Annotated in this window: 92 protein-coding genes, 1 tRNA gene and 1 pseudogene (1 of these 94 only partly in view); 32 read left to right on the forward strand and 62 right to left on the reverse strand. The window is 73.0% G+C overall.

Annotated features, from left to right (window positions below; translation table 11 throughout):
* The 4 genes from AC069R_RS02565 to AC069R_RS02580 form a co-directional block, all read right to left on the reverse strand.
* On the reverse strand, positions 1 to 149 hold the 5' end (the start) of the coding sequence (locus AC069R_RS02565) for a cobalt-precorrin-6A reductase (RefSeq protein ID WP_478764212.1). 652 nt of this gene lie to the left of the window's left edge; 149 of the gene's 801 nt are visible here — the first part of the coding sequence; it begins with the start codon at positions 147 to 149; the stop codon falls past the left edge of the window.
* Positions 150 to 297: 148 nt separating this feature from the next.
* A complete protein-coding gene (locus AC069R_RS02570) occupies positions 298 to 1080 on the reverse strand; it encodes a sulfite exporter TauE/SafE family protein (RefSeq protein ID WP_478763863.1) in 783 nt (260 codons plus the stop codon).
* A gap of 55 nt (positions 1081 to 1135) precedes the next feature.
* On the reverse strand, positions 1136 to 2644 hold the full coding sequence (locus tag AC069R_RS02575; protein WP_478763865.1) for a long-chain-fatty-acid--CoA ligase: 1509 nt from the start codon (positions 2642 to 2644) through the stop codon (positions 1136 to 1138).
* Positions 2645 to 2773: 129 nt separating this feature from the next.
* Positions 2774 to 3961 (reverse strand): thiolase family protein, encoded by a 1188-nt coding sequence (locus tag AC069R_RS02580; RefSeq protein ID WP_478763867.1) that lies wholly within the window; start codon positions 3959 to 3961, stop codon positions 2774 to 2776.
* 141 nt (positions 3962 to 4102) lie between these two features.
* Here AC069R_RS02580 and AC069R_RS02585 point away from each other — a divergent pair, with 141 nt between their 5' ends.
* The 4 genes from AC069R_RS02585 to AC069R_RS02600 all read left to right on the forward strand — a co-directional run bounded on the left by AC069R_RS02585 (position 4103) and on the right by AC069R_RS02600 (position 6590).
* The gene (locus tag AC069R_RS02585; RefSeq protein ID WP_478763868.1) at positions 4103 to 4912 is read left to right on the forward strand and encodes a lysophospholipase; all 810 of its coding nucleotides are present in this window, start codon (positions 4103 to 4105) and stop codon (positions 4910 to 4912) included.
* A gap of 119 nt (positions 4913 to 5031) precedes the next feature.
* Positions 5032 to 5508, forward strand: coding sequence for a Dps family protein (locus AC069R_RS02590; RefSeq protein WP_478763869.1), 477 nt, complete (start codon positions 5032 to 5034; stop codon positions 5506 to 5508).
* A gap of 62 nt (positions 5509 to 5570) precedes the next feature.
* On the forward strand, positions 5571 to 5915 hold the full coding sequence (locus AC069R_RS02595; protein WP_478763871.1) for a DUF3140 domain-containing protein: 345 nt from the start codon (positions 5571 to 5573) through the stop codon (positions 5913 to 5915).
* A gap of 27 nt (positions 5916 to 5942) precedes the next feature.
* On the forward strand, positions 5943 to 6590 hold the full coding sequence (locus tag AC069R_RS02600; RefSeq protein ID WP_478763873.1) for an endonuclease: 648 nt from the start codon (positions 5943 to 5945) through the stop codon (positions 6588 to 6590).
* A gap of 78 nt (positions 6591 to 6668) precedes the next feature.
* On the opposite strand, the gene AC069R_RS02605 is transcribed toward AC069R_RS02600, so the two are convergent.
* On the reverse strand, positions 6669 to 7523 hold the full coding sequence (locus AC069R_RS02605) for a Cof-type HAD-IIB family hydrolase (RefSeq protein ID WP_478763874.1): 855 nt from the start codon (positions 7521 to 7523) through the stop codon (positions 6669 to 6671).
* Between the two features lie 180 nt (positions 7524 to 7703).
* Between AC069R_RS02605 and AC069R_RS02610 the strand changes: the two genes are divergently transcribed.
* The 5 genes from AC069R_RS02610 to AC069R_RS02630 all read left to right on the forward strand — a co-directional run bounded on the left by AC069R_RS02610 (position 7704) and on the right by AC069R_RS02630 (position 12639).
* Positions 7704 to 8501 (forward strand): SAM-dependent methyltransferase, encoded by a 798-nt coding sequence (locus tag AC069R_RS02610; RefSeq protein WP_478763875.1) that lies wholly within the window; start codon positions 7704 to 7706, stop codon positions 8499 to 8501.
* Positions 8502 to 8612: 111 nt separating this feature from the next.
* Positions 8613 to 10016 (forward strand): type I glutamate--ammonia ligase, encoded by a 1404-nt coding sequence (locus tag AC069R_RS02615; protein ID WP_478763876.1) that lies wholly within the window; start codon positions 8613 to 8615, stop codon positions 10014 to 10016.
* 2 nt (positions 10017 to 10018) lie between these two features.
* Complete coding sequence (locus tag AC069R_RS02620; protein ID WP_478763878.1) at positions 10019 to 11194, forward strand: amidohydrolase family protein; 1176 nt, start codon at positions 10019 to 10021, stop codon at positions 11192 to 11194.
* 16 nt (positions 11195 to 11210) lie between these two features.
* Complete coding sequence (locus AC069R_RS02625) at positions 11211 to 11738, forward strand: NUDIX hydrolase family protein (RefSeq protein ID WP_397987117.1); 528 nt, start codon at positions 11211 to 11213, stop codon at positions 11736 to 11738.
* 103 nt (positions 11739 to 11841) lie between these two features.
* Entirely contained in the window at positions 11842 to 12639 is a 798-nt protein-coding gene (locus AC069R_RS02630; protein WP_478763880.1) for a COG4705 family protein, read from the forward strand.
* 123 nt (positions 12640 to 12762) lie between these two features.
* On the opposite strand, the gene AC069R_RS02635 is transcribed toward AC069R_RS02630, so the two are convergent.
* A complete protein-coding gene (locus AC069R_RS02635) occupies positions 12763 to 13425 on the reverse strand; it encodes a chaplin (RefSeq protein WP_478763882.1) in 663 nt (220 codons plus the stop codon).
* 194 nt (positions 13426 to 13619) lie between these two features.
* Between AC069R_RS02635 and AC069R_RS02640 the strand changes: the two genes are divergently transcribed.
* The 3 genes from AC069R_RS02640 (at position 13620) to fxsT (ending at position 19784) form a co-directional block, all read left to right on the forward strand.
* Complete coding sequence (locus tag AC069R_RS02640; RefSeq protein ID WP_478763884.1) at positions 13620 to 13928, forward strand: trypco2 family protein; 309 nt, start codon at positions 13620 to 13622, stop codon at positions 13926 to 13928.
* A 169-nt stretch (positions 13929 to 14097) separates the two neighbouring features.
* A complete protein-coding gene (locus AC069R_RS02645) occupies positions 14098 to 15543 on the forward strand; it encodes a VMAP-C domain-containing protein (protein WP_478763885.1) in 1446 nt (481 codons plus the stop codon).
* Positions 15544 to 15815: 272 nt separating this feature from the next.
* A complete protein-coding gene (gene fxsT / locus AC069R_RS02650; protein WP_478763887.1) occupies positions 15816 to 19784 on the forward strand; it encodes an FxSxx-COOH system tetratricopeptide repeat protein in 3969 nt (1322 codons plus the stop codon).
* A gap of 63 nt (positions 19785 to 19847) precedes the next feature.
* Here fxsT and AC069R_RS02655 read toward each other — a convergent pair whose 3' ends face one another.
* From AC069R_RS02655 to AC069R_RS02670, 4 genes and pseudogenes are all read right to left on the reverse strand, one after another.
* The gene (locus AC069R_RS02655) at positions 19848 to 21746 is read right to left on the reverse strand and encodes an HEXXH motif domain-containing protein (protein ID WP_478763888.1); all 1899 of its coding nucleotides are present in this window, start codon (positions 21744 to 21746) and stop codon (positions 19848 to 19850) included.
* Positions 21747 to 21782: 36 nt separating this feature from the next.
* Entirely contained in the window at positions 21783 to 21947 is a 165-nt protein-coding gene (locus tag AC069R_RS02660) for a hypothetical protein (RefSeq protein ID WP_397982923.1), read from the reverse strand.
* 126 nt (positions 21948 to 22073) lie between these two features.
* Positions 22074 to 23117, reverse strand: a complete 1044-nt coding sequence (locus AC069R_RS02665) for an effector-associated domain 2-containing protein (protein WP_478763891.1) — start codon at positions 23115 to 23117, stop codon at positions 22074 to 22076.
* A 124-nt stretch (positions 23118 to 23241) separates the two neighbouring features.
* A pseudogene (locus AC069R_RS02670) lies at positions 23242 to 23489 on the reverse strand (transcriptional regulator); the annotation flags it as partial.
* A gap of 298 nt (positions 23490 to 23787) precedes the next feature.
* Here AC069R_RS02670 and AC069R_RS02675 point away from each other — a divergent pair.
* A complete protein-coding gene (locus AC069R_RS02675; RefSeq protein ID WP_478763893.1) occupies positions 23788 to 25053 on the forward strand; it encodes a cytochrome P450 family protein in 1266 nt (421 codons plus the stop codon).
* Here the strand turns inward: AC069R_RS02675 and AC069R_RS02680 are convergent.
* Together AC069R_RS02680 and AC069R_RS02685 are read right to left on the reverse strand one after the other, a co-directional pair.
* Positions 25038 to 25802, reverse strand: coding sequence for an SDR family oxidoreductase (locus AC069R_RS02680; RefSeq protein WP_478763894.1), 765 nt, complete (start codon positions 25800 to 25802; stop codon positions 25038 to 25040). The two genes, AC069R_RS02675 and AC069R_RS02680, sit on opposite strands and share 16 nt — an antisense overlap.
* A gap of 539 nt (positions 25803 to 26341) precedes the next feature.
* On the reverse strand, positions 26342 to 26584 hold the full coding sequence (locus tag AC069R_RS02685) for a DUF5302 domain-containing protein (RefSeq protein ID WP_478763896.1): 243 nt from the start codon (positions 26582 to 26584) through the stop codon (positions 26342 to 26344).
* Positions 26585 to 27064: 480 nt separating this feature from the next.
* On the opposite strand from AC069R_RS02685, the gene AC069R_RS02690 reads away from it, so the two are divergent.
* Positions 27065 to 28285, forward strand: a complete 1221-nt coding sequence (locus tag AC069R_RS02690) for a metallophosphoesterase (RefSeq protein ID WP_478763898.1) — start codon at positions 27065 to 27067, stop codon at positions 28283 to 28285.
* Between the two features lie 139 nt (positions 28286 to 28424).
* Here AC069R_RS02690 and AC069R_RS02695 read toward each other — a convergent pair.
* Positions 28425 to 28498 (reverse strand) — tRNA-Pro (locus tag AC069R_RS02695).
* A gap of 125 nt (positions 28499 to 28623) precedes the next feature.
* On the opposite strand from AC069R_RS02695, the gene AC069R_RS02700 reads away from it, so the two are divergent.
* Together AC069R_RS02700 and AC069R_RS02705 are read left to right on the forward strand one after the other, a co-directional pair.
* Positions 28624 to 29331, forward strand: a complete 708-nt coding sequence (locus AC069R_RS02700) for a transketolase (RefSeq protein WP_478763899.1) — start codon at positions 28624 to 28626, stop codon at positions 29329 to 29331.
* Positions 29332 to 29389: 58 nt separating this feature from the next.
* The gene (locus AC069R_RS02705) at positions 29390 to 30301 is read left to right on the forward strand and encodes a transketolase family protein (RefSeq protein WP_478763901.1); all 912 of its coding nucleotides are present in this window, start codon (positions 29390 to 29392) and stop codon (positions 30299 to 30301) included.
* 110 nt (positions 30302 to 30411) lie between these two features.
* On the opposite strand, the gene AC069R_RS02710 is transcribed toward AC069R_RS02705, so the two are convergent.
* The 10 genes from AC069R_RS02710 to AC069R_RS02755 all read right to left on the reverse strand — a co-directional run bounded on the left by AC069R_RS02710 (position 30412) and on the right by AC069R_RS02755 (position 39058).
* The gene (locus tag AC069R_RS02710) at positions 30412 to 30771 is read right to left on the reverse strand and encodes an MmcQ/YjbR family DNA-binding protein (protein ID WP_478763902.1); all 360 of its coding nucleotides are present in this window, start codon (positions 30769 to 30771) and stop codon (positions 30412 to 30414) included.
* A gap of 40 nt (positions 30772 to 30811) precedes the next feature.
* Entirely contained in the window at positions 30812 to 31714 is a 903-nt protein-coding gene (locus AC069R_RS02715; RefSeq protein ID WP_478763904.1) for a LysR family transcriptional regulator, read from the reverse strand.
* A 31-nt stretch (positions 31715 to 31745) separates the two neighbouring features.
* Positions 31746 to 32939 (reverse strand): glycine C-acetyltransferase, encoded by a 1194-nt coding sequence (locus AC069R_RS02720; RefSeq protein WP_478763906.1) that lies wholly within the window; start codon positions 32937 to 32939, stop codon positions 31746 to 31748.
* Between the two features lie 47 nt (positions 32940 to 32986).
* Entirely contained in the window at positions 32987 to 34015 is a 1029-nt protein-coding gene (gene tdh / locus AC069R_RS02725) for an L-threonine 3-dehydrogenase (RefSeq protein ID WP_478763907.1), read from the reverse strand.
* Positions 34016 to 34261: 246 nt separating this feature from the next.
* On the reverse strand, positions 34262 to 34837 hold the full coding sequence (locus tag AC069R_RS02730) for a GAF domain-containing protein (protein ID WP_478763909.1): 576 nt from the start codon (positions 34835 to 34837) through the stop codon (positions 34262 to 34264).
* Positions 34838 to 34899: 62 nt separating this feature from the next.
* Positions 34900 to 35502, reverse strand: coding sequence for a GTP-binding protein (locus AC069R_RS02735; RefSeq protein WP_471057503.1), 603 nt, complete (start codon positions 35500 to 35502; stop codon positions 34900 to 34902).
* Positions 35480 to 35851 (reverse strand): DUF742 domain-containing protein, encoded by a 372-nt coding sequence (locus AC069R_RS02740; protein ID WP_397982936.1) that lies wholly within the window; start codon positions 35849 to 35851, stop codon positions 35480 to 35482. The genes AC069R_RS02735 and AC069R_RS02740 overlap by 23 nt, the downstream gene beginning before the upstream one ends.
* Positions 35852 to 35853: 2 nt before the next feature.
* Entirely contained in the window at positions 35854 to 36288 is a 435-nt protein-coding gene (locus tag AC069R_RS02745; protein ID WP_478763912.1) for a roadblock/LC7 domain-containing protein, read from the reverse strand.
* A 169-nt stretch (positions 36289 to 36457) separates the two neighbouring features.
* Positions 36458 to 38320, reverse strand: a complete 1863-nt coding sequence (locus tag AC069R_RS02750) for a sensor histidine kinase (RefSeq protein WP_478763914.1) — start codon at positions 38318 to 38320, stop codon at positions 36458 to 36460.
* Positions 38321 to 38641: 321 nt separating this feature from the next.
* The gene (locus AC069R_RS02755; RefSeq protein ID WP_478763916.1) at positions 38642 to 39058 is read right to left on the reverse strand and encodes a cupin domain-containing protein; all 417 of its coding nucleotides are present in this window, start codon (positions 39056 to 39058) and stop codon (positions 38642 to 38644) included.
* Between the two features lie 98 nt (positions 39059 to 39156).
* Here AC069R_RS02755 and AC069R_RS02760 point away from each other — a divergent pair, with 98 nt between their 5' ends.
* A complete protein-coding gene (locus tag AC069R_RS02760; RefSeq protein ID WP_478763917.1) occupies positions 39157 to 39825 on the forward strand; it encodes a TetR/AcrR family transcriptional regulator in 669 nt (222 codons plus the stop codon).
* 6 nt (positions 39826 to 39831) lie between these two features.
* Here AC069R_RS02760 and AC069R_RS02765 read toward each other — a convergent pair whose 3' ends face one another.
* Complete coding sequence (locus tag AC069R_RS02765; RefSeq protein WP_478763919.1) at positions 39832 to 40998, reverse strand: MBL fold metallo-hydrolase; 1167 nt, start codon at positions 40996 to 40998, stop codon at positions 39832 to 39834.
* Positions 40999 to 41189: 191 nt separating this feature from the next.
* Here AC069R_RS02765 and AC069R_RS02770 point away from each other — a divergent pair, with 191 nt between their 5' ends.
* Entirely contained in the window at positions 41190 to 41819 is a 630-nt protein-coding gene (locus AC069R_RS02770) for a TetR/AcrR family transcriptional regulator (RefSeq protein ID WP_478763921.1), read from the forward strand.
* Between the two features lie 44 nt (positions 41820 to 41863).
* Here the strand turns inward: AC069R_RS02770 and AC069R_RS02775 are convergent, their stop codons facing one another.
* On the reverse strand, positions 41864 to 43174 hold the full coding sequence (locus tag AC069R_RS02775) for an amidohydrolase (RefSeq protein WP_478763923.1): 1311 nt from the start codon (positions 43172 to 43174) through the stop codon (positions 41864 to 41866).
* A 179-nt stretch (positions 43175 to 43353) separates the two neighbouring features.
* On the opposite strand from AC069R_RS02775, the gene AC069R_RS02780 reads away from it, so the two are divergent.
* Positions 43354 to 43527 (forward strand): thiazolylpeptide-type bacteriocin, encoded by a 174-nt coding sequence (locus AC069R_RS02780; protein WP_037657426.1) that lies wholly within the window; start codon positions 43354 to 43356, stop codon positions 43525 to 43527.
* An 80-nt stretch (positions 43528 to 43607) separates the two neighbouring features.
* On the opposite strand, the gene AC069R_RS02785 is transcribed toward AC069R_RS02780, so the two are convergent.
* The 9 genes from AC069R_RS02785 to AC069R_RS02825 all read right to left on the reverse strand — a co-directional run bounded on the left by AC069R_RS02785 (position 43608) and on the right by AC069R_RS02825 (position 60226).
* On the reverse strand, positions 43608 to 45578 hold the full coding sequence (locus AC069R_RS02785) for a TOMM precursor leader peptide-binding protein (protein WP_478763926.1): 1971 nt from the start codon (positions 45576 to 45578) through the stop codon (positions 43608 to 43610).
* Complete coding sequence (locus tag AC069R_RS02790) at positions 45575 to 46327, reverse strand: ABC transporter permease (RefSeq protein WP_478763928.1); 753 nt, start codon at positions 46325 to 46327, stop codon at positions 45575 to 45577. The genes AC069R_RS02785 and AC069R_RS02790 overlap by 4 nt, the downstream gene beginning before the upstream one ends.
* A complete protein-coding gene (locus tag AC069R_RS02795; RefSeq protein ID WP_478764214.1) occupies positions 46324 to 47283 on the reverse strand; it encodes an ABC transporter ATP-binding protein in 960 nt (319 codons plus the stop codon). The genes AC069R_RS02790 and AC069R_RS02795 overlap by 4 nt, the downstream gene beginning before the upstream one ends.
* A 1439-nt stretch (positions 47284 to 48722) precedes the next feature.
* On the reverse strand, positions 48723 to 49802 hold the full coding sequence (locus AC069R_RS02800; RefSeq protein ID WP_478763930.1) for a lantibiotic dehydratase C-terminal domain-containing protein: 1080 nt from the start codon (positions 49800 to 49802) through the stop codon (positions 48723 to 48725).
* Positions 49799 to 52483: a lantibiotic dehydratase gene (locus AC069R_RS02805; protein WP_478764216.1), complete on the reverse strand. Its 2685-nt coding sequence runs from the start codon at positions 52481 to 52483 to the stop codon at positions 49799 to 49801. The genes AC069R_RS02800 and AC069R_RS02805 overlap by 4 nt, the downstream gene beginning before the upstream one ends.
* A 476-nt stretch (positions 52484 to 52959) precedes the next feature.
* Positions 52960 to 54549 carry a nitroreductase family protein gene (locus tag AC069R_RS02810; protein ID WP_478763932.1) on the reverse strand — a complete coding sequence of 530 codons (1590 nt, stop codon included), beginning with the start codon at positions 54547 to 54549 and terminating at the stop codon, positions 52960 to 52962.
* 84 nt (positions 54550 to 54633) lie between these two features.
* On the reverse strand, positions 54634 to 56565 hold the full coding sequence (locus AC069R_RS02815; RefSeq protein WP_478763933.1) for a TOMM precursor leader peptide-binding protein: 1932 nt from the start codon (positions 56563 to 56565) through the stop codon (positions 54634 to 54636).
* Positions 56555 to 58825 carry a TOMM precursor leader peptide-binding protein gene (locus AC069R_RS02820; RefSeq protein WP_478763935.1) on the reverse strand — a complete coding sequence of 757 codons (2271 nt, stop codon included), beginning with the start codon at positions 58823 to 58825 and terminating at the stop codon, positions 56555 to 56557. Before AC069R_RS02820 ends, AC069R_RS02815 begins: the two co-directional genes overlap by 11 nt.
* A gap of 45 nt (positions 58826 to 58870) precedes the next feature.
* Positions 58871 to 60226, reverse strand: coding sequence for an AfsR/SARP family transcriptional regulator (locus AC069R_RS02825; protein WP_478763937.1), 1356 nt, complete (start codon positions 60224 to 60226; stop codon positions 58871 to 58873).
* Positions 60227 to 60504: 278 nt separating this feature from the next.
* Between AC069R_RS02825 and AC069R_RS02830 the strand changes: the two genes are divergently transcribed.
* The gene (locus tag AC069R_RS02830) at positions 60505 to 60699 is read left to right on the forward strand and encodes a hypothetical protein (RefSeq protein ID WP_478763939.1); all 195 of its coding nucleotides are present in this window, start codon (positions 60505 to 60507) and stop codon (positions 60697 to 60699) included.
* Between the two features lie 462 nt (positions 60700 to 61161).
* Here the strand turns inward: AC069R_RS02830 and AC069R_RS02835 are convergent, their stop codons facing one another.
* The gene (locus tag AC069R_RS02835) at positions 61162 to 61947 is read right to left on the reverse strand and encodes an SGNH/GDSL hydrolase family protein (RefSeq protein WP_478764218.1); all 786 of its coding nucleotides are present in this window, start codon (positions 61945 to 61947) and stop codon (positions 61162 to 61164) included.
* 462 nt (positions 61948 to 62409) lie between these two features.
* Between AC069R_RS02835 and AC069R_RS02840 the strand changes: the two genes are divergently transcribed.
* Positions 62410 to 63207 (forward strand): tyrosine-protein phosphatase, encoded by a 798-nt coding sequence (locus AC069R_RS02840; protein WP_478763941.1) that lies wholly within the window; start codon positions 62410 to 62412, stop codon positions 63205 to 63207.
* 42 nt (positions 63208 to 63249) lie between these two features.
* Here the strand turns inward: AC069R_RS02840 and AC069R_RS02845 are convergent, their stop codons facing one another.
* Positions 63250 to 63372 carry a DUF6126 family protein gene (locus AC069R_RS02845; protein WP_478763943.1) on the reverse strand — a complete coding sequence of 41 codons (123 nt, stop codon included), beginning with the start codon at positions 63370 to 63372 and terminating at the stop codon, positions 63250 to 63252.
* The gene (locus AC069R_RS02850) at positions 63369 to 63995 is read right to left on the reverse strand and encodes a helix-turn-helix domain-containing protein (protein ID WP_478763945.1); all 627 of its coding nucleotides are present in this window, start codon (positions 63993 to 63995) and stop codon (positions 63369 to 63371) included. Before AC069R_RS02850 ends, AC069R_RS02845 begins: the two co-directional genes overlap by 4 nt.
* 116 nt (positions 63996 to 64111) lie before the next feature.
* On the opposite strand from AC069R_RS02850, the gene AC069R_RS02855 reads away from it, so the two are divergent.
* Positions 64112 to 64393, forward strand: a complete 282-nt coding sequence (locus AC069R_RS02855; RefSeq protein ID WP_478763947.1) for a hypothetical protein — start codon at positions 64112 to 64114, stop codon at positions 64391 to 64393.
* A 4-nt stretch (positions 64394 to 64397) separates the two neighbouring features.
* On the opposite strand, the gene AC069R_RS02860 is transcribed toward AC069R_RS02855, so the two are convergent.
* The 18 genes from AC069R_RS02860 to AC069R_RS02945 form a co-directional block, all read right to left on the reverse strand.
* Positions 64398 to 65783: an aspartate aminotransferase family protein gene (locus tag AC069R_RS02860; RefSeq protein ID WP_478763949.1), complete on the reverse strand. Its 1386-nt coding sequence runs from the start codon at positions 65781 to 65783 to the stop codon at positions 64398 to 64400.
* 52 nt (positions 65784 to 65835) lie between these two features.
* Positions 65836 to 67788: a 1-deoxy-D-xylulose-5-phosphate synthase gene (gene dxs / locus AC069R_RS02865; protein WP_478763950.1), complete on the reverse strand. Its 1953-nt coding sequence runs from the start codon at positions 67786 to 67788 to the stop codon at positions 65836 to 65838.
* Between the two features lie 38 nt (positions 67789 to 67826).
* Positions 67827 to 68942: a flavodoxin-dependent (E)-4-hydroxy-3-methylbut-2-enyl-diphosphate synthase gene (gene ispG / locus AC069R_RS02870; RefSeq protein WP_478763952.1), complete on the reverse strand. Its 1116-nt coding sequence runs from the start codon at positions 68940 to 68942 to the stop codon at positions 67827 to 67829.
* Between the two features lie 4 nt (positions 68943 to 68946).
* Entirely contained in the window at positions 68947 to 69969 is a 1023-nt protein-coding gene (hpnH, locus tag AC069R_RS02875; RefSeq protein ID WP_397982958.1) for an adenosyl-hopene transferase HpnH, read from the reverse strand.
* Positions 69970 to 69975: 6 nt separating this feature from the next.
* A complete protein-coding gene (locus tag AC069R_RS02880; protein WP_478763955.1) occupies positions 69976 to 70617 on the reverse strand; it encodes a phosphorylase family protein in 642 nt (213 codons plus the stop codon).
* A 1-nt stretch (position 70618) separates the two neighbouring features.
* Positions 70619 to 72682 (reverse strand): squalene--hopene cyclase, encoded by a 2064-nt coding sequence (gene shc, locus AC069R_RS02885; RefSeq protein ID WP_478763957.1) that lies wholly within the window; start codon positions 72680 to 72682, stop codon positions 70619 to 70621.
* A 116-nt stretch (positions 72683 to 72798) separates the two neighbouring features.
* Positions 72799 to 73926 carry a polyprenyl synthetase family protein gene (locus AC069R_RS02890; protein WP_397982961.1) on the reverse strand — a complete coding sequence of 376 codons (1128 nt, stop codon included), beginning with the start codon at positions 73924 to 73926 and terminating at the stop codon, positions 72799 to 72801.
* Positions 73926 to 75350: a hydroxysqualene dehydroxylase HpnE gene (gene hpnE, locus AC069R_RS02895; protein ID WP_478763959.1), complete on the reverse strand. Its 1425-nt coding sequence runs from the start codon at positions 75348 to 75350 to the stop codon at positions 73926 to 73928. The genes AC069R_RS02890 and hpnE overlap by 1 nt, the downstream gene beginning before the upstream one ends.
* The gene (locus AC069R_RS02900; protein WP_478763960.1) at positions 75347 to 75475 is read right to left on the reverse strand and encodes a DUF6380 family protein; all 129 of its coding nucleotides are present in this window, start codon (positions 75473 to 75475) and stop codon (positions 75347 to 75349) included. The genes hpnE and AC069R_RS02900 overlap by 4 nt, the downstream gene beginning before the upstream one ends.
* On the reverse strand, positions 75475 to 76437 hold the full coding sequence (gene hpnD, locus AC069R_RS02905; RefSeq protein ID WP_478763961.1) for a presqualene diphosphate synthase HpnD: 963 nt from the start codon (positions 76435 to 76437) through the stop codon (positions 75475 to 75477). The genes AC069R_RS02900 and hpnD overlap by 1 nt, the downstream gene beginning before the upstream one ends.
* A complete protein-coding gene (hpnC, locus tag AC069R_RS02910) occupies positions 76434 to 77330 on the reverse strand; it encodes a squalene synthase HpnC (RefSeq protein ID WP_478763963.1) in 897 nt (298 codons plus the stop codon). The genes hpnD and hpnC overlap by 4 nt, the downstream gene beginning before the upstream one ends.
* A gap of 361 nt (positions 77331 to 77691) precedes the next feature.
* Positions 77692 to 78504: an ABC transporter ATP-binding protein gene (locus AC069R_RS02915; RefSeq protein WP_397982966.1), complete on the reverse strand. Its 813-nt coding sequence runs from the start codon at positions 78502 to 78504 to the stop codon at positions 77692 to 77694.
* Entirely contained in the window at positions 78497 to 79426 is a 930-nt protein-coding gene (locus AC069R_RS02920; RefSeq protein ID WP_478763965.1) for an ABC transporter permease, read from the reverse strand. The genes AC069R_RS02915 and AC069R_RS02920 overlap by 8 nt, the downstream gene beginning before the upstream one ends.
* Positions 79427 to 79481: 55 nt before the next feature.
* Entirely contained in the window at positions 79482 to 80354 is an 873-nt protein-coding gene (locus AC069R_RS02925) for a glycosyltransferase family 2 protein (protein ID WP_478764220.1), read from the reverse strand.
* Between the two features lie 8 nt (positions 80355 to 80362).
* Positions 80363 to 81142: a CDP-alcohol phosphatidyltransferase family protein gene (locus AC069R_RS02930; RefSeq protein ID WP_397982969.1), complete on the reverse strand. Its 780-nt coding sequence runs from the start codon at positions 81140 to 81142 to the stop codon at positions 80363 to 80365.
* Positions 81120 to 82181 (reverse strand): iron-containing alcohol dehydrogenase family protein, encoded by a 1062-nt coding sequence (locus tag AC069R_RS02935; RefSeq protein ID WP_397982970.1) that lies wholly within the window; start codon positions 82179 to 82181, stop codon positions 81120 to 81122. Before AC069R_RS02935 ends, AC069R_RS02930 begins: the two co-directional genes overlap by 23 nt.
* Complete coding sequence (locus AC069R_RS02940) at positions 82169 to 82921, reverse strand: phosphocholine cytidylyltransferase family protein (protein WP_478763968.1); 753 nt, start codon at positions 82919 to 82921, stop codon at positions 82169 to 82171. The genes AC069R_RS02935 and AC069R_RS02940 overlap by 13 nt, the downstream gene beginning before the upstream one ends.
* Positions 82918 to 84723 carry a DUF5941 domain-containing protein gene (locus AC069R_RS02945; RefSeq protein WP_478763970.1) on the reverse strand — a complete coding sequence of 602 codons (1806 nt, stop codon included), beginning with the start codon at positions 84721 to 84723 and terminating at the stop codon, positions 82918 to 82920. The genes AC069R_RS02940 and AC069R_RS02945 overlap by 4 nt, the downstream gene beginning before the upstream one ends.
* 346 nt (positions 84724 to 85069) lie before the next feature.
* Between AC069R_RS02945 and galE the strand changes: the two genes are divergently transcribed.
* The 3 genes from galE to idi all read left to right on the forward strand — a co-directional run bounded on the left by galE (position 85070) and on the right by idi (position 88021).
* Positions 85070 to 86041: a UDP-glucose 4-epimerase GalE gene (gene galE / locus AC069R_RS02950; RefSeq protein WP_478763972.1), complete on the forward strand. Its 972-nt coding sequence runs from the start codon at positions 85070 to 85072 to the stop codon at positions 86039 to 86041.
* 157 nt (positions 86042 to 86198) lie between these two features.
* Entirely contained in the window at positions 86199 to 87140 is a 942-nt protein-coding gene (locus AC069R_RS02955) for a cation diffusion facilitator family transporter (protein WP_478763973.1), read from the forward strand.
* Between the two features lie 287 nt (positions 87141 to 87427).
* On the forward strand, positions 87428 to 88021 hold the full coding sequence (gene idi / locus AC069R_RS02960; protein ID WP_397982975.1) for an isopentenyl-diphosphate Delta-isomerase: 594 nt from the start codon (positions 87428 to 87430) through the stop codon (positions 88019 to 88021).
* Between the two features lie 74 nt (positions 88022 to 88095).
* Here idi and AC069R_RS02965 read toward each other — a convergent pair whose 3' ends face one another.
* Both AC069R_RS02965 and AC069R_RS02970 read right to left on the reverse strand, forming a co-directional pair.
* The gene (locus AC069R_RS02965; protein WP_478764222.1) at positions 88096 to 88587 is read right to left on the reverse strand and encodes an ATP-binding protein; all 492 of its coding nucleotides are present in this window, start codon (positions 88585 to 88587) and stop codon (positions 88096 to 88098) included.
* A 172-nt stretch (positions 88588 to 88759) separates the two neighbouring features.
* Positions 88760 to 89341 (reverse strand): HdeD family acid-resistance protein, encoded by a 582-nt coding sequence (locus AC069R_RS02970; protein ID WP_478763975.1) that lies wholly within the window; start codon positions 89339 to 89341, stop codon positions 88760 to 88762.
* A gap of 108 nt (positions 89342 to 89449) precedes the next feature.
* On the opposite strand from AC069R_RS02970, the gene AC069R_RS02975 reads away from it, so the two are divergent.
* Positions 89450 to 90199, forward strand: coding sequence for an enoyl-CoA hydratase/isomerase family protein (locus tag AC069R_RS02975; RefSeq protein ID WP_478763977.1), 750 nt, complete (start codon positions 89450 to 89452; stop codon positions 90197 to 90199).
* A 373-nt stretch (positions 90200 to 90572) separates the two neighbouring features.
* Positions 90573 to 90863, forward strand: coding sequence for a hypothetical protein (locus AC069R_RS02980; RefSeq protein ID WP_478763979.1), 291 nt, complete (start codon positions 90573 to 90575; stop codon positions 90861 to 90863).
* A 28-nt stretch (positions 90864 to 90891) separates the two neighbouring features.
* On the opposite strand, the gene AC069R_RS02985 is transcribed toward AC069R_RS02980, so the two are convergent.
* Together AC069R_RS02985 and AC069R_RS02990 are read right to left on the reverse strand one after the other, a co-directional pair.
* Entirely contained in the window at positions 90892 to 91527 is a 636-nt protein-coding gene (locus AC069R_RS02985) for a DJ-1/PfpI family protein (protein WP_478763980.1), read from the reverse strand.
* Between the two features lie 371 nt (positions 91528 to 91898).
* Positions 91899 to 92858, reverse strand: coding sequence for a GlxA family transcriptional regulator (locus tag AC069R_RS02990; RefSeq protein WP_478763982.1), 960 nt, complete (start codon positions 92856 to 92858; stop codon positions 91899 to 91901).
* A gap of 194 nt (positions 92859 to 93052) precedes the next feature.
* Here AC069R_RS02990 and AC069R_RS02995 point away from each other — a divergent pair, with 194 nt between their 5' ends.
* Both AC069R_RS02995 and AC069R_RS03000 read left to right on the forward strand, forming a co-directional pair.
* Positions 93053 to 95509, forward strand: coding sequence for a Tex family protein (locus AC069R_RS02995; RefSeq protein ID WP_478763984.1), 2457 nt, complete (start codon positions 93053 to 93055; stop codon positions 95507 to 95509).
* A gap of 222 nt (positions 95510 to 95731) precedes the next feature.
* Positions 95732 to 96403 carry a hypothetical protein gene (locus tag AC069R_RS03000; protein ID WP_478763985.1) on the forward strand — a complete coding sequence of 224 codons (672 nt, stop codon included), beginning with the start codon at positions 95732 to 95734 and terminating at the stop codon, positions 96401 to 96403.
* A 55-nt stretch (positions 96404 to 96458) separates the two neighbouring features.
* Here AC069R_RS03000 and AC069R_RS03005 read toward each other — a convergent pair whose 3' ends face one another.
* Entirely contained in the window at positions 96459 to 98099 is a 1641-nt protein-coding gene (locus tag AC069R_RS03005; RefSeq protein WP_478763987.1) for an ABC-F family ATP-binding cassette domain-containing protein, read from the reverse strand.
* A 185-nt stretch (positions 98100 to 98284) separates the two neighbouring features.
* Between AC069R_RS03005 and AC069R_RS03010 the strand changes: the two genes are divergently transcribed.
* A complete protein-coding gene (locus tag AC069R_RS03010; protein WP_478764224.1) occupies positions 98285 to 99202 on the forward strand; it encodes an FAD-dependent oxidoreductase in 918 nt (305 codons plus the stop codon).
* A gap of 114 nt (positions 99203 to 99316) precedes the next feature.
* On the opposite strand, the gene AC069R_RS03015 is transcribed toward AC069R_RS03010, so the two are convergent.
* Positions 99317 to 101293, reverse strand: a complete 1977-nt coding sequence (locus AC069R_RS03015) for a Xaa-Pro dipeptidyl-peptidase (protein WP_478763989.1) — start codon at positions 101291 to 101293, stop codon at positions 99317 to 99319.
* A 241-nt stretch (positions 101294 to 101534) separates the two neighbouring features.
* Here AC069R_RS03015 and AC069R_RS03020 point away from each other — a divergent pair, with 241 nt between their 5' ends.
* A complete protein-coding gene (locus tag AC069R_RS03020; RefSeq protein ID WP_478763991.1) occupies positions 101535 to 103040 on the forward strand; it encodes a M1 family metallopeptidase in 1506 nt (501 codons plus the stop codon).
* A gap of 121 nt (positions 103041 to 103161) precedes the next feature.
* On the opposite strand, the gene AC069R_RS03025 is transcribed toward AC069R_RS03020, so the two are convergent.
* The gene (locus AC069R_RS03025; protein WP_478763992.1) at positions 103162 to 104628 is read right to left on the reverse strand and encodes an amino acid permease; all 1467 of its coding nucleotides are present in this window, start codon (positions 104626 to 104628) and stop codon (positions 103162 to 103164) included.
* 256 nt (positions 104629 to 104884) lie between these two features.
* Here AC069R_RS03025 and AC069R_RS03030 point away from each other — a divergent pair.
* Positions 104885 to 105531: MerR family transcriptional regulator (locus AC069R_RS03030; protein ID WP_478763993.1), on the forward strand; the 647-nt coding region annotated here is incomplete at its 3' end.

Below are 105531 nucleotides of genomic sequence, written 5' to 3' on the forward strand. Positions count from 1 at the left end.
ACCGCTTCCGGCCGAGCCGTGCGCCCGGCCAGGGAGGTGGTCACCCGGAACCCGGCGGAGTGCGCGGGGTGCGCGGGGTGCGCGACCAGCGCGGCGGCGAGACGGCGGGCCTCGGCGGTACCACCGAGGACGAGGACGTGCCGGGGCACCGGCGGGCGCGGGGACGGCTCAGGCTGCGACGACGGCGAGGACCGCGGGGGCCGGGCGGGCTGCGGGGGCATGAGGCGAGCGTACGAGGCGGCGGGGGCCCGCCACCGGGCGGGGCGTACCCGGAGGAAGCGGGAGGTGCAAGCGGCGCTAGCCGACGAGGAGTTGGACGCCGCCGACCACCGTCGCCGCGATCACCAGCCGTTCGAAGAGGCGCTGGTTGATCCGGTGTACGGCCCAGCGGCCGAGCAGCGCGCCGGGGACGACGAACAGGACGAGAGCGGAGTCGAGGAGCAGGGAGCGGGTGTCGATCAGGCCGAGGGCGGCGCTGAAGGGGACCTTGGAGACGTTGACGATGAGGAAGAAGAAGGCCGAGGTGCCGAGGAAGCCCAGTTTCCGGAAGCCGGCGGAGAGGAGGCACATGGACATCACGGGCCCGCCCGCGTTGGCGACCATCGTGGTGAACCCGCCGAGCACGCCGTAGGAGCGGGCCTTCAGGCGGCCCGCGGGGGTCGTCACCGCGTCCGGCGCGTCGTCGTCCGCGCCCGTGCTCTCGCGGCGCCGGCGCCACAGGGTGACGCCGGTCATCAGCAGCAGGATCGCGCCGATCGAGGTCCGTACGACCCCGTCGCCGGCCCACATCAGGAACAGCGTGCCGATCACCACGCCGACCGCGACGGCCGGGAACAGCTGCCACAGGGTGGGCCAGTGGGCGTGCCGCCGGTAGGTGAGGACGGCCAGCACATCACCGGCGATCAGGAGGGGCAGCAGGATGCCGGTGGAGGCGCGGGCGGGCAGGATCGCCGCGAACACGGCGAGGCTGATGGTGTTGGCGCCGCTCACCGCGGTCTTGGAGAAGCCCACCAGGAGGGCGGCGAGGGCGAGGGCGGCGAACTCCCAGCCGGATAGGTGCCAGTGCGTCAACATGTTCATGCGGAGGCCGCATGCTATGCACGAGCACCGGCCCCGCACAAAGGCGCCGGGGCCGTCAGCCCGCGTACCGCGTCCGCAGTTCCCGCTTGAGCACCTTCATGCTCGGGCCGAGCGGCAGCTCCTCGGTGAACTCCAGGCGCCGCGGGTACTTGTGGCGGCCCAGGTGCTCCTTGGACCACTCGATGACGGCGGCCGGGTCGGGGGCGCCGCCGGGTGCCGGGACGGCGATCGCGCAGATCTCCTCGCCGTGCAGCTCGTCGGGCAGGCCGATGACGGCGACCTGGGCGATGCCGGGGTGCCGTACCAGGACCTCCTCGACCTCGCGCGGATAGACGTTGTAGCCGCCGCGGATGATGACGTCCTTCTTGCGGTCGACGATGGTGAGGAAGCCCTGCTCGTCCTTGGTGCCGAGGTCGCCGGTGCGGAACCAGCCGTCGATCAGGACCTCGGCGGTGGCCTCCGGGCGGCCGAGGTAGCCGGAGAAGACGTTGTGGCCGCGGATGACGACCTCGCCCAGCTCGCCGGGCGGCAGCAGTTCGATCCGGCCCTCCACCTCGGCGCGCGCGATCTCCGCGTCGACGCCCCACAGCGGGTGGCCGATGGTGCCGGCCCTGGTGCCGAAGACCGGTTGGTTGACGGTGGCGGTCGGCGAGGTCTCCGACAGGCCGTACCCCTCGTAGATCCGCGCGCCGAACGCGGCCTCGAACCGTTCCAGGACGGCGACGGGCAGCGAGGCGCCGCCGGAGATGCACACCCGCAGCTCGGGCAGCGCCTCGGCGTCCGCGGCGGCCGCCGCGAGCGCGACGAACATGGTGGGCACGCCGTGGAAGGTGTTGACGTTCTCCTTCGCCATCAGCGCGATCGCGCGGGCCGCGTCGAAGCGGGGCAGCAGTACGAGCGTGGCGCCCGCCCGCCAGGTGGCGTTGAGCGAGACGGTCTGCCCGAAGGCGTGGAAGAGGGGCAGCGCGCCCAGCGCGATGTCGTCGGGGCGGACGTCGTTGGCGTCGAAGGCGCTGACGGTCGCGTTCATCACCAGGTTGAAGTGGCTGAGCACGGCGCCCTTGGGGATGCCGGTGGTGCCGCTGGTGTAGAGGATCACGGCCGGGTCGTCGGCGGCCCGTGTGACGTACGCCGGCAGCGGCTCGGCCGCGGCGGCGAGGGCGTCGAACTCCGCGCCCAGGGTGACCGCCCGGACGCCGAGGGCGTCGGCGGCGGCCCGGCCGGCCGCTTCCTGCGCCGGGTGGACGAGGAGCAGCGCCGCGCCGCTGTCCTTGAGCACGTGCTCGATCTCGCCCGGCGAGAGCAGCAGATGGACGGGGACGACGACACCGCCGGCCGCGGCGATGGCGTAGTAGGCGAGCGGGAACTCCGTGGTGTTCGGGGCCATGAGGGCGACCCGGTCGCCGGAGCGTATGCCGAGGTCGGTGAGCGCGCCCGCACGGGCCAGCGCCGCCTGCCATGCCGCGCCGAAGCTCAGCCGCCGCTCCCCTTCCACGAGTGCGGTGTGGGCCGGGCGGCGCCTGGCGTTCTCGGCCAGGATGGCGGCGACGGACAGAGTTGCCATGGAGTGCGGCTCCGTTTCCTTGCTGCGGCCCGGCGCGCCGGGCCGCTCGTACGATCGTCCCTCGGCGGGAATCCCCCGAGGCAAGAGGGACTTCCGCGTCGGATGGTTGTCAGGGCCGTCGGAAGGGCGTCAGTCCCTCTCGACCAGCACCGCGCTGCCCTGGCCCACGCCCACGCACATGGTGGCGAGCCCGCGTTCGGCGCCGGTGCGGCGCATGCGGTGCAGCAGGGTGGTCAGGATGCGGGCGCCCGAGGAGCCGAGGGGGTGGCCGAGGGCGAGGGCGCCGCCGGTGGGGTTGATCAGCTCGGGGTCGATGCCGAGCTGGTCGACGCAGGCGAGGACCTGGGCGGCGAACGCCTCGTTCAGCTCGGCCTCCTGGAGGTCGCCGACGAGCCAGCCGGCCCGCGCGAGCACCTTGCGGGTGGCGGGCACCGGCCCGATGCCCATGACGTCGGGGTGGACGCCCGCGGAGGCACCGGCGACATACCGGCCGAGGGATTCCAGGCCCAGTTCGCCGAGTGCTTCCTCGCTGACCAGGAGCAGGCCGGCGGCGCCGTCGTTCATCGGCGAGGTGTTGCCCGCGGTGACCGTGCCGCCCGCGCGGTAGACCGGCTTGAGGCGGGCCAGCTTCTCCAGGGAGGTGTCCTCGCGGATGCACTCGTCCTGCTCGACCACGATGCCGTCGGGGCGTTCGACCGGCAGGATCTCGTCGGCGAAGAGGCCGTTCTTGCGGCCGGCGGCGGCGAGTTGGTGGCTGCGCAGGGCGAAGGCGTCCTGCCGCTCACGGGAGATGCCGTGCCGGGTGGCGACCTCCTCGGCGGTCTCGCCCATCGCGAGCACCCCGTGCAGGTCCTTCATGGCGGGGTTGGTCAGGCGCCAGCCGAGCCGGGTGTCGGCGGTCTCCATGCGGTGCGGCAGGGCCTCGTCGGGGCGGGGCAGCACGAAGGGGGCGCGGCTCATGGACTCGGAGCCGCCGGCGATCACGATGTCGGCCTCGCCCGCGGCGATGGTGCGGGCGGCCGCGGTGACGGCTTCGAGGCCGGAGGCGCACAGCCGGTTGACGGTGGCGCCGGGCACGGACTCGGGCAGGCCCGCGAGCAGGACGGCCATCCGGGCGACGTTGCGGTTGTCCTCGCCGGCCTGGTTGGCGGCGCCCCAGTAGACGTCGTCGATCCGGGCGGGGTCGAGCGTGGGCACGTCGGCGACCAGCCGGCGGATCACGGCCGCCGCGAGGTCGTCGGGCCGGACGGACGAGAGGGCGCCGCGCAGCTTGCCGATGGGGGTACGGCGGGCTGCCGCGAAGTGGACGGGACGCACGGCTTCGACTCCTGACCTACGACGGTGTGGATCAGCGGACCGGAACAGCGCTTAATTAGCACTGCTAGTTTTTGACTATAGACCTGGGGACGGCCCGCTGGGAAGATCCTCCCCGACCGTACCGAGGCAGTTGGAGGAGAGATGCCCCACGTTCGCGCGCACGTCGTCGACGGCACCCGCGGTGAACTCGCCGTCCGCGCCTGGCCGCATCCCGCCCCCCGCTTCCTCGCCCTGCTGGTGCACGGTTACGGCGAGCACGCGGGCCGGTACGACGGACTCGCCGCCGTCCTCACCGGGCACGGCGCCGCCGTGTACGCACCCGACCATATGGGGCACGGCCGGTCGGCCGGGGAGCGGGTGCTGATCGAGGACTTCGAGGACGTGGTCGCCGATGTGCACCGCGTGGCGCGGCTCGCCCGCGCGGCGCATCCGGGGCTGCCGCTGGCCCTGGTGGGCCATTCGATGGGCGGGCTGATCGCGGCCCGCTACGCGCAGCTGCACCGCACCGAGCCGGCCGCGCTGATCCTTTCCGGTCCGGTGATCGGCGACTGGGAGCTGCCGGGGCGGCTGCTGGCGCTGCCGGAGATCCCGGACACCCCGATCAGTCCGGGCGCGCTGTCCCGCGATCCGGCGGTGGGCGCCGCGTACGCCGCCGATCCGCTGGTCTGGCACGGGCCGATGAAGCGGCCCACCCTCCGGGCCTTCGTCCGGGCCCTGGACGCCGTGGCCGGGGGCGGTGACGCGGGCGGGCTGCCGGTGCTGTGGCTGCACGGCGACGACGACCGGCTGGTGCCGCTGTCCGGCAGCCGGCCCGGCGTCGAACGGCTCGCCGGCGGCGCGCTCACCGAGCGGATCTTCCCCGGCGCGCGGCACGAGGTGTTCCACGAGACGGTGAAGGACGAGGCGTTCGCGGAGGTGACGCGCTTCCTGGACCGGGTGCTGGAGCGCTGAGGCCGGACGCTCGTCACGACCCGGCGCCGCCCCGCTGAGCAGGGCTGTTTGCGTCCCCCGACGCGGGGCACCCGCCCTTTCGGACGAGATCAAGCTCCATGGAAGGGGACGCACGCACCATGACCGTGGTGAAGAGCACGCTGCCCGAGAAGGCGCTCAAGGTCACGGCGACCGCGCTCCAGGACACCCTGGTGGACCTGCTGGGCCTGTCGCTGATCGGCAAGCAGGCGCACTGGAACATCGTCGGCCCCCGGTTCCGTTCGATCCACCTCCAGCTGGACGAGGTGGTGGCGACGGCCCGTGCCCACTCCGACACGGTCGCCGAGCGTGCCGCCGCGCTGGGCGTGTCGCCGGACGGCCGGCCCGAGACGATCGCCGCGACCTTCGCGCTGCCCGGCGCCAAGGACGGCTGGCTGAAGGACACCGACGTGGTCGAGCTGATGGTCTCCGCCCTGGAGGCGGCCATCGGACGGCTGCGCGAGCGGATCGCGGCCACGGACGAGCCCGACCCGGTGACGCAGGACCTGCTGATCGCGATCACCGCCGATCTGGAGAAGGAGCGGTGGATGTTCGCGGCGGAGAACCAGCCGCACTGACACCCGTAGCAGAGGGATCCGAGGGAAACTCCGAGGAAAACTCCGAGGGAAAGGGGAGCCCCATGGCCGACGCCCTGGAGACCGAGGCGCTGTGGGAGGACTTCCACCGCGTGGTGAACATGACCTCGGCGGAGCTGGCGGCCTGGCTCAGGGTCCGCGACGCCGAGGAGAGCACGGAGCCGCTGCCCGACGAGGCGGGCACCGCCACCGGGCGGCATGTTCTCGCCATCCTCCAGAAGCGCCGCACCGATCTCACCGACGACGACGTCCGTGTGATGTACAAGGTCGTGGACACCGTCGGTGACCTGGTGGACATGGAGAACGAGCCGGAGCCGGAGGTGGCGCCGGAGGACACCCGGCGGCGGCACCGGCTGATGACGCTGGGCCACGATCCGCTCAAGCCCTGACGGCGACCGCGGCGAGGAGTGGCGGCCATGAACCGGGACGAACGCGTCGTACGGGAGCTGGTGTCCGCGCACGGGCGGACGTACGCCGAGGAGGCGGGCATCAAGCTGGCGGACACGCCGCAGCCGCTGTACCGGCTGCTGGTGCTGTCGTTGCTGCTCAGCGCCCGGATCCGGGCCTCGGTGGCGGTGGCCGCCGCCCGCGCCCTGCACGAGGACCGGCTGGACAGTCCGCGCCGGATGGCCGACGCGGACTGGCAGCGGCGGGTCGACGCGCTGGGCCGGGGCGGCTACCGGCGCTACGACGAGCGGACTGCTAGCCAACTCGGCGACGGCGCCGAGCTGTTGACCGAGCGCTGGGGCGGTGATCTGCGCCGGTTGCGCGAGGAGGCGCACGGCGACACGGGTGCGTTGAAGCGGCTGCTCCAGGAGGAGCCGGGGATCGGGCCGGCCGGCGCCGACATCTTCCTGCGCGAGGCGCAGCGCGTGTGGCCGGAGGTCGGCCCCTATCTGGGCGGCAAGGCGCTGGACGGCGCGGAGCGGCTCGGGCTGCAGAAGGACCCGGAGAAGCTGACGAAGCTGGCCGGCGACACCGAACCGGCCGTGCTGGCCGCCGCGTTGGTGCGGGCGGCGCTCGACAAGGACGTGGCCGAGGACTGCCTCCAGCGCGCCGCGTGACCGTGCCACACGGCTGTCCGGTCCCGCTACGGCGCGGTGGGCCGCAAGCCGGGCGAACCGACCCCGCCCGTCCGGGACTTACAGACCGAGCACCCGGCTGATCGTCCGCAGCACTCCGTTCTCGTTGTTGGACGGGGCCAGATGGCGGGCGCGCGCCACCACGGCCGGGTGGGCGTTGGCCATGGCGAAGGACCAGTCGGCCGCGTCCAGCATCTCCAGGTCGTTGAGGTAGTCGCCGAAGACCATGGTCTGGGCGGGGGTGATGCCCAGGGTCCGCTGGAGGGCGCGCAGCGCGGTGCCCTTGTTGGCGGTGGGGGCCATGACGTCGACCCAGTGTTCGCCGGATACCACGACCTGGTGGGTGGCGGCGAAGGGGGCGAGCGCGGGGGCGGCGGACCGTTCGGCGGAGTGGAAGTCGTAGACGGCGACCTTGATGAAGTCGTCGTCCACTGCGGTGACGTCGTCGACGACGCGGTGCTCGACGTAGTAGCGGCGCACCTCGGCGAGGAACGCCTCGTCGCTCCGCTCCACGTAGGCCGCGCGCTTGCCGCAGACCACGGCGCCCGCGTCGCCGCCGGCCGCGTCGAGCCGTCGTACCGCCTCCGCGACCCCCGTCGCGGCCGAGCGTTCCAGCGGGACGGAGCCGAGTTCGGCGCCGTCGCGGACCACGTAGGTGCCGTTCTCGGCGATGAAGACCATGCCCTCGGCGACGTCCGCGAACTGCCGGGCCAGCGTGGCGTACTGGCGGCCGCTCGCGGGGCTGAACAGCACGCCGCGCCCGCGCAGTTCGGCGAGCATCGGCCACAGTCCCGGCGGGATCCGCTTGTCGTCGTCCAGCAGGGTGCCGTCCATGTCGGTGACGATCAGCCGGATGTCCGCGGGGCCGTCCGGGAGGCCGGGTACGTCGAGGAGGGGCGTGGGTATGGCGGACATGTCCTGCTTCCGGCCGGGGTCAGGGTACCCGCCCAGTGTCCCTCATGGGGCGGAACGTCCCCGAACCGCCCCGAACCGCCGACCGCGCGCGGTTCGCGGGACAGCGCGATCGGCCGGCGGCACAATGTCGGCGGGCACCCGCACGGGAGAGGGGCAGACGACGTGACCGACGGTGACGCTGTGACCACCGGAGCGCGGCTGGACACGTCCGTGGCGCACAACGCGCGGGTGTGGAACTACTGGATCGGCGGCCGCGACAACTACGAGGTCGACCAGCGGGTCGGCGAGCGGGTCGCCGGGATGTTCCCGGTGATCCGGGAGGTGGCCCGCGCGGACCGGGAATTCCTCGCGCGCGCGGTGCGCCACCTCGCGGCCGGGCAGGGTATCCGGCAGTTCCTGGACGTGGGCACCGGCCTGCCGACCGTGGAGAACACCCACGAGATCGCCCAGCGCATCGCCCCCGAGTCACGGGTCGTGTACGTGGACAACGACCCGATCGTGCTGGTGCACGCCCGCGCGCTGCTGACCAGTTCCCCCGAGGGCGTCACGGACTACGTGGACGCCGATGTGCACGACCCGGACGCCATCCTGCGGCGCGCCGCCGACACGCTCGACCTGGAGCGGCCGGTCGCCCTGATGATGCTGGGCATCCTCAACTTCGTGCTGGACACCGGGGAGGCCCTCGGCATCGTGCGGCGGCTGATGGGCGCGCTGCCCGCCGGCAGCCATCTGGTGCTGACCCACCCCACCACCGACCCCGAGGTGGGCGGCGCCGGCAACGCCGCCGCGATGGAGTTCTGGAACGCCCACGCCACCCCGCCGATCACCGCCCGCAGCCGCGCCGAGATCGCCGCCTTCCTCGACGGCGTCGACGGCCTGGAGGTGGTGGAGCCGGGCCTGGTGCCCTGCTCCCAGTGGCGCGCCGGGCCGGGCGCCGCCCCGGTGCCGCAGCTCGGCGCGGTCGCGGTGAAGCGCTGACCCCGCCGAAGGCAGCACCCCCACCTGAACCACCGGCCCCCACCTGAACCACTCGCCCCACCCCCCACCTGAACCACCCGCCCCACCGGGCCCCGCCCGCAAAGGACACGTATGACCACTCTCGCCGACCCCGTGCCCGGCGGCCGTCCGGCCGATCTGCGCCGGGTCGCCGCTCTGACCGCCACGCTGGCCGCGCAGGACGTGCGCGGCATCGTGCTGGCGTATGTGGACACCGCGGGCGTCACCCGTGTGAAGACCGTCCCCACGGCCCGGCTGGAGGCCGCCGTCTCGTGGGGTGTCGGGATGTCCCCGGTGTTCGACACCTTCCTGGCCGACGACTCGATCGTCAGCACGGACGTCCTCGGCTCCCCCGACGGGGACTTGAGGCTCTATCCCGATCTGGACCAGCTGGTGGCGCTGGCCGGGCAGCCCGGCTGGGCGTGGGCGCCGGTGGACCGGATCACGCAGGAGGGCGAGCGGCACCCCGGCTGCGCCCGCACCTTCCTGCGCCGCATGGTCACCGAGGCGGCCGAGCGGCACGGGCTGGCCTTCAAGGCGGCGTTCGAGATCGAGTGGGCGCTCGGGCTCGGCTCGGCGCCCGCCGGGGAGTTCGTACCGGCGGTGTCCGGACCGGCGTACGGCGCGATCCGCCAGGTGGAGCTGGGCGACTACCTCGCCGATCTGCTGGCCGCGCTGGACGCCCAGGACGTGGACGTCGACCAGGTCCATCCCGAGTACGCGGCCGGGCAGTTCGAGCTGTCGGCGGGTGCCCTGGACCCGGTGGCGGCGGCCGACCGCAGCGTGCTGGTGCGCCAGACGATCCGGGCGGTGGCCCAGCGGCACGGGCTGCGGGTGTCGTTCTCCCCCGCGGTCCTCGCCGGGAGCGTCGGCAACGGCGGCCATGTGCACCTGTCCTGCTGGCGCGACGGCGTCAACCTGCACGCGGGCGGCGCCGGCCGGTACGGCCTGACGCCCGGCGCGGAGTCCTTCGCGGCCGGGATCCTGGCCCGGCTGCCCGCGCTGACCGCGATCAACGCGCCCAGTCCGGCCAGCTATCTGCGGCTGCGGCCCTCCCAGTGGGCGGGCGTCTTCACCGCGTGGGGCCGCGAGACCCGTGAGGCGGCGCTGCGGCTGGTCACCGGCAGCACGGGCCGGCAGCGGCAGGAGGCCAACCTGGAGGTGAAACCCGTCGACCTGGCCGCCAACCCGTACCTGGTGCTCGGCTGCCTGATCGCCGCGGGACTCGACGGGCTCGCGGCCGGGCGCCGACTGCCCGAGGAGATCACCGGCGACCCGGCACGCTTCGGCGCAAACGAGGCGGCGAAGCTCGGCGTACGACGGCTGCCGGCCACGCTGCCGGAGGCGGTGGCGGAGTTCCGCGCGGACGAGGTGCTGCGGGCCGCGCTCGGCCCGGTCCTCGCGGACGCGGTGAGCGCCGTACGGCTCGGGGAGGCGGCCGCCGTCGAGGGGCTGGACGACGAGCGGGTGGCGGCGGCCTACCGCTGGGCGTACTGACCATGGCGTCCGCCGGTCCCCTCCACGAGGCGCTGGACGCACTGGAGTTGGTGGACCACCACTGCCATGGCGCGACGGTGGCCGACCTGTCCTTCGAGGGGTTCGAGTCGCTGCTCACCGAGGGCGAGGCGTGGCCCGGCGTCTCGCCCTTCGACAGCCCGGTGGGCATCGCCGTACGACGGCACTGCGCGCCCCTGCTGGACCTGCCCCGGCACGCGCCACCGGACGCGTACGTGGCCCGGCGCGCGGAGCTGGGGTGGCGGGAGGTGAACCGGCGGTTCCTGACGGCGGCCGGTGCCGGGGTGTTCTGCGTGGACGCCGGATACTCCCCCCAACCGCTCACCTCCCCCGCCGAGTTGGCCGCGGCGTCCGGTGCCGCCGCCTGCGAGGTCGTACGCCTGGAGCGGATCGCCGAGGAGGTGGCCGCGCGCGGTGTGGAGGCGGACGAGTACGCGGGCGTCCTGCGCGCGGCCGCCGAGGAGACGGTGCGGCGGCCGGGGGTGGTGGCGGTGAAGTCGGTGGCCGCCTACCGCACCGGGTTCGCCCTCGACCCGCGGCGGCCCCCGGACGCCGAGGTGACCGTGGCCGCACAGCGCTGGCTCGCCGCCGGCGGCCGACTGGCGGACCCGGTCCTGGTACGGCAACTGCTGTGGCTGGCCGTCGACTTGAGGCTGCCGCTCCAGTTGCACACCGGTTTCGGGGACGCGGACGTACGGCTGCACCGAGCGGATCCCGCGCTGCTCACCGACTGGCTGCACCGCGTCGCCGGCACCATCCCCGTGCTGCTGCTGCACTGCTGGCCCTATCACCGCCAGGCCGCCTATCTGGCCGCGGTGTTCGAGCGGGTGTACCTGGACGTGGGGCTCGCGCTGCACCACACCGGTCCCACGCGGGCGCGGGCGGTGCTGGCGGAGGCCCTGGAGATCACCCCGTTCCGCAAACTGCTGTACAGCTCCGACGCCTACGGTGTGGCGGAGTTCCACCACCTGGGCGCCCTGTGCTTCCGCCGGGGCCTCGCCGAGCTGCTGCACGAGCGCGTGGAGGCCGATGAGCTGTCCCTGTCCGACGCCCTGCGGATCGCCTCCTGGACGGGCCGCGACAACGCCCGCCGGCTCTATGGGCCGCCCGTATCCGAACCGGCCCGCGATCCCCGCGGCCGCCCCACCCGGAAAGTATGATCAAGCAATGTCTGACATGACCGAGACCACGCCCGGCTGGCTGACCACGGACGAGCTGGAGATGGCCAGGGCCCGGATGCCGATCCTGTACGTCGAGGCCGTGCCCGTGCGGGTCGACGACAGCGGCGAAGTCACCAGCATCGGACTGCTGTTGCGCATCGGCCCGGACGGCACGGTCAGCCGGACCCTGGTCTCCGGGCGGGTGCTGCACCACGAGCGGGTCCGCGACGCGCTGCTGCGCCATCTGGAGAAGGACCTCGGCCCGGTGGCGCTGCCCCGGATCCCGGCCTCGCTCCAGCCCTTCACCGTGGCCGAGTACTTCCCGACGGCGGGCATCACCCCGTACCACGACCCGCGCCAGCACGCGGTGTCCCTCGCCTACGTCGTCCCGGTCACCGGCGACTGCCGGCCCCGCCAGGACGCCCTGGACCTGGTGTGGTTCAGCCCCCAGGAGGCGGCGTCGGAGGTGCTCCAGAGCGAGATGCCGGGCGGCCACGGCGCGCTGCTGAAGCAGGCGCTGGCCCATGTGGGCCTCGTGTACTGAGCCCGGATTCGGTAAGACGCGGACAACAACCGCACGAGAAGCCGCAAAAACAATCGCAAAGGAGGCTGGGGACGGGTCTGTCGCGCATGCGAGGGTGCGGGGCATGAGCACAGAGCACGTCCTCGATCACCGGCCCGACGGCCGCATTCACGCGCGCCTGCGGGAGAGCGCGAGCAAGGTGCCGGAGGTCACCGTCTACTTCTGGATCGTCAAGGTCCTCACCACCGGCATGGGCGAGACCGCCTCCGACCTGCTGGCCAAGGTGCTGGGCCCGATCCCCGCGGTCGGCCTCGGCGGCCTCGCGTTCGCCGCAGCGCTCGCGCTCCAGTTCGCCGTCCGCCGGTACGTGGCGTGGATCTACTGGACGGCCATCGTCATGGTCAGCGTGTTCGGCACCATGGCCGCGGACGTGCTCCATGTGGGCCTCGGTGTGCCCTACACCCTGTCCACCCCGCTCTTTCTCGTCGCCCTCGCGGCCGTGTTCGCGCTCTGGTACGCCAGTGAGCGCACCCTGTCGATCCACACCGTGCGCACCCGCCGCCGCGAGGTGTTCTACTGGGCGGCCGTGCTCGCCACCTTCGCCCTGGGCACCGCGGCGGGCGACCTCAGCGCGAGCATCGGCCTCGGCTACCTGGGCTCGGTCGTCCTGTTCGCGGTGGCCATCGCGGTCCCGGCCCTCGCCCACCGCGGCGACGTCCTCGGCGCGGTGACCGCCTTCTGGGCGGCGTACGTCATCACGCGCCCGCTCGGCGCCTCCCTCGCGGACTGGATGGCCGATCCGACCGGGCGCGGGGGCCTCGGCTGGGGACTGGGCCCGGTCACGCTGTCGTGGACCGTGGCGATCGTCGCGTTCGTGGCGTTCCTGGCGGTGTCGCGCCGGGACAGCCGGGCCGCCGTCTGACAGCCACCGCCTGACGCCGCCGGGAAGGCCATCGGCGGCAGGGCCACTGCGAGGAGGCCACTCATGAGGAGGGCCCCGCGGACACGTTCCGCGGGGCCCTCCGGTCATCTCATCCGATCCGGGTCAGCTCATCGCGCCCGGACGGAAGCGCCGGTACAGGGCCGCGCCGCCGACCAGCGAGGCGGCGCCCGCGAAGGCGGCCGTGAGCGTGCCGTCGGCACCGGTGTGGGCGAGGGTGCCGGCCGGCTGGTGCACCGCCGCGGACGGCTCCGGGGCCGGGTGCGCGGGCGGTACGTGCGGGTGGGCCGGGGGCGCGGTGTGCGCCGGCGGGGTGACCCGCGGGGGCGTCACCGGCCGCGAGGCATGGGTGCTCGACGTGTTCTCGGCGTGGTTGCCGAAGACGGGGTTGAGGAGCCCCACCACGTTGACGCTGTCGCCGCTGATGTTCACCGGCAGGTCGACCGGCAACTGGATGCCGTTGCCGGACACGGCGCCCGGCGACCCCTTCTCCGCCGAGGCGGCCGTGGCCCCGCCCCCGTTGGCGGCGCCGCCCTTGGTGGTGCTGCCGCCGCCCGTGTTGGCGCAGCTGTTGCCCATCGCGGGGTTGAGGAGCCCTACCACGTTCACCGTGTCCCCGCACACGTTCACCGGGACGTGCACCGGCAGCTGGATCCCGTTGCCGGAGATCAGCCCCGGTGAGCCGACCGCGGCGCCGTCCGCCGCGGAGTCGGCGTACACCGGCCCCGCCACAGCGATCGCGCCCGAGGCGGCCGCGAGGGCGATCACACCGTTTCGGGTAACCCGTTTCATAGGTTCCCTGCCTTCCAGACTTGATCGCGGGCACTCGCCCGCGCGGAGGTAAACGCCGGGAAATACAGGTGAGTTATGGCTTGTCAATCATTCGGCCGGTATATGCCACCATCGCCACCCTCCGGGGTGTTCGGCTGTTGATATCACCAGGGCGCCGATAGGATCGCCATGTGATCGAACTGGCGGAAATGATCAGGGAGTTGGGCCAGGAGCTGAACACCGCCCTGACCGAAGGACCGGCCGGGGCCGTGCGGTTGGAGCTCGGGACCGTCGAGATCGAGGCGGACGTCGTGGTGAGCCGCAGGGGCGGGGCGGGCGGCAAGGTGCGGTTCTGGGTGGTGGAGGCCGGTACCGAAGGGCAATTGGAGTCCTCGCGCACCCAGCGGATCCGCCTCACGCTGCACCCGAAACTCGTCGCCCCGGACGGCACACACGTGAAGGTGCTGATCTCGGGGGAGGAAGAAGAGGGAGAGCGCTGACGCGAAGCGCCGAGGCGGGGCGGCCCCCGCGCGGTCCGACACCCTGACGGGGCGGGACGGGTGGCCGTACGCTGGTCGGCACCGCCGGTGGGAGACAACCGGCGGCAGGTGACGATCGGAGGTCACGGGGGTGGAAGGGCGGAACCCCGCGCGGGTTCGCAACGAATTGGTGGCCGGCGTCGTCGACGTGCTCCAGGCATCGGCCACCCTGCGGCACCCGGCCAGTGCCGACCTGCTGGTGACCATGCTGAGCCAGGAACTGGGCACACCCGTCGAGCCGTTGCAGAACAGGACGCTGCGCCCGTATCTGCTCCAGCTCGTGGAGGCGTGCGCGCGGGTCCCCGACGGGCTGCCCTGCCTGGTGCGCTGCCTCGGCTATGTGGAGGAGCAGTCCGTCACCGTGCTGGCGCTGCGCCGCCTGGTGGACGAGTGGGAGGCGGTCGACTTCTTCGACGGCACCGATCTGCACCCGCTCCGCGCGGACCTGACGGAACTGCGCTCCGCGGCCACGCTCGCGGCGATGGCGCGCCGCGCGAGCCGCTCCCGCACCCAGGAGCTGCCGCCCTGGTGCGACACGGGCTGGGCGGTGTTCTTACGCCTGGCCGGCGGCAACTCGGCGGCGCGTGAGCTGCCCGTCAGCATGGCGTTCCTGTCGCTGGCCGCGGACCAACTGGCCGAGGACGGGCTGCGGGAGGCCGCCGAGCGGCTGCGCCGCTGGAACCGCCGGCAGGCCCGCGTCTGGGGCTTCGAGGACCAGATGGCCGAGTGGCAGCGCGACAGCATCACCGATCAGCCGGCCTCCCTCATGCCCGCTTATCTGATGATCCAGTTCGAGCCGGACGGGGTCGATCCCGACCGGTACTACCTTTCGCACTGGCGCCAGTCGGACGCGGAGAGCTGGCACCCGGTGCCGGGCGAGACGCTGCATCTGCACCGCGACGACCTGCCGGCCGAGGTGGACTCGCTCATCGAGCAGACCGAGGAACGCTGGTCGGACCTGCGGCAACCCGTCGTACTCGAATTCATCCTTCCGTGGGAACTGCTGGGGGAACCTGTCGAGTGGTGGCACAAAGAGGCGGCCTCCGACTCGCCCACTCCCCTGGTGATGGACTACACGGTCCTCATCCGCAGTTTCGAACGGCTGCGCAAGGCGGCCTGGCACCGGACCTGGCACAACAAGTGGCGCCAGTTCAAGGAGCGTCCGGCGGAGACGCACTCGTACTGGAACCGCCCCGGCCACTCGCACTTCCATCTGGAGCGGGAGCTCAAGGAGGACGAGCAGGCCGTCTGCCTGGTGCTCAGCGAGCCGCCCGGCACGGACTCCGCCACCAGCCGCCAGGAGTACCTGGCGGGGCTGAGGGCGGGTGTTCCGGCCATGATCTGGCACCGCGGCGACTGCTCGGATCCCGCCTTCAAGGAGGCGGTGGCCGAGATCGTGCAGGACCGGGGGCTGGCCGGGCTGCTGGAGCGGACCGGACGTTGGCGCAAGGAGGCACTGGCCATGGGGCCGGAGGGGTGGGACAACCATGTGGGGCGCCATCTGGCGATCCTGCTCGACGATCCGGAGCGCAAGCCCGAGCCGCCGGGGCCGGCGCACGTGCCGGTGAAGCCGTGAGGCGGCCGGCCGGGTCCCCGTGTCCACCGACCGTCCGCGCGTTGTGAGTGGGGTGCCCGACATGCACCAGCGTGATTCCACCGGCCCGCGTCCGTTCCGGGTCCGCCGCCCTGCCTCCGGCGTGCTGCGGCGTACCCCGTCCGCGTGCTTCCGTGCGTCCTTGCTTCGGGGGTGCCCACGCTGCGAGGCTTGGTGCGTGGATGTCACGCATGCCTGGAGTCTGCGGGACTCCACCGCACTCTCACCGTCACTACGGCGCCTTGAGAGCACCCATGCACGATGACGACGAACAGCGAGGGGCCAGGGCCGCGCGAGCCCGCCGGGAGGCCGCCGGTGTGCTGAGCCGGCTCGGCCGCGAGGACGGGACCCGCCCGGTGGAGGCCGTGCTCGTCGTCGACGCGCATCCCACGATGCGGGTGTGGGACGAGGCCGTCGAGGGCGACCTGGCCGGGGAGCTGGAGCGGTCCGGGCGGTTCGTGCGGGTGCGGCTGGTACGGCTGCTGGGGACCGACGAGACGGACCCCGCGCAGGCGCGCACCGAGGAGCCGCTGGGCGCGCCGGACGCGGGCGTGCGCCGGGTGGTGCTGGTGCTGACCGACGGCATCGCCACCGGCTGGCGCCTGGGCACCGTGCATCCGCTGCTGCGGGCGTGGGGGCGCGCGCAGCCGGTCGCCGTGGTGCAGCTGCTCCCCCCGCACCTGTGGTTCCGCACCGGGCTCGACGTGTACCGGGTGCGCGTGCGCGCCCCGCGCCCGTGGGCCGCCAACAGCACCTGGAGCTGGGCCGAGTGCGAGGCTCCGGCCGGTGCGCGGACGGACGGCGGGCCGGACGGGGAGGCGGCGGCCGTCCCCGTCGTCGTACCCGTGCTGGCGCTGTCCGGGCGGTGGGCGGCCGTGCTGCTCCGGCTGGTGTCCGGTGCCGAGTCCGAGTGGCTGGATCTCGCCGCCGTGCAGGCGCGGGAGTGGAAAAGCAGGCCCGACGCGGCGCGTGCCCTGCCGTGGGCGCAGGACGTGCCCGACCCGCACAGCCCGGTGCCGGCCGCCGAACGGGTCTCCGACTTCCGGGCCGCGGCCAGCCCCACGGCGTTCACGCTGGCCACCCGGCTGGCCGCCGCGCCGCTGAGCCTGCCCGTCATCCGGGCGCTGGTCGCCGCCACCCCGCAGGCGGGCCCGGTGCACGTCTCCGAGCTGCTGATGAGCGGTCTGGTACGGCCCGTACCGGCGCACGGCGACGGCCCGACGGACGTGGTGTTCGACTTCGCGCCCGACGTCCGCGAGGAACTGCTGGCGCTGGGCCGCCGCAGCGCGACCGCGCGGGTGCTGTACGACGTCCGGGGGTTATTGGCCGGGGACGAGTCGACCCGTTCCCCGCTGCCCGCTCCCGACGAACCGCTGGACACGCTGGCGATGCCCAGCGTCAACAGCCGCAACATCACCTTCTTCCGGGTGGAGCTGACCGCGCTGCGCGCCCTGTCGGGGCGTTACGACCAGCGTGCCGCGATGCTGGCCAAGGTGCTGAGCTGGCACGATCGGCGCTACGCGGTCAGCCTGGAGAAGTTCACCCTGGAAAAGACGCGCCGCACATCCACGGGATCCGCGCCGACCGCCCCGGCCTCCGGTGCGGACGCATCCGCCGCCGGACCGGAATCCCGGACCGTTTCCGAAGGAGCCTCATCGATGCCGACACCGCCTCAGGAAGCCGTGGAGGGAGAGCGCACCGCACAGCCGCGCGTCTGGGGGAACCTGCCGCCGCGCAACCCCAACTTCACCGGGCGCGACGAGTTGCTGGAACTGCTCGACCAGCGGCTGCGGGAGGGCACCACCACGGTGCTGCCGGAGGCGATCCACGGGATGGGCGGCGTCGGCAAGACCCAGCTCGCGATCGAGTACGCCTACCGGCACCAGTCCGAGTACGACATCGTGTGGTGGATCCCCTCCGAGCGGCCCGGACAGATCGGCCAGGCCCTGGTGGAACTGGCCCAGCGGCTGGGCCTGGTGACCACCACCGAGGCCAACATCGCGGGCCCGGCCGTGCGGGAGGCGCTGCGCGAGGGCCGGCCGTACTCGCGCTGGCTGCTCATCTTCGACAACGCCGACAACCCCGAACAGGTGCGCCACTACTTCCCGCAGGGCGGCCACGGCACCATCCTCGTCACCTCCCGCAACCGGCGCTGGGGGCAGGTGGGCGGCGCCCTCGAAGTGGACGTGTTCACCCGTGAGGAGAGCAAGGAGCTGCTGCGCCGTTCGGGGCCGCCGCTGCGGGACGAGGAGGCCGACGCGCTGGCCGAGGCGCTCGGCGATCTGCCGCTGGCCCTGGAACAGGCCGCGGCCTGGCGGGCCGAGACCGGGATGCCGGCGTCGGAGTACCTGCGGCTGTTCGAGAACAAGCGCATGGAGCTGCTGGAGGTGGCCCCGCCGCCGGACTACCAGCTCCCCGTCGCCGCCGCCTGGAACGTGTCCCTGGACCACCTGGAGACCCGCAGCCCCGCGGCCCTGCGCCTGCTCCAGCTGTGCTCCTACTTCGCGCCCGACCCGATCTCCCGCTCGATCTTCTCCGGCCTCGGCAACAGCAGCATCTTCCCGGAGCTGGACGCCGCGCTGAACGATCCGATGCGGCTGGCCCGCGCCATAAGGGAGGTCAACCGGTACTCGCTGGCGCGGATCGACCACCGGACGAACTCCATCGAGATGCACCGCCTGGTGCAGCTGGTCCTCAACAACCGCATGTCGCCCGAGGAACAGGTCCGGATGCGGCACGGCGCGCACACGCTGCTGGCCGCCGCCGACCCCAAGGCGCCGATGGAAGCGTCGAGTTGGCCCCGGTACGCGGAGCTGTACAGCCATGTCATCGCCGCCGGCGCGATCAAGTCCGACCAGCCCTGGGTCCGGCAGCTGGTGCGCAACATCGCCGAGTACCTGTACTGGTGGGGCGACCACGAGGTGTCGCTCGACTTCTCCGAGCAGGCGTGGACGTCCTGGCTGGAGATCTTCGGCGAGGAGGACCAGCAGACCCTGCTGATGGGGCAGTGGCTCTGCTTCATGTACTGGGTGGTGGGCCGGTTCGACGACTCGGCCCGGCTGGTGAGCCACCTTCGGGAGGTGTACGAGCGCACCGCGCCGGCGGACGGCGAGGACAACCGGGAGGACGCGCTCGACGCGCTCCAGCTGGAGGCGGCGGTACGGCGCGTGGAGGGCAGGTTCGCCACCGGCGCCGAGCTGGACCGGATCGCGTACGACCGGGCGCACCGGGCCTTCGGCGAGGACGACCCGACCACCCTGAACATCGCGCACAACCTCTGCGTGAGCCTGCGTCTGGTCGGTGACTTCCAGGGGGCCATGGAACTCGACCGGCGCACCCTGAGCCTGAAGATGCGGCTGTACGGCCGTGAGGACCGGCGGACCCTGCACTCCGAGAACCACGTCGCCATCGACACCCGCGAGACGGGCGACTACATCGGGGCGCGCGCCCTCCAGGAGTCCGTGCTCAGCGCCTGCGAGGACGTGTTCGGCCGCGGCAACCCGACCACGGTCGAGGCCAAGCGCCAGCTCAGCGAGGCGTACCGCAAGGCGGGCGACCACGCGCGGTCGCTGGAGCTGGCCACCGAGGCGCACGCCCAGTTCACCCGCCGCTACGGCGAGACGCACCCGCAGTCGCTGGCCTCCGCGCTGGCCCTGTCGATCGCGCTGCGGCAGAACGGCGACCTCCAGGCGGCCCGGACGCGGGGCGTGAAGGCCTGCGAGGGGTACCGGCAGATCTACGACCCGCACCACCCGCACGTCCTGTCCGCGGACATCGACCTCGCCGTCACCCTGCGGCTGCTGGGCCGGCCCGAGGAGGCGCGGCGGCTGGACGAGGCGGCGCTCGCCTCGCTCACCGACCGGCTCGGCGCGGGGCACCCGCTGGCCCTCGTCTGCGCCATCAACCTGGCCAGCGACCTGGCCGCCGTGGGCCGGCACGAGGAGGCGCGGCGGCGCGGCGAGGACACGCTGGCGCTGTGCCGGGAGTCCTTCGGCGAGGACCACCCGACCACGCTGGCCTGTGCGGCCAACCTGTCCCTGGACCTGCTCGCGACCGGTGCCGACGCCGAGTGCAGGGCGCTGCGCGAGGACACCCTGGCCCGCATGGAACGGGTCCTGGACGCCCCGCGTCTCCAGTCGGACTCGGGGACGCGGCACCCGGCGACGGTGCAGTTCAGGGAGCGCGGGCGGGCCAACTGCGACATCGACCCCCTGCCGTTGTGACATGGGGCGGGGGCCCGCCGGCCGGCGCGGTCCCCGCATTGCCGTCCGCCGGGCCGTACCGGGTCACGCCCCCAGCCAGGCCGCCAGGCGTACCGGGTCCGCGCGGCGGCCGGTCCTGGCCTTCAGCGCGTCCTGTACGGCGCGGGCGCGCTCGGGGTGGTGGCACAGGAGAGCGGCGGCGGCCCGGTGACCGGGGTCGGCCGCGAGGGCGCGGCCGAGGCCGGGCCAGGCGGACGCCGGTGCCCCCTTGGCCGACAGCCGGCCGGTGAACGCGGCACGGGCCGCGGTGTGTTCACCGTGGAGCAGCAGCAACTCGGCCGGGTCGGCGCCGTCGATCCCGCCGGGGCGCCGCCAGGCTCCGCCGGGGTCGCCGAGGTGATGCCGGGCCAGGACCGCCGTGCTGTCCAGGAAGCGGACCTCCGGGTCGGGAACCAGCAGGGGCTGGGCGGCCAGCGCCGGCGGCGGTTCCGGGGCGCCCCGCTGCCAGGCGCGGACCGCTTCCTCGACGGCCCCCGCCGGCGGGCGCAGGTGGTGGGCGCGCCAGCGGGCGCGGTGGTCGGCGGCGGCCTCCCCGGCCAGGCGCAGCGGCGCTTCGGGAACCTCGTCGGCCATCCAGGCGGCGCAGCGCTCAGTGAGGCGCTCGACCACGTACCGGCCGAGCGGGGTGAGCCGTTCGTGTCCGCCCACCGCGTTCAGCGCGGCCCACACCTGGGTGCGCCACAGCGCGAACTCGAAGTGCGCGAGGGGGGCGTAGGCCGGGTCGGCGGTGTGCCGGTGGGCGCGCCAGAAGCGGGTCACGCCGAAGAAGGCGTAGATGCCCTGGAGCAGTCCGCCGAGCGGGCGCGGGTCGTCGCGCCAGGGGGCGTAGAGCAGGGCTTCGGGCGGCTCGGGGTCCGCCGGTGCCTCGGTCAGCGGCTCCAGGTGCATCAGCCCGCCGAGCTTGGTGTGCTGGAACTCGTGTACGAGGGTCGCGGCGAGCTGGGGGACGTCGTCCGGGCGGGACGCGGTGACGCCGCCGAAGGCGTCCCCGGCCGTGCTGCTATGCGGCCGAAACCTTTCTCTCCGGGGGGTCGGCGCCACCGACAGCAGGCCCTGCCGCATGGCGTCGGCGCTCCCCGGATCGTCGCGCAGCAGCACTTCCCAGGCCGCGGCGAGCGAGGACTCCCAGTACGCCGCCTCCGCCGGGGGCAGCAGGCTGGGCTCGCTGGGGTGCGGGAAGGTGCGGTACGGGTCCAGTTCCTCCAGCACCAGGTGCTTCGTCCGTCCCCCGGCTCCCAGCGTCATCCGGCGCACCGGTATCCAGTCCCGTGTGCGCCGGTCCGGGTCGGCGGGTACCTCCACGGCGCCTTCCGTACCGGTGACGCGTACCCGGCCGGCGCGCCCCGTGACCTGTGCGGTGCCCCACGGTCCGGGGGCGGCGAGGACCGCGCAGCCCAGCGTGGGCAGCGGGACCAGGCCGCGGCGCACGGGCACGGTGATGTCGAAGTCCAGCCCGGCCCGCACCGCGGCGGCGGCCGCGAGGGCGGCGAGATGGCCCATGACCACCCAGTGCGGCGCGTCCTCGTAGACCCGGCCCCTGATCCGGCGCACGGCGAGCGAGACCCACATGCCGGTGTTCGGGGACATCAGCAGGTCCTCGCACACCTCGGGGGCGTGTCGCTGGGCGCGTTCCAGCAGGTCCCAGCCCTGCGCGAAGGCGTCCGTGCCGTCCTGGCCGGTGTCGTCCGGACAGGTGCCGTCCGGACCGGTGTCTCCGGGGCGGGTGCCGTCCGGGCCGGTGTCGCCGGGGCGGGCCGCGTTGCGCAGCGCGCGCAGCAGCAGGAGCCGGCGGCTGCGTTCCGCGCGCAGCAGTTCCGCGATGACGGTGCCGTCGCCCTCGCCGGCCGCGAGCGCCCGCAGACCGGTTGCCGAGAGCCGGTGGTACGGCAGTTGTCCCCCCGTCGGCGTGGCGTCAGCGGCCACGTGTCCCCCACAGCACCCTGCTGATCACCTCGTCGGTCAGTCGAAGCGGGACGGGCTGTACGACAGCGTGATGGCCTGCGGCCCGTCGATGTGGTGCAGCAGCTGCTCCAGGGACTCGGTGAACGTCCCGCCGTCCATGGAGCGCAGTGCTTCGAGGGAGATGCCCGAGAGATCGACGAGACCGGACTCGACGGCAGGCATCGGATGCTCCACGGCTGCCAAGTCCCCTCCCGTACCTACCAGTTGTGCACTATCAGTGCCTTGACCAGCATGACCCAGCACCGCACCGCCCGCAACCCTGCGGCCTTTCGGCGCCGCGAGATCGAGTCAGCCGCGAAACCGGGCGAGCCGGGCCGCCGCGCCGTCCACCCGGTCCACTTCGGGCGAGGGGCCCTCCAGCAGTCGTACCGCTTCGAGGAGTTGATCGAGGGTGCCCGGATAGCGCAGACAGGTGCGCACGATGCCGTAGACATCCATGCGCAGCCGGGGGTCGCGGGGGCTGTTGGCCGCCACCCGGTCGCTGATGCTGTCCAGCACGAGGCCCATGCCGTTGCCGCCGCGCAGCGCCGGTACGGCGGTCAACGCGTCGACCAGTTCCGCGAGTTCGCGCAGCGGCAGATCGGCGGGGAGTCCGGCGAGACCGACGGCCGGGCGGCGCCCCTCGACGCCGTCGGCGAGGCCGAGCGCGGGGCGCGGGGGAAGACCGGCGTACCGCTGGAGGCGGTCCGACTCGGCGGCGGTGAGCGACTCGTACCACCGCTCCACCCGCCTTGCCGCGAGCCTGCCGAGCCCGTCGGCCCGGTGGTGGGCGCTCACCACGCCGATCACCGCGCCGCCGCACCATACGGGCGCGCCGGACATGCCCTCCCAGGGGGACCGGTGCGGCTCGGGGTCGGCGGGCGGGGCGGCGACGGCCAGTTCCAGGGTGCCCTCGCGGAGGTTGGACAGGACCGAGACGGTGCCGGTGACATGGCAGGAGTCCCGGTACCGGCCGGGCACGCCCCCGCCCTCCCGGAGTTTGAAGCGCGGGAAGCCCATCGCGCTGAAGGGCAGCACCACGTCCGCGCCGGGTACGGCGGCATAGCGCGGCGGGGCGACACCGCCGCGGTCCGCCGGTACGTCCTCGATCTCCAGCAGCGCGACATCGGCGGCCCCGGCCGAGAGCACGACGCGGGCGGGGGCGCTCCACTCCCCGGGCCGGTCGGCGTCGAACCGTACCCGTACGGCTGTCGTCCCCGCGACGACATGGGCGGCCGTCAGCACATGCCCGTCCCCGACCCGGTACCCGGACCCCCGCCGCCCCGGCGTCCCCGCCACCAGCACCTCGGCGACCCGCGCCGCGTCCAGCCCCTCTTCCCCCGGTCCCCTCACGTCCGTCCTCTACCCCTCGGACACCGGGGGTACGCGAGGCCCGGCGTCCGGGGAACCGGCCGACGACGGGGTGGTGGACGGTGGGGGCGCGCGCGGGACGGTGACGAAGCCGGCGGTGGCCTTCGGCCATGGGGTCGGGGGCCGGCAGGTCGAAGGCGGGGCGCCCCTCGGAGGCGGGAATCGGGGCCGGGCGAGCAGCTCGTGCACCCGCGCGGGGACATGTTCGGGCCGCTTGCGGCGCGGCGCCCTGGGGCGGGCCGCCGCGAGGCCGAGCGGATACGTCCGCTCGATATCGTCGAGCCGCAGGACGCGGGCGCGCGAGGCGAGGACCTGCGGTGAGGGGTTCTCGTCCCGGCCGCGCAACGGGCGCAGCGCCGGCGGTGCGGCGGCGGTACTCGCCGTAGGGGATGCCGGGAAGTCATCCCGGCGTATCTTGCCCGGTCGCGGCCCCTCGACCGGGCGCGCGGGCTCTACGCTGCTCCCACGGCCGGCTGCCGGGGGAAGCCGGGCTCCGCCTCCCCTGCGGCACGCGGTTCGTGACCCGCACGACGAACTCGCCCACCCACTCATGGCGTTGCAGGCCGGTTCGGGGTGCCGCCTCGTGCCGGCCCCCCTCTCCCCGCCGCCCGGCCCGTCGTCTTCCCCGCCGCCCGCCGAAGGAGCCCCGGCCGTGTCCGAAGACCAGCCGCTCGTCCTCGACCCCACCGGTTGCGACCACCACGCCGAGCACCGGACGCTGCACGCCCGCGGGGCGGCCACCCCCGTGGACCTCCTCGGGGTGACCGCGTGGTCCGTCTCCGAGCCCGGCCTCCTCAAGCAGCTCCTGACCAGCGCGGCCGTCTCCAAGGACGGGCGAGCGCACTGGCCGGCCTTCGCCGCCACCGTCCCCACCTGGCCGCTCGCTCTCCGGGTGGCGGTCGACAACATGTTCACCGCGTACGGCAGCGACCACCGCCGGCTGCGCCGGCTGGTCGCCCCGGCGTTCTCGGCCCGCCGCATCGCCGCCCTGACGCCCGTCGTCGAGGACCTCGTCACCGGCATCCTCGACGACCTGGAAGCCCTCCCTCCCGGCGAAGTGGTCGATCTGCGCGAGCGGTTGGCGTATCCCCTGCCGATCGCGGTCATCGGCCGCATGCTGGGCCTTTCCCCCGCCCGGTCGAGCGGGCTGCGTACGGTGGTGGACCGGGTGTTCGCCACCACCCTGTCCGCCGAGGAGGCCACGGCGAACACGGCCGTCCTCTACCGGCAGCTCGACGAGCTGATCGCGGCGAAGCGTGCCGCGCCCGGCGGCGACATGACCTCACTGCTCATCGCCGCGCGCGACGAGGAGGGCGACGGCGGCTCCCTCACGGATGCCGAACTGCGCGGCACCCTGGTGCTGATGATCAGTGCCGGATACGAGACGACCGCCAACGTCATCGACCACGCCGTCACCTCCCTGCTGGCCGACCCCGCGCAGCTGGAACACGTCCGGGCCGGGCGGTGCGGCTGGGACGACGTCGTGGAGGAGACCCTGCGCCACGAGTCGGCCGTCAAGCACTTGCCGCTGCGCTTCGCGGTCGAGGACATCCCGCTGCCCGACGGGAGGACGATCCGGGCCGGGGAGGCCATCCTCGCCTCCTACGCCGCCGCCAACCGCCACCCGGACTGGCACGGCGGGGACGCCGACCGCTTCGACGCCACCCGGACCAGCGAGGACCACCTGGCGTTCGGGTACGGCGTCCACTTCTGCCTCGGCGCCCCGCTCGCCCGCCTCGAAGTCGCCACCGCCCTGCGGCAGTTGTTCGCGCGCTTCCCCGAGGCCCGGCTCGCGGTGCCCGCGGGGGAACTGCGGCCCCTGCCGACCTTGATCAGCAACGGGCACGTGGCCCTGCCCGTCCGTCTGCGCCCGGCCGGGGGGCCGGTCCCGGTCCGAGGGGGTCAGCGGGTGGTGTAGCCGCCGTTGAGGAAGATCGTCTGGCCGTTGGCCCACCATCCCTCGGTCAGCAGGTGGCGGATCCACGGCACGATGTCGTCGATCTTGGTCAGCTCGCCGTTCATCGCGGACGACTTGTGATAGGCGACGGAATCGTCGTCCTCGGCGGGGTAGAAGAACGACGTGTCCATCGGGCCCGGAGCGACGTTGTTGACCGAGATGTTCCGGCCGAACAGCTCCTTCGACAGGGCGCGGGTGAAGTGCTCGACCGGCGCCTTGCTGCCCGCGTACACGGAGTACAGGCCGGTGTACGCGGCGAGCAGCGAGGTGACGATCGTGATGATCTTCCCGCCGTCCTCGATCCGGCGCGCCGCCTCGCGCATCACGAAGAACGCGGCCTTGGAGTTGACCGCGAACATACGGTCGTACTCTTCCTCGGTGATCTCGGTGAGCGGCTTCTTCAGTACCATGCCGGCGGTGTTGATGCTGTAGTCGAGCTTGCCAAACCGGTTCAGCACCTCGTCGAAGACCCGCTCCACCTCGGCGACCTTCGTCAGGTCGGCCTGGATGGCGAACGCCTCGCCCGGACCCTTGTTGATCTGCGCGACGACGTCCTCGGCCTTGGCACGGGAGGATTCGCTGTTGTAGTGCACCGCGACCAGGGCGCCGTCGGCGCCGAGGGTCGTGCTGATCAGCCCGCCCAGATTGCGGGACGCGCCGCCGACGAAGGCGACCTTGCCGTTGAGAGTCTTGTCCGGGGTGCCGGCCATGACAGCCCTCCTGCGATCTTCCGAACGGGCACGGCGTAGCTCCGGCGAACGCCTGGACCCACGTCACGACCATGAACTCACCTGGAGCGGGAGCGCGCATCTCGAACGATCCGGTCACCATGCCGATCTCCGCGCACCCCCGTCCGCGCACACACCAGGACTGCGTGCCGAGGGCCCCGGCATCGCCGACCTGCGCGAAGGGGAGATCGATCGGAGGGTGACGGCAGCCCGACGCGAATACCATGAGCGTCAGGAGGACGCGCGACCTCGCCTCCAGCGCCAGGTGCATGACGCGTTCACCGAGGCCGACGACCGGCCCTGGAGTTCACGGGGCTGCCGAGAGGTCGTCTCGACCGGCTTCGTCACCAGGCTGGGGGCCGTGATGGCGACGGTGGAGCGGTTGGTGCCGGACGGGTCGTGGAAGCTGTTCCAGCCAGTGGCCCGGCGGTGCCGCGCAGGGCACTCCCTGAAGGAGGGTCGGCCCCGGACGACCCTGTGATGATCAAGGGAGCCGCGCCGACCGCAGCTGGGCCATCGCCTCAGCCGCCGCTCTTGCGCCGGAACGACCGCTGGCTCGCAGCCGGGCCGCGCGTCGCACGCACCTTCGGCCCATCGGGACTGGCGGCAACGTCAGCGGCGTCCGCCTGCGCACCGCGCTTGCGCGCCAGCGCTTCGCGGAACTTGCGCTTGAGGTCGTAGTTGCCCTCGCTGTCCGGCGCCAGAGGGTACGTCTCGAGGTCAGCCGGCTTTGAACCTTCCGTGGACACGGGCTCTGCGGTCATGGTGACTCCCTGGGTTCGGGGCGGGGCGGGTAAGCACACCTTGTCACGCCGGGCCCGGTCCGGGGCGCCGGCAACATCATCCTGCTCCGTTTCGGCTGGTATACCTCTGCCTGCCGAGGCCGCTCGCTTGGCAATGGCTCTCAGCCGTGCGACGCACGAGGGCGGCCTTGCGGGCCTTGGCGAGCGTGCGGGGCCACCCGGTCGGACATACGTCTTTCGACCGGCTTCAGTGAGGCCAGTACTCGCCGTCATCAGCTCAGCCATCGCCCCGCCGACCGCGCGCTCCGCCGGCGGCAGCACCGAGCCGGGGCGATAGCACCCGGTCACGCCTCGTGCCAAGGCAGGTGTCCGCGGCGGCGTCTTGCGCCACCTCCCGGAGCGCCCTTCGCCCCAAGGGGCCGTGCCCGTGAACACCGGTCCGGACCGCCCGAGGCGACGGGATACAGTGCGCGAGACGGCCACCCGGTCAGGAGGGGAAGCGTGACCGACACCAGTGACACCCGGCCCGCCGAGGGTGAAGCGCAAACGCCGCGGCAGAGCCGACTGCATCGCCTGATGCGCTACATCCCCCTGGTCGGCCCTGTCCTGCTGTGGGCCGTGCCCTGCTGGGTGCTCCTGTACACCGGCCAGCACTGGCCGCTGCCCGGCACGCTGGCCGGCACCGTCCTGTGCGCCCTCGGCCTCGTAGGTATGCCGCTCGCCATGGTGCGCGGCCACGGCCGGCGCCAGCAGGACCGGGCGGCGATCATCGGTGACACCCTGCTGGGCATCAGCTGGATCCTGTTCACCTGGTCCGTCCTGCTCGGCGTCCTCTTGCGGCTCGCGCTGACCGTGGCCGGCGTCGGTGAGGGTCAGGAGCGGGCCAGGTTCGTCACCTGGGCCGTCCTCGCCGTCAGCGCCGTATTGCTCGGCTGGGGGTACGCCGAGGCTCGCCGCGTGCCACGCGTGCGCCGGCTCGACGTGCGACTCCCACGGCTGGGTGCGGGGTTGGACGGCTTCCGGGTCGTCCTCATCACCGACACCCACTACGGCCCGCTCGATCGCGCTCGCTGGTCGGCGCGGGTGTGCGAGACGGTGAACACCCTGGAAGCCGACCTGGTCTGCCACACCGGCGACATCGCGGACGGCACGGCGGAACGCCGCCGCGCCCAGGCCACCCCACTCGGAACCGTGCGGGCCACCCGAGCCCGTGTGTACGTCACCGGCAACCACGAGTACTACAGCGAGGCCCAGGGCTGGGTCGACCTGATGGACGAACTGGGCTGGGAGCCGCTGCGCAACCGCCATCTGCTCCTCGAACGCGGCGGCGACACCCTCGTGGTCGCCGGCGTGGACGACGTCACCGCCGAGTCCTCCGGCCTGGCAGGCCACCGCGCCCACCTCGCGGGAGCCCTGAGCGGCGCCGACCCCGACCTACCCGTCCTGCTCCTGGCACACCAGCCCAAGTTCATCGAGCGGGCGGCAGCCGACGGCGTCGACCTCCAGCTCTCGGGCCACACCCACGGCGGCCAGATCTGGCCCTTCCACCATCTGGTCCGCATCGACCAGCCCGCCGTCGCCGGCCTCAGCCGCCACGGCCGCCGCACGCTCCTCTACACCAGCCGCGGCACCGGCTTCTGGGGCCCGCCGTTCCGCGTCTTCGCCCCGAGCGAGATCACCCTGCTCGTGCTCCGCTCCCCACACCCGCTCACCTCGCCGTAGCACTCGGCGGGCCCGGACGATCGCGCCTACCTCTCTTCCCAAGGGACGCTGATCCCCGCCTGTTCCCGGTCCCCGGAAATGATCAGGGGCGGGTTTCGGATTGCTCCGAAACCCGCCCCTGATCTGCGACTCTCCCGAGTCGGGACGACAGGATTTGAACCTGCGACCCCTTGACCCCCAGTCAAGTGCGCTACCAAGCTGCGCCACGTCCCGTTGCCGTTTGACCTGCGGTTTCGCCGGTCGCAACGTGCAGGGAAACAATACCGCACTCGGCTCGGTGATCGCGCACCGCGTCGGGGGTTGACCTCAAGTTTGGTCGAGGTTGCACGCTGTCGTACATGACGATCACAACGGACGACCACCGCACCCACGGATACGCCGACCTGCCCCGGCTGATGAGCCTGATGACCGGGGACGAGAAGCACGGCCCGGCGGCCACCTCCACGCTCGATGTGCTGTGGGTGCTCTACGACCGGGTCCTGCGCGTCACGCCGGAGCGGGCGCAGGATCCGGGCCGGGACCGGTTCCTGCTGAGCAAGGGGCACGGCCCGATGGCGTACTACGCGGTGCTGGCCGCCAAGGGGTTCCTGCCGGTCGACTGGCTGCCCGGCTTCGGCGGGTACGACTCCCCGCTCGGGCACCACCCGGACCGGGTGCTGGTGCCGGGGGCCGAGATCGGCAGCGGTTCGCTCGGGCACGGGCTGCCCATCGGCGTGGGCACCGCGCTCGGGCTGCGGGCCCAGGGCCTCGGCGATCCCGCTGTCTGGGTGCTGATCGGGGACGCCGAGCTGGACGAGGGCAGCAACCACGAGGCGATCGCCTTCGCGGGGCCCGCCGGTCTGGACCGGCTGCACACCGTCGTGGTGGACAACTCCTCCGCCAGCCACGCCCGGCCCGGCGGGATCGCCGCCCGGTTCGAGGCCGCGGGCTGGTCGGCGGCGACCGTCGACGGGCGGGACCACGCGGCCCTGTACGAGGCGTTCACCGCGCCGCATCCGGGGCGGCCGCACGTCGTCGTGGCCCGCGTCGAGCCGAAGAACGCCTGAGCACGCCCTTCCCATCTCCCGAAAGACTTCCCTCACGCTCCGAAAGGGCGGCATCTCCATGGACACCATGCGCGACCGTTTCGCTCCCGTCGTCTCCCGGCTCCTGGACGAGGACCCGCGCGTCGCGGTCGTCCTCGCCGAGATCGGCAAGGACGCCTTCACCGAGGCCATCGCCCGGCACCCAGACCGGGTGGTCAACGTCGGCATCCGCGAGCAGCTGCTGGTGGGGGCGGCGGCCGGGATGGCGCTGACCGGGCTGCGGCCCGTCGTCCACACCTTCGCCAGTTTCCTGGTCGAGCGGCCGTTCGAGCAGGTCAAGCTGGACTTCGGGCATCAGGGCACGGGGGCGGTGCTGGTGAGCGCCGCCGCCTCCTTCGACTGGCCGGCCGGCGGGTTCACCCATATGGCGCCGGGCGACGTGGCCCTGCTGGACACCCTGGACGGCTGGACCGTGCATGTGCCGGGCCACCCCGACGAGGCCGAGACCCTGCTGCGGCACGCGGTCGCCGCCGGTGACGAGCGGGTGTACGTACGGCTGTCCGTGCAGTCCAACCAGCGGGCGCACCCGGTGGACGGCGAGCGGTTCGCGACCCTGCGGGAGGGGCGGGCCGGTGTGGTGGTCGCGGTGGGCCCGCTGCTGGACGCGGCGCTCGACGCGACGCAGGGCATGGATGTGACCGTGCTGTACGCGACGACCGTACGGCCGTTCGACTCGGCGGGGCTGCGCCGGGCGGCCGGTGCGGCGGGGACGGACGTGGTGGTGGTCGAGCCGTATCTCGCGGGCACGTCGACCGCCGCGGTGAACGACGCCCTCGCGGACCTCCCGCACCGGGTCCTCGGCCTCGGGGTCGGCCGCCGGGAGCTGCGCCGGTACGGCACGGTCGAGGAGCACACCGCCGCGCACGGCCTGGACGCGCGGAGTCTGCGGGAGCGGATCGGGGGGTTCCTGGGGGCGCGCGCCGGAGTGTGAGAGGGGGCGGCGGGCGACGACCGGGGGCACTGCCCGCCCCACCCATCCCGGCTCCCTCCCTCGCGACCGGGCGGGATCATGCCACTGGCCTTCGCCGGGCCGCGGGAATTTCACCGGGTGGGCGGGGTGCCCAACTCCGGGTGGGACTCCTGGAGTCGGGGCGGAGCGGCCTGGCGCCAGGAGTCGGCGAGGATGTCCCGGAGTTCGGCCTCGTCCTCCAGGGCCGCGAGCCGCGCCCTGATCCAGGCGAACTGCGCCTCGTGCCCGGCGATCCAGAACTTCTCCGGCTCGGCCAGCACCAGTTCGTCCCGCTCCTCCTTCGGGCAGCGCACGGCGACGGACGTCTCGTCCTCGGGCAGCGTCGCGAACATCTTCCCGGCCACCCGGAAGGTGGGCATGTTCCAGGCGGTCTTCTCCGCGGTGTCGGGGAAGGACAGCGCGATACGTCGTACAGCTTCGGCATCCGGCATGCCACGCACCGTAGCGCCGGCCACTGACAATGCCCGGTGGTCAGCCCTGCGCCGCCCCGCCCAGCGCCGTCAGCACCGGTCTGATCAGCGGATGCCCCTCCGCGCCCCGGCGCACCGCGGCGAAGACGCGGCGGGTGGGGGCCACCCCGTCGACCGGTCGTACGACCACGTCGCTGAGGTCCATGCCGCGCAGCGCGGAGCGGGGCACGAGCGCGACGCCCGCATCGGCGGAGGCGAGGGCGACCACGGCGCGGAAGTCGTCGGAGGAGTGTTCGAGGCGAGGCTGGAAGCCGGCGCTCTCGCAGGCCAGTACGACGACGTCGTGGCAGGGGTTGCCGGGGTACGGCCCGATCCAGAGGTCCTTGGCCAGCTCGGCGAGCGGGACCTCCGCCGAGTCGGCGAGGCGGTGGCCGACGGGGACCACGGCGTCGAACGGCTCGGCGTAGAGCGGGACATGGGTGAGCCGGGGGTCGTCCGCGGACGGCGCGCCCCGGTACTCGACGGCCACCGCCACGTCCACCTGCCGGTCGAGGACCATCGGCAGGCTGGCGTCGCCCTCCGCGTCCCGCACCCGGATGCGGATGCCGGGCGCGGTGCCGGCGAGGCGGGCCACCGCGGGGGCCACGACCTGGGCGATGCCGGTCGCGAAGGCCGCCACGGTGACCGTGCCGGCCTCGCCGGAGCCGTATGCCGCGAGTTCCGCCTCGGCGCGCTCCAGCTGGGCGAGGACCACGTTGGTGTGCCCGAGCAGGATCTCGCCGGCGGGGGTGAGCCGTACGCCCTTGGCGCCCCGCTCGACCAGCCGGTGGCCGGTCTCCTGCTCCAGGGCGGTCAGCTGCTGGGAGACGGCGGAGGGGGTGAGATAGAGGGCGGCGGCCGCCGCGGTGACCGTGCGGTGGTCGGCCACCGCACGGAGGATGTGGAGCCGCCGTGCCTCGATCATGCCCCCGATTATCCCAGGTGGAATCCCCTGGTCAGGCCCCCAGCTCCGCACGCGCCGCGATGAAGGCGTCCACCGCGCGGTCGACGTCCGCGGTGGAGTGCGCGGCGGACAGCTGGACGCGGATGCGGGCCTGGCCCTGCGGGACGACCGGGTAGGAGAACCCGATCACGTACACGCCGCGCTCCAGGAGCAGTTCGGCCATGCGGCCCGCCCGCGCCGCGTCGCCGATCATCACCGGGGCGATGGCGTGGTCGCCGGGGAGGACGTCGAAGCCCTCCGCGGTCATCCGGGTGCGGAACAGCTTGGTGTTCTCGGCCAGCCGCACCCGCAGGTCGTCGGCGGACTCCAGCAGGTCGAGGACCTTGAGGGAGGCAGCGGCGATCACCGGGGCGAGGGTGTTGGAGAACAGGTACGGGCGCGAGCGCTGGCGCAGCAGGGCGACGATCTCGGCGCGGGCGGCGACATAGCCGCCGGAGGCGCCGCCGAGGGCCTTGCCGAGGGTGCCGGTGATGATGTCCACGCGGTCCATCACGCCGTGCAGCTCGGGGGTGCCGCGGCCGGAGGGGCCGACGAAGCCGACGGCGTGCGAGTCGTCGACCATGACCATCGCGTCGTACCGGTCGGCGAGGTCGCAGATCTCGCGCAGCGGGGCGACGTAGCCGTCCATGGAGAACACGCCGTCGGTGACGATCAGCCGCCGCCGGGCGCCGGACGCCTCCTTGAGCTTCGCCTCCAGGTCGGCGAGGTCGCGGTTGGCGTAGCGGTAGCGGCGGGCCTTGGAGAGCCGGATGCCGTCGATGATGGAGGCGTGGTTGAGGGCGTCGGAGATGACGGCGTCCTCCTCGCCGAGCAGGGTCTCGAAGACACCGCCGTTGGCGTCGAAGCAGGAGGAGTAGAGGATCGTGTCCTCCTGGCCGAGGAAGGCGGAGAGCCGTGCCTCCAGTTCCTTGTGCACTTCCTGGGTGCCGCAGATGAAGCGGACGGAGGCCATGCCGTAGCCCCAGCGGTCCAGGGCCTCGTGGGCGGCGGCGATGACCTCGGGGTGGTCGGCGAGGCCGAGGTAGTTGTTGGCGCAGAAGTTGAGGACCTCGCCGGGGCGGCCGCCGGCGGTGACGCTGACGGTGGCGGACTGCGGGGTGCCGATCACCCGTTCGGGCTTGTGCAGACCGGCGGCGCGGATCTCGTCGAGGGTGGCGCGCAGGTCGTCGCGGACGGTGTCGAACATGCCAGAAGCTCCTAAGTAATGCGGGTGGCTTACGCCAGGCGGGTGACTTACGCGGTCCAGTCGAGGATGACCTTGCCGCCCTTGCCGCTCGCGGCGTCCGCGAAGGCCGCCTCGAAGTCGCGGTAGCCGTACCGGCCGGTGATCACGGGGGCGAGGTCGAGGCCGCCCTCCAGCAGCACCGACATCGCGTACCAGGTCTCGAACATCTCCCGGCCGTAGATGCCCTTGATGGTGATCATCGAGGTGACGATCCGGGCCCAGTCGACGGGGAACTCCTCGGCGGGCAGGCCGAGCATGGCGATCCGGCCGCCGTGGGTCATGTTGGCGATCATGTCGCGCATGGCCTCGGCCCGGCCGGACATCTCCAGGCCGATGTCGAAGCCCTCCCGCAGCCCGAGCTGCCGCTGTCCGTCGGCGATGGTGGTCTCGGCGACGTTCAGCGCGAGGGTCGCGCCGATCTTGCGGGCCAGCTCCAGGCGCTCCTCGCTGACGTCGGTGACGACGACGTTGCGGGCGCCCGCGTGCCGGGCGACGGCGGCGGCCATCAGGCCGATCGGGCCGGCGCCGGTGATCAGGACGTCCTCGCCGACCAGCGGGAAGGACAGCGCGGTGTGCACGGCGTTGCCGAACGGGTCGAAGATCGCGGCGACGTCCAGGTCGACCGGGACGCGGTGCACCCAGACATTGGTCGCAGGCAGGGACACGTACTCGGCGAACGCGCCGTCGCGGCCGACGCCGAGGCCGACGGTGGCCCGGCACAGATGGCGGCGCCCGGCCAGGCAGTTGCGGCACTTGCCGCACACCAGGTGGCCCTCGCCGCTGACCCGGTCGCCGACCTGGACGTCGGTGACGTCCCGGCCGATCGAGACGACCTCGCCGACGAACTCGTGCCCGAGCACCAGCGGGGTGCTGATCGCCTGCTGCGCCCAGCCGTCCCAGGCCCGGATGTGCAGGTCGGTGCCGCAGATACCGGTCCGCAGGACCTTGATCAGTACGTCGCCGGCCCCCATCGCGGGCTCCGGGACGTCCGTCAGCCAGAGTCCGGGCTCCGCCTTGTCCTTGACCAGCGCCTTCACGCGTGCGGCTCCTGTGGGTGAGGTCCCGTGCGCGGGCATGCCGGAGGGCCGCGCCGCACAGGGTCAGAGAAGTGGAATCACCGTGCAATCTGCCGTATCGACGCGCCGTAATCCATCGAGCTTTTCTTAACCGCCGCCACAGCTTTCCTTCACGCCTCCCCTACCGCTTTCCTTCACGCCTCCCCTGTCACCCCCCTCACGCCCCCTTGCCACCCCCTGACGCTCCTTCGTCATATGAGCCGGTGGTCAGATGGGCAGCCCGTCGCGGGCGCTGCGTTCGATCCGGGCGACGAGATCGGCGGCGAGCGCCTTGATGGTCTCCAGTCCCTCCCTGCCCCAGGCGCGCGGCCCGGTGTCGGCGGCGCACACGGTGCCGAGCGGCATTCCGGTGCCGTCGAGGAGCGGGGCGCCGAGGTAGGAGCGGATGCCGTACTCGTCCACGACCGGGTTGCCCGCGAACCGGGGGTAGTCGCGGACGTCCTCCAGGACCAGGGCCTTGCGGCGGACCACCACATGGGGGCAGAACCCGTGGTCGCGGGGGAGCGTCCGGCCCCACCGCGCCGGGCTGCCGTCCGCCCGCAGGACGGGGGCGACGGCCGGGACGCGCAGCCCGGCGAAGAACTGCCGTTCCTCGCCGATGAAGTTGACCATGGCGTAGGGCGCGCCGGTGAGGTGGGCGAGATGGTCCGCGAAGGCGTCGAGCGCGGGGTCCGACCGTTCCCCGAGGCCGAGCGCCCGCAGCCGCCGGACGCGGGCGGGGGCCTCCTTGTCCTCGGGGGTGAGCAGCAGACCGCGGACCGGCCGGGGCGGCTCGTAGCTCATGGCCGGGCTCCGTCGCTGTGCGGGTGCCTCATCTGGGGAACTCCGTGGGCGGTCGGTCGGGTTCACCGGTGCGCGGCGCCGTGGCTCGGCGCGGGCTCCGGGGTGTGGGCGAGCAGATGGCGGACGAGGACCAGCAGGGTCGCCACGCCGGAGCTGGAGATCCGGGCGTCGCAGCGCACCACCGGCACCTCGGGGTCGAGGTCGATGGCGGCGCGCACCTCCTCGGTGTCGTAGCGGTGGCCGCCGTCGAACTCGTTGACGGCGACGATGAACCCGAGTCCGCGTTCCTCGAAGAAGTCCACGGCGGCGAAGCAGTCCTGGAGCCGGCGGGTGTCGGCGAGGATCACCGCGCCGAGCGCACCCTCGGACAGCTCGTCCCACATGAACCAGAACCGCTCCTGGCCGGGGGTGCCGAACAGGTAGAGCACATGGTCCGGGTCGAGGGAGATCCGGCCGAAGTCCATGGCGACCGTGGTCTCCATCTTGTTCTCGATGCCTTCGAGGCTGTCGGTCGCGGCGCTGACCGTGGTGAGCAGCTCCTCCGTGCTCAGCGGGGCGATCTCGCTGACCGCGCCCACGAAGGTGGTCTTGCCGACCCCGAACCCGCCCGCCACGAGGATCTTGAGCGCGGTGGGGAACGGGTCAGAGCTGTCGTCGTAGTCCATCGAGCACTGCCTCCAGCAGGGACCGGTCGGTGGGAGTGTGGCGGAACGCGGGGGGTTTGGTGGTCAGCAGCCCGCAGTCGACCAGGTCCGCGAGCAGGATCTTGGTGACCGCGGCGGGCAGTTTCAGGTGGGCCGCGACCTCCGCGACCGAGACGGGCGCCCGGCACAGGTCGAGCGCCTGGGCGTGCTCGGGGCCGAGGTAGCCGAGCGGGGTGACGCCGGTGGCCATCACCTGCGAGATCAGGTCGAGTGCGACGCTGGGTTCGGTGCGGCCGTTGCTGACCGTGAACGGGCGTACCAGCCGTCCGGCCGCGTCGTCCAGCCAGGGCCCGTCGCCGGCCGCGGCCACGCTCAATGCCTCGGCGCCGTGGATTCGACGGCCTGTTGCCGGGGGGCGGTGACCAGATAGGGGCGCACGCTCTTGACCAGCATCGCCATCTCGTAGCCGAGCACGGCCGCGTCGGCCTCGCGGCCCGCCAGCACGGCGAGACAGGTGCCGGAGCCGGCGGTGGTGACGAACAGCAGGGTAGAGGCGAGTTCCACCACGACCTGCCGTACGTCGCCGCCGTCCCCGAACCGGACGCCCGCGCTGCGGCCGAGGGAGTACAGGCCGGAGGCGAGGGCGGCCATGTGGTCGGCGCTGTCCGGGTCGAGGCCGTGCACGGACTTCACCAGTCCGTCGCAGGACAGGAGCACCGCGCTGCTGGTGTGCGGTACGCGCTGCACAAGGCCGCTGAGCAGCCAGTCGAGATCGGATGCGTGAGCGGTCGGCGCATCGCTCGCCATGGTGGATCGACTCCTTGGGTACGAAGGTCTGGGAGGCGCTGGGGAGTTGGGGGTCGGGGTGGCGGCTGGTGATCGGGGGTCGTGGCTCGGGGGCTGGGGGGTGTTGCACGACGGCGGTGCGGGGGTCGACGGGGGTGACGGTGGTACGGGGGTGACGGTGGTACGGGTGTCAGCCGGTCGGTGCGCTGCCCTCGGCCGGGCCGGCGGGCAGGGATGTCGGGTCGGCGTGGCCGTGCTCCAAGTTGCCCTGCATCAGCGTCTCTTGGGGGTGGCCCTGCTCCCGGTGCGGGACCCGCAGGCGCGTCGGCTCGGTGGGGGTGAGCGCGGAGGATGGTGCGGGCCCGGTGTGTGCGGCGTTCCCGTGCTCGGCGTCCGTGGCGGGGTGGGCCGCCTCGGCGAGGCCGATGCCGCGCTGGAAGGCCGCCATCAGTCCGGGGTCGTGACCCCCGAGGGTGTCGCCCTCCTGGCGGGGCGCGGGGCCGCCGCGGAGCTGGGGGACGAGGTTCTCCTGGGCCCTGCGGCGCGGCAGTCGGGGCTTGGCCATGGTGCCCCGCACGGTGTCGACGCGCGGGGTGGGCATGACGCCCTGGCGCTCCTCGACCACCGCCCGGTGCCGGGCCCGGATGCCGGGTGCCGCCTCGGCGGGGGTGGGACGCTCGCGGTGAGCGCCGCGGACGGGGAGCGGGGGCGGGTCGTCGTGGGCGTGAACTTCCTTAGCTGGGAGAGGCGTTGGGCTCACGGGTGCGACCGGGGGCGCGGGCGCGGGCCGTACCGGCTGGGGCGGGGTGGGCGGCAGGGTGGCGGCCGGTGCCAAAAGCTCCGCCGGCGGGGCCCCCAACAGGGCCTCGGGTACGACGAGTACGGCCTGGACCCCGCCGTAGATGTTGCCCTGGAGCCGTACGCCGATGCCGTGCCGGCGGGCGAGCTGGGAGACGACGTAGAGGCCGATGCGGCCGTCGGCCAGCAGGCTGGCGACGTTGACCTGGTCGGGGTCGGCGAGCAGGGCGTTCATCCGGTTCTGTTCGCCGACGGGCATGCCGAGCCCGCGGTCCTCGACCTCGACGGCGAGCCCGGAGGTGACCAGGCCCGCGCGCAGCAGCACTTGGGTGCCGGGGGCGGAGAACACCGTTGCGTTCTCGATGAGTTCGGCGAGCAGGTGGATGACGTCGGCGACGGCGTGGCCGCGCAGTTCGCCGTCGATCGGGGGGACCAGCTTGACGCGGGAGTACTGCTCGACCTCGGCGATGGCGGAGCGCAGCACCTCGGTCATGCTCACCGGGTTGCTCCACTGGCGCCGGGAGACGGCGCCGCCGAGCACGGCGAGGTTCTCGGCGTGCCGCCGGATGCGGGTGGCCAGGTGGTCCACATGGAAGAGGCCCTTGAGCAGGTCGGGGTCCTCGATCTCGTGTTCCAGGTCGTCCAGGATGGAGATCTCGCGGTGCACGAGGGACTGGAGCCGGCGCGCGAGGTTGACGAAGACTTCGAGCTTCTGCTCGTTGCCCGCGTGGCTGGAGAGCTGTGCGGCCCGCAGGACGGCGGTGACGGCGCCGTCCTGCGCGCGGGCCAGGTCGGCGGCGAGCAGTTCGAAGTCGTCGGCGTCGGCGGGCGGCCGGCGGCGGGACACGCGCTGTGCCGGGGCCTCCCCCTGGCGCAGGGTGTCCACGAGTTCGCGCAGCTCGGCCTCGCCGCGGGCGGCGGTGCGGCGCAGGTCGTCGACGCGCTCGGCGACGGTCCGGGCGGCGCGGTCGGCGGCCACGGCGGCGATCAGGATGCCGGCGACGGCCACGGCGACCGCGCCGCCGAGCACGGCCCACAGGACGGGGCCGGTGCGGGCGCCGGTGGAGCGGATGGTGAACAGGACGGCGGCGGTGCCGCCGAGGGCGACCGCGAGCGGGGGCAGCACGGCGAGCCGCAGCAGCTGGGGCCGTATGTGCGTCTCGGGCAGTGCGGGAGCGGGTCGGGCGACCGGCCGCCCGTGCCGCCCGCCCTCCCGGCGGTCGGCACGGGTGCCCGGTGCGCGAAGGTGAGACATCTGCGTCCTCGTACTGGTCCGTCGGGCCTGGGGTCGGACACTCACGGTAGTCGCCTCCACCTCATGTGCGAGGGGCAGTTGCCAAACTCCCCCGCCCAGCGTCCCGCTCTGGTATGAGGCCCCGTACGAAAGACCGATAACCGGGCCGGGCCTCCCCCGATCGGCCCGAAAAAGAACGATAAGCTCCGATCAAAAGCGGTCAGAAAGAGCGACTACGCCAGGAAGGCCGACCGCTCGTCTCGGACCCCGGCTCACCCTCGTCCGACACCCGTGCGCTCCCACCGAGCCACCCGGAACCCCACCCCAGAGCACTGCCGAATATCACTGAGCGTGTTCCCCTTGGCCTTCAATACGCGCGTGTCGGGTGCCCTGGCGAAGGGTGAGCGACAGCAGGTCGCTGGGGGCGTCCAGCCGCACGCGGTGCCAGCGGCCGCGGGGCACGATCACGGCGGTGCCCGCCCGCAGCCGTACCGTCTCCTCCGCGCCGCCGGGCTCGGTGGGCCGGAAGTGGAGGCGGACGGCGCCGCTGAGGCAGCACACCGCCTCGTCGGCCTCGGGGTGCATCTCCCAGTGGTCGGCGTGCACATCGTCGTCCGTCTCGGCGTGGAACGCCGCGAGGTGCCACGCGCCAAGGTCACCGCCGGTCATCCGCCCTTCCGCGGCGCGGACTTGGCCGGCCGGGTCGATGTGCAGCGCGGAGGCGAACAGGTCGATGGGGGCGAGGGGTGTCGTCGTCACGAGGGATTCCTTCCGGTCGGTGCCCGCAAGTTTCCGTACACGTACGAAAACTAGGCCCGGCGCGCCTCCGCTGTCGACCCCCGAGGGATGATGAGTACATGCCGCAGCCATCCGCACCGCGCAGAAATCCGGGCCGACCTCCCCGCTTCACCCGCGAGGAGGTCATCGAGGCGGCCCACCGGATCGTGGCCAAGGAGGGTGTGGACCGGCTCACCATGCGGCGGCTGGCCGCGGAGATCGGCAGTACGCCGATGGCGCTCTACCATCACGTGCGCGACAAGGAGGAGTTGCTCGTCCTGCTGCTGGACGAGCACGCCGCGCGGACGCTGCGCCGGAGCGAACTGCCCGCCGAGCCGCGCGAGCGGATCGTCGCCGCCGCCACCGCGATCCACCGGGCGCTCGCCGACTGCCCCTGGATCGTGGAGGTGCTGACCGCGGACGACCTGATGTCCGCCTCGGCCCTGTGGTTCGTCGAACAGATCGTGGACGGGTTCGTCGCCTGTGGCCTGACGCCCGAGCGGGCCGTCCACGGATACCGGGCGATCTGGTACTACACCGTCGGGGAGATCGTGGTCCGTACGACGGCGAACCGCCGGCGCGCGGGCGAGGACCGCCCCGCCCACCGGGAGCGCGTCTTCGCCGATCTCGGCCCGGACGAACTGCCCCGCCTGGCTCAACTCGCCGAGCGGTGGGGCCCGTTGACCGCCGAGGACACCTATCTCGACGGTCTGCGGGCCCTGGTGGCGGGTCTTGCCGGGAGCGGCTGAGGTTTCTCAGCCGCGCTTCGGCGGCTCCGCTACCAGCGCGCCGACCGAGCGCCAGGTCCGGCGCACTTCGCCGGACACGCCGCGCCACCAGGCCTCCGCCGGGAGCTTGCCCGCGGGCTCGAAGGGCTCGCCGGGGCGGGGCAGGGCGACCGCCTGCCCGGCCTCCTCGGCGGCTTCCTTGGTCCACTCCCCCGGCTCGGCCCACGGGTGCGGGGCGAGGTTGAAGGTGCCCCAGTGGATCGGGAGCAGCACACCGTGCGGGGCGCCGCCCTGGAGGTCCAGGTGGGCGCGCAGACCCTCGTCGGGCCGCATGTGGATGTCCGGCCAGAACTCGCTGTACGCCCCGATCTGGATCATCGTGGCGTCGAACGGGCCGTGGGCGGCGCCGATATCCTTGAAACCGTCGAAGTAGCCGGTGTCGCCACTGTGGTAGATCCGGTGCTCCTCCCCCGCGACGGCCCAGGAGGCCCACAGGGTGTGCTGGGTGTTGCGCAGGCCGCGGCCGCAGAAGTGGCGGGCCGGGGTGGCGGTGAGGGTGAGCCCGCCGATACGGGTCGACTCGTGCCAGTCCAGTTCGCGCAGCCGGTCCGGGGAGACACCCCAATGTTCCAGGTGGGCGCCGACGCCGAGCGGTACGGCGAAGACGGTGTCGGTGCCGGCCAGCGCCTTGATGGTGGGCAGGTCGAGATGGTCGTAATGGTCGTGGGAGATCACCACCACGTCGACGTCCCCGAGCGCGGCGAGCGGCAGCGGCACCGGGTGCAGCCGCTTGGGTCCGGCGAAGGGGAACGGGGAGCAGCGCTCACCCCACACCGGGTCGAACAGCACCCGGTGGCCGTCGATCTCGGCGAGCACGCTGGAGTGGCCCATCCAGGTCAGCCGCAGCCCCGTGGCGGGCGGCCGGGCGAGGTCGGCGAAGGTCGTGGGGTGCACCGGGACGGTGCCCCTGGGGGCGCGCAGCGGCCGGGTCTCCTTGTCGAAGAAGACCTTCGCGAAGTCCACCGCGGAGCCGGAGGGCCGGGTGCGCGCGGCGCCGCCGGGGTTCTGGAAGACGCCGTCCTTGAAGTGCGGGGAGCGCCGGATGCGTGCCAGGCGCTCACCGCCCGGGTCCACTCCGAAGGCCGCTGGGCGCGGCACACGGGGCCCTGAGGTCGAGGAACGCGGACCGGTCACGGTACCTCCCGGTTGAGTGGTGGGCCCCCCATTATGGTCGGCCCATCCGACAAGCCGGGTACGGGTCCTCGACCGGGCCCGTGCCGACGGTACGACGCCGCGTGCCGCGGCCCGCGCGGTGGTGGCCGACCGGCTGCCGGTGCTCGCCGAGCGCTTCGGGGCGTACCGGCCCGGCGCACTAGGGTGACCGGATGGCAAGAGTGCGGTTGAGCGTGGCCGAGCGGCAGGAGGAGCTGCTGCGGGCCGCCGTCGAACAGATCGAGGCGCGGGGCGTGGCGGCGGTCAGGATCGCCGATGTGGCGGCCGCGCTGGGGGTGAGCAACGCGCTGGTGCTGTACCACTTCTCGACCAAGGAGAAGCTGGTCGCCGCCGCATTCGCGTACGCCGCCGAGGACGATCTCGCGCAACTGCGCAAGCTGCTCGGGCGCCGGACCACCGCGCTGCGCCGGCTGCGGGCCGCGGTGCGCTGGTACGCGCCGACCGGGCAGGCCAAGGGCTGGCGGCTGTGGATCGAGGGCTGGGCCGTCGCGCTGCGCGAGCCCGCGCTGCGGGACGTCACCCGCGAACTGGACCGGCAGTGGAAGGCGGCCCTCGCCGAGGTCATCGCCGAGGGCGTCACCGCCGGCGAGTTCACCTGCCCCGACCCCCCGGCCACGGCCCTGCGCCTGACCGCCCTCCTCGACGGCCTCGCCGTCCAGCTGACCTCCTGCCCCGGCTCGATCCCCCGCGCACGGGCCCGCGCATGGGCGGACGAGGCGCTGGCCAGGGAACTGGGGGTGGAGCGGGAGAAGTTGGTGGGGCGCGACGGAGGGGTTGAGTAGGGCGGAGGGCTTCGGTTCGGCGTGGGCGGGTTGACGGAGCTGGGCTACCGCCTCTTCACCCCCGCCCCCAGCCGCGCCAGCGCCGCGGTGACCAGGGCCGTGATGCCTGTCTGCAAGGTCAAGCGGACGCTCGGCAGGTAGCGGGGTGAGTGGTTCGGTGGCAGGTGGCGGAGTTTGGTGGTGGGGTCGGGGCCGGGGGCGGTGGACCATTGGGTGGGGCCGGTGGCGCCGAGCATCCAGTAGCAGCCGCGGATTCCGGTGTGGCCGTGCAGATGCGCGCCCGCGCCGGTCAGGAGCGGGAAGTCCTCGGTGGCCAGGGCGGGGGGCCAGGCCGTGACGCGGGCGGGGCCGAACGCGGACCGGTGGGCGGTGCGGACGTGGGCGGTGACCTCCGGGTCGCTCGTCGTGATGACGGAGCGGGAGACGGTGGTGACGGTGACGCGGGGCGGCAGCGTGGCCGTCGCGGCCTCGGCGCGGGCCAGCCGTGCGACCTCGGCGGCGGCGCGGTCGAGGGCCGGTTCAAAGAAGCCGCGCAGGGAGACGAGCAGGTCGGCGCGGTCGGGGACGACGTTGCCGGGGTGCCCGGCGTCCCCGGCGCGCAGCGCGGTGGCGGTGACGGTGGGGCGATCGCTCTCGCCGGCCGCGAGCTCCGGCAGCCGCGTCACCAGCCCGGCGGCGGCCCGCAGCGGGTCGGCGGCGAGGTGCGCGGTGGCGGCGTGGCCGCCCTCGCCCTCGAAGGCCACCGACAGGGTGCGGCTGCCGGCCAGTACCGGGCCCTCGGCGTGTGCCACCATCCCGGCGGGGAAGGGCGCGGTGTGCTGGGCGAGTACCTCGTCGGGCGGGGTGACGCGCTCGTAGAGGCCGTCCTCCAGCATGGCGCGGGCGCCGGTGAGGGTCTCCTCCGCGGGCTGGCCGAGCAGGAGCAGGGTGCCCCGCCACAGGTCCCGGCGGTCCGCGAGCCAGCGGCCGGCGGCCGCCACGCAGGCGAGGTGGGCGTCGTGGCCGCAGGCGTGCATCACGGGGACCGGGCGGCCGTCGGGTCCGGCGGCGGTGACGGTGCTGGCGTAGGGCGCGCCGGTGGCCTCCGCGATGGGCAGGGCGTCGAGTTCGGCGCGCAGCAGTACGGCGGGGCCGTCGCCGTTGCGCAGTTCGGCCGCGACGCCGTGGCCGCCGATGCCGTGCAGCACCCGGTAGCCGTCGGCGGCGGCCCATGCGGCGAACCGGGCGGCGGTGCGCGCTTCGGCGCCGGAGAGTTCGGGGTTGCGGTGCAGGTCGAGGTAGAACTCGGCGGCCGGTGCCAACAGGTCGGAGAGGGCCGGGAGTTCGGGGGTGGTCCGGGTGTGCTCGGTGCTCATGTCAGTGGCTCCTCGGGCGGGTGTCAGCGAGGTGACAGCGAACGGCAAGGGGGGTGCACGCGGACGCGCGTAGAACTGTGGGGTGCCGGGAGGCCGCAACTCCCCCGCTGCGGCGGGGTGTTGTGGCCCGAACCGCCCGACCGGCCGTACCGCTCGTCCCCGCAACGGAAGGAGTCGTCATGTCCGACAACGCCCTCGCCTCCCTCGCCCAGGAGATCCTGGACCTGGAGTCGGAGACCTTCGAGATCACCGACTACTCGGACGCCAGCGAGGTCATGCTCGGTTCGTCCACCAGCTGCTCCTCCACGAGCACCTGCTCCAGCACCACCAGCACCACCTCCTGCACCGCCTGACGTCCGGCGTCGGTGGAAGGGTCCCCGGCCCCGCCGGGGACCCTTCGCGTTCCGGGGGTTCGTTCGCGTTCCGGGGTCCGTCAGGGGAAGGGGTGCGGCACCAGCCGCAGGTCCGTGTCCCGCAGCGGGGCGTCCACCAGTCCCGCGCGGTACGGCGCGGTCCGCAGCCTCGGCAGGTGCGGTGCCCGCTGGCGCAGCCAGCCGAAGTCGATCGGCAGCAGTCCGGGGGCGAGCGTGGCGACCGTGCGCAGCCCCATCCGCCGCTGCTCCGGCGTCGTCTGGTCGACGGCGATGACATCGCAGTCCGCGCCGGCCAGCAGATCGCGCAGCAGGGTGACGTCGTCCAGCAGATCGGCGGTGCGGGGCCGATGCCGCTCCCAGTCGGTGAACAGCTCGGCGAGCGTGGCCACGCGGGGCGGGGCCAGGTAGCTGCGGGCGTGCTCGCGCATGGCGGGCAGCCCGAACAGGGCGGCGTGGTCGGGCAGTCGTACGACCTTGTCGAAGTCCTCGGCCATGGCGGCGAGTTCGGCGGGGCGTTCGGCGACCTGGCGGGGCAGGTGCGGGATGTAGGTGAGGATCTCGGAGAGCGCCGACTCCACGGCCGTCTCGGCGTCGAAGGAGGCGCCGGCCGCGAACGCCAGGGTGCCGGGTCCGTCGTCGCGGCGTACGGCGAGGCCGGTGACGACCGGCACCGGCAGGTCCACCCGGTTGTCGAAGACATGGACGTCGTAGCCCTGGAGTTCGGCGCGGGCCGCCATCGCCCGCACCCGTTCGCCGCCGACCGAGTCCAGGTCGATCTCGGGCAGCGGCAGGTTGCCGTACCAGCCGAGCAGGAAGGCGTCCCGTTCCAGGAGTTCGAGCAGGCCGAAGAAGACCGCTTCCTCCAGACTGGCGCCGGTGGCGCAGCCGTTGGAGCACTCGAAGACGAAGTTGTCCTCGCGGGTGCCCGCGCTGTAGTAGACGAGCCGGGCGGGCACCAGCACGGACCGCTCCTCGCGCAGCGACCAGCCGGTGACCCAGGGCAGCGGCCGGGCCGGGTCGAAGGGTTCGACCATCGGGTCCTCGGCGTAGGTGCGCGGCGCGTACAGTCCGCAGGTGCGGGGGTCCAGGGCGCGGTCGCCGAGGTCGTCGTAGGCGGCGGTGACGATGGGGGCGCGGTGGCGGCGGTGGGTGCCCGCGTACCGCTCCAGCCCTTCCAGGAAGGCCAACTCGCGGCTGCGGACGAAGGAGTTGGCCTGGCCGCTCCAGGTGACGTCGGTGAGTCCGGCGTAGCCCCGCATGAAGACGCTGCCCGCGACCGGCGCGGTGGTGGGCGAGGTCACGTCGATCCAGGTGCCGCCGCCCAGCACCCCGCACACCGGGTTGGCGAGCCCTCTGACCGGCAACGGGAAGTCGCCGGGGCGGCCCGAACGGTACTCGTCGGGGCCGGACTTGGGACGGGAGGACAGGGGCCCGGCGGTGTGCTCGGCCGCCGCGTCGGCCACGGCCCCGGCGGTCGCGGGGCGGCAGTTCGGGCACATGGGGTCGGGCAGCAGCGGGAAGGTGCGGACCTGAAGGGTCTCCAGGTCGAGTTCGGTGACGCGGGGCAACTCGCCGTCCGGACCGGCTGGTTGGTGCCGGGCCGTGCCGGTGGCGATGAGGCGGTGCAGGGACCAGACGGCGTCCGCCAGGTGGTCGGGCAGGGCGGGCCAGCGACCGGCGGCCGTGGTCTCGGTGCCGGTCTCCAGCGCGTCGCGCTCGGTGCGGGTGCGCAGCCGCTGGCGGCGCATCGCGAGGCAGGTTCCGCAGGCCCGGCCCGCCCCGGTCATGCCGCCCCAGGGGCCCAACAAAACGGCCTGGGCGGTGAGATGGATGCCCGCCGAGTGCGGGGGCACCGGACCGGCCGGGACGGGCCGGTCGCCGAGGACGTTGGTGTCGCCGATGCGGGAGACGGCCGGGGCGGGCAGTCCCGCCGCTGCGGCGCGGGCCGCCAGGAGGTCCTGGAGGGCCGCGCGGGCGGCCTCCAGGGGTGCCGTCGCCGGGGCGGGAGCGGGGGCGGTGGCGATGGTCATGTCCGGTTGCTCCAGCGGAAGATCCGGGTGGCGATCAGGCCGAAGATCAGGGCGAAGACGACGAGTCCGACGCAGTCCAGGCCGATGTCCCCGAGGTCGCCGCGGCCGCCCATGGCGTCGGTGAGGCCGTCGTTGAGGTAGTGCAGCGGCAGCACCTTGGCGACCGTGCGCAGCCAGCCGGGCATCAGGTCGTCGGGGAAGAACGAGCCGGACAGGAAGGCCATCGGCACCATCACCAGGTTGGCGATGGCCGCCACCGACTCCGGGGTGTTCGCCAGGCTGCCGACGACCAGGCCCATGGCGAGGAACGCGGTGACGCCGAGCACCAGCAGCGGAATGCCCGCCCACCAGGGGCCGTTCAGCTTCAGCCCGAAGAACGGCAGCAGCGCCACGGCGGTGAACAGCACCGTCTGCGCGGCGGCGACGCCGAGCGCCAGGGTCCAGCGGGAGGCGATCAGCGAGCGCAGCGGGGTCGGGGTGCGCCAGATGAGGCGCAGCAGGTCGTCGCGGCGCCACTGCATCAGGGCGAACCCGACGGAGAACACGCAGGCGTTGCCGACGCCCCAGGAAAGGACGCCGGGGGCCGTGTAGTTGATGGAGGCCATCCCGCCGTTGACGCGCTGGCCCTGGAAGATGAGGCCGAACAGGACGAGGAAGGCGAGCGGGAAGGCGAAGGTGAAGAAGAGGGTCGTACGGTCGCGCACGCTCGCGGCGTAACCGGCCCTGGTCAGTGCGGCGTAGGCGGTCAACTGCGGTGCTCCGTTCCATGGCCGGTGAGGCTGAGGTAGGCGTCTTCGAGGGTGGCGGTGCGCACGGTGACCGACTCGATGTCGACCAGGTCGCCGAGGGCGGTGAGGACGTGGTTGACGGCCGAGGTCTCCAGGACGAGTTCGTCTCCTTCGACGCCGGCCCGGTCCACGCCGGGCAGCGCGAGCGCCGCCTCGGGCGTCAACTCGCCTGCCGGGAGAAGGAGTCGGGCGGGCGCGGCGAGCGCGCGGATCAGGCCCCGCGGGGTGTCGAGGGCGACGATCCGGCCGCCGGCCACGATCGCCACCCGGTCGCACAGCGCCTCGGCCTCGTCCAGGTGGTGGGTGGTGCACACGATGGTGCGGCCCTCGGAGCGCAACGAGCGCAGCAGCGCCCACAGTTCGCGGCGCGCCTCGGGGTCGAGGGCGGCGGTGGGCTCGTCCAGGAAGATCAGCTCCGGTTCGTGCAGCAGCGCGGTGGCGATGGCGAGGCGCTGCCGCTGTCCACCGGAGAGGTGGTCGACGCGCGCGTTCTCCTTCTCGGTGAGCCCGACCCGCTGAAGGGCGGTGCGCACCGTGTCCGGGGCCATGCCGTAGAGCGCGGCGACGGTGCGCAGGTGTTCGCCCGCGGTGAGCCGGGCGAAGAACGCGGAGGCCTGGGTCTGGACGCCGATCCGGGCGAGCAGCGCGGTGTCCCGTGGCCAGGGGCTCTGACCGAGCAGGCTGACGGTGCCGCCGTCCGCCTCGCGCATGCCCTCGACGATCTCCACCAGGGTGGTCTTGCCCGCGCCGTTGGGCCCGAGGATGCCGAAGAACTCACCGCGCCGCACGGTGAGGGAGACGCCGTCGAGCGCGGTGACGTCTCCATACCGCTTGATCACGCCGTCGAGGACGACGACCGGCTCGGTGGTGGCGGCGGGGCCGGGCGCGGTCCCGGTCTGTGCGTGGGGTTCGTTCATCTCGCCTTTCCTTGCGGGGTCCAACGGCGCGCGGGCGGAGGCGACTTGGCCGGGGTCCGCGTGCGGGGAGGTGGGTGCGGCGGACCGCGCGGGACCCTGCGCCCGGCCTTCGGCAGGGCCCTGCGTGCGGCCCCTGACAGGGTTCTGGGAGCGGTCCTCGGCAGGGTTCTGGGCGCTGTCGGGGGCAGGGTTTTGGGCGCGGTCCTCGGTACGGCCGTCCGTACGACGCCCGTGCAGCCGCCGCCCTGCCGCGCCGAGCGCCCACACCAGCAGGACGGCGGCGAGCAGTGCGGTCGGCGCCCACCAGGCGAGGGCCGCCATGCGGTCCGGCAGCAGCCGGCGCAGGACCGCCCCGGCGAGCGCGAGCAGCGCGGCGGTCTGTACGGCCGTGAGCAGGGCGAAGCCGCCGTACAGCAGGCGCAGCCGGGGCGGGTAGGCGCCGAGGCCGGGGCCGCGGCGCAGCAGGGCGCGGGCGGCGAGGGCGGTGAAGGCGCGGCTGCCCTCGGCGAGGCCGGAGACCCCGAGGGCGTGGCCGAGGGCGCGGTAGCCGTCGAGCGGCGCGAGCGGCAGCAGGTTGGCGAGGCCGGTGACGACGCCGAGCAGCAGCAGCGCGCCGAGGGCGGGCCGGGCCTGGGCGCCGGCCGGGAGCAGCAGCCAGACGACGTAGAACGGCACCAGGAACAGGAGGTTGGCGAGCACGCCGGCGCAGGCGGTGGCGACCTTGCGAGCCCGGCTGCCGAGGAACTGGACGTCGTCCACCTGGCAGTAGAGGTAGGTGGCGCCGAGGATCCAGCGCAGCCCGATCTCGCCGACCCGGCCGCCCCAGGTGCGCGCGAACAGGCCGTGGGCCAGCTCGTGCAGGGCGAGGCTGCACCACAGGACGCAGCCGACGGCGATCAGCAGCACGGGCTGTTCGGCGGTGTGCTCGGTCTGCCGCCACAGGGTCCCGGCGTCGGCGGCGACGGCGGCGAGCACGCCGGCGGCCAGCGCGGTGAGCACGGCCAGCAGGGCGGGCCTGCGGTCCAGGGCGGTGAGCCGGTGCAGGCGGTCCATGAGGGCGGGCGCGTCGGCGACCATCCGGGTGTGTCCCGCGAGGAGGCCGCTCGGCCGCTCGGCGGGGGTCGGCGCCGGCGCGGGCGGGGTGGGCGCGGGGCCGCCGTCGAGCAGGCCGCGGGTGCCCAGCAGCCGGAGCATCTGCCCCCATTGGGCCTCACCGAGCCGGGTGCCGAACTCGGCCGCGTAGGCGTGCCCGATCTCCGCCAGGGACCGGCTGCCGTCGAGGCGGGCGATGATGAAGTGCTCCTTGGGGCCGACCTCCAGACGCCGTCCGGTGCGCGGGTCCTTCAGCAGGTGGATGCGGTTCGGGCCGCGCAGCAGGCTGGGGCCGAGGACGATGTCGGGGTGCAGCCGCGGCCGGGCGGCCAGGAAGGTGTCGGTGGTCATCTGGTGTCCTCGGGGGCGCCGTCGCGCAGGGCGCGGGCGAGGACGTAGGAGAGGAACGCCTCGTCGCGGACGGTGATGCCCAGCCGGTTGTTGGTCATGTGCGCGTAGGGCGACAGGAGCATGGGCAGAGCGTGGGCCGGCTCGGTGGCGTGGATGTCGCGAGTGCCGTCGAAGGAGCGGAAGACCAGCTCACCCCGTTTCGCCAAGTGGGTTGCGCGGTCGCGCAGTTCGGCGCAGTGGACGGCCCAGCCGCGCAGGAAGGCCGGCAGCCGGTCCAGCTCTGCGCGGGCCACCGCCTCGCGGATGTGCCGGAAGCGTTCGGGCAGCCGGCCGCCCATGGCGTCGTACGCCCGCTCATAGCCCTTGTCGGTGGTGTAGTTGGTGGTGCTGAACGCGTTGTTCCAGAAGCCGTGGTAGCGGTCGAGGAAGGTCAGCAGGGCCTCGTCGTCGGCGAGGAAGGTGCCGGAGACGACCATCATCAGCTGGGCGGACAGGCCGAGGAGCACCGTGCGAAGATGAAGGTTCATGGTGCGGGTGGCCTCGACGACGAGGTCGCTGGAGTGCTGGAAGTGCCACTCGGCGAGCGCGATCCCGGCCGGGCCGCCGTATTTGCCGTACTCGGGCTCGTAAGGCCGGTCCTCGTAGCTGTTGTTGGGGCGCAGCCGCATCCGTCCGTCGGGGCCGACGAATCGGGCGCGTTCCTCCTCGCTGTACTCCAGCGTGAACAGCGTCTCGTACAGCTCGGCGAAGAAGCCGGCCTTGACCTCGTACAGGGCGGGGCGTTCACGCAGGAACGCGTCGAGGGCAGCGTGAGTGCGTTCCCGGACGGTCTCGGCGTCGGCGGCGCGGACCGGCTTCAGGCGCAGCCGCAGATGGGGGCCCTCCAGCCAGTAGTTGATGAAGAACCAGCCGTCGAGCAGCCCTTTTTGAGTGAGCTGGTCCACCAGGGGTTTGACGCACTGGAGGAGCAGCGGGCGGGGGCTGGCGGCGTAGAAGACGTGCACCGCGAGCCAGTCGCCGGGCGCGCCCTCGGTGCCCTCGGTGGTGGTGTCCGCGGCGGGGGTGGGTGCGGTCATCGGGCTTCGTCCTTCCTCGGCGGGCCGGCCGGTGCGGGCAGCATCTCTACGGCGAGTTCGGCGACATGCCGGCCGCGGGGCGAGGTGACGTGCAGTTCGTCCTCGCCGGGCAGCATCTCCTCGAAGACGGTCCGGGCACGCCTGCCGGCCAGGAGACCTTCGAGTCCGGTGAGCGAGAGCGGGCTGGCGAAGTCTACGTACTGGGGCTTGGCGGAGCCGGGCCAGCCGGCCGCGTCACCGTCGCGTTCCTCGTGGACGGTGGCGAACACCCGCTCGGGCAGGCCGTGTTCGGTGCGCCAGCGGTGCCAGCCGAGGTACCAGTCGGCGTCGGTGGTGCCCGGCATGCGCAGCGGGAGGCGTCCGGCGGCGACCGTCCAGGAGCGGCGCTGGAGGACGAGGCCGTGGTGGCGGACGCGGGGGCGCCGGGTGACTCCGGCGCGCTCGGGCCCCGCGGGCACGCCGCGCCACACGTCGGGCTTGGGGCGGGCGGTCGGGGAGAACAGCAGCAGGGTGCGCGGGATCTCGGGCAGCACCATGGGCACCAGGTAGCCGAGGTAGAGGGGGACGACCTCGCGGCCCAGGCGGCGTGAACGCAGCAGCAGCCGGTCGGTGGCCTCGTCGTGCTCGGCGTACAGGTCGTCCAGGTGCAGGCGGGCCTCCTCGGGCGCGGTGCTGATCTCGCCGGGGCAGACGATCTCGTGGTCGGTGAGCCGGCCGTGCAGATTCAGGTTGGTGGTCGCGGAGCCCGCGGTGATCTCGGCGAATACAGCGCCGGGCGGCAGGAGTTCACGCAGCTCGGCGCGGATGGCGGCGGTCAGTCCGGGGCCTTCGGGGCCGTCGAAGCAGTGGGTGAAGCGGGTGAAGGGGAAGCAGAGGCCGCCGAAGGAGTCGTTGAGGACGACCAGGGGGTCGCCGTCGCGGCGGGCGAGCTGGAGGAAGTGGCTGTACGGCTGGAACGCCGGGGCGGCGGCGCCGAGGGCTCCGGCGACCTCGTCGGCGAGGGCGTCGTCCAGTACGAACTCCGCGGCGTCCGGCGGGAGTTCGCCCCAGCGGTCGCGCATGCGGGCGGTGAAGGTGGCCCGCGCCCGGTCCAGAGCGGTGATCTCGGGCAGTCCGAGCCAGTTCTCCTCCGGGGCGTGGCCGCCGTCCGGCAGGAAGTCGTCCTTGGCGGAGGTGAATTGGAGGTACTGGCGGAAGATGTCCTCGTGGAAGTCGTGCACCAGGCGCAGCAGATCCTCGCAGCGCCCGCCGCGGCCGAAGCGGGCGAGGAAGAAGCCCTTGAGGGTGAGGCGTTGGGGCAGCGCCACGTCGAAGGCGGGCAGCAGTCGCCCGAGCGAACGCAGCGGGCCCTCGGCGAGCCGCGTCCACTCGGTGAGGCCGGCGCTGGTGGTACCGGCGGACACGTCCTCGTAGACCAGGGTCTGCGGGAGGGACGGACGCTCGGCACCCAATTCGCTCTGGAGCGAGAGGAGTTCGGTTCTGAGCGTGCGGAGCAGGGTGCGGCGGGTGGGGACGTCGGCCGCAGGGAAGCGGGCCAGGATGCGGGCGGGTCCGTCCAGGCGGGCGGCGAGTTCCCCGGCCCACGGCCGGTCGAGGGCGCGCAGCGAGTCCTGGAAGGCGCGCACCGGGTCGCCGCTGTGCACGCCGGTGGCGAGGCTGGGGAGCTGGAGCATGCCGAGGTCGCGCAGGGCGGCGAGATAGTGCTCGGCCTCGTCCTCGCCGGCCCCGGTGGTGGTGGCCAGCCAAAGCGCCAACTCGCCGTATCTGAGCGTGCCTTCGTGGTCGCGCAGCAGGGCCAGCATGCCGTCGAGGGTGCCCTGGCGGCGCAGGAAGAACAGCCGGTCCTGGGCGGCGTCGAAGCTGACGGCCGCGCTGTCGTCGCCCGCCGTGACGGCCCGCTGGACGTAGCGGACGCGGTCCTCGTCCAGCTTCCAGCCGGTGGCCAGGGCGACCGGGAGGTCGGCGCGGCGTCCGGGGTCGGCGGCGACGAGTTCGGCGAGGCGGGCGAGGGCGACGACGTTCAGCCGGGGGTGGCCCGTCCAGTCGTCGCCGACCCGCGTGACCGCCGTACCGTCCCCCTCGTCCCCGAACCGGCCGACGGCGACGCCCGTGAGCGTGCTGAAGGGGCTGGTCTTGCAGGCGGTGCGGTAGACGTACGACAGCAGGGAGCGCTCCATCTTGCGGGCGCGCTTGCCCGGTACCGGGGCCGGGTCGGCGGCGAACGCGTCAAGGCGCTCCTCCAGCGTGGGCGAGGCCAGCAGCAGGCCCCTGCGCAGCCGGTCGTCCAGGGCCAGCTCGCGCAGCGCGGCACGGGTGCGACCGAACCCGGCGGCGAGCACGGACTCGCCCTCGGCCCGCAGTTCCTCCCAGCGGACGCGGGCCGCCAGCCACTCGGCGAGATCGGCTCCGGCGTCCCCGCCGAGCCCCTCGGCGAGCGCGCGGGCGGCCGGAAGGTCGCCGGGCAGACGGTTGTTGAACACCTGGCGGCGCAGGGCGAGCAGCCGGCGGCGCAGCGCCGCGTCGTCGGTGGCGCCGACCGCGGCGGAGAGCGGATCGCTGAGCCGGGCGCCGAGCGCGGCGAGCCGGTCCTGCTCGGCGGCGGTCCTGGCGGCCCAGTCGGCGGCCTCGGGGGCGCGCAGGGCGAGGACGGTGTCCACGGGGAGACCGGCGACGCGCAGCATGAAGCGGTGGTGCAGGGTCCGGGTCGCGGATCCGGCGGGGCTGTCCCCCGACGGCTTGGCCGACGCGCCCGAGGCCGGGGTGCCGGAAGACGGGACCGGGATGTCCGCGGCCGGGGCGCCGGAAGCCGGGGGCGGGGCGTCCACAGCCGGAGCGGCGGAAGCCGGGACCGAGCCGTCCACAGCCGGGCCACCGGAAACCGGGACCGAGCCGCCCACAACCGGGGCACCCGAAGCCGGGACCGCGCCGTCCACAGCCGGGGCGCCGGAAGACGGGGGCGGGGCGGCCGCGGCCGGGGCGCCGGAAGACGGGGGCGGGGCGGCCGCGGCCGGGATGCCGGAAGGTGAGACCGAGGTGTCCGGCCCCGGACCGTTCTCCGCGGGGACGTCCGCGGTCGGGGTGGTGGCGGTCGGGCTCACGCCCTCCCCCTTTCCTGTGGGATGTGCGGCCGCCCTGGTGGCGGGGCGGGGTCCTCGGGTCACGGGGCCACGATGTCGTAGCGGTAACCGGCCGGGCGGGGAGCCTCGTTGCCGATCATCATCACGAGCAGCGGGATCTCACCGCGTGCGGCGAGCCCGAGCTCCTCCGCGAAGGAGACGCAGTCGAAGCCGAGCGCGACACCACAGCCCATGCCCGCCGCGGCGGAGGCGGTGTACACGGCCTGCGCGGTGGCGCCGATGACGGCGTTGACGAGCCGGAGGCCCCGGTCACCGACCGCGTCCAGCACGGCGTGGGTACGGGCCGCGGGCACCAGGACGGCGGCGGCCTGCTCCAGGTTGTAGTTGGCGAGGAAGTAGTTCTCCTGGAGGAAGCCACCGAAGTCACCGGCCTTCAGCAGCACCAACTCGTCGGTCCGCCAGTCGTGTTCGTAGATGCCGGGCGGGATGTCCCGGACGTGGTTGACGAAGACGTACTGCCGGGTGAGGGGCGCCGCGCCCGGTGTCTCCGCGTCGGTGTCCAGGGTGCCGGCGGCGACCGCCGCGGCCAGCGCTGCGGACAGCCGGGCCGGAGCGAGCGGAGTGGCGGCGCTGAACCGGCCGAAGCTACTGCGGCGTTCGCGCAGCGCCCGGCGTACGGTCGCCTCCAGCGCGAGCGGCGCGGGCAGCGCAACGCGCTCACCGGGTCCGGGCGGTGTGACCAGCGCGGAGTCCAGGGTGCCGGGCGCCGGACGGTCGGCGGCGCCCTCCAGGGTGGCCGCGTGGATCGCGTGCACGGTCGGGAAGGTCAGCACGCGCCGGGACCGCTCCTCGGGGACGCGGCGGACCCGCGCGCCGGGAGTCTCCGGAGCATCGCCCCGCTCGTCCGCCTTCGCCCACCGCAGCGGCACCACCGCGAACACCCCGTCCTGCTCGGGGTCCAGCCCGAGCACCCGGCCGAGGCGGGGCTCGTCGAACCAGAGCGCGGCACCGATGTGCAGCCCGTGCGCACGGGCCCACATCCGCCAGGTCTGGAGCAGTGCGCCGATGTCCATCGTGACGACGTGGTAGGAGAAGCTGTTGTACTTGAAGGCGTTCTGCCAGAACGTCACGCCCAGCACCAGGAACTGGTCGGTCCCGGCGGCCTCTTCGAGATCGCCGAGGGCGGCCCGGACCTCGCCGGTGACATCGCCGGACAGGGTCCGGGCGAGGGCGTTGCGCGGGGTGTCGTAGTAGTAGACGCCGGGGGCGAGGGGGCCGCTCGCGCCGCTGATCCAGTGGATGCCGACGGGGTAGAGGCCACCGCCGGAGGAGGTGCCGCGCGACCAGTTGGCGTGGGTGTGGTACGGCAGTGAGCCGAGGTCGCTGTTGGCCTGGACGGCGAGCCGGCGGCCGGTCAGCCCGTAGGAGTCGCGGAGCATCGCGCCGAGCAGCGGCAGGGTGAACGCCCCGGTGCCGCGCGGCCCGGACAGCCCCCGGTCGAGCGTCGCGTCGTCCGCGCAGCCGCCGTCGGGCAGCGGCAGGACGGGGGCGCCGGGGAAGAACTTGCCCTTGCGGGGGCGGTCGGCCCAGTCGGGCACGAAGTCGGCGGGTTCCATGGGGATCCGGCCCCGCCGCATCACCGCGGTCGCGTACTCATGGGCGTATCCCATGGTCACTTCCCTTTCTGCTGTCTGTGGTCGAGGCCGGCCGAGCCGTGCACGGGACATGGGGCGTCTGGGCGAGGGTGCGTCGGGTCAGGGGAAGGGGTGCGGCGCCGGGTTGAGCTCGGCGGGCGTCAACTCGTCGTCCCGCAGGCCCGCTTCGCGCAGGGCGGTGCGCATCCGGGGCATCAGCGGGGCGCGTTGCCGGCTGGTGCCGAAGTCGATCGGGAGCAGGCCGGGCACCAGGACCTTGACGGTGTGCAGGCCCAACTCCCGTTGTTCCGGGGAGGTCTGCTCGACCACGACGACATCGAAGCCGTGCGCGGCGACGGCGGCGACGCAGGCCGCCACGTCGGTGCGCAGGTCGGCGGCGGGCTTCAGGGCGCCCTCCCCCGCGGCGAGGGAGGCGAGCGGCACCCGTTCGGCGTCGTCGCGGTCGCGCAGCAGGAAGTCGGTGTACCGGCCCATCTCGGGCAGCCCGTACAGCAGCGGGTGGTCGTGCAGCACCCGGACCTCGCCGAAGTCCCGTGCCATGCGCCGCAGTCGGGGTGCCTCGCGGGCGGTGCGGCGGCGCAGGTTGACTGCGTCGGTGGCGATCTCGCAGAGCCCGCCGGCGAGTGCTGCCTCGGGGTCCAGGGAGGCGCCCGCGCCGAAGCAGAGCAGTCCGGGGCCGCCGTCGACGCGTTCGGCGACGGCGGTCACCACCGGGACCGGGAAGGTGATCCGGGTGTCGAAGAACCGGGCGCGGTAGCCGTACATCGCCAGCCGGTCGACCATGGCGCGGGTCGCGGCCCGTGTGCTGCTCGCCGGGTCGATCTCGGGCAGCCGGAGCCGACCGAACCAGGCCAGCAGGAAGGCGTCGCGTTCGACGGTCTCCATCAGCCCGTGGTAGACGGCCTCGGTCAGACTGCCGCCGGAGGCACAGCCGTTGGAGCTCTCCTGGACGAAGCGCCGCCGGATGCCGCCGGGCGCGTGGTAGTAGGCGACCACCTCGGGCACGAGGACCGGCCGGTCGTCGCGCAGCGACCAGCCCCACACCCAGTCCACCGGGCGGTCCGGCGCGAACCGCGGCACCTCGGGGGCGGCGGCGTGGAAGGCATCGGAGTACAGGCCGGTGACGCGCGGGTCGACGGCGAGGTCCCCGAGGTCGTCGAGGGCCGCGGTGACCACGGTCCGCTTGGCGCGGGCCCGCATCCCGGCGAACCGCTCCAGGCCCTCCAGCACCCCGACGCGGACGCTCGTGCCATAGGAGCCGGTGTGGCCGCCCCAGTAGCATTCCCGCAGGTAGTCGCCCGAGCGGGTGGTGAAGGCGCCGATCACCGAGGAGGTCGACGCGGAGGCCAGGTCGGGCGCGAAGGAGGGGCCGAGCGCGCCGGTGACGGGGTTGACGAACGCCTCCGGCACCAGGTCGTACGCGGCGAGCGGGCGCGAGCGGAAGTCTGCTGGGTCGTGTTTGGTGCCGGGGTCCAGGGTGATCCGGGCGCCCTCGGCGGTGTCGTCCGGGCGGGTTCCGCAGGACGGGCACTCGCCGTCGGGCACCAGCGCGAGCCGGGAGACGCGCAGGGTCTCCAGGTCCAGCAGCCACACCCAGGGGTGCCGGCCGCCCCGGTCCCCGCGGGCCGCCGCCGCGACCAGGGCGGCGAGGGCGTCCACTGTGAAGCCGGCCAGCCAGGGCGGGGTCCCGGTGGCCCGCGGAGCGTCGCCGCGTTCCAGCGCGTCGCGCAGGTATCCGGCCCGTACCGCCTGCCAGCGGCGCGCGAGGCACCGGGGACAGCCGGGCGCGCTTTCGGCGGGTACGGGACCGACCACGGCGTGGTGTCCGTACAGGCCCACCGGTACCGCACCGCGCGTGAAATCCCCTGCATTCTGAGCGAGTTCGTCGCGGACGCCGAGCGGGGTCACCGCCGCGCTCGGGGTGCCCGGCCGGCCGGCGAGGGCGGTGGTGAGCGCGGCGCACACCGCGTCCCACGGCCCGGCGGCCGGGGGCGGTGCGGGGCGCGGCGCGGTCGCGGTCTCAGTGGGCACGGCGTGTCCCGCGGATCAGCACGACACGCGACGCGAACACGGAGCCCGCGGCGAGGTCGGGGGCGGTGACCCGCACCGCGAAGGCGTCCCGCCCGGCCGCGGCGAGGCCGTCGAGGACGGCGGCCCAGGTGGTCGCCGTGCCGGGGGCCGGTACGACGCCGCCGGGGACGAGGGTCGCCGCGTCCAGGTCCGCCCACAGCGGGTCACCGCCGTCGAACTCGCCCGCCGCACGGCGCAGTTGCTCGGCGCCGAGCAGATCGCGCAGCGCCTCCAGGACGGCCTCCCGGTGGCGCAGCCCGCTGCCGGTGGCCCAGCGCACCTCGCCGCCGGCCGGGTCGGTGAACCGGGCGAGCACCACCGGCAGCAACGGGCCGCCGAGATCGAGGACTTCGGCCGTGACGCCGAGGTTCTCCGCCGACCGCAGCAGGAACAGCAGTTCCGGGTCGCCGGTGAGGGTCTCGGGGTCCACGGTGCGCACGGGGTTCGTACGGCGGACGGCGGCGTCCAGCGCGTCCCGCGCCAGAGCGGTGCGCAGGGCGCGGGCGAGCGCGGCACGGGGGCTGCCCGCGGCGCCGGTGCCGGCGGAGGTCCGCTCGAACAGGCCCTCCCCGTTCCAGCCGCCGAAGGTGCGCACGGCGCCCGCGGGCAGCAGCACGGTCCGCCCGTCGAGCAGCGAGGTGGCCTCGCTGAACTGGGCGAGGCGGTCGGCGGGCACCTCCAGGCCGCTGGAGACGGAGAGTTCGGCGGGGGCGAGGCGGGTCCACTTCCCGGCGGCGGCCGCCAGCGCGGCGGGCGTCAGCACCGGGGGCGGGACGACGTGTTCGACGTACACCTCGGCGGCGCGGAAGACCGCGCTCAGCCGGGCCCCGGCGACATGGTGGACGTCGGTGGCGGACACCGTCCGCGTCCGTCCGGGTGCGAGGCCCAGCCGTACGGTGCCGATCTTGAGCGGGGTCTGCTCCCACTCGTCGTCGGCGTACGCGGTGAAGACGCCCGCCGCCTCGCTCAGCAGGACCTCGCGCTGCTCCAGCGCGGCGAGCGCGGCACGGGCGGCGTCCTCGTCGGCGGCGCCGTCGGCGGGCGCGGCGGCGGACTGGTCCTCGGGGCGGGCGGCGCGCAGGGCGCCGGGGCTCTCCGCGGGCTCGCCGGCGGGGGCGCTGGAGCAGTGGGGACATCGCGGATGCGGCAGCAGCGGCTGCGCGAGCACGTCGAGGGAGTCGAGGTCCTGGATGACGATCCGCCCGCGGGTCTCGGCGGGCAGTGCCCCGGTGACCAGGCGGAACACCTCGAAGGCGAGCAGGTTGCCGAGCATCCCGGCGAGGGGGCCGCCGATGAGGGGCGCGGACGCGCCGAGCGGTGCGGCGGGTCCGACGGACGCCCACAGGTCGGCGCTGTCGGCCGCGTCGGTGCCCGCGCCGAGCCGCAGCGCGGCGCAGCACCAGCAGCCGGTGCTCCCGGCGGTCATCTCGGGGCCGATGACGGCACGGCCGCCGAAGGTCCACGCGCCGAGCAGCCTGCGCCCGGCCGGCACGCCCTCGGTGAGCAGCCGCAGCAGTTGCCGGGGCCCGGCGGCGGGGGTCACCAGGACGGTGTCCCAGCCCTCCAGTTCGGCCCAGCCGTAGGTGCCGTCGGCGGCCTCCCCGAGGCGGACGAGCCGGGGGGCGCAGCCCGCCTTGGCGAGGGCTGCGGCCTCGGCGTCGATGTCCGCGCTGCCCTCCACCCCGTGCCGCTCGGCACGCAACTCGCTGCAGGGCGAGGCGGGTTCGGTGATGGCGACGGCGCCGCTGCCGTTGCGCAGCAGGCCGAGCGCGGCCCAGCGGGCGAGGGCGTCGTCACCGAGGACGGCGACCGGGGTGGCGCGGAAGCGGGCGAACCGTCCGGTCGCGTCGTCGGCGTAGTGGTCGAGGTAGTCGAGCTGGTGCGCGAAACGCTCACCGACCTGTGGCGGGAGGGCGTCGGCCGGGGGTTTGGGGCCGGCGTCCCGCGCGAAGCCACGCGCGTAGAGGGCGCGCACGAGTTGGACCACCATGTCGCGCTGCTTGTCCCCCAGCCCCGCGCACAGTTCCTCGACCCGCCGCTCGCCGTCGAAGTGCGGCACGATCAGCGTGGCGAAGCGGTACGCGTTGCGGGTGCGGAGGTTGAACCCGCCGTGCGCGTTGTGGAAAAGCACTCCGTCCGGGGTCCGGGTGTAGAGGACGTCCCGGCGGATGCGGGGCCGCGACTGCGCGATCTCCTCGTAGGAGGCGGGTGCGTGGGGCATGGGCGGGGAGACCTTTCGATGCTGCGGGGAGGTTCGGCTCGATGCTCACGGGGAGGTCCGGCCGGCGGCCGGGTCGGGGAGGTCCACCGGATCGTGCGGGACGGCGGGGGCGCCGGGGAGGCTGGCACCGGCCGCCTGGACGAAGAGGCGCAGCAGGTCGTGGACGCGGTAGCGGCCGGAGGGGTCCTCCTGGAGCAGCCCGGCGTCCACGAGCGAGCTGAGCACCAGGGCGCCGGGGGCACCGGGCGAGCCCCGCCCGAGCCCCGGCGACGGCTCGCCGGACCCATCGGAGAGGCCGGACCCATCGGAGAGGGCGGGCCCATCGGAGAGGGCGGGCCCGCCCAACCCACCGGAGCCACTGGCCCCGCCAGGCCGGCCCAACCCGCCGAACCCGCCAAGGCCGCCCGACCCGCCGAACCCGCCGCGCCCGTCCGACTCGCCGGACCCGCCAAACCCGCCGTGCCCGTCCGACTCGCCGGACCGGCCGAACCCGCCGAACCCGCCGGACCCGACCGGCAGCGGCAGGGGCCGCGCACCGGACGGCAGCGGCGCGGCCGGCGCGCCGTGGGCAAGCGCCCCGCCCGGTCCCTCGGGCAACTCGCCACGCAAGACGGCGAGTTGGAGAGCACGCAGCACCGGGCCCGGCTCCACGCCGAGTTCCTCGGTGAGGTGGGCGTGGATCCTGCGGTACTCGGCAAGCGCCTCGGCGCGCCGACCGGAGCGGTACAGCGCCTCGACGAGCAGGGCGGACAGCCCCTCGTGTCCGGGGTGCGCGCGCACGGCCTCGCGGGCCTCGGGGATCAGCTCGCGGTGCCGGCCGAGGCGCAACTCGCCGTCGAAGACCCGCTCCACCGCGAGAAGGCGCTCCTCGGCCAGGCGGGGCACGAGGTCGCGGTGGATCTCGTCGGAGTGCACGTTGGTCAGCAGGGATTCGCCCCGTGGTTCGCCCCACAGCGCCAGCGCCGCACGGGCGAGCCGCAGCGCGGACTCCGGGTCGTCGGCGGCGTACGAGCGGGCGAGCAGTTCGCGGAAGTGCAGCAGATCGAGGGTGCCGGCGTCGGCGTGCAGCCGGTAGCCGCCGGGCACGGCCTCGATGGCGTGATCGGCGACGCCGTACTTGGCGAAGAGCCGGCGCAGCCGCAGCACGCAGGTGTGCAGCGCCGATCTGCCGCCCGCCGGCGGCCGGTTGCCCCAGACCACACGCTGGAGCAGCTCGGAGCCGACGACCGCGCCGGGGTGGAGCAGCAGGGCGGCGAGCAGCGAGGCGGGGCGGGAGGGCTGGAGTACGACGGTGTCCTGGCCGTCGGTGATGGCGAGCAGGCCGAGCACGAGGAACCGGGGTCTGCCGGTGCCGGGTGCCGGGGAAGCGCTGTCGGGCGCTGGAGTGCCTGTCTTCACCATGGCCTTTCAGCGTCGGGGTTGCATGCACAACGGCCTTGCGGAAGGGCGGCGTTGGGCATGCCAGGGGGTCGGCGGCGTGCCCACATCCACTTCTGAGACGGGAACTTAGATTCGAAGATGCGGTGGCGTCCAGTGCCAGGAGGAAAACGTCCGGTGACGCAGGGGCGACCCAAAGGCCGCCGGGCGATGGGGCGTTGGCGATCCGATCGCAAGGGCATACGCTGCGACCAGGTGGGCCGGGCCGGTTGCCGGGGCACCACGCACCCAGGGGAGGATCCATGCCGTGGTGGCCGCTGATCCCGGTCGTCTCGATGATCGCCGGGCCGCTCGCGCTGTACGTCATGACCCGGCGCAAGCGCGCCGGACAGGGGGCGGACGAGCGGTACGAGGAGCTTTCCCGGAAGTACACCGCCCTTCTGGAGGAAACCACTTCGGGCGAGCTTCCGAACGGCCGCGACCGCCGTCCCGAGTAGCCGGCGGCGGCGTCACCGATTTCCAGGCGGGAACGGGCTAACACGAACCGGCATTCCGAAATCCGGTTGCGTAATTCCCGGTCCGGGGGCGCGCCGGTGCGCGCGGGCGGCGCGCGGGCATGTACGGCGATACGCGCACCGCCCCGCGCCGCACCGGGTGAGGTGCGGGGCGGGGCGGCGTGCGTTCCGGACCGGTCAGGCCATGGCGCGGTCCGTCTCCGGGACCGGTGGGGCCGAGGAGGCGGCGCGGTAGGTGTCCCGAACCGGTCAGACCACGGAGGCGGCGCAGTACATGTCCCGAACCGGTCAGACCACGAAGGCCGCGCAGAACGTGTCCCGAACCAGTCAGACCACGAAGGCCGCGCAGAACGTGTCCCGAACCAGTCAGACCACGAAGGCCGCGCAGTACCTGTCCCGAACCGGTCAGACCACGAAGGCGGCGCCGTACGTAGCCCGGACCGGTCAGGCCACGGAGGCGATGCGGGTCCGGATGTCCTCGGGGGAGAGGGTGCCCTTCGCGGTGACGTGGTCACCGGAGGACTCGCCGCGCAGCCGGCGGCCGATCCACGGGACGAGGTGCTCGCGGGCCCAGTGGACGTCGTCGCGGCGGACCTCCAGGGTGCCGCGGGGCGGCAGCGGCGGCCACGGCTGCTCCGGGTCGGCCGGGATCTCCAGGCCGAGCGCCTGCCCGGCGCGCAGCGCGACACGGGTGTGCCCCTCGGGGGAGAGGTGCAGCCGGTCGCTGTCCCAGGCCCGGCGGTCCTGCACCGACCGCAGCGACCACAGGTCGAGCACGGGGCAGCCGTACCGGTCGGCGATGGCTCGCACATGCCCGTTGTACGTGGCGATCTTGCCGCGCAGGTGCTTGAGCAGGGGGACGCCGCGGGTGTCGAACCCGGTGGTCACCATGACGGTGCCGGCCGCCGAGGCGAGCCGGGCCACTGCCGCCTCGAACCGCTCGGCCACCTCGTCCGGGTCGGTGCCGGGCCGGATGATGTCGTTGCCGCCCGCGCAGAAGGAGACCAGATCCGGGGCGAGTTCCACGGCCTGCGGGACCTGGTCTGCCACGATCTGGTCCAGCAGCTTCCCGCGCACCGCGAGGTTGGTGTACTGGAAGTCACCCTCGGGCCGCCGGTCGGCGAGCAGGACCGCCAACCGGTCGGCCCAGCCCACGAATGCCCCGTCGGGGCCGGGATCGCCGACGCCCTCGGTGAAGCTGTCCCCCACCGCCACGTACGACCCGATCACTGATCTGCTGTCATTCTTCGAATCGTCTGCCACGTCGGGCCATGATTCACCTTGGGGTGTGACCTACGCGACCGTAGGAAGGGGTTGACGAACGGTGAGATGAGCCACTTGGAAAGTTTCCCGGTTCCAGGAATACGGCCGCCACCAGCGCTGTTGGAGCCCGGACACGCTTCTCGGGCGAGGGCGCCAACCGCACGCGGTACCCGGCGCGTTGCCGACCCGCGGGCGGGGGTGACCGGCGGTCGGGGCGACCCGCGGGCCGGGGCGACCGGCGGTCGGGGCGACCCCTGCTCCGCGGCGACGGGCGGCCCCGGACAACCCGTGCACCCGCCTCATCCGGGTCCTTCCCTCCCCGCCGACCAGGCCTGTGGACAACTCATTGCCCCACGAAACCAATGCCGTATGGTCGACGCAGCGCCCGCCGCGAGCCGTGACGGCGGGGACCGACCGGGAGGAGCCCCCGTGACGCAGCAGGTCCCGTCGACCGAGCCGGAGCTGGCCGGTGTGCGCAATTTCCGTGACGTCGGCGGACTGCCGACCGTGGACGGCCGCCGGCTGCGCCATGGCGTGCTGTTCCGCAGCGGGCACCTGGCGCACGCGACCGCGCAGGACGTGGCCTTCCTCTCGTCCCTGGGCCTGCACACCATCTTCGACTTCCGCAACGCGGCCGACCAGAAGCTGGAAGGCCCGGACATCGCGCTGCCCGGCGTGCGCAATGTGAACCTGCCGCTGAGCGACCCGGCGGACGGCGCCGAGTTCTGGAAGATGGTCCGTGACGGCAATCTCGACGAGCTGCGCGCGATACTGGACGACGGCAAGGGCGCGGCCCGGATGGTCGCCTCGTACCGGTCCATCGTGCGCGACCGCACCGCCGAGCACTCGCGGGTGCTGCACGCGATCGCCGGGGACAGCGTGCCGGCGCTGCTGCACTGCGCGGCCGGCAAGGACCGCGCGGGCATCTCGATAGCCGTCACCCTGCTCGCCGTGGGGGTGGAGCGGGACGCGATCGTCGCCGACTACCTGGAGTCCAACGCCAAGCACCGCCGCTACAAGGTGCGGCGCAGCGGCAGCGCCCAGAGCGCGTACACGTCCGAGGTGATGGAGCTGCTCAGCCCGCTGTTCGACGCGCGCGCCGAGTATCTGACGGCCGCCTTCGAGACCATCGAGGAGACCTGGGGCGGCGTGGACGGCTATCTGGAGCAGGGCCTGCGGCTCACTCCCGAGACCCGTGAGCGGCTGCGGGCGCGGCTGGTGGACTGACCCGTCCGTGCGGCCCGCGCCCGCCTCGCGACCGGCGCGGGCTCAGCTCTTGCCGCCGATCCTGAACAGCAGGAAGAGGAACGCGGCCAGGACGTGCCCGACGGCGATGTAGATGATCAGCCGGATCCACAGGGAACGGGGGAACTTGGTCTCCAGGTCGCTCATGACGGCTCTCCGTTCAGGTGCCCCAGGCACAGCGCGGCCGTGGGGCTCTGTAGCAGGGTGTGGACGAACAGAAGCTCCACGCCGTCCGGGTCCTCGGCGGCGAGGCGGTGCGGGGTGAGCGAGTCGAAGTGGGCGCTGTCGCCGGGGGCGAGCAGATGCGTGGCGTCACCGAGGCGCAGCCGCAGCCGTCCCTTGAGGACGTAGAGCCACTCCTCGCCGGGGTGGACGCGCACGATGTCGCCCTGCGCGCCGTACGGTGCGTGCACCCGCAGCGCCTGCATCCCCCGGCCGGGGGCCCCGGCCTGGAAGTAGGTCCACCCGGCGGCCCGTGTCGGGTCCATGTCCGCGGCCCGCACAATCGCGTTTTGGTCGGCGACCCGTTCGCCGAGGAGTTCGGAGACCGTCGTACCGTAGGTACGCGCGAGTGCGAGCAGCATCGGCAGCGAGGGCCCGCGCTGGCCGGTCTCCAGCCGGGACAGATGGGCCGGTGAGAGTCCGGCATTGCGGGCCGCCGCCTCCAGGGTGAGACCGGCCCGTCGGCGCAGTGCGCGCAGCTGCGGCGCGACGGCGGGCAGATCGTCACCCTGGCCCGCCGCCGGCGATGCGGCATCTGAGGCGTTCATGCCTCTATTCAGCGCTCCTTTTGCCCGTCGGGCAAATTTCTTGCCTCCCAGGCAAAAGCCGTGCGCTGCTACGATCACCCCCAGCTTTTGAACACGTTCAAAGCATGGGGGTTCACATGTCCGACCACCGCCCGCCCGGCTGCGGCGACGACTCGCCCGCCACCCTCCTCGGCCCCACCGCGCTCGTCCTCGGTGCCGTGGCCGCCCCGGGGATCTGCCCGCTGCTCATGCTGTTCCCGGTGACCGGGCTCGCGGGCGCGCTCGCCGTCACCTTCGGCCTCGCGGGCGTCCACTACGCCCGCCGGGGACTGGGCAGGATGTGGCCGGCCGCCACCGGGACCGTGCTCGGCGCGGCCGGCTTCCTCTATCCGTGGATCCTCCTGGGGGCGTTCGCCTGACCGGTCAGCGGTTGGCGACCGCCTGCTTGATCAGCGTCCTGCCGAAGTCCCACATCAGACCGCCGCCGCTGTGCGCGTCGTCCATGACCGCGGTGAAGCCCTCGATGAACCGGTCCACGTCGGCCTCGCCGAAGACGAGCGGCGGGATCAGCTTGATCACTTCGAGGTGGTCGCCGGAGACCTGGGTGAGGATCCGGTGCCGCTGGAGCAGCGGCACGACCACCATCTGGGCGAACAGCCCCTTGCGGGCGGCCTGGAGCATGGCCCAGCGGCTGCGCAGCTTCAGCGAGGACGGCTTGCCGAACTCGATGCCGATCATCAGGCCCCGGCCGCGGACGTCGGCCAGCAGCTCGTACTTCTCGACGAGTTCGGTGAGCCGGGACTTCAGCAGGTCGCCGGTGGTGCGCACGCCCGCGACGATCTGCTCGTTCTCCATGACCGACAGCACGGCGAGCCCGCACGCCATCGCCTGCGCGTTGGCACCGAAGCTCGCCGAGTGGACCAGCACGCGGTCCATGGACGAGTAGACCTTCCGGAAGATCCAGTCCTTGCCGAGGGTCGCGCCGACCGGGACGTAGCCGCCGGACAGGGCCTTGGCGACACACACCAGGTCGGGTTCCACACCGTCCTCGTGCTGGTAGGCGTAGAAGTCGCCGGTGCGGCCGAGGCCGGTCTGCACCTCGTCGGCGATCAGCAGCGCCTTGTGCTTGTGCAACAGCTCCTGCGCGGCCCGCAGATAGCCGGGCGGTGCCTCGTGCACGCCCTTGCCCTGGATCGGCTCCACGATCAGCGCGGCGACATCGCCCTTCTTCAACTCCCGTGCCAGGGCGTCGAGATCACCGAGGGGGACGGCGGTGTCGGGCAGCAGCGGGGCGAAGCCGTCGCGGAAGCCGTTCTCCCCGTTGACGGACAGCGAGCCGGTGGTCAGCCCGTGGAAGGCGTGCTCGCAGTACAGGACGCGGGGTCGGCCGGTGGCGTAGCGGGCGAACTTCAGGGCCGTCTCGACCGCCTCGGTGCCGCTGTTGCCGAAGAACACCCGGTCCAGGTGCGGGCTGTGGGCGAGCAGCCGCTCGGCGAGCAGTCCGGGCAGCGGCTGGCAGTCGAACCGGGTGAGGTCGGCGAGGTCCAGGTCCAGGACGTCGTGCAGCGCCTTGCGGACGACCGGGTGGTGCCGGCCGAGGCCCATCACCCCGAACCCGGCGAGCATGTCCAGGTAGTCGTTGCCGTCGGCGTCGAAGAAGTGGGCGCCCTCGGCGCGCTCGTAGACCTTGTCGAAGCCGATGGTGTGCAGCATGCGCGGGAGTTGCGGGTTGAGGTACTTCGCGTGCAGCTCGTAGCGCTCGGCTCCGCGCTCGGCGAGCAGGGCGCCGAGGTCGAACTCGGTGGTCATTCCTTCTCCTTGTCAGCGCCCCGGAAGGGCACGGAACCATGTCGGTGTGCGGCTACCGCCGCTCGGGCGCGACCAGCCCCGACGGCGCCGCGGGCGCGGGGCGGCCGGACGTGGCACCGTCCGGCGCGTCCTCGTCGTCCCGCGCCGCCAGGCTCCCGCCGATCCGCCCGGCGATCTCCACGGGCGTGAGGCCGATGTCGGCCAGCACCTCGCTGCGCTTGGCGTGCGGCAGGAACTGGTCCGGGATGCCGAACAGCCGTACCGGCACGTCCACCCCGGCGTCCGCGAGGGCCTGCGCCACGGCCGAACCGACCCCGGAGGCACGACTGTTGTCCTCGACCACGGCCACCAGCCGGTGCCCGGCGGCCAGCCGGGGCAGGTCCGGGTCGACGGGTTTGACCCAGCGGGGATCGACCACCGTGCACCCGGTGCCGCCCGACTCCAGCAGCCCGGCGGTCTTCAGGCAGACCGGCGCCATCACCCCGACGGCGACCAGCAGCACCTTCGGCCGCTCCGCGCGGTGCAGCACGTCCATGCCGCCCACCCGGTCGAGCGCCGGGATGTCCGGGCCGACGTTCTCCTTCGGGAAGCGCAGCACGGTCGGCGCGTCGTCCACGGCGACCGCCTCGCGCAACTGGCTGCGCAACTGCGCCGCGTCGCGCGGGGCGGCGATCCGCAGGCCCGGCACCACCTGGAGGAGCGACATGTCCCACATGCCGTTGTGGGAGGGGCCGTCGGGGCCGGTGACGCCGGCCCGGTCGAGGACGAAGGTGACCCCGCAGCGGTGCAGGGCGACATCCATCAGCACCTGGTCGAAAGCGCGGTTGAGGAAGGTGGCGTACAGCGCGACGACCGGATGCAGTCCGGCGGTGGCGAGCCCGGCGGCCGAGGCGACCGCGTGCTGTTCGGCGATGCCCACGTCCCACACCCGGTCCGGGAAGCGTTCGGCGAAGGCGCCGAGGCCCACCGGGTGCAGCATCGCGGCGGTGATCGCGACGACGTCCTCGCGTTCCCCGCCGATCCGGGCGATCTCCTCGCCGAACACCGAGGTCCAGGACCGCCCGCCGGCGGCGGCGAGCGGGGCGCAGGTCGCCGGGTCCATCACGCCGATGGCGTGGAAGCGGTCCAACTCGTCGGCGAGCGCGGGCTCGTAGCCGCGACCCTTCTCGGTCAGGCAGTGCACCAGGACCGGGCCGTGGAAACGCTTGGCGCGGCGCAGCGCGGACTCGACGGCCCCGATGTCGTGCCCGTCGACCGGGCCGACGTACTTCAGGCCCAGGTCCTCGAAGAGGCCCTGGGGGGCGAAGGCGTCCTTGAAGCCCTTCTTCGCGCCGTGCAGGGACTCGTAGAGGGGCGCGCCGACCACGGGGGTCCGCTGGAGGATCTCCTTCCCCCAGGCGAGCACCTTCTCGTAGCCGTCGGTGGTGCGCAGGGTGGCCAGATGGTCGGCGAGCCCGCCGATCGTGGGGGCGTAGGAACGCGCGTTGTCGTTGACGACGATGATCAGCGGCCGGTCCGGGGCGTCCGCGATGTTGTTCAGCGCCTCCCAGGCCATGCCGCCGGTCAGCGCGCCGTCGCCGACCACGGCGACCACATGGCCCCGCTCCCCCTTCACCTCGCGCGCCTTGGCGAGGCCGTCGGCCCAGCCGAGCGCGGCGGAGGCGTGGCTGTTCTCGATGACGTCGTGCTCGGACTCCTCGCGCGCCGGGTAGCCGGACAGACCGCCCTTGCCGCGCAGCTTGGAAAAGTCCTGACGTCCCGTCAAGAGCTTGTGTACGTAGGTCTGGTGGCCGGTGTCCCAGAGGATCCGGTCGACGGGTGACTCGAAGACCCGGTGCAGGGCGATGGTCAGCTCCACCACGCCCAGGTTGGGCCCGAGATGACCGCCGGTCCGCGACACCGCTTGCACCAGGAACTCGCGTATCTCCTCGGCCAGTACCCCGAGTTCCGCCCCGGACAGCCCCTTCAGGTCCCGCGGTTGCCGGATCGTCTCCAGAATCGTCACGTTCGTGGCCCCCTCTCGCTTCGTGCAGTTACGTGGACTCACTTCATCCGTTCGGCGAGCCGCTGGGCCTCCTCGATCAGGGTCTCGACGATCCTGGACTCGGGGACGGTCCGCACGACCTCCCCCTTCACGAAAATCTGTCCCTTTCCGTTGCCTGAGGCAACTCCCAGGTCGGCCTCACGGGCCTCTCCGGGACCGTTGACCACACAGCCCATCACCGCCACCCGCAGCGGCACTTCGAGGCCGTCGAGCCCCGCGGTGACCTCGTCGGCGAGCCGGTAGACGTCCACCTGGGCGCGGCCGCAGGAGGGGCAGGAGACGATCTCCAGACGCCGTTCGCGCAGCCCCAGCGACTGGAGGATCTGGAGGCCGACCTTGACCTCCTCGGCCGGCGGCGCGGACAGCGACACCCGGATGGTGTCGCCGATGCCCCGCGACAGCAACGCCCCGAATGCGACGGCCGACTTGATGGTGCCCTGGAACGCGGGGCCGGCCTCCGTGACGCCCAGGTGCAGCGGGTAGTCGCACTGTTCGGCAAGCTGCCGGTACGCCTCGATCATCACGACCGGGTCGTTGTGCTTGACCGAGATCTTGAGGTCCCTGAAGCCGTGCTCCTCGAAGAGGGACGCCTCCCACAGCGCCGACTCGACCAGCGCCTCCGGGGTGGCCCTGCCGTACTTCCGGAGCAACCGCCGGTCCAGCGAGCCGGCGTTGACCCCGATCCGGACCGGCGTGCCGTGGTCCTTCGCGGCGCGCGCGATCTGCGCGATCTGGTCGTCGAACTTCTTGATGTTGCCCGGATTCACCCGGACCGCCGCGCAGCCGGCCTCGATGGCCGCGAAGACGTACTTGGGCTGGAAGTGGATGTCCGCGATCACCGGGATCTGCGACTTGCGCGCGATGACGGCGAGGGCGTCCGCGTCGTCCTGCGTGGGGCAGGCGACGCGGACGATCTGGCAGCCGGACGCGGTGAGTTCGGCGATCTGCTGGAGGGTGGCGCCGACGTCCGACGTACGGGTCGTCGTCATCGACTGCACCGAGACCGGGGCCCCGCCCCCGACCGGTACCGGCCCGACATGGATCTGCCGCGACGCGCGCCGCGGGGCCACCTGCCGGGCCGGTACCCCGGGGACGCCCAGGGGTACGGCGGTCACCGCCTTACTCCCGGTTCCCCGAGACCGTCTCGCGCAGGGCCCGCAGCGACTCCGTCAGGGAGCCCATGGTGGCGAGTACGGCGGTGGGCTCGTAGCCGCAGTGCGCCATGCAGTTGGCGCAGCGCGGGTCCTTGCCGCGGCCGTACTTGTCCCAGTCGGTGTCCTCCACCAGCTCCCGGTACGTCGGCACGTACCCGTCGCTCATCAGGTAGCAGGGGCGCTGCCAGCCGAAGAGGGAGTAGTTCGGGATCGCCCAGGCGGTGCAGGGGAAGTCGACCTTGCCCTCCAGGAAGTCCAGGAAGAGCGGGGAGTGGTTGAGCCGCCATTTCCTGCGGTTGCCGCCCGCGAACGCCTTCTTGAACAGCTCGCGGGTCTGCTCCACGCCGAGGAAGTGCTCCTGGTCGGGGGCCTTCTCGTAGGCGTAGGCGGGCGAGATCATCATCTCGTCCACCTTCAGGTCGTCGTTGAGGAAGTTGAGCACCTCGACGACGGTCTGCGGGGTGTCGGTGTTGAAGAAGGTGGAGTTGGTGGTCACCCGGAAGCCGCGCCGCTTGGCCTCCTTGATGGCCGCCACCGCCTCGTCGAACACGCCTTCCTTGGCAACGGACTCGTCGTGCCGCTCACGCAACCCGTCGATGTGCACCGCGAAGGCGAAGTAGGGCGAGGGCGTGAACTTGTCCATCTTCTTGCGCAGCAGCATCGCGTTGGTGCACAGGAAGACGTACTTCCTCTTGGCCACCAACTGCCGCACGATCTCGTCGATCTGAGGATGCATCAGGGGCTCGCCGCCCGCGATGGAGACCATCGGCGCACCCGATTCCAGCACCGCTCCCACCGCCTGGGCGACCGGCATGCGCTGCTTGAGCACCCCGGCCGGGTGCTGGATCTTGCCGCAGCCCTCGCATTTGAGGTTGCACGCGAAGAGCGGTTCCAGCTCCACGATCAGCGGGAACTTGTCCCGCTTGCGGAGCTTCTGTTCGGCCAGGTATGTAGCGACCTTGATGGACTGGCGCAACGGCATGGCCATCTGGGCTCACCTCCGGGGGAGCGGCAAAGAACGGTGCCATTCGAAATATGCGGGAAGTACGGAACGAAGAACGCGGAAGGCTGATATTCCACCGCGCACCGTGCCGATCCGGACGAGTTCGTGTTCGGGAGTGTCCACGACCACCCGGACGGCGGCGACCGGGCGTTCGCCCGCGGTCACGGCGCTGAGCAGGGTGGCCGCGGACTCCATGTCGACGGCGATCGCGCCGGTCGCGCGCAGGGCGGACCGTTCGGGGCCGCGGACGACATGATCGGAGCCGGTGAGCGGGCCGGTGTGGACCGTGCGGCCGGGCAGCAGCCGCGCGAGTTCCTTCACCAGCAGTTCGGTGCCCGCGCACGGGACGATCCCGTGCGGGTCGCGGGTCTCCTCGGCGACCACCAGGTCACCGGGGTGCATACCGGGGGCGAGGCCCGCGCAGAAACCGGTGGCCAGTACGGCGGCCCCGGTGAGCGCGGGCCGGGCCAGGTGCCGGGTGAGGGAGCGCCGCGCCGCCCGCGGCCCCATCCCGGTACGGACGAACGTGACCGGCCCGCCGGCCCCGCCGCGGTCGCCCGAGCGCAGGGCGAGGTGCTCGATGCCGAGCGCGCAGGCGATCAGCAGCGGGGCCGGAGCGGGCTGGACGTTCACATCAGCTCCCCTTGGCCTCGGACAGGGGTGACCCCGCGGGCCCGGCCGCGGCGGCCCGCGGCCGGGGGGCCTTGGCGAGCAGCTGCCGCTCGAAGGGGTCGCCGTGCAGGTACCGGCCGAGCGCGGTGAGCGGGAACACCTGCCGGTACAGGTGGTAGTTGATGGAGAAGTCCCAGGGGAAGCCGGTGCCGGTGAAGTACGGCTCGTCCCAGGTGCCGTCCTCCCGCTGGGTGGCCGCGAGCCACTGGACGCCCCGCTCGACGGCCTTGGAGTCCTTCTCCCCCGCCGCGAGCAGCGCCATCAGCGCCCACGCGGTCTGCGAGGGGGTGGAGGCGCCCCGGCCGGCCCACTGCCTGGCGTGCTGGTAGGAGCGCAGGTCCTCGCCCCAGCCGCCGTCGTCGTTCTGGACCGACTCCAGCCAGGAAACCGCCCGCCGGATCGCCGGGTGCGAGCCGGGCAGTCCGGCCGCGGTCAGCGCGGGGACCACCGACCCGGTGCCGTAGATGTAGTTGACGCCCCAGCGGCCGAACCACGCCCCGCTGGGCTCCTGTTCGGCGAGCAGCCAGGCGATGGCGCGCCGGGTGCGCGGGTCGTGGGCGAGGCCCTCGGCGGCGAGCATCTCCACCACGTGCGCGGTGACGTCGGCGGACGGCGGGTCGATGACCTCGCCGAAGTCGCAGAACGGCAGCCGGTTCGGGAACGGGCTGGTGTTGTCGACGTCGAAGGCGCCCCACGCGCCGTTCTTCGACTGCATGCCGAGGTTCCAGCGCACCGCGCGCCCGATCGCCCGGTCCGTCCGCTCGGGGTCGTGGTGCCGGATCCGGCGCAGCGCGAGGGAGACCTCGGCGGTGTCGTCGATGTCCGGGTAGTTGTCGTTGTGGAACTCGAACGCCCAGCCGCCCGGCGGCAGTTGGGGGCGCTTGACGGCCCAGTCGCCGGGCCGGACGATCTCCTCGCCGAGCAACCAGTCGGCCGCCTTGACCAGTTGCGGGTGGTCGGCGGGCAGTCCGGCGTCGACCAGCGCGATGGCGGCGAGGCAGGTGTCCCACACCGGGGACTGGCAGGCCTCGATCATCCGGGCGCCGTCCTCGCGCCACACGGCGAACCGGTCCAGCGAGGCCAGCCCCTCGCGCAGCACCGGGTGTTCGAGGTCGTAGCCGAGCAGGTGCAGGGCGATGACCGAGTACACGGCCGGGGGCTGGATGCCGCCCCAGCAGCCGTCGTTCTCCTGCCGCTCGATGATCCAGCGGGCGGCGGCGTTCATCGCGGCCTTGCGCACCCGGCGCGGGACGACCTTGCGCAGCCGCTGGAGCCCCTTGTCCAGCCGCTGGAAGGCGCCGTCCCAGGTGTTCGCCGGGGCGAGGGGCTTGGGCGGGTTGGGGTTGGCCGGGTCGGTGTGCAGCTCGTCCAGCGCGAAGGGCGCGGGGCGCACCGGGCGCTTGGCCGAGACGATGGTGAGCGGCACGATCGTCTGCCGGGCCCAGCACCCGAAGTCGTAGATGTTCAGCGGCATCCAGCCGGGGAACCAGATCAGCTCCGGCGGCATCTCCGGCAGGTCCTCCCACTTCCACCAGCCGAACAGGGCCAGCCAGATGCGGGTGAAGACACGGGCGGCGGCGATGCCGCCCCGCTCGCGGATCCAGGCGGCGGCGCGCGCCATGTGCGGGGCGTCGGGCGCGTCGCCGGCCAGGCGCAGGGCGACGTACGCCTCGATGGTGGTGGACAGTTCGCCGGGCCCGCCCCAGAAGGTGGCCCAGGTGCCGTCCTCGCGCTGCTCACCGCGGATGAACTTCGCGGCGGCCCCCGTGATCTTGTCGTCCTGGATGCCCAGGAACTGGCGGAGCAGCAGGTCCTCGGCGTCCATGGTGACGTTGGTCTCCAGGTCGCCCTTCCACCAGCCCTCGGCGTCCTGCTTCGCGAGCAGGAAGTCGGTGGCGCGGCGGGCGGCCCGTGCGGCGGCTTCCGGTACCCCGGCCGCCTCGGGGGTGGTGAGGGTGGTGTCGCTGGCCGCGGCAGCGCGGGACGGCAAGGTGGCCCCGGTGCTTCCGTCGGTCGTCGCTGTCATGGCTTCCCCTTCGTACAGTCGTGCGAGACGTGCTGCTGTGGGTCCGCCGTCGGCCGGTGTGCTTCCTGTCGCGACACCGGCCGGCGACTACGCGAGGCTTGTTCGGCCGATAGTGATCATCTCTTCCGTACGACGACGAAGTCGGCGAGGGCCGTGAAGGCGGCCCGCACTCGGTCCGGCATGGCGACCGCGTCGAGGGCGCCGATCGCGATGGCATGCTGGCGGCGCGCCTCCTCGGCGGTCCATTCGCGGCCGCCGGCCTCCTCGATGAGGGCGGCGCGGGCCGCGAACTCCTCCTCGGAGAAGTTCTCGAAGTCGCTGCTCTTGGCGTCGGCGGCGAGGATCTCGCCGAGCCGCTCGGAGGCGGGGCCGCCGGCCGCGAGCGCCGCGACCACGGGCAGCGACTTCTTGCGCTGGCGCAGGTCGCTCCAGGTCTGCTTGCCGGTGGCCTCCGGGTCGCCCCAGATGCCGAGCAGGTCGTCCACGGCCTGGAAGGCGAGGCCGAGGTGGTAGCCGTAGCGCTCCAGCGCGTCGGCGGTGGCGTCGTCCGCGCCGCCGAGGACCGCGCCGATGGAGGAGGCGCAGGCGAGCAGCGCGCCGGTCTTGTTGCCCTCCATCTCCAGGCACTCCTCGACGCTGACCCGGTCGCGGTGCTCGTAGGAGATGTCCTGGGCCTGACCGTCGATCAGGGCGCGGGTCGCGGAGGTCAGCCGGCGGGTGGCGCGGCCGGCCTCGACCGAGCCGAGCTCCAGCAGCACCTCGTTGGCCAGCGCGAACAGGGCGTCGCCGACCAGGATGGCCTGGGCGGGGCCGTGCACCTTCCACACGGTGTCGCGGTGGCGGCGCTGCTCGTCGCCGTCCATCAGGTCGTCGTGCAACAGCGAGAAGTTGTGGACCAGTTCGACGGCGACGGCGCCCGGCACGCCGGTCTCGGGCGTACTGCCGGTGACCTCGGCGGAGAGCACGGCGAGCGCGGGCCGCACGGCCTTGCCGCCGTCGCCGTCGGCAGGGTTGCCGGCGGCGTCGATCCAGCCGAAGTGGTAGGCGGCGACGGTGTCCATGGGAGGAGCGAGGCGGTCGACGGCCGCACGCAGGACCGGTGTGGCCAGGGTCCGGCCGCGCTCCAGCAGCGCGGTGACGTCCACCGCGGTCTCCGTCGAGGCCGGGGGCACAGTGGGCACAGTCTCTCCTCTTGTTGCGGTACCGAAGGTGCGGGGGCCTGCCGCCGGCTGCCGATGGGGCATCAGGCCGCCTCCTCGAAGGCGAAGAGACGGCTCGGACGGGGCCGGCCCAGGGCGCGCAGCGCGGCGTCGGCCGCGCTCACTCCGCTGCGGACCGCACTCTCCATGGTCGCGGGCCACCCGGTGGCGGTCCACGCTCCGGCCAGGTACAGGCCGGCTGCCTTGGTGCGGGCGCCGGGGCGCAGCCGCCCGACGCCGGGGGCGGGCGCGAACGTCGCCGTGCGCTCGCGGGTCACGAAGAAGTCCTCGATCACGGCGCCGCGCGTACCCGGAACGAGCTTCTCCAGCTCCGGGACGTAGCGCTCGCGCAGCCGCGCGACCGGGAGGTCGATGTCGTCCTGCGCCGCCGACTGGGACAGCGCGAGGTACTGGCCCGAGCGGAGCCCGGAGGCGTGGGTGCGGTCGAAGACCCACTGCACGGGGGTGCCGAGGGCGGCGAAGAAGGGCCGCGCGAGGACCTTGCGGTCGTACACCACATGCACGTTGAGGATGGGGGCGGTGCCGATCTCCAGCAGCCGCTCGGGGGCGTCGAGGGCGCCGGGCGGCAGCAGGTCGTACGCCTCGCGCTGGGGTACGGCGAGGACGACGGCGTCGGTTTCGATGCGCTCGCCGGGAACCTCGACGCGCCAGCCGCCGTTCTCCATGGCAGAGACGGAGGTGACGCGTGAACGGATCTCGGTACGCACGCCCGCGGAGTCGAGCGCCCTGCGGGCCAGCCGGTCGTGCAGTTCGCCCAGCGGGACATGGGCCCAGCCGATGTCGGCCGCGCCCGGTTCGGACAGCAGACCGGTCTTGAACACCATCGCGGCGAGCCCCAGCGAGGCGTCGCCCGCGACCGCGTTGAGGGTGGCGACCCCGACCAGGTCCCACAGGGCCTCGACGGCACGCGCGGACTGGCCGTGGGCGGCCAGCCAGCTGCCGAAGTCCTGGGTGTCCAGGGTCGGATCGGCGAGGTCGAGACCCTTGAGCGCGAGCGCGGCCCGCCCGACCAGGGCGCGCTCGGCGAGCGAGAGGTGCGGATAGGCGGCCAGGCTGCGCCCCAGGTGCAGGGGGACGGGCAGCGGGTCGCGCCGCAGCCGGCCGAGCCGCCTGCCCTCGGGCTTGGCGAGGTCCACGACGGGCACGTCCAGGCGGTCCTGAAGCGGTGCCAGCGCCGCGCCCTCGATCCGGTCGAGGAACCAGCGGTAGGCGGTGCAGCAGCGCAGGTACACGTGCTGGCCGTTGTCGACGGTCAGTTCGCCGCGCTGGAAGGAGAAGGCGAGGCCGCCCAGCCTGGGCCTGCCTTCGAGCAGGGTGACGCGGACGCCCGCGTCGGCCAGGGCGAGTGCCGCGGTGATGCCGGCGAGGCCGCCGCCGATCACGACGGCGCCGCGCGGTGCGCTGTCGGGGATGCGGCGGCCCGGTGCGGGGCGTGCGCCGTCGCTCATGGTGCGTCCTTCCGTGCGTGCCGGCCGTGCTGGTTGAACGGTGCACGCACGGTCGTCGCAGTCAGGGACGCCACGCCGGGGCGCGGGGTTGCCCGGTGGAAGTCCTCTGGTCCGGTGAGGTCCATCAGGCGCGCCTCCCGACGGGCCGCCCGGCGCCGTGACGGGTGACCTGCCGGGTGTCGAGGCCGGACAGGCCGCGCACCGCGACGTACGCCTTCTCGTGTCCGGGCAGCGAGACCCGGCCGCGCAGCACGGCCTCGGGGTCGCGCGCGATGCGGTCGAGGAGGCGGCGGTAGATGCCGGCCATGGCGGCCACGCAGGCGCCGCTGCGCCGGTCGAGCATGGGCAGCAGCTGGTAGCCCTCGGCGAAAAGGGCGCGGGCGCGGCGGACCTCGAAGTGGACGAGGCCCGCGAAGTCGGAGCCCTCCGGGGGCGTCGGCCGCTCGAACCCGGCCGAGCAGCCGAACTTGGCCAGGTCGTCGGCGGGCAGGTAGGTACGGCCGTCCTGGGCGTCCTCGCGGACGTCCCGGAGGATGTTGGTGAGCTGGAGCGCGAGGCCGAGCGTGTCGGCGTACTCGGCGGCGCGCTCGGCGCCGCGGGCGCCCGGTTCGGTGCCGAACACGCCGAGCGAGAGGCGGCCGATGGCACCGGCGACACACCGGCAGTAGACCTTCAGGTCGTCCCAGGTCTCGTAGGTCTCCCCGCGCGTGTCCATCTCGACGCCGTCGATCAGCTCGTCCAGGCCGCCGAGCGGGATCGGGAAGGCGTCCGCGGCGTGCGCGAGGGCGACGGCCACCGGGTCGGTGTGGTCCTCCTCGATGCGGCCCTCGCGGATCCGGGCGAGCAGGGCGCGGGTCTCCTGGAGCCGTGCCACCTTCACGTCGTCGGCCAGGTCGCCGTCGCCGATGTCGTCGACACGCCGTGAGAACGCGTACAGCGCCGACATGGCGCGCCGCTTCGGTGTGGGCAGCAGCCGGATGCCGTACGCGAAGTTACGGGCCTGCTGTCCGGTCACCGTCTCGCAGTAGCGGTAGGCGGCGAGCACCGGTGCGGACACGTGCGACGGGGACTCCACGGTCCGGATCACCCCTCTCCTCGCAGAATCACGCCCGCCTCACGCAGCAACTGGACCTTGCCTGGCTTGGGCGGGCCGGGAAGTACGTCGTATTCGGCGGCGGCGATCGCGTGGACCGCCGCCCTTCCCCCCGCCACGAACCCTGCGAGCAGCAGCTTCAACCTGCCGTGGACGCTACCCACGAGGGGGGCGCCTTCATTCAGCAGATCGCGGGCGCGTTGTGCTTCGTATGCAACCAGGGCGCGCACCGATGCGCCCGCGGTTTTCACGGAAAGATCGGATTCCGTGACATGGAAGCGTTTCATGTCCTCGGCCGGAAGGTAGATCCGGTCGCGGCGGAGGTCCTCGGCGACGTCCTGGAGGTGCTCCACGATCTGGAGCGCGGTGCAGATCGCGTCGGAGAGCCGGATCCGCTCGGGGGTCGAGGTGCCGGTGACGGCGAGGACGAGGCGGCCGACGGGGTTGGCGGACAGTTCGCAGTAGGCGAGGAGGTCGTCGTACGTCTCGTACCGGGAGACGAGCTGGTCCTGGCGGTTGGCGGCGATCAGGCCGAGGAACGGCTCGGGGGTGAGCCCCCGGCGGCGTACGACGGGCTGGAGGCGGCGCAGCAGGGGATGGCGCGGCGTGGCGTCGAAGACCCGGCGCAGATCGGCCTCGAAGGCGTCGAGCAGGAGCAGCCGGTCGCCGGCCTCGGTGGCCGACACGCCGAGCAGTTCGGCGTCGGCCCCGCCGGGGGCGAGGTCGCCGTCGCCGATGTCGTCGACCAGACGGGCGAAGCCGTAGACCGCCATGAGGTCGTCGCGCCAGTCGCGGGGCAGGAAGAAGGGGGCCACGGGAAAGTTCTCGCTCGCGGCCTTGTCGAGGGTGGCGCGTTCCAGGTCCGGCGCCGCTTGGGTGGCCGTCATCGGGCGACGCCCGGAGCGGCAACGGCACATGCTGCGTTGAGCTGGGGAGTTTCCGTAGCCATTGCCGTCACATCTCCCGTTCTACACTGCCGACCCAATACACACTATTTCGGACACGCCGCCCGGCAATTCGCGGGGCGTGCCCTGGCGCAGGGTGTCGCGCATTATCGCCCCACTTGCCGCTTTCCGGCACCGGTACAGCTTACGTTGTACAACGCATCTAGCTTCCGGGGGGTGTCCCGCAGATCACAACAACACACCGATCGGCGTCAAGATTCCTGGCAGCCTTCGGAGTTGACGCTTCCTTTGCATACGCGGAGCCCCGCCGGAAGGTTGCCGGCGGGGCTCTGGCCGAAACAGTTCACTTGCCGGTGAACTTCTCGTACTCCTTGAGCACCTCTTCGGTCGGCCCGTCCATGCGCAGCTCACCGCGTTCCAGCCACAGCACGCGGTTGCAGGTGTCGCGGATGGACTTGTTGTTGTGGCTGACCAGAAAGACCGTGCCGGCCTCCTTGCGCAGTTCCCGGATGCGTTCCTCGGAGCGCTTCTGGAACTTGCGGTCACCGGTGGCGAGGGCCTCGTCAATCATGAGGACATCGTGGTCCTTGGCGGCGGCGATGGAGAAACGCAGCCGCGCGGCCATACCGGAGGAGTAGGTGCGCATCGGCAGGGTGATGAAGTCGCCCTTCTCGTTGATTCCGGAGAAGTCGACGATGTCCTGATAGCGCTCCTTGATCTGCTCGCGCGACATGCCCATGGCGAGGCCGCCCAGGATGACGTTGCGCTCGCCGGTCAGGTCGTTCATCAGGGCCGCGTTCACGCCCAGCAGGGAGGGCTGGCCGTCGGTGTAGACCTTGCCCCGCTCCGCGGGCAGCAGCCCGGCGATGGCGCGCAGCAGGGTGGACTTGCCGGAGCCGTTGGAGCCGATCAGGCCGATGGCCTCGCCCCGGTAGGCGACGAAGGAGACCCCGCGCACGGCGTGCACCTTGCGCACGCCCCGCTCCTCGCCGCGCCGCAGGATCCGGCTGAGGGCGGCCGTGGCGCTGCCCTTGCCGGTCTTGGCGCCGTTGACCCGGTAGACGATGTGCAGGTCGTCCGCGATGACCGTCGGGCGGCGCTCGCCGGTGCCCGTGGCGCCCTGCTGGGGGTTCCGCTCGGCGTTCTGCTCAGCCACGGCCGTACCGCTCCTCCGCCTTCCAGAAGTACACGAAGCCGCCCGCGAAGACCGCCACGGCCCAGAACGCCGCGATCGCCCACACGTGCGGGGGCAGGTTCGAGGCGCCGTAGCCGTCGATCAGCGCGAAGCGCATCAGGTCCATGTAGATCGCGGCCGGGTTGACCTGGAGCAGCCGCACCGCCCACTCCGGGCGGTCCGCCATCATCGTGCTGATGGAGAACATCACGCCGGAGGTGTACATCCAGGTGCGCAGCACGAACGGCATCAGCTGCGCCATGTCCGGCGTCTTGGCGCCCATCCGGGCCACGATCAGCGCAAGGCCGGTGTTGAACAGGAACTGGAGCGCCAGCACCGGCACGATCAGCAGCCAGGACATGCCCGGATAGCTGCCGAAGCCGATCGCCACGACGAACAGCACGATCATCGAGAACAGCAGCTGCTGGAGCTGCTGGAGCGAGAAGGAGACGGGCAGCGAGGCGCGCGGGAAGTGCAGGGCGCGCACCAGCCCGAGGTTCCCGGAGATGGCGCGCACGCCCGACATGACCGAGCTCTGCGTGAAGGTGAACACGAAGACGCCGGTGACCAGGAACGGGATGTACACGTCATGCGACATGCCGCGGCTGGCGTGCAGGATGACGCCGAAGATGAAGTAGTACACGGCCGCGTTCAGCAGCGGGGTGGCGACCTGCCACAGCTGGCCCAGCTTGGCCTGGCTGTACTGCGCCGTCAGCTTCGCCTGCGAGAAGGCGAGGATGAAGTGGCGCCGGCTCCACAGCTGACGGACGTACTCCACCAGCGAGGGACGGGCGCCGCTGACGGCGAGCCCGTACCGGGCGGCCAGCTCGGCCGGCGTCAGCCCCTCGTCGGGCACCGGTATCGCGCCCACCGCGACACCGGCGTCATGCGTTGTGTGACTCACGAGTAAGAACCCGGACTCTCTCGGTAAGAAGCTTGCTGTTCAGGTAAGAAGCTTCTCAGATGACCGGGGGACGGCCCAGCCGGGTGAGCCGCCAGACCGTGCGCCAGCGCATCGGACGGCGCGGACCGCAGGACGTGGTCCAGCCCTCCTTGAACCCGCCGAACCAGGCCTTCAGGGCCGGCCGCGAGGGGCGGCGGGCCAGCGTCAGCAGCAGCCAGACCCCCAGGTAGACGGGGATCAGCGGGGCGGGGAGGTTGCGCCGGGCGAGCCAGACGCGGTTGCGGGCCACCATGCGGTGGTAGACGGCGTGCCGGGAGGGCGCGGTCGTCGGGTGGTACAGCACCATGTCGGAGCGGTAGTCGATCAGCCAGCCGGCGTCCAGCGCCCGCCAGGCCAGATCGGTCTCCTCGTGGGCGTAGAAGAACTCGTCGGGCAGCCCGCCGACCTGGGCGAACACCGCGGTGCGCACCGCGTTGGCGCCGCCCAGGAAGGTGGTCACGCGCGAGGAGCGCAGCGGGTCCGAGGCGCGCAGCCGGGGCACATGGCGGCGCTGCGTCTCGCCGGTCTCGGGGTCGGCGATGCGGAAGCTGATGATGCCCAGCTCCGGGTCGGCGGCGAAGGCCTCGCGGCACAGCTCGGCGGTGTCGCGCCGGGCGAGCAGGCCGTCGTCGTCCAGGAAAAGCAGGATGTCGACATCCTGGCCGCCGGGGCCGAACGCCTCTATGCCGACATTGCGGCCGCCCGGAATGCCGAGGTTCTCCGGCAGTTCGACGGTGCGTACGCCCTCGGGGACTTCGGGCACCGGGGAGCCGTTGCCGACGACGACCACCTCGACCCGGTCCCCGTCCTGCCCGGCGACCGAGTCGAGCAGGGCGCGCAGCTCCTCGGGCCGGTTGCCCATGGTGATGATGACGGCGCCGACCCGCATGGCCGCGCTCACTTCAGCCTGCTGGAGGCGAGGATGGACACCAGGTGCAGCAGCGTCTGGAGCAGGGCGATGCCGGCGAGGACGGCGGTGCCGAGCCGGGTGAAGAACAGGTCGCCGTGGATGTGGTCCGCGATGGCGAGGAGCACGATCAGCAGCGAGGCCTCGATGCCGAGGATGAGCCGGTGGAACTTCAGCGCCGAGGCGGCCCGGCGGGCCAGCGCCATCCCGGAGGAACGCGGCTCGGCGGCGGCTTCCTGCACCGGCGGCCGGCCGGTCTGGTGCCGGGCCACGCCGACCAGGTCGGTCTCCGCCTTGATCAGGATCGCGCCGAGCGCGGCCAGGGTGCCGAGGAAGGCCCACAGCCAGTCGATACGGCCGCCGCCCCACAGGTCGGCGGCGCGCAGCCCGAGGCCGACCAGCACGGCCGCGTCGGTGAGGTAGGCGCCGACGCGGTCCAGGTAGACACCGGCGAGCGAGTACTGCTTGCGCCAGCGCGCGATCTCGCCGTCGACGCAGTCCAGCAGCAGGTAGAGCTGGGTGGCGACGACGCCGAGGATCGCGCCCCAGATCCCCGGCACCAGCAGGGCCGGGGCCGCGAGCACACCGCACAGGGTCATCAGGTACGTGAGCTGATTGGGCGTGACCCTGGTGTTCACCAGGTAGCGGTCGATGCGCAGGGAGACCTCGCGCATGTAGAGGCGTCCCGCCCAGTGCTCACCGCTGCGCCGGTCCTTCACCCCTGCGGGGTGGACGACCGGACGGAGTTCAGCTACCGATGGCCTTGACATAGTCGGCGTAGATGTCCTTGATCTGGGTCGGCTTGAGGTCGAGGTGTTCGAGGATGGTGTAGCGGCCCGGCCGGGTCTCCGGCGCGAACTCCACGGCGCGGACGAACTCGTCCACGGTGAAGCCGATCTCCTCCGGCAGCACCGGTAGTCCGTGCCGGCGCAGCACCCCGGCGGTGTGCGCGGCCTCCTCGTGGGCCCCGCGCAGATACATGGCGAAGGCCGCGCCGAGCCCGCACTGCTCGCCATGGGCGGCCGCGCGCTTCGGGAACAGCAGGTCGAAGGCGTGGTTGATCTCGTGGCAGGAACCGGAGGAGGGCCGGGAGTCACCGGAGATCGACATCGAGATGCCGCTGAGCACCAGCGCCTCGGCGAGCACCTGGAGGAAGCCGTTGTCGCCGATGCCGCCGGGGTGCCGCAGCACCGCCTCGCCGGCCTGGCGGGCCATGGCCGCGGCGAGACCGTCGATCTTCTCGCCGTTGACCCGGTGGGACAGCTCCCAGTCCGCGATCGCGTTGATGTTGGAGATGGCGTCGCCGATGCCGGCCCGGACGAAGCGGGCCGGGGCCGCGCGGATCACGTCCAGGTCGATGACGACCGCGATCGGGTTCGGCACGCCGTAGGAGCCGCGCCCCGCGTCGTTGTCCAGGGTGGCGACCGGCGAGCACAGGCCGTCGTGCGCGAGGTTCGTGGGCACGGCGACCAGGGGCAGGCCGATGCGCGCCGCGGCGAACTTGGCGCAGTCGATGATCTTGCCGCCGCCGAGCCCGACCACCGCGTCGTAGTGGCCGGACTTCATCTCGCCGGCCAGCCGGATCGCGTCGTCCAGGGTGCCGCCGCCCACCTCGTACCAGGACGCGCCGGGCAGCGAGGGGGCGAGGCGCTCGCGCAGCTGGGCGCCGGAGCCGCCGCTGACGGCGACGGCGAGGCGGCCCGACTGGGAGATGCGCTCGTCGGCGAGGACACCGGCCAGGTCGTCCAGGGCACCCGGACGGATGTCCACGACGACCGGCGAGGGGATCAGCCGGGTCAGTAGCGGCACGCGATCTCCCGCCCCTTGGCCAGGTCGTCGTGGTTGTCGATCTCGACCCAGTCGACGTCGCCGATGGGCGCCACGTCGATCCGGAAGCCGCGGTCGACCAGCTCCTGGTAGCCGTGCTCGTAGAACTGCTGCGGGTCGGTCTCCCAGACCGTCTTCAGCGCGTCGCCCAGCGCCTCGGCCGCGTCGCCCTCGATCAGGGTCACGCCGATGTACTCGCCGGTCGCCTCGGCCGGGTCCATCAGCTTCGTGATCCTCGTCATCCCCTTCTCGGGGTCGACGACGACCTTCATCTCCTCGTCCGCCAGGGACTTCACGGTGTCGAGCGCGAGGATGATCTTCTTGCCGTCACCGCGCGCGGCCAGCAGCGTCTCCTCGACGGAGACCGGGTGCACGGTGTCGCCGTTGGCGAGGATCACGCCGTCCTTGAGCGCGTCCCGGCCGCACCACAGGGAGTAGGCGTTGTTCCACTCCTCGGCCTTGTCGTTGTCGATCAGCGTCAGCTTCAGGCCGTACTTCTCCTCCAGGGCGGCCTGGCGGGCGTAGACGGCCTCCTTGCGGTAGCCGACGATGACCGCGACCTCGGTGAGGCCGATCCGGGCGAAATTGCCGAGGGTGAGGTCGAGAACCGTGGGCTCGCCCTCTATGCCCGCGGGCCCCACCGGCACCAGCGCCTTGGGCAGGGTGTCCGTGTAGGGGCGCAGACGCCGTCCGGCGCCGGCCGCCAGCACGAGGCCGATCATGCGGTTTCTCCTTCATCGTGTACGGCGGGCGCCCCTGCGGACACCCAGAACCGGATGCTCTCCGCGAGCACCACCAGGGCGACGACCACGGCGAGTACCGTGAGCGCGGCCGTGAACTGCGCCGCGGTGAGCGCCGCGGCCAGGACGGTGACGAGCAGGGTGCGCCCGTCGTGCCCCCCTATGGAGCGCACCAGCCAGGCCGGCGGCGCTCCGGCGTTGCCGCGGATGCGGTACACCGTGTCGTAGTGATGGTAGGCGACCGCCGCCACCAGCCCGAAAGCCGCGGGAAGCGCTCCGTTCACGTCCGCTTTGCACGCGAGCGCGAGGACGGTGCCGTACTCGGCGGCGCGGAAGAACGGCGGGACCAGCCAGTCGAGGGCGCCCTTGAGCGGGCGGGCGACGGCGAGGGCCGAGGTGAGGACGTAGACCAGGGCGCCGATCACCGGCAGCACCGAGCCGTGGCCGCAGAAGGCCGAGCAGGCGACGACCGCGGCGCCGCCGAGCAGGGCGACGGCGGGCACCGCGAGGCCGGGCAGACCGCGCCGGGCGAGGCGCCGGACCGCCTCGGTGAGCGGGCCGCAGTCGGCGAGGTCGGCCAGCGCCTGCGCGGCGCGGTCGGTGCGGTGCGCCCTGCGGGTCAGCGAGCGCAGCACCCGGCCTGCGGTGGTGTACGCGGCGGCGAAGGCGCAGCCGACGAGCAGCGCGTAGAAGGTGATCCGGGGGGTGGTGAACGCGGTCAGGACCGCGATCATCGCCCAGCGCTCGCCGATCGGCAGCACGATCATCCGGCGCACCCACACCGTCCAGCCGACGCTGTCCAGCTTGTCGGAGAGGGCGGCGGTGGGGCTGGTGTTGGCGGTGGCGTCGTGGTTGGCCTCGTTGAAGGAGAAGTCGACCACGTGCCGGCAGGTCTGGAGGACCATCGCGCCGAGCGCGAGTGCCCAGACGTCGTCATGGCCGCCGCGGGCCGCGCCGAGGGCGAGACCGGCGTAGTAGGCGTACTCCTTGGCCCGGTCGAAGGTGGCGTCGAGCCAGGCGCCGAGCGTGGAGTACTTCAGGGCGTAGCGGGCGAGCTGGCCGTCGGTGCAGTCCAGCACGAAGGAGGCGATCAGCAGCACGCCGGCGGCTATGAAACCGCCGCGGCTGCCGGTGGCCGCGCAGCCGGCCGCGATCAGCGCGGTGAGCAGCGAGGCGGTGGTGACCTGGTTCGGGGTCAGGCCGCGGCGGGCGCACCAGCGGGCGATGTAGCGCGAGTACGGGCTGACGCAGTGCGTGGTGAAGAAGCCGTCGCGGGACTTCACGGCCGACTTCAGGCGTACGGCCTCGTCGTCCACGGCGGCGACGGCCTGCCGCGCCTCGTTGCGGGCCTGCGGATCGGCGGGTACGACGGCGACGAGGCTGCCCAGCTCGGGGCGGTGGACCTCGCTGCCGTCGGCGTCCAGCTCGGTGACGATCCGGTCGGCGAGGCTGCTGCCGACGGTGACCGCGGTGCCGCCGCCCGAGGAGGTCTCGCGGGCCACGGCGCGGGTCAGCGCCTGCCGGGCGGCGGGCTGGGCGGTGACGGCGCCGGGTACGGCGGCGAGCGGGAAGCGGGGGTCGGTCAGGCCGAGCCGCAGGGCGTGCACATGGCCGACGAAGCCGGCGTCGACCACGGCGACGCGGTCACCGGCGGGGGCGGCGGCCAGCAGGGTCTCGGTCTCGGCGGTGCTCTCCGCCATCCGGACGTCGAAGCCGAGGGACCGCAGATCGCTCTCGAGCGACGATCCGGGGACCGGCTGACCGGTGACGATGGCGGTCGGCAACCGTACTCACTCCCTGGGTGCCGGCGCGTCGGCGCCGGTCTTCTGCATGGTGGGGCGCCCCTTGCCTGCGGCAGCCGGGCGGCATGTCGGCAGAGGGTATCGGATGAACCGAAGCCCGTGTTCACCGGCCGTTCACGGCCTGTCCCGCGTCCGGGGACCGGCCCTTTGCCGCGATCATCATGGGCGATCCGGCCCCGCCCCCACAAACCGCGGCCGCAGACTCGGGCATCCGGGACAGGGGCGTCGACGTGGGGTACGCGAACGGTCGCCGAGGGCTACCGGGCCGGCCGCCGATCACCCGCACGGCCACGAGCGGCCCACCCCGCGGAGCATAAGGTGGGGAAGCATGACCTGGCTGATCACCGGCGGTGCCGGATACATCGGGGCGCACGTGGCACGCGCCATGGCCGGCGCCGGCGAGAAGGTCGTCGTACTGGACGACCTCTCCACCGCCGTCCCCTCCCGGCTCCCCTCCGGCATCCCGCTCGTCACCGGCTCCACCCTCGACGCGCCCCGCCTGCGCGAGGTCTTCGCGGCGCACGGCGTCACCGGCGTCGTCCACCTCGCCGCCCGCAAGCAGGTCGCCGAGTCCGTCGCCGAGCCCACCCGCTACTACCGGGAGAACGTCGGCGGCCTCGCCACCCTCCTGGACGCCATGGCCGCCTCGGACGTGCGCCGACTGCTGTTCTCCTCCTCCGCCGCGGTGTACGGCAACCCGGACGTGGACCTGATCACCGAGGACACCCCCTGCGCCCCGGTCAACCCCTACGGGGAGACCAAGCTGGCCGGCGAGTGGCTGGTCCGGGCGGCCGGGCGGGCGTACGGCATCTCGACCGTGTGCCTGCGCTACTTCAACGTGGCGGGCGCGGCGGCGCCGGAACTCGCGGACACCGGGGTGTTCAACATCGTGCCGATGGTCTTCGACCGGCTCACCCGCGGCGAGGCTCCCCGGATCTTCGGCGACGACTACCCGACGCCGGACGGCACCTGCGTACGGGACTACATCCATGTGGCCGACCTCGCCGAGGCCCACCTCGCCGCGGCGCGCCGCCTCGCCGGTGCCGGTCCGGCCGGTGATCTGACGCTGAACATCGGCCGCGGCGAGGGCGTTTCGGTCCGGGAGCTGATCACGGTCATCGGCGAGGTCTCCGGCGACCGGCGGGAACCGGTCGTGGAGCCCCGCAGGCCCGGTGACGCGCCCCGCGCGGTCGCCTCGGCCGAACGCGCCGCCCGGGAACTGGGCTGGCGTGCCCGCCGGGACGTCCACGAGATGGTGCGCTCCGCGTGGGAGGGCTGGCAGCTGCATCACGCGAAGTAGCCCGCGAGGGGTCCCGCAGGCATCCCGTACCGCCCTGACCAGCGGATCGTTTCCGCAGGTCAGGGCACATGACAACGGTGTTCAGTGCCGCGTTGCCCCATACCCCCCGCCCGTAGTTGACTGGGCCCCCGGACGACCACGGAAGGACGGTTCCGCCATGGGGGCTGGGCACGATCACGGGCACGCACACACCCACGCGCCGCCCACGGGCACGGCCGCGGCCGCCTACCGCGGCAGGCTGCGGATCGCCCTCGGCATCACGCTGACGATCATGGTGGTGGAGATCGCCGGCGGTTTCCTCTCGGACTCGCTCGCGCTGATCGCGGACGCCGCGCACATGGCGACCGACGCGGTGGGCCTCGGCATGGCGCTGCTGGCGATCCACTTCGCCAACCGCCCGGCGAGCGCCAACCGCACCTTCGGCTACGCGCGCGCCGAGATCCTCGCCGCCCTGGCCAACTGCCTGCTGCTGCTCGGCGTCGGCGGCTATGTGCTGTACGAAGCGGTCCAGCGGTTCGTCACCCCCGCGGACACCCACGGCGGTCTGATGATCCTGTTCGGCGCGATCGGCCTGGTGGCGAACTCCGTCTCGCTCGTCCTGCTGATGCGCGGACAGCAGGAGAGCCTGAATGTGCGCGGCGCCTTCCTGGAGGTCGCCGCCGACGCGCTGGGCTCGGTCGCGGTGATGATCTCGGCCGCGGTGATCCTGCTCACCGGCTTCAGGGCCGCCGACCCGATCGCCTCGCTGGTCATCGGTCTGATGATCGTGCCGCGCACGCTGAAGCTGCTGCGGGAGACGCTGGACGTACTGCTGGAGGCGGCGCCGAAGGACGTCGACATGGCGGAGGTCCGGGCGCACATCCTGGCGCTGGACAGCGTGGAGGACGTACACGACCTGCACGCCTGGACGATCACCTCCGGGATGCCGGTGCTCTCCGCGCACGTGGTGGTCAGCTCGGAGGCGCTCAGCGCCATCGGGCACGAGAAGATGCTGCACGAGCTCCAGGGCTGCATCGGCACGCACTTCGACGTCGAGCACTGCACCTTCCAGCTGGAGCCTGGCGGACACGCGGAGCACGAGGCGCGGCTCTGCCACTGAGCCGGAGCCGCAGGCGCCGGGCGGCGGGCGGCGGGCGGCGGGCGGCGGGCGGCGGGCGGCGGGCGGCGGGCGGCGGGCAGGATCGGCAGGGGCGTGCGGCCCGGAAGTCGTTCATCCGTTCGACGACACCCGGACGGTTCCCTTCCGCGAGGCGGGGGCACGATGATCTACCGGGTCCCCCTTCCGGCGCCGTCGCACGCTCTGACATGCGGGTGTGCCGGGAAGTGCCGGGAGTGCCGGATTCGTACGGCAGACTTGGGGGGCGAAGACCGAGGCGAAGGATGGGTATGCCGATCACACCTGCCACCGAGACGCACAGCTCGACGAACGGCGCCGCTCAGGCGATCCTGCTGGAACTCGTCGACGAGAAGGGCGTGACCATCGGCACCGCGGAGAAGCTCGCCGCCCATCAGGCGCCGGGGCAGTTGCACCGCGCGTTCTCGGTGTTCCTCTTCGACGAGCAGGGCCGGCTGCTGCTCCAGCAGCGGGCGCTCGGCAAGTACCACTCCCCCGGCGTGTGGTCCAACACCTGCTGCGGCCACCCCTACCCCGGTGAGGCGCCGTTCGCCGCCGCCGCCCGGCGGACGTACGAGGAGCTGGGCGTGTCGCCCTCGCTGCTGGCCGAGGCGGGCACCGTGCGCTACAACCACCCGGACCCGGCCTCGGGCCTGGTGGAGCAGGAGTTCAACCACCTGTTCGTCGGCCTGGTGCAGACGCCGCTCGCGCCGGACGCGGAGGAGGTCGCCGCGACCGCCTTCGTGACCGCGCAGGAGCTGGCCGAGCGGCATGCCCGCGACACGTTCTCGGCCTGGTTCATGACGGTGCTGGACGCGGCCCGCCCCGCGGTCCGGGAGCTGACGGGCCCGGCCGCGGGCTGGTGACGCCTTCCCGGCGCCCGCGGCCTCGGCGGTGTCCGCGGTGTCCGCGGCGTCGGTCGGTGTCGGTCGGTGTCGGTCTAAGGGGACGCGGGCTTGAGCGGCAGGGTGGCCCAGATCACCTTGCCGCCGCTCGCCGTGTGCTCCACCTCGACCACCCCGCCCGCCTCTCGGGCCACCTCGCGCACCAGGAGCAGCCCCCGCCCGCCGGTCCGGCCGTGGTCGGCCTCCAGGGCCGTCGGACGGTAGGGGTGGTTGTCCTCCACGGCCACCCGCACCCACTCGGCGCCGACCGCGACCTCCACCGCCAGCACGGGCGACAGCAGGGCCGCGTGCTTGACCGCGTTGGTCACCAGCTCCGAGACGATCAGCAGCAGGCCCTGCACCAGATCCTCGGAGACCGGCACGCCCTGGCGCAGCAGCAGGTCCCGCACCGCGTGCCGGGCCTGCGGGACCGAGGCGTCCACCGCGGCCGCGGTGAACCGCCAGACGCCCTCGTACGGCAGTGGGTGGGGCGCCCGCTCGGCGCCCCCCGCTGGGCGCGGACCGTCCTCGCGCCCGTGGTTGTCCATCGTCCGGTCGCCACCCTCGCGCTCGATTGTCACCACGCACCGAGTGTTGGCAACGGCCGGCTCCGCCCCGGACACCTGAACAGAAGTCGCCGGATATCGAGCGCTTTCCGACCGACTGCTACCGACTGCTTATGACAACGTCACGTGTCGGACTGCTTTTCACGCCTGCTTCTCACGCCTGCCGCTGCTCGCTGACGAGGCCGACGATCCGGCGGCCGCCGTAGCCGGTGGCGACCAGGCCGAGGCCGTCGAACAGCAGGGCGAGCGAGAAGAAGGCGCCGATGACGTACTGGCTGCTGCCGGGCCAGTGGGCGAGGACCAGGATGCCGAGCAGCAGGTCGAAGACGCCGAGCAGGAGGGTCCAGCCGAACTGGGGGCCGCGTACGACCATGCTGCCGACCAGCCGGAAGAGGCCGGCGGACAGGAACAGCAGCGCGGCGAACATGGTGAGCGCGGCGGCGGCCGCGTGCGGCAGCCGGATGACGACGACGCCGGCCGCGATGTTCAGGGCGGCCACGATCACGCCGAGCCAGAAGTAGCTGGTGCCGCGGGCCTGGATCGCGTGCAGCAGGCCGACGATCCCGCCGATCAGCAGCAGCCAGCCGAACAGCAGCATCGAGGTGAGCGTGGCGACCCCGGTGTAGACGAGCCCGACGATTCCGGCGAGGACGAGGATCACGCCGAGCACCGCGAGCAGGCCGAACCCCTGGCGCATCGATGCCGCCCTGTCCTTGGGCTTTCGCGCCCTGGCCATCGCCACCTCCTCGGCAGTCTCCCAGGCCCCCGCTACGAGCATTCTCCCTCTTTGTCCCCCTCCCGGGCGGGGTCGTAACTCCGGAGGCGGGCGGATAGCATCCCGCGCATGGAGCCCCAGCTGTCCCACCAGGTCACCGACTCCGTCGCCACGGTCGTGATCGCCCATCCGGCCAAGCGCAACGCCATGACGGCCGGCATGTGGCGGGCGCTGCCGCCGCTGCTGGCCCGGCTCGCCCGCGATCCCGCGGTACGGGCGCTGGTGCTGACCGGCGAGGGCGGCACCTTCTGCGCGGGCGCGGACATCTCCACGCTGCGGGGGTCGGCCGGACCGGCGCAGGGGCTCGCGGTGGCGGCGGAGGAGGCGCTGGCCGCGTTCCCGAAGCCGACCGTGGCCGCGGTGCGCGGGTACTGCGTGGGCGGCGGGGTGCAGCTCGCGGCGGCCTGCGATCTCCGGCTGGCCGAGGAGGGCGCGCTGTTCGGGGTGACCCCGGCGCGGCTCGGCATCGTCTACCCCTCCTCCTCGACCCGCCGCCTGGTGTCCCTGGTGGGCCCGGCGACCGCCAAGTACCTTTTGTTCACGGCCGAGTTGATCGACACGGAGCGCGCACTGCGCACGGGTCTGGTGGACGAGGTGCTGCCCGAGGGCGAACTGGACAAGCGGGTCGCCGAGTTGACGCGGACGCTGGTCGCCCGTTCGGGGCTCACCCAGGCCGCCGCCAAGGAGTTCGCGGACGGCCGCGAGGACCGGGACGCCCACTGGACGGAGCAGGCACGCACCGCCGGTGACACCGCGGAGGGCGTGAGCGCCTTCCTGGAACGCCGCTCCCCGCACTTCACCTGGACCCCGCCCGAGTGAGGCGGCCGCGCCGCTGACCCGGTACGCCGGATACCACGTCGGCGCGGAGGGCATCCTGGACGCTGGCCGGGAGTGGTACCGGGAGCGCGATCTGCTGCCGGGCGGGGTGGAGACGGCCATCGGGGCCGGGGGCCGTCCCAGTGGCGCACGGCCTGTTACTCACTTTCGGGTGAGCGCGGGGGCGCGCAGGGGCGCGAAAGCGCAGGAAGAGGGCGCATTCAGGGCATAAATGGTTGCTACAGGCGACTGTTACGGAAGTCCCTTATATACGTAATGCCGTCTGCGTGTCCTCCGTGTCGGCAGGGCGCGGGTCGCAGGGTGTGGTCGTGCGGCCGACCGGTCGCACGACCACACCCTTGTGAAGGGGGACCTCGTGTCCGTTCTCACCTCTGTCCGGAGACTGACCGCCGCCGGTGTCCTGGCCGCCGCCGTCGTGGGCGCGGCCGCCCTGCCGGCCGCCGCCGCACAGCCGGTGGCCCGCCCGCACCGGGCCGTCGCCACCGACGCGCGGCACTTCCCGTACCCCGGCGACCGCTGGGGCCGCGACCACCGGCGCGGCCGGGACCACCGCGGCGACGGCCGGTGGTACGGCCACCGGCACGGCGGCGACGGCCGCTTCGGCGACCACGACCACCGCGAGCACCGCGAGCACCGCGGGTACTGATCCTCCGCGTGTGCGGAGCCCTTGGCGGCTATGAACGGTTGAAACGCCCGCCCGCCCTCAGTTCCTCGACCAGATGGGCGGGCGCCTTCTCGGGGGACCCGGCGTCGTAGGGCGGCTGCGGGTCGTACTCGGTCCACAGCTGGACGGCCTGGGCGTGTTCGTCGCCCGCGATCCGGCCGACCAGGGTGAGCGCCATGTCGATGCCGGAGGAGACCCCGGCCGCGGTGACGTACTTGCCCTCGGTCACCACCCGCTCGCCGGTGGGCCGGGCGCCGTACTTCTCCAGCATCGGCAGCACGGTCCAGTGGCTGGTGGCAGGGCGACCCGCCAGCAGCCCGGCGGCGGCGAGCAGCAGCGAGCCCGAGCACACCGAGGTCGTCCACGTGCTCGTGGTGTCGGCGGTGCGCAGCCAGTCCAGCAGGACCGGGTTCTCCAGCTGGGCCAGGGTGCCGAGGCCGCCGGAGACGACGACGATGTCCGGGTCCGGCAGCTCGTGCAGGGCCCGGTCCGCGGTGAGGGCGAGGAAACCGGTCTCGGTGCGGACGGGCCCGGCCTGCTCGGCGACGAAGGTGAGGCGCACGTCCGGGAGGCGGCTGAGGATCTCGTAGGGCCCCACGACATCGAGGGCGGTGAAGCGGTCGTAGACGACGACGGCGATCTGCACGGTGAATCCTTTCGGGTCCGGCCGACAAGGGTGGCGGTCGGCCGAGGGTGATCAGCGGTGACGGTCGGCCGACAGTGATCGGCGATGGCGGTCGGCCGACGGTGATCGGAGGTGGGCGGTGGCGCTCGGCCGACGGTGGTCCGCGGTCGGCGGCGATGGTCTCCGGCCGTCGGTGGCGGTCCCCGGCCGATTGGTGGCCCCCGGTCGGTGGTGGTGGTCCCCAGTTGTCGGTGATGGTCTCTGGCCGTCGTTGGTGGCCCCCGGTCGGTGGTGGTGATCCCCAGTTGTCGGTGGCGGTCCCCGGCCGATTGGTGGTCTGCGGCCGGTGGCGGAGGTCCGCGGGCGGTGGTGGTCCCCGGTGACGTCGGTGCTCAGTCGACGGCGGCCGGGCGGAAGCGGCGGCGGTATTCGGCCGGGGCGGTGCCGAAGGCCTTGAGGAAGGCGCGGCGCATGGCCTCGGGGGTGCCGTAGCCGCTGGACCGGGAGATCTCCTCGATGCCGTCGGGGGTGTCCTCCAGCAGCCGGCGGGCGTGTTCCAGGCGGACCCGGTCGACGTAGCGGCCCGGTGTCACGCCGGTCTCGTCGCGGAAGGCGCGGGCGAAGTGGCGCGGGGAGAGCGCGGCGCGGGCGGCCAGGGCGTCGACGCTCAGATCGCCGTCCGGGTGCTCGGCGATCCATCGCTGCACGTCCCGCAGCGGCGCGCGCAGCGCGGTCTGGGCGGCCAGCTGGACGCTGAACTGGGCCTGGTTGCCGGGGCGGCGCAGGAAGACCACGAGATGCCGGGCGAGGCAGAGCGCGACGTCCCGGTCCAGGTCTTCCTCCACCAGCGCGAGCGCCAGGTCGATGCCCGCGGTCACGCCCGCCGAGGTGGCGACGCGGCCGTCGCGGACGTAGATGGGCTCGGGCTCCACGCGCACGGCCGGATGCTCGCGCGCGAGCCGCTCGCAGTAGGCCCAGTGGGTGGTGGCCCGGAGGCCGTCGAGCAGGGACGCGGCGGCGAGCAGGAACGCGCCGGTGCACACCGAGACCAGCCGTGCGGGGCGCGGGCCGTGGACGCGCAGCCAGTCGACCAGCCGCGGGTCGGGGGCGCGGGTGCCCTCGCCGCCGGGGACCAGCAGGGTGTGCGGGTCCGCCGCCGCGGTGAGCGCCTCGTCCGGTACGAGCGTCAGCCCGCTGGACGTGCGCACCGGGCCGCCGTCCAGCGAGGCCGTGCGGATCCGGTAGGTGCCGGGGGTGTGCGCCTCGGCACCGGCGAACACTTCGAGCGGCCCGGTGACGTCCAGGCTCTGGACCCCGTCGAAGACGGCGAAGAGGAGGGTGCGCTGCGGCATGCCCCCGATTCTTCGGGCACGGCCGGATGGCCGCAATGACGAATTTCCCACCTTTTCCGCCATGGCCCGCGCGTGCGGCGCACCGGGCCCGGTGCCGTGCCCTGCGCCCCGCCGGAAGCCGCCCTGATCCACGGTTGTCGGTGTCACCTGCCACAATTGCCGCGCAACCTCAGTGGAGAAGGCGGTACGGGATCGTGACGACACCCGGGTCCATCGAAGCAGGATCCATCGAAGGCAGGATCGCCGAGGAACTCGGCGTACGGGAGCGGCAGGTGAAGGCCGCGGTGGAACTGCTCGACGGCGGTTCGACCGTGCCCTTCATCGCCCGCTACCGCAAGGAAGCGACCGAGATGCTCGACGACGCGCAGCTGCGCACGATCGAGGAGCGGCTGCGCTATCTGCGGGAGCTGGAGGAGCGGCGGACCGCGATCCTGGAGTCGGTGCGCGAGCAGGGCAAGCTGACCGAGGAGTTGGCGGCCCGGATCCGCGGCGCCGAGACCAAGGCGCGCCTGGAGGACATCTACCTCCCGTACAAGCCGAAGCGGCGCACCAAGGCGCAGATCGCCCGCGAGGCGGGCCTGGAGCCGCTGGCCGAGGGCCTGCTCGGCGACCCGTCGGTGGAACCGCTGTCGGCGGCCGCCGCGTTCGTGGACGCGGACAAGGGCGTCGCCGATCCGGCGGCCGCCCTGGAGGGGGCGCGGGCGATCCTCACCGAGCGCTTCTCCGAGGACGCCGACCTGATCGGCGAGTTGCGCGAGCGCATGTGGGTGCGCGGGCGGCTCGCCGCGAAGGTGCGGGAGGGCAAGGAGGAGGCGGGCGCCAAGTTCGCCGACTACTTCGACTTCGCCGAGCCGTTCACCGAACTCCCCTCGCACCGCGTCCTGGCGATGCTGCGCGGCGAGAAGGAGGAGGTGCTGGACCTCGTCCTGGAGCCCGAGGAGGCCACCGAGGGCCCGTCCTCGTACGAGGGGATCATCGCCCACCGCTTCGGCATCGCCGACCGCGGCCGCCCGGCCGACAAGTGGCTGACGGACACCGTCCGCTGGGCCTGGCGCACCCGCATCCTGGTGCACCTCGGCATCGACCTGCGGCTGCGGCTGCGCACGGCCGCCGAGGACGAGGCGGTGAACGTGTTCGCGGCCAACCTGCGCGACCTGCTGCTCGCCGCCCCGGCCGGCACCCGCGCCACGCTGGGCCTGGACCCCGGTTTCCGCACCGGGGTGAAGGTCGCCGTGGTCGACGGCACCGGCAAGGTCGTCGCCACGGACGTGATCTACCCGCACGTCCCGGCCAACAAGTGGGACGAGGCGCTCGCCAAGCTGGCCCGGCTCGCCAGGGAGCACGCGGTCGAACTGGTCGCGATCGGCAATGGCACCGCCTCCCGCGAGACCGACAAGCTCGCCGCCGAACTCATCGCGAAGCACCCGGAGTTGAACCTCACCAAGGTGATGGTCTCGGAGGCCGGCGCCTCGGTGTACTCGGCGTCCGCGTACGCCTCCCAGGAGTTGCCCGGCATGGACGTGTCGCTGCGCGGCGCCGTCTCCATCGCCCGGCGCCTCCAGGACCCGCTGGCCGAGCTGGTGAAGATCGACCCGAAGTCCATCGGCGTCGGGCAGTACCAGCACGACCTGTCCGAGACGAAGCTCTCCCGCTCGCTGGACGCGGTGGTCGAGGACTGTGTGAACGGCGTCGGCGTGGACGTCAACACCGCGTCCGTGCCGCTGCTGGCCCGCGTGTCGGGTGTCTCGGCCGGGCTGGCGGAGAACATCGTGGCGCACCGGGACGCGAATGGCCCCTTCGCCTCCCGCTCGGAGCTGAAGAAGGTGGCGCGGCTCGGCCCGAAGGCGTTCGAGCAGTGCGCGGGCTTCCTGCGCATCCGCGGCGGCGCCGACCCGCTGGACGCCTCCAGCGTGCACCCGGAGTCGTACCCCGTGGTGCGGCGCATGGTGAAAACCTCGGGCCAGCAAGTGGCCTCCCTCATCGGCAACACGGGCGTGCTGCGCTCGCTGCGTCCCGCCGACTTCGTGGACGACACCTTCGGTCTGCCGACCGTCACGGACATCCTCAAGGAGCTGGAGAAGCCGGGCCGCGACCCGCGTCCGGCCTTCAAGACGGCCACCTTCAAGGAGGGCGTGGAGAAGATCTCCGACCTGTCCGCCGGGATGGTCCTGGAGGGCGTGGTGACGAACGTGGCGGCCTTCGGCGCGTTCGTGGACATCGGCGTCCACCAGGACGGCCTGGTCCATGTGTCGGCGATGTCCAAGACGTTCGTCAAGGACCCGCGGGACGTGGTGAAGCCGGGTGACATCGTCAAGGTGAAGGTCCTGGACGTGGACATCCCGCGCAAGCGGATCGGGCTGACCCTGCGCCTGGACGACGAGGCGGCCCCGGCGGACCGGTCCGGCGGCGGCAAGCGCCAGCGCGGCGGCGCCCGCCCGCCCCAGCAGCGGCAGGGCGGTCAGGCCGGCCAAGGACAGAACCAGGGGCAGGGGCAGCGACAGGGCGGCCAGGGCCAGCGGCAGGGCGGTCAGGGGCAGCGGCAGGGCCGCGGTGGCGGCGACCGGGGCGGACGGCAGGCGCCGGCCCCCGCGAACAGCGCCATGGCCGACGCGCTGCGCCGCGCGGGCCTGCTGGACCCCAGACAGCGCTGACCCGCGCGCGGAGCCGATCCGCTGACGGTGAAGGGCCGGAGCCCCCGTGGCTCCGGCCCTTCGGCGTCTTGCGCACCAGTGGGCACCGGCGGAAACAGACTTTTCCCCGTATCGGGGGGTTTGGATCAACGAAAGACACGAAGCGGGCACAGCGCCCACCTACCCCCTCCACACTCGCTTCTGTGCACGTGACCGTGCGTGCGAAGCAATGGGGAGGACTCTGTGTTCCGCACCACCAAGCAGCGCCTGGCGGCCTGCGCGTCCGCCGCCGCCGTCGCCGCCGCGGCGGCCTCGTTCGCCGCTCCGACGGCCGCCACCGGCGCCGCGGCCCGAGGCGAGCTGACGTACGGCAGCATCATCCTGCTCCAGAACCAGTACGGCGGTGACGGCGGCTACCTCGATACCAACGGCGTCTCCAGCCAGCCCGGTGCCACCTACAACGTGAGCACCAACAACCGGCCCAACAGCCGCGGTCCGGCCACCTCGGAGTGGCGGGTCGTCTCCGCCACCGGCAAGGCCACCGGCGCGCGGGTGCTCAGCGGTGACGTCGTGTACCTGATCAACCAGTACGGCAGCCACCACACCTACCTCGACACCAACGGTGTCTCCTCCCAGGCGGGCGCCAAGTACAAGGTCTCCGCCACCACGACCAAGGACCGGGGTCCGGGCACCGGCAAGTGGCACATCTTCGGCGTGCGGTCCTCGCCGAACGACGGCCACATCCGCACCGACGACATCGTGCATCTGCTCAACGACTACGGCTCCGCCAACGGCGGCTTCCTCGACACCAACGGCGTCTCCTCGCAGGGCGGCGGCGCCAAGTACGGCGTCTCCACCAGCCCCTACACCGACCGCGGCACCGGCACCGGCTCCTGGAAGGTGCTGCCTTCCTGACCTGACGCCTCGACCGCCGGGCCCCGAGGATGCCGTACCTCGGGGCCCGGCGCCGTCAGTGTTCGGTCACCTTGCCCGCCGCGACCTCCCAGCGCCTGCTCACCCGCACCGCGTCGAGCATCCGGCGGTCGTGGGTGACCAGCAGCAGGGTGCCCGTGTAGGCGTCCAGGGCGGACTCCAACTGCTCGATGGCGGGCAGGTCGAGGTGGTTGGTCGGCTCGTCCAGGACGAGGAGGTTGACGCCCCGGCCCTGGAGCAGGGCGAGGGCGGCGCGGGTGCGCTCGCCCGGCGAGAGGGTCGCGGCCGGGCGCAGCACATGGTCCGACTTGAGGCCGAACTTGGCGAGCAGGGTGCGGACCTCCGCCGGTTCGGTGTCGGGGACGGCCGCGCAGAACGCGTCCAGCAGCGCCTCCGGGCCGTGGAACAGGCCACGGGCCTGGTCGACCTCGCCGACGAGCACGCCCGAGCCGAGCGCCGCATGTCCCCGGTCCAGCGGGAGGCGGCCGAGCAGGGCGGCCAGCAGGGTCGACTTGCCGGCGCCGTTGGCCCCGGTGACCGCGATCCGGTCGGCCCAGCCGATCTGGAGGCTGACCGGCCCGAAGCCGAAGTCGCCGCGCCGCACCTCGGCGTCCCGCAGCGTGGCCACCACGGCGCCCGAGCGCGGGGCGGACGCGATCTCCATCCGCAGCTCCCACTCCTTGCGCGGCTCCTCGACCACCTCCAGGCGCTCGATCATGCGCTGGGTCTGCCGGGCCTTGGCGGCCTGCTTCTCGCTGGCCTCGGTGCGGAACTTGCGGCCGATCTTGTCGTTGTCGCTGCCCGCCTTGCGCCGGGCGTTCTTGACGCCCTTGTCCATCCAGGAGCGCTGCGTCTGCGCCCGCTCCTGGAGGGCGGCCTTCTTGTCGGCGAACTCCTCGTACTCCTCGCGGGCGTGCCGCCGGCCCGTCTCGCGCTCCTCCAGGTAGGCCTCGTAGCCGCCGCCGTAGAGGTTCACCCGCCCCTGGGCCAGGTCGAGTTCGAGGACCTTGGTGACCGTGCGGGTGAGGAACTCGCGGTCGTGGCTGACGAGGACGGTGCCCGCGCGCAGCCCGGTGACGAACCGCTCCAGGCGCTCCAGGCCGTCGAGGTCGAGGTCGTTGGTGGGCTCGTCCAGGAGGAAGACGTCGTAGCGGGACAGCAGCAGGGAGGCGAGCCCGGCGCGGGCCGCCTGGCCGCCGGAGAGGGAGGTCATCGGCTGGTCCAGGCCGACGGCGAGGCCGAGCGAGTCGGCGACCTCCGCCGCGCGCTCGTCCAGGTCGGCGCCGCCGAGGTCGAGCCAGCGCTCCAGGCTGACCGCGTAGGCCTCGTCCGCGCCGGGCGCGCCGTCGACCAGTGCCCGGGTGGCCTCGTCCATGAGCCGCTGCGCCTCGGCGACACCGGTGCGGCGGGCCAGGAACTCCCGCACGCTCTCCCCGGCCCTGCGCTCGGGCTCCTGCGGCAGATGGCCGACGGTGGCGGTGGGCGGGGACAGGCGCAGTTCGCCCTCCTCGGGCGCGAGGAGTCCGGCGAGCATCCGCAGCAGGGTGGACTTCCCGGCGCCGTTGGCGCCGACCAGCCCGATCACATCGCCGGGCGCCACGACGAGGTCGAGCCCGGAAAAGAGCGAGCGGTCGCCGTGCCCGGCGGCGAGATTCTTGGCGACGAGGGTGGCAGTCATCAGGACGCCGATCCTAGTGCGCCCCGCCGCCCGGACCGGTCCCACCGGGGGCTTGCCGGTCCCGGCGGCTGTGAGTATCCCCACGTCAGCCGATCCGCGCCGGGCCCTGACGGGGGCGGCGGGGCAGGGCCTATGGTCCACCCGTGAACAGCGTGAGCGGCGTGGACCGTGAGACGGATGACGAAGTGATCGTGGTCGGCGGCGGGGTCGTCGGCCTCACCACGGCCGTGGTGCTGGCCGAGGCCGGGCGCCGGGTGAGCGTATGGGCGCGGGAGCCCGCCGAGGAGACCACGTCGGCGGTCGCGGGCGGCCTGTGGTGGCCGTACCGCATCGAACCGGAGCGGCTCGTCGGCGCCTGGGCGCTGGAAACCCTTGAGGTGTACGAGGAGTTGGCCGCCGCTCCCGAGGAGACGGGCGTACGGCTGGTCGACGGCGTCCACGAGGGGGCGCGCCTGGATCAGCTGGGCGACTGGGCGGGCCGGGTGCCGGGGCTGCGGGCGGTGCCGGACGGGCTGGCGGCGCGGCTGCCGGTGATCGACATGCCGGTTCATCTGGCGTGGCTGCGGCGGCGGCTGGTGCGGGCCGGGGGCACGGTGGCGCGGCGTGAGGTGACCGACCTCGCCCAGGTGCCCGCCGAGGTGGTGGTCAACTGCTCGGGGCTCGGGGCGCGTTCGCTGGCCGGGGACGAGGGGGTGCGGCCGGTGCGCGGGCAGCTGGTGCTGGTGGAGAACCCCGGAATCGACACGTACTACACGTCCGTCGATCATTCCTCGCCGGTCGCCGCGTACTTCATCCCGCAGCCGTACGGGCTGATCCTCGGCGGCACCGCGCAGGAGGACGACTGGACGCTGGAGCCGGACCCGGCCACGGCCGAGGAGATCATCGCCGGGTGCGCGCGGGTGCGGCCGGAGATCGCGGGGGCGCGGGTGCTGGCCCACAGGGTGGGGCTGCGGCCGTACCGGGATGCGGTACGGCTGGAGCGGGAGCCGCTGCCCGGCGGCCGGACCGTGGTGCACTCGTACGGCCATGGCGGTGCCGGGGTGACGGTGGCGTGGGGGTGTGCGCGCGAGGCGGCCGGGTTGGTGCTGGACCCGGCCGCGTAGGCGCGGGGGCCGTATCGCGGTCGCGCGGCCACCGGTTCGCGTGGGCTGGTCGCGCCCACGCGGCGCCGCCGCACATCGACACGGCCCCGCGCCCCTGAAGACTCCCGTCAGTTGTCAGTCACCCGGCACGCGGCCCGGCCTGCGCGGGGTGCTCAGGCCCCGCAGCCGCCGCGCTGCCGGGGCCTTCGCCGTCGTACCGGAGGTCGCGCGGGTGAAGGCCCCGGCGCCGCCCACCAATGGCAACTGGGCCGAGGTGGCGCCCAGTTGCACCGTCACGGTCGGCTTCGTGGACGGCGGGTCGATGAGGTCGCGGTCGGTGCCCGCGATGATCAGGGCGAGGCGGTGGCCCTTGGGGACGACGTGGTCGGTGGCGGCCAGGGTGAGGGTCATCGTGTAGGACCTGCCCGGCGTGAGCGGGACGCCTTTGGCGAGGGAGGCGTAGTGGCCGAGGTCGGCCCAGCCGCGGCTGAAGACGGTGTAGCCGACCTTGGCGGTCTTCGCGGCGGTCTCCAGGTAGCAGGCGCTGTCGCCGGCCGTGCTCGCGCCCCAGCAGGTGCGGTTCTTCAGGGTGGTGATGCCCTCGGCCTCGTCGGAGTAGTCGCGGATGGTGTCCGGGCCGACGTCCACGAGCACGGCGGACAGATGGGCCGAGGCGGTGGTCGGGGTCGCGGTGACCGTCACCTGGGACATGCCGGACAGGCGCAGGTCGTGGGTGAGGGGCGCGGTGAGGAAGCCGTTCTTCTCGGGTGTGGACGTGGTGAGGTGGGCCGCCCAGTCGCTCTCGCCGAGCTTGGGGTCGTCGGTGAAGGTCTCGGTGCCGGTGGCGCGGCGCAGGCCGAGGCTGCCGACGCCGGGCGCGGTGCCGGGGGCCGGGTGCAGGGTGGTGGCGCGGGTGCCGGCGGGCGGCCAGGTGGCGGAGGTGACCCACTGGTCGGGGTGGCGTTCGATGTCGGCCACCGGCTCGCGGTCGATGCCGTTGTCGTAGCCGAGGAGTTCATGGTCGAACCAGCGGTGCAGGGTGTCGACCCAGGCGCCGCGCCGGTAGTCGAAGGGGTCGACATGGCCGGTCTGGGACAGCCAGAACTTGCGCTCGACGCCGTTCCGGGCGAGGGCGTTCCACCACTGGCCGAAGTGCTTGGTGCGGACGTTGAGGTCCTGCATGCCCTGCGCCACGAACACGCTGGCGCGCACCTTCGCCGCGTCCTTGACGTAGTCCCGTTCGGTCCACAGCGGGGTCCAGTCGCCGCTGCGGGGGCTGCCGTCGGCGAGTTTCTTCTGCTCGGCTGCGCAGTGCGCCTGGGCCGCGTCGCTCTCGACGTATCCGGCGAGGTCGTCGGGACCGCCGTCGTAGAGCGGGGCGCCCTGGGCGAAGTAGTAGTCGTACCAGGAGGAGATGGCGCTGATCGGGACGATGGTCTTCAGGCCCTTGACGCCGGTGGCGGCGACGCCGTTGGCGATGGTGCCGTCCCAGCTCTTGCCGATCATGCCGGTTCTGCCGTTGGTCCACGTCGCCTTGACGGTGTGGGTTCCGGTGCGGCTCGTATAGGCGGTGGCGCGGCCGTTGAGCCAGTCGATCACGGCCTTCGCGGACTGCACGTCGGAGCGCCCGCCGACGTCGACGCAGCCGTCGGAGCGGTTGGTGCCGGCCAGGTCGACGCCGACGACGGCGTAGCCGCGGGGCACGAAGTAGTTGTCGTAGAACAGCGGCATCTGGACGACATGGCCGCTCGCGTCGTACGTCTTGACCTGGCTCTCGTTGCCGCGCCCGCAGCAGGAGTAGTACGGGCTGGCGTCCATGATGACCGGCACCTTGCGGCCCTCGCGGGCCGGTTCGGCGGGGCGGACGATGTCGGCGGCGACCCGGTCGGGCCTGCCGTCGCCGTCCTCGTCGAGGCCGGTGTCCACCCACACGGACTCGCGGACGGCGTGGGCGTAGGAGTAGACGGGGGCGCTCTCGCGGGGCGGCGCGGCCTGGGCGGCGGCCGGGGTGAGGAAGGCGGCCAGCAGGGCGGCGACGGCCGCCGTCGCGAGCGCTCTCCACAGGACGAGGCGCGTGCGCAGCGGCGCTCGGACAGATGTGCTCTTGGGCATGCGCGGACGATAGTCCCGTCAACTCCCGTACAGAAGAGTGCGTTACGGCACGCGGGTGGCTCATTGCGGCCGAATGGCGATCGTGTGACAGCAGGGGTCATGGACAGGGCAAGGGGCACAGGGGGTGAATAGGCTCCGGACAGAGACTTCCGGGCGGAGTACTCCGAACGAGTGCTCGGCACAGGGTGCTTCGCGCGGAGTCTCGTGAACGGACCCGCAGTCCCGACGACTTGGAGCTGACGTGTACCGCAGAATCATCGCGCCGGGCGCACTGGCGGCGGCCTCCCTCCTGCTGGCGATCCCGGCATCGGCCGCGAGCTACTCCCCCGGCGCGCCGGGCATCGGCGATCCCTACTACCCGTACTACGGCAACGGCGGCTACGACGTCTCGCACTACGGTCTGCGGCTGCGCTACCAGCCGAAGACGGACGAGTTGCAGGGCACCGCGACGATCCGGGCGCGGACCACCCAGGACCTGTCCAGCTTCGACCTGGACTTCCTGCTCGACGTGAGCGAGGTGCGGGTCAACGGCGTCAAGGCGTCCTTCGCCCACGCCGAGCAGCACGAGCTGGTGATCACGCCGAAGAAGCCGCTGGCGAAGGGCACGCCGATCACGGTCGTGGTCCGCTACAGCGGGGTGCCCTCCACCAAGAGCGCCTACGGCTTCACCACCTGGCACCGCACCCCGGACGGCGCGGTCGCGGCGGACGAGCCCGAGTCGGCGTGGTGGTGGTTCCCGAGCAACGACCACCCGAGCGACAAGGCGACGTACGACGTGTCGGTCGCCGTGCCGCAGGGCACGCAGGCGATCTCCAACGGCGCGCTGGAATCGGCCGTCTCGAAGCGGGGCTGGACCAGCTACTCCTGGCGGCAGGACAAGCCGCAGGCGACCTATCTGGCCACGCTCGCGATCGGCAGGTTCGACGTCACCCGGAGCCGCTCGAAGCACGGGGTGCCGGTGATCAACGCGTACAGCAAGGACCTGGGCGCCACGGACACGGCCGCGCGGGCGAGTGTGGAGCGCACCGGGGAGATCGTCGACTGGCTGAGCAACTATTTCGGGCCGTATCCGTTCGCCACGGCGGGCGGGTACGTCCCGAACACGACCACCGGGTACGCGCTGGAGACCCAGACCCGTGTCTACTACAGCCCCAAGCAGTTCGCGAAGGGCGCCAACCCCTCGGTGGTGGTGCACGAGCTGGCCCACCAGTGGTACGGCGACGACGTGTCGCTCGACGGCTGGAAGGACATCTGGCTGAACGAGGGCTTCGCGACGTACGCGCAGTGGCTGTGGTCGGAGCACGAGGGCCAGGGCACCACGCGGCAGCTCGCCGAGCAGGTGTACTCCTCGCATCCGGCCGACGACCCCTTCTGGACCGTCAAGCCGGGCGACCCCGGTCCGGACGACCAGTTCGCGGACGCCGTCTACGACCGGGGTGCCGCCGCGATCCAGGCGCTGCGCGAGGCGGTGGGCGACCGGGCCTTCTTCCGCATCCTGAAGGGCTGGCCGAAGGCGCACGCCTACGGCAACGCGTCGGTGGCCGACTTCGAGAAGTACGCCGAACAGGTCTCCGGCAAACCGCTGGCGGGCCTGTTCGACACCTGGCTGTACCAGCCGGTGAAGCCGGCGGCGTCGGCGGCGCGCGGGTTCGCGGCCCAGGGGGCGCCGGTCTCGCCGCCGAAGTCCTGGAAGCAGATCGAGGCCGCGCACCAGGGGCACGCGGCACAGCGGGCGCACGGGGGCTGATCCCGGCCCAGGACAGTGCCCTCCCGGCTCATCGCGTGCGCGTGGTGGGCCGGGAGGGCGTCAGCAGGCCGTGCGGGCGTGCGGGCCGTGTGGGGCCGGCACGCTCCCTCTGGAGGGGCGGCTACTTGGCCGGCGTGGGCAGTTCCTGGTCGCCGCCCGCGTTCACCCGGCGGCGGACGCCGAACCAGCCGGCCACCAGCATGACGGCGATCACCGGGATGAGCAGCAGGGTCTTGCGGCCGACCTCGTGGTCGTCCCACATCATGCCGAGGCAGACCAGCAGGAAGACGATCGTGGCGATCTCGGTGAACGGGGAGAACTTCAGCTGGAAGTGCGGCCGGGTCACCAGGCCCGCGCGGGCGCGGCGGACGAAGATCGCGTGGCAGATCATGATGATCACCCAGGTGCTGATGATCCCCAGCGAGGCGACGTTCAGCACGATCTCGAAGGCCTGGCTCGGCACCAGGTAGTTCAGGCCGACGCCGAGGACGCAGATGCCGCAGGTCAGCAGGATGCCGCCGTAGGGCACCTGGCTGCGGCTCATCACGCGGGTGAACTTGGGCGCGGAACCCGCCATCGCCATGGAGCGCAGGATGCGGCCGGTGGAGTAGAGGCCGGAGTTCAGCGAGGACATGGCGGCGGTGAGGACCACGAGGTTCATCACATCGCCGGCCGCGGGGATGCCGATCTTGGACAGCACGGTCACGAACGGGCTCTGGTCGGCGGAGTACACCGAGCCGGGCAGCAGCAGCGCGAGCAGCACGACCGAGCCGACGTAGAACAGGCCCACGCGCCACATGATCGAGTTCACCGCGCGCGGGACGACCTTCTCCGGCTGCTCGGTCTCGCCCGCGGCGACGCCGACCAGTTCCAGGGCCGCGTACGCGAAGATCACGCCCTGCATGACGAGGACGACCGGCATCAGGCCGTGCGGGAAGACGCCGCCGTGGTCGCTGATGAGGCTCAGGCCCGGCGTGTAGCCGTCGACATGGTGCTGGGTGGCCAGCAGGAAGATGCCGATGAACATGAAGGCCACCAGGGTGGCGACCTTGATGATCGCGAACCAGAACTCCATCTCGCCGAAGATCTTCACCGAGATCAGGTTCACGGTGAGCACCACGGCGAGCGCGATCAGCGCCAGCACCCACTGCGGGATGGGCGTGAAGAAGCTCCAGTAGTGGGTGTAGAGCGCGATCGCGGTGATGTCGGCGATGCCCGTGGTCGACCAGTTCAGGAAGTACATCCACCCGGCGACGTAGGCGCCCTTCTCGCCGAGGAACTCACGCGCGTACGACACGAAGGACCCGGAGGAGGGCCGGTACAGGACCAGCTCGCCCAGGGCGCGCACGACGAAGAAGGCGAAGATGCCGCAGACCAGGTAGGCCAGGGCGAGCGCGGGGCCCGCGTTGTGCAGGCGCCCTCCGGCGCCGAGGAAGAGGCCGGTGCCGATGGCGCCGCCGATGGCGATCATGTTGACGTGGCGGGCCTTGAGGTCCTTGCTGTAGCCGGCGTCGCCCGCGTCGGCGGGCGTCTGCGCCGCCTGCGTAGGGGCGGCGGCCTGTGCCGATTCCACGGCGTCCTTGCTCACGGGTGGTACCACTTCCTGGTGCGCCCGGACCTTGGGGTCCGGGGGTCGTGCAGGGCTTGGCCCGCACCACCCCGGTGAGTCGCGGTACAGACCAAGCCAGCAGCTTCCCAGACACGCCGGGCATTACGCGGTGGTCTACGTCACAGAGCGTTACTTCTCACACGATCTTCTCAGCGTCCACATGATGTTCACCACGCGGCGTCCGGGGCGGCCGGGTGGGTTTCACAGTAGTGGTGTGACAGCGATACTGCTGCACATGACGACCGATGCCGGGGAGATGAGCCTCACCGTCGACGAACTGGCCGCGCGGGCGGGTGTGACGGTGCGGACCGTGCGCTTCTACGGGAGCCGGGGACTCCTGCCGCCGCCGGTGATCGGACCCCGGCGGGTGGGCCGGTACGGGGCTGAGCACGTGGCGCGGCTGGCGTTGATCGAAGAGTTGCAGCGGCAGGGGATGACGCTGGCGGCCATCGAGCGGTACCTGCGGCAGCTGCCGTCCGACCTGTCCGCCCACGACCTGGCCATCCACCGGGCCGTGGTCGCCTCCTGGGCGCCGGACTCCGTGGAGACGCTGTCGCGCGCCGAGCTGGAGCGGCGGGCGGGACGGGCGCTGGCCGACGAGGAGCTGGAGCGGCTGGCGGCCTCCGGGGTGCTCGTCCCGTGCGACGCGGGCGGCGGGAGCGGACAGGACGGCTTCCGGGTCGACTCCGGGCTGCTGCGGCTCGGGCTGGAACTGCTGGACGTGCCGTTGTCGCAGGGCGCGATCCGCGCGGGGGGGGGGGGGGGGGGGGGGGACGCCCGAGGCGCCGGCCCTCGGACTGGCCTACCCTTCCTCGGCGCAGGGGGGGAAAAGGGGACCCGGGGGGCATGGGAGGTGTTTGCGTCCACATCCCCGCCCGTTGT

Source organism: Streptomyces sp. NPDC043952 (assembly GCF_056435325.1).

Bases quoted from the DNA above. Each gene is read 5' to 3' on its own strand.
- AC069R_RS02570 (WP_478763863.1), bottom strand. From the start codon at position 1,080: ATGAACATGTTGACGCACTGGCACCTATCCGGCTGGGAGTTCGCCGCC.
- AC069R_RS02575 (WP_478763865.1), bottom strand. From the start codon at position 2,644: ATGGCAACTCTGTCCGTCGCCGCCATCCTGGCCGAGAACGCCAGGCGC.
- AC069R_RS02585 (WP_478763868.1), top strand. From the start codon at position 4,103: ATGCCCCACGTTCGCGCGCACGTCGTCGACGGCACCCGCGGTGAACTC.
- AC069R_RS02590 (WP_478763869.1), top strand. From the start codon at position 5,032: ATGACCGTGGTGAAGAGCACGCTGCCCGAGAAGGCGCTCAAGGTCACG.
- AC069R_RS02595 (WP_478763871.1), top strand. From the start codon at position 5,571: ATGGCCGACGCCCTGGAGACCGAGGCGCTGTGGGAGGACTTCCACCGC.
- AC069R_RS02600 (WP_478763873.1), top strand. From the start codon at position 5,943: ATGAACCGGGACGAACGCGTCGTACGGGAGCTGGTGTCCGCGCACGGG.
- AC069R_RS02605 (WP_478763874.1), bottom strand. From the start codon at position 7,523: ATGTCCGCCATACCCACGCCCCTCCTCGACGTACCCGGCCTCCCGGAC.
- AC069R_RS02615 (WP_478763876.1), top strand. From the start codon at position 8,613: ATGACCACTCTCGCCGACCCCGTGCCCGGCGGCCGTCCGGCCGATCTG.
- AC069R_RS02620 (WP_478763878.1), top strand. From the start codon at position 10,019: ATGGCGTCCGCCGGTCCCCTCCACGAGGCGCTGGACGCACTGGAGTTG.
- AC069R_RS02625 (WP_397987117.1), top strand. From the start codon at position 11,211: ATGACCGAGACCACGCCCGGCTGGCTGACCACGGACGAGCTGGAGATG.
- AC069R_RS02630 (WP_478763880.1), top strand. From the start codon at position 11,842: ATGAGCACAGAGCACGTCCTCGATCACCGGCCCGACGGCCGCATTCAC.
- fxsT (WP_478763887.1), top strand. From the start codon at position 15,816: ATGCACGATGACGACGAACAGCGAGGGGCCAGGGCCGCGCGAGCCCGC.
- AC069R_RS02660 (WP_397982923.1), bottom strand. From the start codon at position 21,947: ATGCCTGCCGTCGAGTCCGGTCTCGTCGATCTCTCGGGCATCTCCCTC.
- AC069R_RS02680 (WP_478763894.1), bottom strand. From the start codon at position 25,802: ATGGCCGGCACCCCGGACAAGACTCTCAACGGCAAGGTCGCCTTCGTC.
- AC069R_RS02685 (WP_478763896.1), bottom strand. From the start codon at position 26,584: ATGACCGCAGAGCCCGTGTCCACGGAAGGTTCAAAGCCGGCTGACCTC.
- AC069R_RS02700 (WP_478763899.1), top strand. From the start codon at position 28,624: ATGACGATCACAACGGACGACCACCGCACCCACGGATACGCCGACCTG.
- AC069R_RS02705 (WP_478763901.1), top strand. From the start codon at position 29,390: ATGGACACCATGCGCGACCGTTTCGCTCCCGTCGTCTCCCGGCTCCTG.
- AC069R_RS02710 (WP_478763902.1), bottom strand. From the start codon at position 30,771: ATGCCGGATGCCGAAGCTGTACGACGTATCGCGCTGTCCTTCCCCGAC.
- AC069R_RS02715 (WP_478763904.1), bottom strand. From the start codon at position 31,714: ATGATCGAGGCACGGCGGCTCCACATCCTCCGTGCGGTGGCCGACCAC.
- AC069R_RS02720 (WP_478763906.1), bottom strand. From the start codon at position 32,939: ATGTTCGACACCGTCCGCGACGACCTGCGCGCCACCCTCGACGAGATC.
- AC069R_RS02730 (WP_478763909.1), bottom strand. From the start codon at position 34,837: ATGAGCTACGAGCCGCCCCGGCCGGTCCGCGGTCTGCTGCTCACCCCC.
- AC069R_RS02735 (WP_471057503.1), bottom strand. From the start codon at position 35,502: ATGGACTACGACGACAGCTCTGACCCGTTCCCCACCGCGCTCAAGATC.
- AC069R_RS02745 (WP_478763912.1), bottom strand. From the start codon at position 36,288: ATGGCGAGCGATGCGCCGACCGCTCACGCATCCGATCTCGACTGGCTG.
- AC069R_RS02750 (WP_478763914.1), bottom strand. From the start codon at position 38,320: ATGTCTCACCTTCGCGCACCGGGCACCCGTGCCGACCGCCGGGAGGGC.
- AC069R_RS02760 (WP_478763917.1), top strand. From the start codon at position 39,157: ATGCCGCAGCCATCCGCACCGCGCAGAAATCCGGGCCGACCTCCCCGC.
- AC069R_RS02770 (WP_478763921.1), top strand. From the start codon at position 41,190: ATGGCAAGAGTGCGGTTGAGCGTGGCCGAGCGGCAGGAGGAGCTGCTG.
- AC069R_RS02775 (WP_478763923.1), bottom strand. From the start codon at position 43,174: ATGAGCACCGAGCACACCCGGACCACCCCCGAACTCCCGGCCCTCTCC.
- AC069R_RS02780 (WP_037657426.1), top strand. From the start codon at position 43,354: ATGTCCGACAACGCCCTCGCCTCCCTCGCCCAGGAGATCCTGGACCTG.
- AC069R_RS02785 (WP_478763926.1), bottom strand. From the start codon at position 45,578: ATGACCATCGCCACCGCCCCCGCTCCCGCCCCGGCGACGGCACCCCTG.
- AC069R_RS02795 (WP_478764214.1), bottom strand. From the start codon at position 47,283: ATGAACGAACCCCACGCACAGACCGGGACCGCGCCCGGCCCCGCCGCC.
- AC069R_RS02800 (WP_478763930.1), bottom strand. From the start codon at position 49,802: ATGACCGCACCCACCCCCGCCGCGGACACCACCACCGAGGGCACCGAG.
- AC069R_RS02805 (WP_478764216.1), bottom strand. From the start codon at position 52,483: ATGCTGCGCGTCGCCGGTCTCCCCGTGGACACCGTCCTCGCCCTGCGC.
- AC069R_RS02810 (WP_478763932.1), bottom strand. From the start codon at position 54,549: ATGGGATACGCCCATGAGTACGCGACCGCGGTGATGCGGCGGGGCCGG.
- AC069R_RS02820 (WP_478763935.1), bottom strand. From the start codon at position 58,825: ATGCCCCACGCACCCGCCTCCTACGAGGAGATCGCGCAGTCGCGGCCC.
- AC069R_RS02825 (WP_478763937.1), bottom strand. From the start codon at position 60,226: ATGGTGAAGACAGGCACTCCAGCGCCCGACAGCGCTTCCCCGGCACCC.
- AC069R_RS02830 (WP_478763939.1), top strand. From the start codon at position 60,505: ATGCCGTGGTGGCCGCTGATCCCGGTCGTCTCGATGATCGCCGGGCCG.
- AC069R_RS02845 (WP_478763943.1), bottom strand. From the start codon at position 63,372: ATGAGCGACCTGGAGACCAAGTTCCCCCGTTCCCTGTGGATCCGGCTG.
- AC069R_RS02850 (WP_478763945.1), bottom strand. From the start codon at position 63,995: ATGAACGCCTCAGATGCCGCATCGCCGGCGGCGGGCCAGGGTGACGAT.
- AC069R_RS02855 (WP_478763947.1), top strand. From the start codon at position 64,112: ATGTCCGACCACCGCCCGCCCGGCTGCGGCGACGACTCGCCCGCCACC.
- AC069R_RS02860 (WP_478763949.1), bottom strand. From the start codon at position 65,783: ATGACCACCGAGTTCGACCTCGGCGCCCTGCTCGCCGAGCGCGGAGCC.
- hpnH (WP_397982958.1), bottom strand. From the start codon at position 69,969: ATGGCCATGCCGTTGCGCCAGTCCATCAAGGTCGCTACATACCTGGCC.
- shc (WP_478763957.1), bottom strand. From the start codon at position 72,682: ATGACAGCGACGACCGACGGAAGCACCGGGGCCACCTTGCCGTCCCGC.
- AC069R_RS02890 (WP_397982961.1), bottom strand. From the start codon at position 73,926: ATGCCCCATCGGCAGCCGGCGGCAGGCCCCCGCACCTTCGGTACCGCA.
- hpnE (WP_478763959.1), bottom strand. From the start codon at position 75,350: ATGAGCGACGGCGCACGCCCCGCACCGGGCCGCCGCATCCCCGACAGC.
- AC069R_RS02900 (WP_478763960.1), bottom strand. From the start codon at position 75,475: ATGGACCTCACCGGACCAGAGGACTTCCACCGGGCAACCCCGCGCCCC.
- hpnC (WP_478763963.1), bottom strand. From the start codon at position 77,330: ATGACGGCCACCCAAGCGGCGCCGGACCTGGAACGCGCCACCCTCGAC.
- AC069R_RS02925 (WP_478764220.1), bottom strand. From the start codon at position 80,354: ATGCGGGTCGGCGCCGTCATCATCACCATGGGCAACCGGCCCGAGGAG.
- AC069R_RS02930 (WP_397982969.1), bottom strand. From the start codon at position 81,142: ATGTCAAGGCCATCGGTAGCTGAACTCCGTCCGGTCGTCCACCCCGCA.
- AC069R_RS02940 (WP_478763968.1), bottom strand. From the start codon at position 82,921: ATGATCGGCCTCGTGCTGGCGGCCGGCGCCGGACGGCGTCTGCGCCCC.
- galE (WP_478763972.1), top strand. From the start codon at position 85,070: ATGACCTGGCTGATCACCGGCGGTGCCGGATACATCGGGGCGCACGTG.
- AC069R_RS02955 (WP_478763973.1), top strand. From the start codon at position 86,199: ATGGGGGCTGGGCACGATCACGGGCACGCACACACCCACGCGCCGCCC.
- idi (WP_397982975.1), top strand. From the start codon at position 87,428: ATGCCGATCACACCTGCCACCGAGACGCACAGCTCGACGAACGGCGCC.
- AC069R_RS02965 (WP_478764222.1), bottom strand. From the start codon at position 88,587: ATGGACAACCACGGGCGCGAGGACGGTCCGCGCCCAGCGGGGGGCGCC.
- AC069R_RS02970 (WP_478763975.1), bottom strand. From the start codon at position 89,341: ATGGCCAGGGCGCGAAAGCCCAAGGACAGGGCGGCATCGATGCGCCAG.
- AC069R_RS02975 (WP_478763977.1), top strand. From the start codon at position 89,450: ATGGAGCCCCAGCTGTCCCACCAGGTCACCGACTCCGTCGCCACGGTC.
- AC069R_RS02990 (WP_478763982.1), bottom strand. From the start codon at position 92,858: ATGCCGCAGCGCACCCTCCTCTTCGCCGTCTTCGACGGGGTCCAGAGC.
- AC069R_RS03005 (WP_478763987.1), bottom strand. From the start codon at position 98,099: ATGACTGCCACCCTCGTCGCCAAGAATCTCGCCGCCGGGCACGGCGAC.
- AC069R_RS03015 (WP_478763989.1), bottom strand. From the start codon at position 101,293: ATGCCCAAGAGCACATCTGTCCGAGCGCCGCTGCGCACGCGCCTCGTC.